Origin of the sequence: Candidatus Chlorobium masyuteum, assembly GCF_011601315.1 — a bacterium.
Classification (GTDB): Bacteria; Bacteroidota; Chlorobiia; order Chlorobiales; family Chlorobiaceae; genus Chlorobium; species Chlorobium masyuteum.
The window spans coordinates 510,001-607,500 of the sequence record NZ_JAAORA010000001.1 but is presented as its reverse complement, the minus strand read 5'-3'; the positions used below and the strand labels follow the sequence as shown (position 1 = coordinate 607,500).

Annotated in this window: 118 protein-coding genes and 2 tRNA genes (2 of these 120 cut by a window edge); 79 read left to right on the top strand and 41 right to left on the bottom strand. The window is 49.8% G+C overall.

Annotation, left to right across the window (positions count from 1 at the left end; translation table 11 throughout):
* From rpsF to G9409_RS11950, 10 genes are all read left to right on the top strand, one after another.
* Window positions 1–59: the end of a 30S ribosomal protein S6 gene (rpsF, locus tag G9409_RS02860; RefSeq protein ID WP_166807310.1), read on the top strand. It extends 343 nt beyond the left edge of the window; the window shows 59 of its 402 coding nt (coding positions 344–402); its start codon lies off the left edge, out of view; its stop codon occupies window positions 57–59.
* A 68-nt stretch (window positions 60–127) separates the two neighbouring features.
* Window positions 128–601, top strand: a complete 474-nt coding sequence (locus G9409_RS02855) for a single-stranded DNA-binding protein (protein WP_076792905.1) — start codon at window positions 128–130, stop codon at window positions 599–601.
* Between the two features lie 35 nt (window positions 602–636).
* On the top strand, window positions 637–915 hold the full coding sequence (rpsR, locus tag G9409_RS02850; RefSeq protein ID WP_006367391.1) for a 30S ribosomal protein S18: 279 nt from the start codon (window positions 637–639) through the stop codon (window positions 913–915).
* A gap of 36 nt (window positions 916–951) precedes the next feature.
* The gene (rplI, locus tag G9409_RS02845) at window positions 952–1,407 is read left to right on the top strand and encodes a 50S ribosomal protein L9 (protein WP_166807309.1); all 456 of its coding nucleotides are present in this window, start codon (window positions 952–954) and stop codon (window positions 1,405–1,407) included.
* A 774-nt stretch (window positions 1,408–2,181) separates the two neighbouring features.
* Window positions 2,182–2,538, top strand: coding sequence for a c-type cytochrome (locus tag G9409_RS02840; protein ID WP_166807308.1), 357 nt, complete (start codon window positions 2,182–2,184; stop codon window positions 2,536–2,538).
* A gap of 126 nt (window positions 2,539–2,664) precedes the next feature.
* Window positions 2,665–3,900, top strand: a complete 1,236-nt coding sequence (locus tag G9409_RS02835; RefSeq protein WP_166807307.1) for a hypothetical protein — start codon at window positions 2,665–2,667, stop codon at window positions 3,898–3,900.
* A gap of 620 nt (window positions 3,901–4,520) precedes the next feature.
* The gene (locus tag G9409_RS02830) at window positions 4,521–5,036 is read left to right on the top strand and encodes a TlpA family protein disulfide reductase (RefSeq protein WP_166807306.1); all 516 of its coding nucleotides are present in this window, start codon (window positions 4,521–4,523) and stop codon (window positions 5,034–5,036) included.
* Complete coding sequence (locus G9409_RS02825) at window positions 5,033–5,272, top strand: DUF4266 domain-containing protein (RefSeq protein WP_198935461.1); 240 nt, start codon at window positions 5,033–5,035, stop codon at window positions 5,270–5,272. Before G9409_RS02830 ends, G9409_RS02825 begins: the two co-directional genes overlap by 4 nt.
* A gap of 28 nt (window positions 5,273–5,300) precedes the next feature.
* The gene (locus G9409_RS02820; RefSeq protein ID WP_166807305.1) at window positions 5,301–6,413 is read left to right on the top strand and encodes a DUF3570 domain-containing protein; all 1,113 of its coding nucleotides are present in this window, start codon (window positions 5,301–5,303) and stop codon (window positions 6,411–6,413) included.
* A gap of 275 nt (window positions 6,414–6,688) precedes the next feature.
* A complete protein-coding gene (locus G9409_RS11950) occupies window positions 6,689–7,234 on the top strand; it encodes a hypothetical protein (protein WP_208019644.1) in 546 nt (181 codons plus the stop codon).
* 88 nt (window positions 7,235–7,322) lie between these two features.
* Here the strand turns inward: G9409_RS11950 and pheS are convergent, their stop codons facing one another.
* From pheS to G9409_RS02755, 12 genes are all read right to left on the bottom strand, one after another.
* Window positions 7,323–8,348 (bottom strand): phenylalanine--tRNA ligase subunit alpha, encoded by a 1,026-nt coding sequence (gene pheS / locus G9409_RS02810; RefSeq protein ID WP_166807304.1) that lies wholly within the window; start codon window positions 8,346–8,348, stop codon window positions 7,323–7,325.
* Window positions 8,349–8,365: 17 nt separating this feature from the next.
* A complete protein-coding gene (gene rplT / locus G9409_RS02805) occupies window positions 8,366–8,713 on the bottom strand; it encodes a 50S ribosomal protein L20 (RefSeq protein WP_006367175.1) in 348 nt (115 codons plus the stop codon).
* Window positions 8,714–8,739: 26 nt separating this feature from the next.
* Window positions 8,740–8,934, bottom strand: coding sequence for a 50S ribosomal protein L35 (gene rpmI / locus G9409_RS02800; RefSeq protein ID WP_006367174.1), 195 nt, complete (start codon window positions 8,932–8,934; stop codon window positions 8,740–8,742).
* A 47-nt stretch (window positions 8,935–8,981) separates the two neighbouring features.
* A complete protein-coding gene (infC, locus tag G9409_RS02795; RefSeq protein ID WP_166807303.1) occupies window positions 8,982–9,623 on the bottom strand; it encodes a translation initiation factor IF-3 in 642 nt (213 codons plus the stop codon).
* Window positions 9,624–9,646: 23 nt separating this feature from the next.
* Window positions 9,647–11,620: a threonine--tRNA ligase gene (thrS, locus tag G9409_RS02790; RefSeq protein ID WP_166807302.1), complete on the bottom strand. Its 1,974-nt coding sequence runs from the start codon at window positions 11,618–11,620 to the stop codon at window positions 9,647–9,649.
* Window positions 11,621–11,801: 181 nt separating this feature from the next.
* Window positions 11,802–13,211, bottom strand: coding sequence for a chlorophyllide a reductase subunit Z (gene bchZ, locus G9409_RS02785; protein ID WP_166807301.1), 1,410 nt, complete (start codon window positions 13,209–13,211; stop codon window positions 11,802–11,804).
* A gap of 16 nt (window positions 13,212–13,227) precedes the next feature.
* Window positions 13,228–15,006 (bottom strand): glycoside hydrolase family 3 protein, encoded by a 1,779-nt coding sequence (locus G9409_RS02780; RefSeq protein WP_166807300.1) that lies wholly within the window; start codon window positions 15,004–15,006, stop codon window positions 13,228–13,230.
* A 233-nt stretch (window positions 15,007–15,239) separates the two neighbouring features.
* The gene (locus G9409_RS02775; protein WP_166807299.1) at window positions 15,240–15,818 is read right to left on the bottom strand and encodes a nucleoside deaminase; all 579 of its coding nucleotides are present in this window, start codon (window positions 15,816–15,818) and stop codon (window positions 15,240–15,242) included.
* A gap of 45 nt (window positions 15,819–15,863) precedes the next feature.
* Complete coding sequence (locus G9409_RS02770; protein ID WP_166807298.1) at window positions 15,864–16,376, bottom strand: HNH endonuclease; 513 nt, start codon at window positions 16,374–16,376, stop codon at window positions 15,864–15,866.
* 64 nt (window positions 16,377–16,440) lie between these two features.
* Window positions 16,441–17,901, bottom strand: coding sequence for an aminomethyl-transferring glycine dehydrogenase subunit GcvPB (gene gcvPB / locus G9409_RS02765; RefSeq protein ID WP_166807297.1), 1,461 nt, complete (start codon window positions 17,899–17,901; stop codon window positions 16,441–16,443).
* Between the two features lie 137 nt (window positions 17,902–18,038).
* A complete protein-coding gene (locus G9409_RS02760; protein ID WP_166807296.1) occupies window positions 18,039–18,626 on the bottom strand; it encodes a helix-turn-helix domain-containing protein in 588 nt (195 codons plus the stop codon).
* 2 nt (window positions 18,627–18,628) lie between these two features.
* A complete protein-coding gene (locus G9409_RS02755; protein ID WP_166807295.1) occupies window positions 18,629–18,979 on the bottom strand; it encodes a hypothetical protein in 351 nt (116 codons plus the stop codon).
* Window positions 18,980–19,392: 413 nt separating this feature from the next.
* Here G9409_RS02755 and G9409_RS02750 point away from each other — a divergent pair, with 413 nt between their 5' ends.
* The 3 genes from G9409_RS02750 (at window position 19,393) to G9409_RS02740 (ending at window position 21,943) form a co-directional block, all read left to right on the top strand.
* Entirely contained in the window at window positions 19,393–19,938 is a 546-nt protein-coding gene (locus G9409_RS02750; protein WP_166807294.1) for a hypothetical protein, read from the top strand.
* A 13-nt stretch (window positions 19,939–19,951) separates the two neighbouring features.
* Window positions 19,952–20,716: a hypothetical protein gene (locus tag G9409_RS02745; RefSeq protein ID WP_166807293.1), complete on the top strand. Its 765-nt coding sequence runs from the start codon at window positions 19,952–19,954 to the stop codon at window positions 20,714–20,716.
* 210 nt (window positions 20,717–20,926) lie between these two features.
* A complete protein-coding gene (locus G9409_RS02740; RefSeq protein WP_166807292.1) occupies window positions 20,927–21,943 on the top strand; it encodes a virulence RhuM family protein in 1,017 nt (338 codons plus the stop codon).
* A 105-nt stretch (window positions 21,944–22,048) separates the two neighbouring features.
* Here the strand turns inward: G9409_RS02740 and rnc are convergent, their stop codons facing one another.
* From rnc to G9409_RS02690, 10 genes are all read right to left on the bottom strand, one after another.
* Window positions 22,049–22,825: a ribonuclease III gene (gene rnc / locus G9409_RS02735; protein WP_235923215.1), complete on the bottom strand. Its 777-nt coding sequence runs from the start codon at window positions 22,823–22,825 to the stop codon at window positions 22,049–22,051.
* Between the two features lie 47 nt (window positions 22,826–22,872).
* Window positions 22,873–24,126, bottom strand: coding sequence for a beta-ketoacyl-ACP synthase II (fabF, locus tag G9409_RS02730; protein WP_166807290.1), 1,254 nt, complete (start codon window positions 24,124–24,126; stop codon window positions 22,873–22,875).
* A gap of 53 nt (window positions 24,127–24,179) precedes the next feature.
* A complete protein-coding gene (acpP, locus tag G9409_RS02725; protein ID WP_006367164.1) occupies window positions 24,180–24,419 on the bottom strand; it encodes an acyl carrier protein in 240 nt (79 codons plus the stop codon).
* Window positions 24,420–24,505: 86 nt separating this feature from the next.
* The gene (gene fabG / locus G9409_RS02720) at window positions 24,506–25,243 is read right to left on the bottom strand and encodes a 3-oxoacyl-[acyl-carrier-protein] reductase (RefSeq protein WP_166807289.1); all 738 of its coding nucleotides are present in this window, start codon (window positions 25,241–25,243) and stop codon (window positions 24,506–24,508) included.
* A gap of 181 nt (window positions 25,244–25,424) precedes the next feature.
* Entirely contained in the window at window positions 25,425–26,333 is a 909-nt protein-coding gene (gene fabD, locus G9409_RS02715) for an ACP S-malonyltransferase (RefSeq protein ID WP_166807288.1), read from the bottom strand.
* A 31-nt stretch (window positions 26,334–26,364) separates the two neighbouring features.
* Window positions 26,365–27,357 (bottom strand): beta-ketoacyl-ACP synthase III, encoded by a 993-nt coding sequence (locus G9409_RS02710; RefSeq protein WP_166807287.1) that lies wholly within the window; start codon window positions 27,355–27,357, stop codon window positions 26,365–26,367.
* 99 nt (window positions 27,358–27,456) lie between these two features.
* Window positions 27,457–28,482: a phosphate acyltransferase PlsX gene (gene plsX, locus G9409_RS02705; protein WP_166807286.1), complete on the bottom strand. Its 1,026-nt coding sequence runs from the start codon at window positions 28,480–28,482 to the stop codon at window positions 27,457–27,459.
* Between the two features lie 28 nt (window positions 28,483–28,510).
* Window positions 28,511–28,702, bottom strand: coding sequence for a 50S ribosomal protein L32 (gene rpmF, locus G9409_RS02700; RefSeq protein WP_006367159.1), 192 nt, complete (start codon window positions 28,700–28,702; stop codon window positions 28,511–28,513).
* 25 nt (window positions 28,703–28,727) lie between these two features.
* The gene (locus G9409_RS02695) at window positions 28,728–29,255 is read right to left on the bottom strand and encodes a YceD family protein (RefSeq protein ID WP_166807285.1); all 528 of its coding nucleotides are present in this window, start codon (window positions 29,253–29,255) and stop codon (window positions 28,728–28,730) included.
* A gap of 148 nt (window positions 29,256–29,403) precedes the next feature.
* A tRNA-Asn gene (locus tag G9409_RS02690) sits at window positions 29,404–29,475 on the bottom strand.
* A 252-nt stretch (window positions 29,476–29,727) separates the two neighbouring features.
* Between G9409_RS02690 and G9409_RS02685 the strand changes: the two genes are divergently transcribed.
* On the top strand, window positions 29,728–30,210 hold the full coding sequence (locus G9409_RS02685) for an META domain-containing protein (protein WP_166807284.1): 483 nt from the start codon (window positions 29,728–29,730) through the stop codon (window positions 30,208–30,210).
* Window positions 30,211–30,530: 320 nt separating this feature from the next.
* Window positions 30,531–32,213: a 2-isopropylmalate synthase gene (leuA, locus tag G9409_RS02680; RefSeq protein WP_166807283.1), complete on the top strand. Its 1,683-nt coding sequence runs from the start codon at window positions 30,531–30,533 to the stop codon at window positions 32,211–32,213.
* Window positions 32,214–32,241: 28 nt separating this feature from the next.
* Here leuA and G9409_RS02675 read toward each other — a convergent pair whose 3' ends face one another.
* The gene (locus G9409_RS02675) at window positions 32,242–32,715 is read right to left on the bottom strand and encodes a universal stress protein (protein ID WP_166807282.1); all 474 of its coding nucleotides are present in this window, start codon (window positions 32,713–32,715) and stop codon (window positions 32,242–32,244) included.
* 99 nt (window positions 32,716–32,814) lie between these two features.
* Window positions 32,815–32,985 carry a YqaE/Pmp3 family membrane protein gene (locus tag G9409_RS02670; protein ID WP_166807281.1) on the bottom strand — a complete coding sequence of 57 codons (171 nt, stop codon included), beginning with the start codon at window positions 32,983–32,985 and terminating at the stop codon, window positions 32,815–32,817.
* A 254-nt stretch (window positions 32,986–33,239) separates the two neighbouring features.
* Here G9409_RS02670 and G9409_RS02665 point away from each other — a divergent pair, with 254 nt between their 5' ends.
* Window positions 33,240–33,548: a hypothetical protein gene (locus tag G9409_RS02665; protein ID WP_166807280.1), complete on the top strand. Its 309-nt coding sequence runs from the start codon at window positions 33,240–33,242 to the stop codon at window positions 33,546–33,548.
* A gap of 252 nt (window positions 33,549–33,800) precedes the next feature.
* On the top strand, window positions 33,801–34,631 hold the full coding sequence (locus G9409_RS02660; RefSeq protein ID WP_166807279.1) for a glycerophosphodiester phosphodiesterase family protein: 831 nt from the start codon (window positions 33,801–33,803) through the stop codon (window positions 34,629–34,631).
* Between the two features lie 57 nt (window positions 34,632–34,688).
* Here G9409_RS02660 and G9409_RS02655 read toward each other — a convergent pair whose 3' ends face one another.
* The 12 genes from G9409_RS02655 to tsaD form a co-directional block, all read right to left on the bottom strand.
* Entirely contained in the window at window positions 34,689–36,047 is a 1,359-nt protein-coding gene (locus G9409_RS02655) for a BatD family protein (RefSeq protein ID WP_166807278.1), read from the bottom strand.
* Window positions 36,048–36,052: 5 nt separating this feature from the next.
* The gene (proC, locus tag G9409_RS02650; protein WP_006367152.1) at window positions 36,053–36,853 is read right to left on the bottom strand and encodes a pyrroline-5-carboxylate reductase; all 801 of its coding nucleotides are present in this window, start codon (window positions 36,851–36,853) and stop codon (window positions 36,053–36,055) included.
* 89 nt (window positions 36,854–36,942) lie between these two features.
* Window positions 36,943–37,200, bottom strand: a complete 258-nt coding sequence (locus tag G9409_RS02645; RefSeq protein WP_006367151.1) for a SemiSWEET transporter — start codon at window positions 37,198–37,200, stop codon at window positions 36,943–36,945.
* A gap of 171 nt (window positions 37,201–37,371) precedes the next feature.
* On the bottom strand, window positions 37,372–37,704 hold the full coding sequence (locus G9409_RS02640) for a c-type cytochrome (protein WP_166807277.1): 333 nt from the start codon (window positions 37,702–37,704) through the stop codon (window positions 37,372–37,374).
* A gap of 230 nt (window positions 37,705–37,934) precedes the next feature.
* On the bottom strand, window positions 37,935–38,267 hold the full coding sequence (locus G9409_RS02635) for a c-type cytochrome (RefSeq protein WP_166807276.1): 333 nt from the start codon (window positions 38,265–38,267) through the stop codon (window positions 37,935–37,937).
* A gap of 155 nt (window positions 38,268–38,422) precedes the next feature.
* Window positions 38,423–38,848, bottom strand: a complete 426-nt coding sequence (locus tag G9409_RS02630) for a c-type cytochrome (RefSeq protein ID WP_166807459.1) — start codon at window positions 38,846–38,848, stop codon at window positions 38,423–38,425.
* 70 nt (window positions 38,849–38,918) lie between these two features.
* A complete protein-coding gene (locus G9409_RS02625; protein ID WP_166807275.1) occupies window positions 38,919–40,364 on the bottom strand; it encodes a B12-binding domain-containing radical SAM protein in 1,446 nt (481 codons plus the stop codon).
* A 4-nt stretch (window positions 40,365–40,368) separates the two neighbouring features.
* Complete coding sequence (locus G9409_RS02620; protein WP_166807274.1) at window positions 40,369–41,037, bottom strand: tetratricopeptide repeat protein; 669 nt, start codon at window positions 41,035–41,037, stop codon at window positions 40,369–40,371.
* A gap of 155 nt (window positions 41,038–41,192) precedes the next feature.
* Window positions 41,193–42,332 (bottom strand): pyridoxal-phosphate-dependent aminotransferase family protein, encoded by a 1,140-nt coding sequence (locus tag G9409_RS02615; RefSeq protein ID WP_166807273.1) that lies wholly within the window; start codon window positions 42,330–42,332, stop codon window positions 41,193–41,195.
* A 43-nt stretch (window positions 42,333–42,375) separates the two neighbouring features.
* Window positions 42,376–43,485 carry a glutamine-hydrolyzing carbamoyl-phosphate synthase small subunit gene (carA, locus tag G9409_RS02610; RefSeq protein ID WP_166807272.1) on the bottom strand — a complete coding sequence of 370 codons (1,110 nt, stop codon included), beginning with the start codon at window positions 43,483–43,485 and terminating at the stop codon, window positions 42,376–42,378.
* Between the two features lie 8 nt (window positions 43,486–43,493).
* The gene (gene yajC / locus G9409_RS02605; protein ID WP_166807271.1) at window positions 43,494–43,847 is read right to left on the bottom strand and encodes a preprotein translocase subunit YajC; all 354 of its coding nucleotides are present in this window, start codon (window positions 43,845–43,847) and stop codon (window positions 43,494–43,496) included.
* A gap of 82 nt (window positions 43,848–43,929) precedes the next feature.
* Window positions 43,930–44,982, bottom strand: coding sequence for a tRNA (adenosine(37)-N6)-threonylcarbamoyltransferase complex transferase subunit TsaD (gene tsaD / locus G9409_RS02600; protein ID WP_166807270.1), 1,053 nt, complete (start codon window positions 44,980–44,982; stop codon window positions 43,930–43,932).
* A 23-nt stretch (window positions 44,983–45,005) separates the two neighbouring features.
* Between tsaD and G9409_RS02595 the strand changes: the two genes are divergently transcribed.
* The 11 genes from G9409_RS02595 (at window position 45,006) to gatB (ending at window position 55,258) form a co-directional block, all read left to right on the top strand.
* A complete protein-coding gene (locus tag G9409_RS02595; protein ID WP_166807269.1) occupies window positions 45,006–45,233 on the top strand; it encodes a hypothetical protein in 228 nt (75 codons plus the stop codon).
* 97 nt (window positions 45,234–45,330) lie between these two features.
* On the top strand, window positions 45,331–46,329 hold the full coding sequence (locus G9409_RS02590) for an AAA family ATPase (protein ID WP_006367113.1): 999 nt from the start codon (window positions 45,331–45,333) through the stop codon (window positions 46,327–46,329).
* A 5-nt stretch (window positions 46,330–46,334) separates the two neighbouring features.
* Window positions 46,335–47,225 (top strand): DUF58 domain-containing protein, encoded by an 891-nt coding sequence (locus G9409_RS02585; protein WP_166807458.1) that lies wholly within the window; start codon window positions 46,335–46,337, stop codon window positions 47,223–47,225.
* Complete coding sequence (locus G9409_RS02580) at window positions 47,209–48,171, top strand: hypothetical protein (protein WP_166807268.1); 963 nt, start codon at window positions 47,209–47,211, stop codon at window positions 48,169–48,171. The genes G9409_RS02585 and G9409_RS02580 overlap by 17 nt, the downstream gene beginning before the upstream one ends.
* 88 nt (window positions 48,172–48,259) lie before the next feature.
* Complete coding sequence (locus G9409_RS02575) at window positions 48,260–49,270, top strand: VWA domain-containing protein (protein ID WP_166807267.1); 1,011 nt, start codon at window positions 48,260–48,262, stop codon at window positions 49,268–49,270.
* 130 nt (window positions 49,271–49,400) lie between these two features.
* Window positions 49,401–50,432: a VWA domain-containing protein gene (locus G9409_RS02570; protein WP_166807266.1), complete on the top strand. Its 1,032-nt coding sequence runs from the start codon at window positions 49,401–49,403 to the stop codon at window positions 50,430–50,432.
* 134 nt (window positions 50,433–50,566) lie between these two features.
* Complete coding sequence (locus G9409_RS02565) at window positions 50,567–50,869, top strand: hypothetical protein (protein WP_040433686.1); 303 nt, start codon at window positions 50,567–50,569, stop codon at window positions 50,867–50,869.
* Window positions 50,870–51,054: 185 nt separating this feature from the next.
* A complete protein-coding gene (locus G9409_RS02560) occupies window positions 51,055–52,380 on the top strand; it encodes a Clp protease N-terminal domain-containing protein (RefSeq protein ID WP_006367107.1) in 1,326 nt (441 codons plus the stop codon).
* Window positions 52,381–52,518: 138 nt separating this feature from the next.
* Entirely contained in the window at window positions 52,519–52,818 is a 300-nt protein-coding gene (locus G9409_RS02555; protein WP_166807265.1) for a GIY-YIG nuclease family protein, read from the top strand.
* Window positions 52,819–53,222: 404 nt separating this feature from the next.
* A complete protein-coding gene (locus tag G9409_RS02550) occupies window positions 53,223–53,759 on the top strand; it encodes a lipid-binding SYLF domain-containing protein (RefSeq protein WP_166807264.1) in 537 nt (178 codons plus the stop codon).
* A gap of 71 nt (window positions 53,760–53,830) precedes the next feature.
* Window positions 53,831–55,258: an Asp-tRNA(Asn)/Glu-tRNA(Gln) amidotransferase subunit GatB gene (gene gatB, locus G9409_RS02545; RefSeq protein WP_166807263.1), complete on the top strand. Its 1,428-nt coding sequence runs from the start codon at window positions 53,831–53,833 to the stop codon at window positions 55,256–55,258.
* A 6-nt stretch (window positions 55,259–55,264) separates the two neighbouring features.
* Here the strand turns inward: gatB and xseB are convergent, their stop codons facing one another.
* Window positions 55,265–55,522 carry an exodeoxyribonuclease VII small subunit gene (gene xseB / locus G9409_RS02540; protein ID WP_166807262.1) on the bottom strand — a complete coding sequence of 86 codons (258 nt, stop codon included), beginning with the start codon at window positions 55,520–55,522 and terminating at the stop codon, window positions 55,265–55,267.
* 71 nt (window positions 55,523–55,593) lie between these two features.
* Here xseB and obgE point away from each other — a divergent pair, with 71 nt between their 5' ends.
* The 9 genes from obgE (at window position 55,594) to G9409_RS02495 (ending at window position 65,132) form a co-directional block, all read left to right on the top strand.
* The gene (obgE, locus tag G9409_RS02535; protein ID WP_166807261.1) at window positions 55,594–56,622 is read left to right on the top strand and encodes a GTPase ObgE; all 1,029 of its coding nucleotides are present in this window, start codon (window positions 55,594–55,596) and stop codon (window positions 56,620–56,622) included.
* On the top strand, window positions 56,609–57,076 hold the full coding sequence (locus tag G9409_RS02530; protein WP_166807457.1) for an N-acetyltransferase: 468 nt from the start codon (window positions 56,609–56,611) through the stop codon (window positions 57,074–57,076). The genes obgE and G9409_RS02530 overlap by 14 nt, the downstream gene beginning before the upstream one ends.
* Before the next feature lie 75 nt (window positions 57,077–57,151).
* Window positions 57,152–57,418, top strand: coding sequence for an HPr family phosphocarrier protein (locus tag G9409_RS02525; protein WP_006367099.1), 267 nt, complete (start codon window positions 57,152–57,154; stop codon window positions 57,416–57,418).
* 99 nt (window positions 57,419–57,517) lie between these two features.
* Window positions 57,518–58,663, top strand: coding sequence for a glycosyltransferase family 4 protein (locus tag G9409_RS02520; protein WP_166807260.1), 1,146 nt, complete (start codon window positions 57,518–57,520; stop codon window positions 58,661–58,663).
* Window positions 58,663–59,532 (top strand): glycosyltransferase family 2 protein, encoded by an 870-nt coding sequence (locus tag G9409_RS02515; protein ID WP_166807456.1) that lies wholly within the window; start codon window positions 58,663–58,665, stop codon window positions 59,530–59,532. The genes G9409_RS02520 and G9409_RS02515 overlap by 1 nt, the downstream gene beginning before the upstream one ends.
* The gene (locus G9409_RS02510) at window positions 59,522–60,106 is read left to right on the top strand and encodes a class I SAM-dependent methyltransferase (protein WP_166807259.1); all 585 of its coding nucleotides are present in this window, start codon (window positions 59,522–59,524) and stop codon (window positions 60,104–60,106) included. Before G9409_RS02515 ends, G9409_RS02510 begins: the two co-directional genes overlap by 11 nt.
* Entirely contained in the window at window positions 60,075–61,241 is a 1,167-nt protein-coding gene (locus G9409_RS02505) for a glycosyltransferase (protein ID WP_166807258.1), read from the top strand. The genes G9409_RS02510 and G9409_RS02505 overlap by 32 nt, the downstream gene beginning before the upstream one ends.
* A complete protein-coding gene (locus G9409_RS02500) occupies window positions 61,238–62,731 on the top strand; it encodes a flippase (RefSeq protein ID WP_166807257.1) in 1,494 nt (497 codons plus the stop codon). The genes G9409_RS02505 and G9409_RS02500 overlap by 4 nt, the downstream gene beginning before the upstream one ends.
* Window positions 62,732–62,735: 4 nt before the next feature.
* Window positions 62,736–65,132, top strand: a complete 2,397-nt coding sequence (locus G9409_RS02495; RefSeq protein WP_166807256.1) for a hypothetical protein — start codon at window positions 62,736–62,738, stop codon at window positions 65,130–65,132.
* A gap of 11 nt (window positions 65,133–65,143) precedes the next feature.
* Here the strand turns inward: G9409_RS02495 and G9409_RS02490 are convergent, their stop codons facing one another.
* Entirely contained in the window at window positions 65,144–65,494 is a 351-nt protein-coding gene (locus G9409_RS02490) for a helix-turn-helix domain-containing protein (protein ID WP_166807255.1), read from the bottom strand.
* A gap of 431 nt (window positions 65,495–65,925) precedes the next feature.
* On the opposite strand from G9409_RS02490, the gene rpsL reads away from it, so the two are divergent.
* The 35 genes from rpsL to rplQ all read left to right on the top strand — a co-directional run bounded on the left by rpsL (window position 65,926) and on the right by rplQ (window position 85,788).
* On the top strand, window positions 65,926–66,333 hold the full coding sequence (rpsL, locus tag G9409_RS02485; RefSeq protein WP_076793000.1) for a 30S ribosomal protein S12: 408 nt from the start codon (window positions 65,926–65,928) through the stop codon (window positions 66,331–66,333).
* A 26-nt stretch (window positions 66,334–66,359) separates the two neighbouring features.
* The gene (gene rpsG, locus G9409_RS02480; RefSeq protein WP_166807254.1) at window positions 66,360–66,827 is read left to right on the top strand and encodes a 30S ribosomal protein S7; all 468 of its coding nucleotides are present in this window, start codon (window positions 66,360–66,362) and stop codon (window positions 66,825–66,827) included.
* 42 nt (window positions 66,828–66,869) lie between these two features.
* Window positions 66,870–68,984, top strand: coding sequence for an elongation factor G (gene fusA / locus G9409_RS02475; RefSeq protein WP_166807253.1), 2,115 nt, complete (start codon window positions 66,870–66,872; stop codon window positions 68,982–68,984).
* A 69-nt stretch (window positions 68,985–69,053) separates the two neighbouring features.
* Window positions 69,054–70,235 (top strand): elongation factor Tu, encoded by a 1,182-nt coding sequence (gene tuf / locus G9409_RS02470; protein WP_076793004.1) that lies wholly within the window; start codon window positions 69,054–69,056, stop codon window positions 70,233–70,235.
* A 77-nt stretch (window positions 70,236–70,312) separates the two neighbouring features.
* On the top strand, window positions 70,313–70,624 hold the full coding sequence (rpsJ, locus tag G9409_RS02465; protein ID WP_012507117.1) for a 30S ribosomal protein S10: 312 nt from the start codon (window positions 70,313–70,315) through the stop codon (window positions 70,622–70,624).
* Window positions 70,625–70,645: 21 nt separating this feature from the next.
* Window positions 70,646–71,275, top strand: a complete 630-nt coding sequence (gene rplC / locus G9409_RS02460) for a 50S ribosomal protein L3 (RefSeq protein WP_166807252.1) — start codon at window positions 70,646–70,648, stop codon at window positions 71,273–71,275.
* Between the two features lie 19 nt (window positions 71,276–71,294).
* Window positions 71,295–71,921 carry a 50S ribosomal protein L4 gene (gene rplD / locus G9409_RS02455; protein ID WP_166807251.1) on the top strand — a complete coding sequence of 209 codons (627 nt, stop codon included), beginning with the start codon at window positions 71,295–71,297 and terminating at the stop codon, window positions 71,919–71,921.
* A 31-nt stretch (window positions 71,922–71,952) separates the two neighbouring features.
* Complete coding sequence (gene rplW / locus G9409_RS02450) at window positions 71,953–72,264, top strand: 50S ribosomal protein L23 (protein WP_166807250.1); 312 nt, start codon at window positions 71,953–71,955, stop codon at window positions 72,262–72,264.
* Window positions 72,265–72,295: 31 nt separating this feature from the next.
* On the top strand, window positions 72,296–73,135 hold the full coding sequence (gene rplB / locus G9409_RS02445; RefSeq protein ID WP_076793011.1) for a 50S ribosomal protein L2: 840 nt from the start codon (window positions 72,296–72,298) through the stop codon (window positions 73,133–73,135).
* A 33-nt stretch (window positions 73,136–73,168) separates the two neighbouring features.
* Window positions 73,169–73,468, top strand: coding sequence for a 30S ribosomal protein S19 (gene rpsS / locus G9409_RS02440; protein ID WP_076793013.1), 300 nt, complete (start codon window positions 73,169–73,171; stop codon window positions 73,466–73,468).
* 30 nt (window positions 73,469–73,498) lie between these two features.
* Window positions 73,499–73,858, top strand: a complete 360-nt coding sequence (rplV, locus tag G9409_RS02435; protein WP_076793015.1) for a 50S ribosomal protein L22 — start codon at window positions 73,499–73,501, stop codon at window positions 73,856–73,858.
* Window positions 73,859–73,873: 15 nt separating this feature from the next.
* Window positions 73,874–74,629 (top strand): 30S ribosomal protein S3, encoded by a 756-nt coding sequence (gene rpsC, locus G9409_RS02430; RefSeq protein ID WP_006366557.1) that lies wholly within the window; start codon window positions 73,874–73,876, stop codon window positions 74,627–74,629.
* A gap of 42 nt (window positions 74,630–74,671) precedes the next feature.
* Window positions 74,672–75,091 carry a 50S ribosomal protein L16 gene (gene rplP, locus G9409_RS02425; RefSeq protein ID WP_006366558.1) on the top strand — a complete coding sequence of 140 codons (420 nt, stop codon included), beginning with the start codon at window positions 74,672–74,674 and terminating at the stop codon, window positions 75,089–75,091.
* Window positions 75,092–75,125: 34 nt separating this feature from the next.
* Complete coding sequence (gene rpmC, locus G9409_RS02420; protein WP_166807249.1) at window positions 75,126–75,332, top strand: 50S ribosomal protein L29; 207 nt, start codon at window positions 75,126–75,128, stop codon at window positions 75,330–75,332.
* Window positions 75,333–75,364: 32 nt separating this feature from the next.
* On the top strand, window positions 75,365–75,664 hold the full coding sequence (gene rpsQ, locus G9409_RS02415) for a 30S ribosomal protein S17 (protein WP_233120986.1): 300 nt from the start codon (window positions 75,365–75,367) through the stop codon (window positions 75,662–75,664).
* Between the two features lie 38 nt (window positions 75,665–75,702).
* A complete protein-coding gene (rplN, locus tag G9409_RS02410) occupies window positions 75,703–76,071 on the top strand; it encodes a 50S ribosomal protein L14 (RefSeq protein ID WP_006366561.1) in 369 nt (122 codons plus the stop codon).
* Between the two features lie 10 nt (window positions 76,072–76,081).
* Window positions 76,082–76,154 (top strand) — tRNA-Gly (locus G9409_RS02405).
* 34 nt (window positions 76,155–76,188) lie between these two features.
* A complete protein-coding gene (gene rplX / locus G9409_RS02400; protein WP_006366562.1) occupies window positions 76,189–76,431 on the top strand; it encodes a 50S ribosomal protein L24 in 243 nt (80 codons plus the stop codon).
* Between the two features lie 57 nt (window positions 76,432–76,488).
* Complete coding sequence (gene rplE, locus G9409_RS02395; protein WP_166807248.1) at window positions 76,489–77,076, top strand: 50S ribosomal protein L5; 588 nt, start codon at window positions 76,489–76,491, stop codon at window positions 77,074–77,076.
* Between the two features lie 16 nt (window positions 77,077–77,092).
* Window positions 77,093–77,362 (top strand): 30S ribosomal protein S14, encoded by a 270-nt coding sequence (rpsN, locus tag G9409_RS02390; protein WP_006366564.1) that lies wholly within the window; start codon window positions 77,093–77,095, stop codon window positions 77,360–77,362.
* Window positions 77,363–77,425: 63 nt separating this feature from the next.
* Window positions 77,426–77,821, top strand: a complete 396-nt coding sequence (rpsH, locus tag G9409_RS02385; protein ID WP_006366565.1) for a 30S ribosomal protein S8 — start codon at window positions 77,426–77,428, stop codon at window positions 77,819–77,821.
* 28 nt (window positions 77,822–77,849) lie between these two features.
* Entirely contained in the window at window positions 77,850–78,389 is a 540-nt protein-coding gene (gene rplF, locus G9409_RS02380) for a 50S ribosomal protein L6 (RefSeq protein WP_006366566.1), read from the top strand.
* Window positions 78,390–78,446: 57 nt separating this feature from the next.
* Complete coding sequence (rplR, locus tag G9409_RS02375; protein ID WP_166807247.1) at window positions 78,447–78,806, top strand: 50S ribosomal protein L18; 360 nt, start codon at window positions 78,447–78,449, stop codon at window positions 78,804–78,806.
* 22 nt (window positions 78,807–78,828) lie between these two features.
* Entirely contained in the window at window positions 78,829–79,347 is a 519-nt protein-coding gene (gene rpsE, locus G9409_RS02370) for a 30S ribosomal protein S5 (RefSeq protein WP_006366568.1), read from the top strand.
* 16 nt (window positions 79,348–79,363) lie between these two features.
* Window positions 79,364–79,549, top strand: a complete 186-nt coding sequence (gene rpmD, locus G9409_RS02365; RefSeq protein WP_006366569.1) for a 50S ribosomal protein L30 — start codon at window positions 79,364–79,366, stop codon at window positions 79,547–79,549.
* A gap of 33 nt (window positions 79,550–79,582) precedes the next feature.
* Window positions 79,583–80,140, top strand: a complete 558-nt coding sequence (gene rplO, locus G9409_RS02360; RefSeq protein ID WP_166807246.1) for a 50S ribosomal protein L15 — start codon at window positions 79,583–79,585, stop codon at window positions 80,138–80,140.
* 18 nt (window positions 80,141–80,158) lie between these two features.
* Window positions 80,159–81,490, top strand: a complete 1,332-nt coding sequence (gene secY, locus G9409_RS02355; protein WP_166807245.1) for a preprotein translocase subunit SecY — start codon at window positions 80,159–80,161, stop codon at window positions 81,488–81,490.
* 14 nt (window positions 81,491–81,504) lie between these two features.
* A complete protein-coding gene (gene map / locus G9409_RS02350; RefSeq protein ID WP_166807244.1) occupies window positions 81,505–82,302 on the top strand; it encodes a type I methionyl aminopeptidase in 798 nt (265 codons plus the stop codon).
* 35 nt (window positions 82,303–82,337) lie between these two features.
* Entirely contained in the window at window positions 82,338–82,556 is a 219-nt protein-coding gene (gene infA, locus G9409_RS02345) for a translation initiation factor IF-1 (protein ID WP_006366573.1), read from the top strand.
* Window positions 82,557–82,664: 108 nt separating this feature from the next.
* The gene (rpmJ, locus tag G9409_RS02340) at window positions 82,665–82,781 is read left to right on the top strand and encodes a 50S ribosomal protein L36 (RefSeq protein WP_010933819.1); all 117 of its coding nucleotides are present in this window, start codon (window positions 82,665–82,667) and stop codon (window positions 82,779–82,781) included.
* Window positions 82,782–82,814: 33 nt separating this feature from the next.
* Complete coding sequence (rpsM, locus tag G9409_RS02335) at window positions 82,815–83,192, top strand: 30S ribosomal protein S13 (protein WP_006366574.1); 378 nt, start codon at window positions 82,815–82,817, stop codon at window positions 83,190–83,192.
* A gap of 44 nt (window positions 83,193–83,236) precedes the next feature.
* Window positions 83,237–83,620 (top strand): 30S ribosomal protein S11, encoded by a 384-nt coding sequence (gene rpsK / locus G9409_RS02330; RefSeq protein ID WP_006366575.1) that lies wholly within the window; start codon window positions 83,237–83,239, stop codon window positions 83,618–83,620.
* Between the two features lie 37 nt (window positions 83,621–83,657).
* A complete protein-coding gene (gene rpsD, locus G9409_RS02325) occupies window positions 83,658–84,269 on the top strand; it encodes a 30S ribosomal protein S4 (protein WP_076793027.1) in 612 nt (203 codons plus the stop codon).
* Between the two features lie 28 nt (window positions 84,270–84,297).
* Complete coding sequence (locus G9409_RS02320) at window positions 84,298–85,281, top strand: DNA-directed RNA polymerase subunit alpha (RefSeq protein ID WP_006366578.1); 984 nt, start codon at window positions 84,298–84,300, stop codon at window positions 85,279–85,281.
* Window positions 85,282–85,329: 48 nt separating this feature from the next.
* Window positions 85,330–85,788 (top strand): 50S ribosomal protein L17, encoded by a 459-nt coding sequence (gene rplQ, locus G9409_RS02315; protein WP_006366579.1) that lies wholly within the window; start codon window positions 85,330–85,332, stop codon window positions 85,786–85,788.
* A gap of 62 nt (window positions 85,789–85,850) precedes the next feature.
* Here rplQ and rsmG read toward each other — a convergent pair whose 3' ends face one another.
* A complete protein-coding gene (gene rsmG / locus G9409_RS02310) occupies window positions 85,851–86,513 on the bottom strand; it encodes a 16S rRNA (guanine(527)-N(7))-methyltransferase RsmG (protein WP_166807243.1) in 663 nt (220 codons plus the stop codon).
* A gap of 178 nt (window positions 86,514–86,691) precedes the next feature.
* On the opposite strand from rsmG, the gene G9409_RS02305 reads away from it, so the two are divergent.
* On the top strand, window positions 86,692–87,813 hold the full coding sequence (locus tag G9409_RS02305) for a mannose-1-phosphate guanylyltransferase (RefSeq protein ID WP_166807242.1): 1,122 nt from the start codon (window positions 86,692–86,694) through the stop codon (window positions 87,811–87,813).
* Window positions 87,814–87,918: 105 nt separating this feature from the next.
* Here G9409_RS02305 and cysS read toward each other — a convergent pair whose 3' ends face one another.
* Complete coding sequence (gene cysS / locus G9409_RS02300) at window positions 87,919–89,367, bottom strand: cysteine--tRNA ligase (RefSeq protein ID WP_166807241.1); 1,449 nt, start codon at window positions 89,365–89,367, stop codon at window positions 87,919–87,921.
* A gap of 288 nt (window positions 89,368–89,655) precedes the next feature.
* On the opposite strand from cysS, the gene yihA reads away from it, so the two are divergent.
* From yihA to bchL, 6 genes are all read left to right on the top strand, one after another.
* The gene (gene yihA / locus G9409_RS02295) at window positions 89,656–90,234 is read left to right on the top strand and encodes a ribosome biogenesis GTP-binding protein YihA/YsxC (protein ID WP_166807240.1); all 579 of its coding nucleotides are present in this window, start codon (window positions 89,656–89,658) and stop codon (window positions 90,232–90,234) included.
* Window positions 90,235–90,245: 11 nt separating this feature from the next.
* Window positions 90,246–91,550 carry an adenylosuccinate synthase gene (locus G9409_RS02290; protein ID WP_166807239.1) on the top strand — a complete coding sequence of 435 codons (1,305 nt, stop codon included), beginning with the start codon at window positions 90,246–90,248 and terminating at the stop codon, window positions 91,548–91,550.
* An 18-nt stretch (window positions 91,551–91,568) separates the two neighbouring features.
* A complete protein-coding gene (locus G9409_RS02285) occupies window positions 91,569–91,889 on the top strand; it encodes an MTH1187 family thiamine-binding protein (protein ID WP_006366585.1) in 321 nt (106 codons plus the stop codon).
* A gap of 115 nt (window positions 91,890–92,004) precedes the next feature.
* Window positions 92,005–93,267, top strand: coding sequence for a ferredoxin:protochlorophyllide reductase (ATP-dependent) subunit N (gene bchN / locus G9409_RS02280; protein ID WP_166807238.1), 1,263 nt, complete (start codon window positions 92,005–92,007; stop codon window positions 93,265–93,267).
* A 39-nt stretch (window positions 93,268–93,306) separates the two neighbouring features.
* A complete protein-coding gene (locus tag G9409_RS02275) occupies window positions 93,307–94,914 on the top strand; it encodes a ferredoxin:protochlorophyllide reductase (ATP-dependent) subunit B (protein ID WP_166807237.1) in 1,608 nt (535 codons plus the stop codon).
* Between the two features lie 34 nt (window positions 94,915–94,948).
* Complete coding sequence (gene bchL / locus G9409_RS02270) at window positions 94,949–95,776, top strand: ferredoxin:protochlorophyllide reductase (ATP-dependent) iron-sulfur ATP-binding protein (RefSeq protein ID WP_006366588.1); 828 nt, start codon at window positions 94,949–94,951, stop codon at window positions 95,774–95,776.
* 159 nt (window positions 95,777–95,935) lie between these two features.
* On the opposite strand, the gene katG is transcribed toward bchL, so the two are convergent.
* A protein-coding gene (gene katG, locus G9409_RS02265; RefSeq protein ID WP_166807455.1) for a catalase/peroxidase HPI crosses the window boundary here: on the bottom strand, window positions 95,936–97,500 show its 3' portion. The gene runs 634 nt beyond the window's last position; only the last 1,565 of its 2,199 coding nucleotides appear in the window; its start codon lies off the right edge, out of view — the gene reads right to left on this strand; the stop codon is at window positions 95,936–95,938.

The following is a 97,500-nucleotide window of genomic DNA, read 5'->3' as shown; positions in this document are numbered from 1 at the left end:
GCAGTCCTGAAGATGTTGCGGCCCTTGAGGCAGCAGCTTCTGAAGCAGCGGCTAAATGATTGTCATGTTTGGAGTGAAAGCAAGCGAACGACGTGATTCCTTTTGAGATTTAAACGGAGTAGATGTTATGGCTGAATTGAAAATGCCTGAAATAAACAGTGTGATAATCGCAGGAAATCTCACGAAAGATCCGGTTTTCAGGCAGACTAATTCAGGCGGAACGCCGGTCGTTAATTTTTCAATTGCATGTAACAGAAGGTTCCGTGACAGCAATCACCTGTGGCAGGAGGATGTCTGCTATGTAGGTGTGGTAGCATGGAACAAGCTTGCCGAGAGCTGCCGTGACAACCTGAAGAAAAGTTCGGCTGTCCTTGTGGATGGTGAATTGCAAAGCCGCACATGGAAGGCTCAGGACGGAACTTCAAGAACGGTTGTAGAGATAAAAGCAAGAAGAATCCAGTTCCTCAACAAACGTAAAAAGAATGGTGAGGATGATGAAGAGGGCTTTATTGAGGATGAATGTCATGATATCCACCATGGAGAGATTCCCGACGATGAAGCCAGTCACATTTACGAATACAAATACCTTTCCTCCGATTGAGAGGACAGGGTAAGCAAAATTTTGTAGAGATACTTATGAGACAGAAATTTACACAGTCACAAGGCCACAAATCGCAGGGCAACAAATCGTTGAGCAATGCTCTTGCGTCGAAGAAAAAAGTGTCGAAAAATCAGGTGGTATTTTTTGACTATCGCGATGAGCGTAAGCTGAAAAGATTCATCAACGATCAGGGGAAAATTATTCCCCGTCGCATCACCGGTCTTTCTGCCAAAGAGCAGAACCTTTTGACCCATTCAGTGAAGTGGGCAAGGTTCCTGGCAGTAATACCCTATGTTGTCGATGAATACAAATAACCATTTTCGCAATCTATTGAACGAGGAAGCTAAGCAGTGAAAGTCATTTTAAGAAAGGATGTGGCTACCCTTGGCGACACAGGTGAAGTTGTTGCCGTCAAAAACGGTTATGCCAACAATTACCTGATTCCGCAGGGGATCGCAATAAGAGCTACCGAGGGAACGCTCAAGGCTCTTGAAACAGAAAAAAAGCAGCAGGCCAAAAAGGTCGAGTTACTGCGCAAGCATGCCCGCGAAGTTGCCCAGAAAATTGAGCAGTTAGCACTGAAGGTATATGCCAAAGCGGGTGAATCGGGCAAACTCTTTGGAACCGTAACTTCTGCTGATATTGCCGAGGCTCTCAAAGCGCAGGGTTTTGAGATTGATCGCCGCAAAATCACACTTGACGCCCCGGTGAAGACGCTTGGCAAATTTGAAGCAGATGCCAGACTCTTTTCGGATATATCGGTAAAAGTTCATTTCGAGGTTGAGGCAGAAGGTGCTGGAGAGTGAGGATTATTAATGAATAACTTCTGACCGTATTGCGGTTTGAACCTATTGAATAAGCTCCGTAACAATTAGTGTCACGGAGCTTATTTATTTTCTCGTTGAGCCTCGCCCGTAGAATCTGTAGTGATGATTTTATTAATTTAATCGGTCGTATATCAGCAATTTATTCAATCAGTTAACAGCTCTGCTCAAAGTTATTGAGTCAAGCCGTAAGTATATCGATGTATATCGTATGAGATCCTGTTATATGGCCGAAGTCTGTACGGAGAAGGGTTGCTGATTTATATATGAAAAGGCGGTTTGAAAACCGGAGGAAATCATCGGCAGTGATCAGAAAGCGTAATACCCGCGTCTTGTTGGTAATTGGGTAGAATTATTTTTTTTGGTTTTTAATATGATTTTAAACATATTTTCATTGTAATTTAATTTTCTGTAGTACGTGTTGGCTTTATAAGCAGGAAATCGCTTTTGGAGTTGATTGATGCCCTGAAACGTTGGCTTCATCCGCTTTATATTTAATCTTGTCAGGTTGTTCATTTGTCGACATTCGGACGGTGTAGTCCTTTTGTTAGCCTTGTCCCTCTTTTTTGTGGCGGACTGATGATTTTATCAATCATTCCGGACATTAAGGGGTTTTGCTATCATGAGCAGTTTTTTTAGTGCTCATGAGCAGGTTGTAGGGAGCAGGATGATGAGCTTGTGAGTCGTTCTTTTGAGAGGATCGGCTAAGTAAATACAGGCATAAAATCAATTTTATAATCAATAATGGAGATGATTATGAGGCGTTTTGTTCAGGTTTGTTCTCTGATGGTTGTTTTTATCTGTTCCTCGCAAATCGTCAATGCTGAAGATATTGCCAGAGCCACTTTGCGTGCAAAGTACGATATGGTTCAGGGTAAAGATGTTTACGAACGAGCTTGTTCAGTATGCCACAGCAGTGGTGTTATGGATGCGCCGAAATTCTGCGATATTACGGCCTGGAAGCCGAGAATGGCACACGGTATGGAGGCAATGGTCAAGCATGCGGTTGAAGGGTTCAACAATATGCCGGCAAAGGGCGGTATGGATGCGCTGACGTTAACTGAAAGTGCCAATGCCGTTGCCTATATGATCGATCAGTGTCTGTTTGACTGATTGCATCCTGTCGTATCAAGCCGGAGCTGCTATACGGTATTTCTGGTTTTATTGATGCAGTAACATTAAAAGATTGGTGATTTATCGCCATTTTCAATCATAACAAAAACAATGGAGTGAATAATTATGACGCTTAAAAAAACCATGCTTGTTGGAGCAAGCTGTCTCAGTCTGATGGCGCTTTCTTCACCGCAGGAGGCCTCCGCCACCCCGGTGTTTGCAAGACAGACCAGTCAGTCCTGCGCTGCCTGCCATTTTCAGCGCTTTCCGCTGCTGAACGCTTATGGTCGCTCATTCAAGGCAAACGGCTACACCACAGTAGGCAAACAGGGCACGATTGAAGACACCAATCTGTCAACCCCTGCAACCCTCAATGCCGGGCTTGTAACCAAGTTCAGATATCAGAAGACCAACGGTACAGCTGATACAGAGTTGAATGCTGGACAGTTCCAGGTTCCTGACGAAGCATTTCTTTCCATCGGCGGAAAAGTAGCAAAGAACATCGGATTCCAGGCTGAGATCAGCCTTGTGAGCCCGGCAAGCATCGTCGGCTTCAAGGTGCCTTTTGTATTCCCTGCAACAAAGGACATTACCTTCCTGACCGTTCCTTTCTATACGGATGCACAGGGTGCAGCGTTTGGTTACGAACTCCTGAACACCGGAGCTCTTCGCTTCAGCCGCGCTTTTGAGAACAGAAATGAAGCATCTGCCCAGCAGTACATTGGAGCTGCTCACAAAACAACCGGTGTTGCTCTTGTAGCCCAGCACAAGTATGGCTACCTCAGCTATACCCCTTATCTTGTCAAGGATGTCATGACCGATGGTATCACCTTCTCTTCAGGTCGTCCGCTCAGCTATATCAGAGGTGTTGTCACTCCCGAGAAGGTTGGAGACTGGGATCTTGCTGCAGGCGCTCAGATCTGGACCGGCAGCTCAACGGAAGGAACCGCCGCCGCCCCGACTCGCAATCATGCCAGCGCATGGGCTATTGATGCACAGGCACAGGGCAAAGCTGGTGACATGCCGCTTGGAGTCTATGTTGCCTATGGCAGCGCAGCCGCTTCGAAAGCAGGCCAGACAGCCAACTTCTATAACGCTTCATCGGTAGGAAGCAAGAATGCACTGAGCATCGCAACCGAGCTCGGTATTGTGCCTAACAGACTTGGTATTGGTGTTGCCTACAGAAATGCCAACTCCGGTGCAGGCGCAGCAGACAATGACAATGCGCTGACACTTGGAGCAAACTACCAGATTGCACGGAACATGATTTTCCAGCTGAACCACAGCTTCTACTCCGGTGACGTAAAAACCGACGCTGTCGGAAAACAGCTGACCACAGCGATGTTCTACAGCGCATTCTGATCAAGCAGTTGTTACGTTGTTACAGCTTGAGTGTTTTGCTTGAGGTGCAGGCAACTGTATGATTGATTGTAAGTCAAGAGCCGTCTTTACCTTATACAACAGGAAGAGACGGCTCTTTGTTTTTAGTGTATCACAGAGCGCTCTATAGCGGCGTAGAATGTATTTCAGCAATACAGTCATAAATTGTATATTCTTCGCGGTAAAGTGCATGAAAATTGCTACATAGAGCAAGGCTCAGGGATACTGACGTATATTTTAATCTATGCAGTGGTTGCGATCGGTCTTACATCAGGTGTATTTTTAAGCGAATTTTAAGCTGTTTTTAATAGCGAATTAGATATTTATTGCTTAAAATAACGACGGTTCAGATGAATCTGAACATCTGCAGCATTGGTTAGGGCGATAAGGAGGGCTATTGAGAAAAATGATAGGGCTTTTTGTCTCGGTCATCACTATCCCGGTTGATTAATTCCATCTCTTGCACAACGTCGATAGTCAGGCTTGGAAATAAAGGTGCCCATAGCATTGTTTTATTTATCAAGCACGTTATAAGTAGTATACCTGCAATTTTACAGCTTTTTTCAATTGGTCTTTTCTCTTAATTCAAACGCTACACACACATGGTGAATACGGTTAGAAAAAAACTTGGTACACTTCTGGTTGGCGGACTGCTATGCGTCGGCTTCAGCGGTACTTCGTACGCGCTTGAGGCGGGCAGCAAGGCTCCCGATTTCTCACTGCCGGGGTCGCAGGGTTCTGTGACGCTGTCGAGCACCGCCGGATCGGTGGTTTATGTGGATTTCTGGGCATCATGGTGCGGACCGTGCCGCCAGTCATTTCCATGGATGAACTCCATTCAGGAAAAATACCGTGCACAGGGTCTTAAAGTTATTGGTGTGAATGTTGACGGCAAGAATGAGGATGCCAAAAAATTCCTCTCCCAGAATCCTGCGAAATTTACCGTTGCTTTTGATTCAAAGGGGTTGACTCCGAAAACTTTTGGAGTGAAGGGAATGCCGACCAGTTTTCTGATTGGCCGCGATGGCAAGGTTATCTCTCAGCACCTGGGCTTTAAAGAGGCGGATCGTGATGTACTCGAAAAACAAATCAAGGCTGCACTGGAGGCAAACAAATGAAAAAAAATATGATTCAAAGACCGGTTCACGCATTACTGTTGCTGCTCATGCTCGGACTTTCAGGCTGTTCAATCGGCCAGGCTGTTCAGCCGTGGGAAAAAGAGACCCTCGCACGTCCTGAGATGACCTTTGAAGGCGACGCTCTTGACTCCAAGTACACTGAGCATATCTACGGAAGCAAAGAGGCAGCATCCGGCGGCGCTGGCGTCGGCGGTGGCGGCTGTGGATGCAATTAACTGAACCATTAATTATCAGGATACTCCAATGAAATCGGTCCCGACAAAAAAAAGAACTATTATCGGCGCAGCACTCTTTGCTGCTGCGATGGCGATGCCATCATCTCATCCCGCATTTGCTGAAGCCGCGCCTGAAAAGGGTAGCGTTGCTTTTAAATACCTTCATTATCAGGATAGTCAGCCCAGTCAGGACAGAATAGGTGTTGATGCCTATACGGTTACGGCTATGGCTCCTATTGCCGGCAAGTGGTCTATCTCTACAACCTATGTGAATGACTCGGTTTCTGGTGCATCACCTGATTATCATACGCATATTCTGTCGGGAGCATCTTCGCACGACACTCGTGAGGAGGTTGACCTCGGCCTTACCCGCTACTTCTCAAAAGGAAGCCTTACTCTCGGAACCGTCTATTCAACCGAGAATGACTACATCTCCCGTGGCTATTCAGGACAGGGGAGTCTGCAGACCGAGGACAAAAATACCACGTTTACCCTTGGAGGCAGCTATACCACCGATACGATCAATCCTACAGCTCAGGGATTGCAGTATGACAAGCGGACGATTGCCGGTTTGTTCGGCGTTACCAAGGTGCTGACTAAGGTTGACATTCTTCAGCTGAATTTCGGCATTTCAAGAGGTCGGGGCTATTTCAGCGACCCATACAAGTCTTATGATACACGCCCTGACCGGCGTGAGAGCAAGACGATTATGACCCGCTGGAACCACCATTTTGACGGAACTGACGGTACGACAAGACTCTCCTACCGTTATTACTATGACACATTCGGCGTCAAAGCAAGCACGCTTGGTCTTGAGTATGTGCAGCCACTGCCGAATGATTTCACGGTAATCCCGTCGGTCAGGGTTCACTCCCAGACGGCAGCCGACTTTTACCGGACTACCTATCCTCCAGTTCCTCGTACCATTACGCCAAACTCGCTGGATCAGCGCCTTTCAGCATTCGGCGCACTGACCCTCGGCATTAAAGTGGAAAAAAGAATTGCCAAGGACTGGCTTGTGGATGTCAAGTATGAGAACTACGAGCAGCGTGCGGGCTGGTGTGTAACCGGTGGCGGCGACAATAATCTTGCTCCTTTCACGGCAACATTCCTTCAGCTTGGCGTATCTCGCCAGTTTTAATTAGCTGAGATCAGGCTTCTGACAGCTCTCCTTGTTACGTATAAATAAGGAGTAGCTGTCAGTAAAGCTTTCAGGCTCATTCATTTCCGACAGTACATTATGTATTCACTGCCTGCATGATACAGGTATAGGATCGATTTTGCGGTTTTTTTTGACATCGAGAGAAATGCGGCTGCATTTTTAGGGAAAAATTAAGACACGCTTAAGGCTGTTTAAGGACTTGAACTCTTATTATTGAACATTACTTATATCTTTGATAACAACAGGAGGAAACTATGGCTTTTATCATTCCAGGAACGGCAGCGGCAGATGATTTGGATTTGAGTGTCAGTGGAAAACCCAGATCCGGTGATGTTTACGACTTTAATGGTTTGGCTGGAAACGATAATCTCTATCTTGGCGATTATGCGAATACCGGATTTTCTGCCGGTTACAAGAGTGCCGGCTTTACCATTGGTACGGCTGATGCAAATGGTATGATCACCGTAACCGGTGCAAGCAGCGGTGGCACCAGCCTTACCTTCCATCTTACCAGTGTGGAGACGCTTACCTTTGGTGGCGGAGGGTCTACAACACTTAATTATGGTGCTGCAGCGACAACCACAACAACGACCACAACCCCTGCGACGACGACAACAACGGCAGCGACAACAACTGCGGCAACCACAACAACGGCAGCGACAACAACCACAACCTCACACGACAGCGATCACAATGCTGAATCAAGTGATGACGACGGAGGAAGCAGCGATAGTGGCGGAGCTGTAGTGGCTGTGGCCGGTGTCGGGGCGCTTGGATTGCTTGCCTGGGCGGTTCTTTAACGCTCCTGCAGGAAGTATTCTGATGATACATGAAAAAGCGGCTTCGGAGCCGCTTTTTCTGTTTCAAGATGTAGTGCAATGGGTGGTTTTATGCAGGGAACTGCCTGAGCATTCGGAGATCGTTTTCGAAGAGGAGACGGATATCGTCGATTTTGTATCGAAGGAGCACCGTTCTGTCTACACCCATACCGAAGGCATAGCCTGACCAGGTCTCGGGATCAATGCCGCAGTTCCGCAGGACGTTCGGATGGACCATCCCGCACCCCATGATTTCAAGCCATCCGGATTTTTTGCAGACACGGCACCCTTTACCGCCACAGAGGTAGCAGGTGACATCCACTTCCGCAGATGGTTCGGTAAAAGGGAAAAAACTCGGACGAAAACGCAGTTTTACATCCGTCCCGAACATCTGGCGGGCAAAAGAGTAGATGGTGGCCTTCAGGTCCGCAAAGGTTACCTTTTTATCAATATAGAGCCCCTCAAGCTGATGAAAAACACAGTAGCTGCGGGCACTTATCGCCTCGTTCCTGTAGACCTTTCCCGGGCATATTACCCGAATCGGTGGTTCATGGTCGAGCATGACCCTGACCTGCACCGGTGAGGTGTGCGTTCTGAGTAGAAGGTCGGTATCAGGATTGCCGGTGGTTACAAAAAAGGTGTCCTGCATGTCGCGGGCCGGGTGGTCGGGCGGAAAGTTCAGCAGGTCGAAGTTGTACCGGTCAAGTTCAAGCTCCGGGCCGGTTGCAATTCCAAAGCCCATTGCCGAAAATATCTGCTTCATTTCGCCAAGCACCTTCTGTACAGGATGCTCGCTGCCGGTAAAATAGCGTCTTCCCGGCAGTGTAAGGTCAATCCGTTTAGCGGAGTCACCTGCATTTGCAGCGAGTTTAGCTTCTTCTTCATCAATACGGTTGTCAGCGGTCAGCTTAAGCTGGTTGAGCAACTGTCCGATACGCGGCTTGTCAGCAGGCGCAACCGTCTTGAGCTGTCCGAAAAGAGCGGCAATGAGCCCTTTTCGAACCGTGTACTTAAGGCGGAATGCTTCAAGATCTGCATGAGTGGTAATCTCAAAGTCAGTGATCTCCTGCTGTAAACTGCGAATGGTGTTTTCCATTAATACCGGAATAAATCTTATTCGATTACCGCTTTAACAATCTGTGTGAAGGCTGCCGGGTCTTTGACTGCAATTTCGGCAAGAGCCTTGCGATCTATTTCGACATTCTTCTTCAGCATGGCGTTGACCAGTCTTGAGTAGGTTGTGCCGTTCAGGCGGGCAGCCGCATTGATACGCATAATCCAGAGTGCACGGAAGTTGCGCTTCTTTGCACGTCGGTCACGGTATGCGTACTGCTCGGCTTTATCGACAGCATGCTTGACGACGGTCAGAATATTGCCGCGTGATCCCCAGAATCCCTTGGCCTTCTTTAAAACTCTTTTTCTCCGGGCCCTTGAGGCTACGGCATTATTTGCTTTAGGCATTGTTGTGTAAAGTTAAGGTTGAAAATTTATGCAAGGATCATCCGTTTGATCTGCTTTGCTTTGGCAGAGTCAAGCAGGGTAGACTGGTGCAGGCGGCGTGAACGCTTTCTGTTCTTCTTTTCCAGGTTGTGTGATCCGTTCATTCTTTCACGCTTGATCTTTCCTGATGCGGTAGCTTTGAACCGTTTGCATGCTCCGCGGTGTGATTTCATTTTAGGCATGATCGTCCTTTATTATTTTTGTATAAAATTGCTCAATGTTCCTTTGATTACTCTTCAGTCTCTTCTATCAGATCCGCTTCCGACAACGGGGCAAGTGGTGCGAGAGGTGGCTGATTTGTTTTTGCCCTGATGCGGTCGTAGGCATCTATTTTCTTCTTGTCAGGTTCGAAATAGACAAAAAGCTTCTTGCCCTCAAACTTTGGTTCTCCGTCACGGGTGCTGACAACGCTGAGTCGTTCGGTCAATCGTTCTGCCAGTTCAAGCCCCTTGTCTTTATAGATGATTGAGCGACCCAAAAAGACAATCGTTGCCCGAACACGGTTTCCCTTGCGGAGAAACTCTTCGAGATGTGCTGATTTAAAGTCAAAATCATGCTTGTCGGTGTTCGGATGAAAACGAAGTTCCTTGAGCGTCGTGGTCTTCTGTTTTTTCTTGAGATCCTTGTCCCTCTTGTCCATCTTGTACAACAGCTTGCCGAGGTTGTCAAACTTGCAGACCGGGGGGACTGCGTTCGGCTGCACCTCAATAAGATCCTGATTCCGCTCTTCGGCTACCCGCTTTGCATCAATGGTTTTCATCACCTGCTGCGTTCCATCAGGAAAAATAATCCTGACTTCCGGCACACGGATTTGTTCGTTGACCCGATAGGTAAGTTTCGGCTTTTGAGTCGTAACCTTCTGTTTCTTCATTCGTTCAGGTTTGGTTTAGATAATCAGGTTCTGGCGGTAATCTCTTTCAGGAGCTTTTCGGTCAGTCCGCTTATGCTGAATCGGCCTTCATCACCAATGCGATGGCGGCGCAGCGATACTTCTCCGCTCTCCTGTTCTTTCTGTCCGATAACGATCATACAGGGAACCTTTGCAAGCTCGGCTTCACGTATTTTTTTGCCAATCTTCTCATTTCTGGTGTCAATTTCAGCCCGGATTCCTGCTGCAAGGAGTGTCTGCTGAACACTTTTTGCATAGTCGTGAACATCTTCAGCAATAGGCAGTACAACAGCCTGTACAGGAGCAAGCCAGAGAGGGAAATTACCAGCGGTATGCTCGATGAGGACACCGATAAAACGCTCCATGGAGCCGAACGGAGCCCGGTGAATGACCACCGGACGGTGTTTCTGGCTGTCACTGCCGATATAGGAGAGATCGAACCGTTCAGGCATGACATAGTCAACCTGCACCGTTCCGAGCTGCCATTTTCTTCCAAGTGCGTCACGCACAATAAAGTCGATCTTCGGGCCGTAGAAACTCGCTTCACCGATGCCGATAAAGTACTCTATACCCATGCGGTCGGCCGCCTCCTTAACATCTTTTTCAGCTTGTTCCCACACCTCAGGTGTCCCGCCGTATTTGGCCTGGTTTTCCGGATCATGCATGGAGAGGCGTGTTTGCACCTCGTTGAACCCGAGTGTTCCGAAGACAAACTGGGTCAACTCTATTGCGCTGCAGATCTCATCAACAAGCTGGTCGGGACGGCAGTAGATGTGCGAATCATCCTGGGTAAATCCCCGTGCACGTACAAGACCGTTGAGCTCTCCTGACTGCTCATGGCGGTAGACCGTACCGAACTCTGTCAGGCGGATGGGCAGGTCGCGGTAACTGCGCATCTTTGAGCTATAGATGAGATGGTGGTGCGGGCAGTTCATCGGTTTGAGAAGATACTGCTCCTTGCGTCCCTCTTCATCGTGATAGGTTAGCGGCGGAAACTGCGAATCGCTGTAATAGGGGTAGTGGCCCGAACGCTTGTAGAGTTCGATATTGCCGATATGCGGAGTGTAAACAGGCAGGTATCCGCGTTTGCGCTGCTCCTCTTTCAAAAAGGATTCAAGCTCATTGCGAATGATTGCACCCTTCGGTAGCCAGATCGGTAAACCGCTTCCGACTTCCGGCGAAAGCATGAAGAGCTCCAGTTCGGCGCCGAGTTTGCGGTGATCCCTGCGCTTTGCCTCTTCAAGCAGTGTTACATACTCTTTAAGCTGTTTCTCAGAAGGGAAGGTGATGCCGTATATGCGCTGCATCTGCTCTCTTGACGAATCTCCCCGCCAGTAGGACGATGAGATGTTGGTCAGGAGCACAGCTTTCACTTTCGAGGTCGTCGGCACGTGCGGGCCGGTGCAGAGGTCGGTGAAGCCATCCTGGTGATAGAGCGATACCGTATCGACATCTTTCAGGGTATCTTCAAGAATCTCAACCTTGTACGGGTCATTTCTGGTACTTTTGAAAAATTCGATGGCGTCTGTCCGGGAGAGCTCCTCTCGCTGGATTTTGCTGTCGCGCTTGCTGATTTCAAGCATCTTCTGTTCGATCAGGCGGAGATCTTCCTCGCGGAAGCGGTGTTCAGAAGCAACGTCGTAGTAAAAGCCCTGCTCTATTGAGGGGCCAGCGCCGAATCTGCTGCCCGCAAAAAGCTCTTCAATGGCCTGGGCCATAAGATGGCTTGAGCTGTGCCAGAAGATATCCTTGCCTTCCGGTGAGTCAAAGGTGATAATTGCTACCCTTGCATCAGAATGCAACGGCGTTGAGAGATCAACAATCGTATCGTCAAGCTTGAGTGCCAGCGCGTCCTGGGCAAGCCTTCTGCCTATCGAGAGTGCAATATCAAAACCGGTGCTGCCTGAAGGGAATGATCTTACTGTCCCGTCCGGCAGGGTAATGGCTATCATCGCCAGTTGTTCCTGATTGTCAGACATTCTGTTTCCTGTCGTTTTGTTCCTTACGAAATCAACGTTTAACGGATGTTTCGCAGGAAAAATCAATACAGCCTCTTCTTGTTAGTAATACCCGGTCGGGGGGGCTGCCCAATAGTGAAACTGGATCCCCGGGTCCGGAATGTGGATCAAGACGATACGAATAAAATTAAAAAAATCCAAATCACATCATCATTTGCAGGAGTTCCGGGGTGACACTTTCTCGTCCCTGCTTTATTGCCAGAAGCTCTGCTTTGCGTTTCAACTCTCGACCGAAGGAGATCTGGCTGATAAAAGGAGCTTTTTTTACCATTTCGTTCAGCAGGGCATTGGCTTCGCCACTCCAGGCCACCTTTACCGCGGGTGTTTCAGCTGACGGTGTTTGACGGTTGATAGGCAGGAAGTTGAAGAGCATGTCATAAAGAGCATTGACAATTTCCTGCAAGAGATAGATCATTCCGCTGTGACCCATGAAGGGAGTACCGAGTGAGCGGCGGACAATCGGACCGGGAAAGCCAGCAGGGATAAATCGTGTTTTCGCATCACGTTCTGCCAGATAGATTTTATCGACAATCCTTCCGAAGAGGAACTGTGGCTGTTTCTGCTGAATCTCACTGCGGACAAGGGTGTTGTCGGCTTTTGCCGAGTCATGGGAGAAAAGGCATTGCATACCCATCTCATCCTGCAGAAAGATTTTCAGGCCGATGGCATAGCTCTCTGCAGCTATCACTCCAAAGCGTATGGTTGGGAACCACTCTGCCTGTGGTCCGCGCCAGAGGTCCCAGAGTGGTTTGAGTGTTGTGCGCTTTTCCTCCTTCATGAATGCTGCGGCCTCATCCTTTTTATTGAGCAGCGAGCCCAGTTTGAGGATGAACTCCTCTGTCTCTTTCATACCGAACGGTGCTTGCAATACCGGGCGATCAAGCACTCCGGCGAGCTCACTCCCGAATTCATGGTACATCTGCACAACGACATCGGAATTTTTCAGTGATGCAATATCGCAGAGAGAGCTTTCAAAAGGATAGATGTGTGCAATCCTGCCGCCGACACCCTCAATCAACCGTTTCAGTTCTGCCAGATCGGACGGGCTGTTGAAGCAGCCATACGTAGGGCCGATAATGCTTACTGAGCCGCTCTCGATACGTGCAGGTTTATGGTCGTCAAACTGTTCATGCAGCCATCGCAGGGCGCGCTCCCGGCCCTGCCACTCATTTTCGCCAAGGGAGTTCGAGGGAAAAAACCGGACGTCAGGATATTTCATCAAGAGCATCTTCTCATGGTCGCTGCCGATCATTTCGCTCTCTGCGCTTGAGACGAGAATCAACTGCCTTCCGGGTGCCCGGAGCTTTTCTATGGTATCACAGACAACTTCCGAGGTGCCTGATGAGGCGATCTCCTTTTCGGTCAGACTGGTTGGCGTAAAGTTTTCAAGATAGGGAACGGCGTCGGTATAGTCCATGACCGCCACACCGACAAGATTGTAGCAGCCGACCGGAGCGTCGGCTATAACATGAACATCCTTGAGGGCACAGAAGGTATTTACTGCCGCCCAGTAGGCGCTTGCGGTTGATTCGTCCCGAATGGTTTTTCCCATGGTATAAAACGGATAATCAGTGGTTGTTAATTGTTCCGGATTCAGATGGCGCTCCCAGGAGGGAAACGGGGATAACGCCGTGAGGAACAAGCGTTCCTCTCAGTACATCGATAACATTCTCCTCACTTGTCTGACTGGATGAGTAGGTGCAGAGGTAGGTGGTTATTTCAGGGAAATAGTTGATCAGATAAGGGGTCCCCAGCGAGACAAGGATAAGCGGCTTCTCTTTTGGCACCGTCAGTGCAAGCGAGTGGACAAACTGCTGCTGCATTGCAGTCAACTTCAATGTTCCCGAGCCGGAGTGTATCTGGACATAGGAGGTGATAATCACAGCTGATGCCTTGCCTGCCTGTTCAAGGGTATTGGCAAGAGAGAGGGAGTCCGTTCCGGGATTGATTCTGATATGGGTAGCCTTGTAGTAACGATCAAGGTTGGCACAATATCCTTTTCCGGTTTCACTCTCCGCTTTATCCTGCAGAATGATATTAAGGATGTTCTCTTCGGTTGATAACGGTTTAATCGGAAGGTAATGGTTCGCATCTTTTACCAGCGTGATGGAGCGGGCGGCAATTTCTTTTGCAAGAGCTCTGTGGGATTCAGGGCTCGACTCTTCGCTCACACGGTTCAGATTGACCAGCTTTCTCTCTTCAATACCAAGCCACAATTTTACCTGGAGAATCCGTCGGACAGAAGCATTGACTTGCTCCATACTGATTACTCCATCTTCTACGGCCTTTACAATGGAGCTGTGAGCAAGTTCCGGGTCCGGCGAAAAGAGGAGCAGGTCATTTCCTGCCAGAACAGCTTTTATGGAGATATCCGGGACATTTTCACCGTTGTAGAGCGCTTTCATGTTCAGTGCATCGGTAATGATCAGCCCCTGAAAACCGAGCTCTTTGCGGAGCAGATCGGTCACGATCACTTTTGAAACAGAGGCAGGCTCCATGGTGCCGGTCAGTTTTGGTACCGCAAGATGTCCGGTCATAACGCTGATAACACCGTGCTCAATAGCCGAGCGGAACGGTTTAAGCTCATAGGCGTCCAGCCTTTGGCGGTCAGCCTGAAGCACCGGGAGCGAAAGATGGCTATCGACCGTTACATCCCCGTGTCCGGGAAAATGTTTTACGGTTGCAATCAGTCCGTTTGACTGCAAGCTTTCGATGATGGCATTGGCCATAGTGATGGCAAGGGGGACATTATCTCCGAATGAGCGGGTATTGATAACCGGATTTAACGGGTTGATGTTCAAGTCAACGGTAGGCGCGTAGTTCTGGTGAAGCCCGACAGCTTTGGCTTCCAGGGCAATAGCTTTGGCCATCCTTGCGGCAAGTTCAGGGTTCCGTGTAGCTGCTACGGCCATGTTTGGTGGAAATTCAGTTGCTCCGGTAAGCCTCATGGCCAACCCTCTCTCCATATCAGCGCTCAAGAGGAGGGGGCGCGGAGCAAGAGACTGAAAATGGTTTGCAAGCATGCTGCTGCCGAAGGTATTGCCCTTGAGAAACATGATGCCGCCTACCTTTCCCTCCTGTACGAGCCGGCTCAGCAACTGGTATGCGATATCATTTTTGCGGTTATACTCTCCATCCGATTGAGCGATGAGCATCTGGCCTACCTTTTCAGAGAGGCTCATATTCAGCAGTGCTGTTTCGATGGAGGGATCCTGACGGCTGAAAATCTGTTGGGCACGCCATTTCTCTCCACCCGGTTTTGACTTTGCAAAAGCGGACGGCATACTGAAAAGGAACTGCAGGGTGAGAAGCAGGAAGGGGAGCAGCAGGAGTGATTTTCTGTTCATGTAGTTCCGTTATCGGTGAATATTTCCCCTTCAGTTTATTGGGGCCGCCAGTAATGTAATTCCGTGATTCGATCGCTTCGCTGGACGGTGCCCGAACGCCTCAAGTGCTCCGTCTACATTCCGGTTGCTGTGCTGCCTCGCCCTCAAACCACTCTCAAGAATTTATAGCGGAGCCCTTCTGTATGAAAAGTAAAAAAAATCAGGACAATACGCTCTTATCCAACGAGCTCATGTCAGGGGTTCGGGTTATAGATGACGCCACCGCCTTCAAGATAGTCCCGAAAAATAATCTTTGCATCATTGCAGCAAACTCCGGTTACCACCTCAATGCCTCTTTTTTCAAGCTCTTCAATCCATTTTTCCGGCTTCGGGCCCTCATCAAAACCGGCGGCAGTAGCGTCGGCAGTGGACGCGCCGCATACCAGCCGGGAGATTCCCGACCAGATTATTGCACCGAAACACATGGCACAGGGCTCACAGGAGGTTACCAGCTCATGCTGCGGACTTTTTATATGGTTCAGGGTCCAGGAGTTGATTTTCTTCTGGGCCATGGCTATGGCAACCATTTCTGCATGGGCATGGGAGCAGCAGCTCCGGACAACCAGATTTACCCCGATCGACACAAGATTACCGGAGTTTCGCTCAAACACCGCCGCACCGAAAGGGCCGCCGGTTCCATGCAGGGTGTTCTTACGGGCAAGTTCTATGGTGAACTGCATCCGGTCATGGTCAGAATGGAGTTTGCCTGAATCAAACGGAGTATACGCAGTTACCCATGAAGGGAGCTGAAAATCGGGAAAGCCGGTGCCCATAAAAAAAAGGCTATAAAAATTTTTACAGAAAAGAGTTGTGAACGCTCAGCTCATATAGAGGTAGGGTTTCCAGTCATCGGAAACCGTAGCGGTAACCTGCTGCATGAACATCAGGCTGTTGGGCCGTATCGGCTGTTTCAATGGCTGCATATCGGCTTCGCGCGGGGTTTTATCGCCCTTTTTCGTATTGCAGCGGCGGCAGGCAGTTATCAGGTTTTCCCATGAATAGTCACCGCCTCTGGATCTTGGAACGACGTGATCAATGGTCAGTGGCAGATCGGTTCTCCCGCAATACTGACACTGGTAGGCATCTCTGAGGAGAATGTTTTTACGGTTCAGCATGATCCTTTTGTAGGGAACCCGAACAAAAACAGTAAGCCTTACAATGCTCGGCATGGGAAAACTGGTGGAAACCGTGCGGATTACCCGATCAGGATTATGGGTAACCGACACGGCTTTACCGCCAAAGAGGAGAAGAACAGCTTTCTGGGCGTCACAAACGGTTAATGGCTCGTAACTGCTGTTGAGAACAAGAACTTTCGATCGAAGTAACGGCATATCCCGGCGGAAGTTTATGATATAACTGCATGATTGTTACGGTACAAATTGTTAGGTAAAATAGTTAAAGCGAGCAGCAGATATTCAACTGCCTTGACGCCATCGCTTCATCAAGCCGTCTTACCGGGGTTGTAACCGGGGCTGAGAGCACCAGTTCCGGGTTGTTTGCAGCTTCATCGGCAATACTGAGCAGTGCTTTCGCAAACATATCGAGCGTCTCTTTTGACTCGGTTTCTGTCGGCTCAATCATCAACGCCTCGCTGACAATGAGCGGGAAGTAGATGGTCGGGGCATGAAAGCCGTAGTCAAGGAGCCGTTTTGCCATATCGAGCGTTCTGACACCGTGCTCTTTTTTCTGCCGGTCTCCGGAGAGGCAGAACTCATGCATAACCGGTTTCGGAAAGGGCAAGTCAAAGCGTTCAAGCAGGAGGCTGAGCAGGTAGTTTGCATTGATAATGGCATTTTCTGAAACCCTGCGAACCCCGTTGGGTCCAAGCATCCTGATATAGGTATATGCCCTGACAAGAACCCCGAAGTTCCCGTAAAAATTCATCATCCTGCCGATACTCTCCGGACGGTCGTAATTGAGCGCGTAGGTTGTACCTTCATCGCTCTCATTTTTTGTGATGATTGGCAGAGGAAGGAATGGCTCAAGAATTTTACTCACACCGACCGGTCCGCTGCCGGGACCGCCGCCGCCGTGAGGCGCCGCAAAGGTTTTGTGCAGGTTGTAGTGCACGACATCAAATCCCATATCTCCGGGGCGGGCAATGCCGAGCAGGGCATTCATGTTGGCGCCATCCATATAGAGCAGGCTGCCGTTCTTGTGCACCATCTCCGAGATGCGCAGGATATCTTTTTCGAACAGACCGATGGTATTCGGATTGGTCAGCATCAGGGCGGCTACGTCACCGTCCAGTTTACGGGCAAGATCGTCGAGGTCAGTGCGGCCATCGGCATTGCCTTTCACCGAGATAATCTCGTATCCCGCAAGCGCGGCTGAAGCGGGATTGGTGCCGTGAGCCGAGTCAACCACCAGCAGTTTGTGGCGTTTTGATCCGCGTGACTCATGATATTTTTTTATAAGCAGGATGCCGGTAAGCTCTCCGTGTGCACCGGCCGCAGGCTGAAGCGATACCGCCGCCATACCGGCTATTTCACGCAGCATCTCGGCAAGTTCATACATCAGTTGCAGTGCGCCCTGGGTTGTTTCAGAGGGCTGCAGGGGATGAAGTGTGCTGAAGCCCGGCAAGTCGCAGGTATAGTCGTTGATTTTAGGGTTGTACTTCATGGTGCAGCTTCCAAGCGGATACATGTTCTTGTCCACATGGTAGTTCATGTTGGAGAGCCGTACAAAATGGCGCACCACTTCACTTTCAGGCACCTCAGGCAGTTCAGGGGGTGATTTGCGCAGAAATTTTTCCGGCAGAATGCTCTCCAGTGAGCTATTCGTAAAATCGCGATCGGAAAGAGCATAGCCTTTACGTCCGGGACGGGACAGATCAAAAATCAGTTTTTCTCTCATTGTCTTTGTTACTTCATGAGTGGGTCTGAGGTGTAAAAATAACTGTAGATCAATATAGAAGAAGGGGGAGAGAAGCTCAAGCCAATCGAAAAAAATCTTCAGATTTTTCAGGCGCGCAACATATGGTTGTCACCAGATTACTCCTCCTGATGACAAAACTGTCCTGATAGCACTGCCGGGCTACACTCTTCAGGATCCTCTTTTGAGCCAGATGGAGCCGAAACAGTGAACAGCTCTTCCTTTTCCTGAATGGGCATAACTTTTCCAAGGCACTCCAGCAAGCCATTCGTAATGTTATGTGCCGCCTCATAGGTGAAATCTCTCGCAGCGTTCTCCATCGCCGAGTCCCCTTTACTGATTTCCCGAATTGTTACAAGATGTTTCTGCAGTTCGACCCAATGAAACTTGACTTTATTGACAAGCGGCAATCCCTCCGGCATTAAACCAAGGTGCAATTGTACGTTAAGCCCCTCGCAAAATTGCAGGATATCACCAATGGTAAGGGTTATATCCTGCGAATGTTCAATTTTCGACACCTTGCTCTGCGTCAGTCCTGTTTTTGCGGCAAGCTCCTTTTGAGTTAATCCAGCCTTGCAACGAAGTGCGAACAATGTCTTCGCAAGTTTTCTTGAGTTCAATAACTTTACAAAATCCTGGCACTCTTCAGTGCTCGCATGCTTTGCATAAAGTTCGCTCACGCTGCCATGTGTTCTTTCTTCAGCCATTGTCAGCTCCCTTTGTTTTTCTTTAAATCTTTGACCAAATCGATGCAGTCAGTGATGTCGGCTTTTTGGGAATTCTTATCTCCGACGGTGATCAAGTGAAGGGTGTTGGTATCAGTATCGGGAAAAATATAGAGTCGGGCTTCTTTCGGTTTCCCCATGCCCGGCTTTTTGCGACCTTTTTGATCAATCGCCTTGACTCCGTAAGGCTCCCTGTGAATAAATCCGGCCTTGATGTTAACAGGCAGCGAGCCTGCTTGCAAGGCATTAAAGTAGGTGTCAAGGTTATCAAAAAGAAGCTCGTCGAGGCCTTTGTTATTCTTTTTGAATCGGACGAGCCTTCTTTCGAAAAACACAGATTCCTGAATTTTCCAACATCGCCCCATATTCTCAATATGAATAATATTGTAATATATATCAATAAATAGAGCTAAAAATTCAAGCCGAATATTCTGATATCGAATAATGCGGTAGGCCGGATAAAGGATTGATAATTGTTAACCGTTTTCCCTACAAAGAGATGATCCAAGAGTGGTTACTTGGAATATACGGCTTACGTGACAATGTTACGCTAAGTGAGGGGTGTTTTTAAAGGGGTAACTCAAAGTGGATTAAACCGAGATCATCCCCCCAACGCAAAAACCAATTCAGGATGGATTGATATTAAGTGCCTCTAACTTGATACAGCTCATTTGCTTGAAGTAAATAAATGATGCTTATATTTAACGGTTTTACACTCCATCCATAATAGAGCTGAACTGTTACCGTTATGGCGCAAAAGGAAGCTGATGCCCGTATCAAAATCAACAAGCTGCTTGAACACTACAATAGACTCGTGCTTGATGTCTCAAAAAAGTTTACAGAACTTGGTGAGTCATCGAGAAAAATTCGAAGGTCATGGTTACTTGCCTCGTCGTTGCTGCTGGTAATTGACCCAAAGATGAGTATTACTCTGGGAAGTTTATCAACGGCTGGGATTGGTGCAAAATTAGAGCCCTCAGTAACATTCTCGTCAGCACTTGTGCTACTCCTTATTGTCATTTATCTGGCCATATCATTTTGGATATCAGTTCTAACAAATACATGGACCGATCAATCCCATATTGGAAACCATCTGAGAGATGAATATGATCCTGATCATGATATTATTGATCCAAAAGACATTTCGGACATCAGCACTCTGATTGATTACAATGGCGATATAATACGTCATCAATGGCGATTCATAAGAATTGCCTGGGATATTTATTTCCCAAGTATCTGGGCTATAATAGCAATTAGCGCTCTTGTAGTACGTTACTACCTGACATCCTAACGGAACTATCTCAATGCATCAATACCTTGATTATCTGGCATACAACCGAGAAGAAAGGGACATGTGCGCTCACTTGTTCAGGCTCCTTCTTGAAGATCAACCCCGCTGGCGCCCTCTTAAGGATTTCCTCGAGATTGACTTTAATGGGCACCCTCGCATCTATTGTGAAGCCGCGCTTGTAAGAGATGCATACTACGAAAGAAAAATCAGGAAAGATAAGGTTACCGGAAAGCCAGAAAGTGCTGATTATCTCAAAGATCTTTGTGAGTTGATTGCTGCCCAAGAAGGAGTGGCGCCCGACGCATACACAAAATTTTCCGGACTGGAGCCAGAAGAGTTGCGTCAACCGTGGAAAACTCATCCCAAACAGATTGCTTACAAACTCAAAGACGCAGGTACACTTGAAAAACCGGGGGATATACAGGTTTATGGAGCACTCCAGGCGATGTTCAACGCCAAGCCTGATCTGGTCATCTGTGTTGATGATACCCTGTACATCTTTGAGGCGAAATACACTATGCCCTTCGATGAAAAACAGCTCGAAAGAACGGAGAATATCGGGAAGGTATGGGCAGAGCTCCTATTTGCAGATTTAGGCTTTGAATCAAGACCTGAGGTCGTTGTGCGCAAGCTTGGTCTCGATAAAAAAAATTCCCAAACGTCAGGAGAATCAAAGTATTCGTTTATGTCATGGGTGAAAGTCTACCAGATAGCAAACAAGTACTGGAAAGAATCTGATTTCTCTATGAATGTATTCTTAAAACGCATACCGCATTAGCCTCATTTTTTTATCGAGTTGGGGCGTGTTGGGGATTTGAAATTAGGAGGGACGGTTCGGAATGAGACAGGGAGTTGGCTTGTGGCAGTGGCATGACGGGTTACGCGACAGTGCTGCGGGTTAAGCAAGCGGTTGTGATGCAGTGTATATAAGAATGATTTGTCAGGGAAAGCCGAGGCTTGATGTGATACCACAAAAGGAGACTTTTACATGAACAACTCCGAACTGCTTATCTACCAGGCTCCGGATGGTAAAATAAAAATAGATGTCCGGCTTGAAGACGAAACGGTCTGGCTGTCGCAGGCGCATATGGCAGAGCTGTTCTGCAAGAGCAAAAAAACCATATCGGAGCACATTCTCAATATCTTCAGTGAGGGCGAACTGGATGAAAAAGCAGTTGTCCGGAATTTCCGGACAACTGCGGCAGACAGTAAAAACTATGATGTTCAGTACTACAATCTGGACGTGATCATCTCCGTCGGTTACCGTGTCAAATCGCAGCAGGGTACGAGGTTCCGCATTTGGGCGACGCAGCGGCTCCGGGAATACATTGTCAAAGGTTTTTTGCTGAATGATGATCGGTTCAAGAGTGGAAGCTCGATGAACTATTTCACGGAACTGCAGGAGCGTATCCGTGAAATCCGGTTGTCGGAGCGATTCTTTTACCAGAAAATCAAAGATATCTACACCACCAGTATTGATTATGACCCCGGAGCTGAAAGCACCATCGAATTTTTCAAGGTGGTACAAAATAAGTTACTCTGGGCAATCAGTATGCAGACAGCAGCGGAACTTGTTTATCGCCGCGCTGATGCTTCACTGCCGCTGATGGGAATGCTCTCCTTTGATAAAGCGGGGGTTTCTGTTCGCAAGGGCGATGTGGGTATTGCTAAAAATTATCTCAAGGAAAATGAAATTAAATTGCTTGGCCTGCTGGTGGAGCAATACCTTGCTTTTGCGGAAGTGATGGCGCAGCAGCGAACGCCGATGTACATGAAAGACTGGATTCAGCGTCTGGATTCGATTATTCTGCTCAATGGTCGCGAACTGCTTACCCATGCAGGTACAATCAGTCATCAGATAGCACTGGAAAAATCAACGCTTGAATACGACAAGTACAAAGAAGCCCTGAAACAACCGAAGCAGGAAGAGAACCTTCGGGAACTTGAGCAGGATATAAAACAACTGAAATCCACACGGAAGCGGGATGAGGACAGTCACAACTAACTGCACTTGTTGCGCCATTTCACTACTCCAAAGCTTCACAGATTATCTTTGTTTTCTGCCGGACTGGAGGTGGGTTTGCAATGACACGAGGGAGGGTTCGAAATGTCAGATCGGGGTCTCTTCCTTTTCTGCGGCATCAATGATGCTGAGGGCCTCTTTGGCGGCGAGCTGCTCTGCATCTTTTTTTCTGCGAGCGGTGCCGGTTCCAAGGTGCTGGTCGCTGCACGATACTCCTACCCTGAACTGTTTTTCATGTTCAGCTCCGGACTCTTCAAGCACAGAGTAAACCGGCATCGGGAGGTGGCGCGACTGGGTGTACTCGATCAGGCGGCTTTTGTAGTTATGTTCGGCTTCGACAATCATCCTGAAGTTTTCATGTTCGAGAACATGCTTGCGGATGAAATTTTCTGCCGCAAGGATCCCTTTGTCGAGATAGATAGCGCCGGTCAGTGATTCAAAGGCGTCAGCAAGCGCGGAATCGCTGGAGGTGATTTTATTGCGGTCGGCTGACTCTCCGGTAAGGAGGTAGTCTGCGAGGTTCAGGCTTGCTGCAAATCCGGCCAGGGATTTACGATTGACGATTTTGGAGCGGTTGCTTGAAAGCTCTCCTTCGGCACTCCCGGGAAATGATCTGAACAGGTAATCGGAAATGAGAAGGCCGAGCACCGAATCACCCAGAAATTCAAGGCGCTGGTTGGATTCAACAAGGTGTTGGGTCGCCGGATCATGGACAACCGAGCGGTGTGTCAGGGCTGTCTGGTAGAGCAGCAGGTTGCTTGCAGGTTCACCGACAAGTCGGTGCAGATAGGCTATCGTTTCCTCTGAAAGCGCCGGAAGAACCGTTTCATTACTCCCGTCACCACCTTCAGATGAATTAGACAAGCCTCTCAGCTTTTCCCAAAACTTCTCCAGTGGCAGCAATCTTTTCCTCAGAGGGATGAACCGTTCCTGAAAATCAGTGAAGCGTTGTGACCGCCGAAGCCGAACCCGTTGTTGAGGGCATACTCTATGGTCCGTTTTTTTGGCTTATTGGGTGTTACATCAATATCAACTGCCGGGTCGAGGTTGTCGCAGTTGATTGTCGGGGGAACCGTCTGATGCTGGAGGGCAAGCAGGCAGGCAATCGACTCAACTACTCCGGCAGCGCCAAGCAGGTGGCCGGTCATGGACTTTGTTGCGCTGATGCTCAGCTTTTTGGCGTGCTCTCCAAAGACCGTCTTGATGGCGGCAACTTCTGCCAGATCACCAAGCGGGGTAGAGGTGCCGTGGGTGTTGATATAGTCAATCTTTTCGGGGGCAATTCCAGCCATGGCAATGGCTGTTCTCATGGCATTGACCGCTCCAAGCCCTTCCGGGTGAGGGGCTGTCAGGTGATAGGCATCGGCAGTCGCGCCTACGCCGACAATTTCGCCATAGATTTTAGCTCCGCGTGCTTTTGCTGATTCAAGGGACTCAAGAATCAGGGTTCCGCCGCCTTCTCCCATCACAAAGCCGTCACGATCGCGGTCATAAGGGCGTGACGCCTCTTGTGGCCGATCATTGAGCGTAGAGAGTGCTCTGGCCGAGTTGAATCCGCCGACACTCATTCGCGTAATCGGGGCCTCTGAACCGCCGCACACCATGTAATCAGCCATTCCTGCGTTAATGAGGAGGTAGGCGTCAATAATGGCATGAAGAGAGGTAGCACATGCGGAAGCTGTTGCGTAATTCGGGCCCATGAGGCCGTAGCGAATGGATATCTGCCCGGCAGCAATGTCGGGGATAAGCATGGGAATAAAGAAAGGGCTGATGCGACGCGGTCCTTTTTCAAGGAAGTTCTCGAACTGTTGTTCATAGGTGGTCATTCCGCCAATGCCTGAACCATGAACCACTCCGATTCTGAGCGGATCAATCTCCTTCAGGTCAAGTCCTGAATCTTTCAGTGCCTGACCTGCGGCGATAACGGCATACTGGCAGTAGGGATCCATTCTGTCGGCAGATTTTCTGTCGATATGATCTGCCGCACAAAACCCTTTCAGCTCACAGGCAAAGGTTGTTGCAAAATCAGTGGTATCAAAATAGGTGATAGGCGCGGCTCCGCTCCTCCCGTTGTAGAGAGAGTCCCAAAACTCCTCCTTGGAAAGACCTATAGGAGTTAATACCCCTATTCCGGTAATGACAATTCTTTTACGCTCCTGAGCCATAGATTCTGATTTAACTGGTTACCTTTTGCCTGCTTTGCCGCTCGGAATGCTGATTACTTTTTGCTGACGATGTAATCGATAGCCTGCTGCACGGTGCCGATCTTTTCAGCATCTTCATCAGGGATCTGAACGCCGAACTCGTTTTCGAGCTCCATGATCAATTCAACCGTGTCAAGTGAGTCTGCACCGAGATCATCGGAAAATTTTGATTCCATTTTGATCTGATCTTTGGTGACGCCCATCTTGCTGACGATAATATCGTATACTTTGTCTTTGATTTCTGCCTGGGTCATGGTGTTCTCCCGATTAAGAGTTGGTTGTTGTATGAAAATTTTTTAAAAAAGTCTGTCAATATACGAAGAAAATAACCTTGCCCAAATCACATAACCATACCGCCATTGACGCTGATGACCTGGCCGGTGATGTAGGAGGATTGGTCACTTGCCAGGAATGCTACGGCATTGGCTACATCCTGCGGAGTGCCGAAGCTGGCGAGAGGTATTGCATCAAGCATTTTCTGGCGGACATCGTCGGTGAGTGCATCGGTCATCTTTGAAGAGATGAATCCCGGAGCGACAGCGTTGGCCCTGATGTTACGGGATGAGAGCTCTTTTGCGACCGACTTGGTGAAGGCTATCACTCCCCCTTTTGATGCGGCATAGTTTGCCTGCCCGGCATTGCCCATAATACCGACTACTGAAGCTATGTTGATGATCGAGCCTGACCGCTGTTTCATCATGATGCGGCTGACCGCTTTGGTGCAGGAAAATGTTCCTTTCAGGTTGACGGTGAGCACCGCGTCCCAGTCCTCTTCACTCATTCTCATCAGAAGCCCGTCACGGGTGATGCCTGCGTTATTGACAAGGATGTCGATTCTGCCTGTTGCAGCGACAATATCATTGACCGCGTTATTTACCGCTTCGGCGTTGGTGACGTCGAGCTCAAAGCAATAGGCTTTACGTCCGAGTTTTTCAACACCTTCGGCTGTTTCCGTTAACCATTCGGCTTTGATATCGCAAACAACAATATCGGCACCTTTGGCAGCCAGGTCAAATGCGATGGCCTGCCCGATACCTCTGGCAGCGCCTGTTACAAGAGCAATTTTTCCTTCAAACATAGTTTCTGTCGGTTGATGTTGATGACATTGTGGGTACCGCTATTAATTTGTTCCGCGACTCGATTATTTCGTTGGAAGGTGCTCGAAATCCTCAAGTACTACTTGTACATTCCGGTTTCTGCGCTGCCTCGTACTCAAACCGCTTACGACAATTTATAGAGGTGCCCTTGTTGCACAAATTTCAAACTAAAGCCTGAATGTCCGCAGCGGTGTCGATACCTTTTGTCGATACCGATTTATCGATTCTTTTTATCAGACCCTGCAAAACTTTCTGAGGGCCGATCTCTATAAATTCGGTAACACCGCTCTTGACCATGGCCTCAATGGATTGCGACCACAGCACGGAACTGGTTAGCTGTAAAATAAGGTTTTTGCGGATCTCCGCTGCACCGGTGACCGAGTGAGCTACGGCGTTCATGCACACCGGAATTTCAGCATCTTTTATGTCGATGAGCTCAAGGGCCCGGGCGAGCTCCTCTTCAGCAGGCTTCATAAGCGGGGAGTGAAAAGCTCCGGAAACTACCAGCTCTTTTGCCATGCGAGCGCCTTTTGATGGGGCAAGCGCAACAGCTTTTTTTACTGCGGCAAGATCGCCCGAAATGACAATCTGACCCGGAGAGTTATAGTTTGCAGCCTGAACGATCCCTTCACTTGCCGCTTCTGCAAGCAGTTCAGGAAGTGCCGCATCAGGCATACCGATGATCGCCGCCATGGTTCCGGGATTCTGCTGCCCGGCATTCTGCATCAGCTCACCCCGTTTAGCAACAATACGGATGGCATCCTCAAAGCTGAGGGCACCGGCAATGCAGAGAGCTGAATATTCACCAAGGCTGTGTCCTGCGGTCATGACGATATCCTTTCTGCCGATAAGCGTAGCAACGGCTAAACTGTGCAGAAATATTGCCGGCTGGGTATATTTTGTCTGACGAAGATCCTCTTCGCTACCCGAAAACATGATATCGGTTATGGAGAAGCCGAGTATCGCGTCAGCTTTTTCCATCAGGGTTCGTGCGGCGGGGTAGGTTTCGAAAATATCCCTCCCCATGCCGCAATACTGGGAGCCTTGTCCCGGAAAAACAAATGCCTTCATGTAGTTGATGGTTGCTCTGTTTGGTGAATGGTTACTTGCTCCATTTCAGATAGATACCGCCCCAGGTATAGCCTGCGCCGAAGCTTACCAGAACCAGATTTGAGCCTTTATGCAGCTTATTCTCTTCGTCCAGTTCAGCAAGGCAGATCGGGATTGTTCCTGCAGTGGTGTTGCCGTAGCGGGCAACGTTTGAGACGACTTTGGCCTCATCAAGCCCCATCCGTTCGGCTGTTGCGTTGATGATGCGCTGGTTTGCCTGATGAGGAACAAGATAGTCAATGTCATCTGAAGTGAGCTGGTTGCGGGTCATGATCTCTTCGGCAACATTGGCCATTGAGATAACGGCTGATTTGAAAACCTGTTTCCCGTCCTGATAGATGTAGTGCATTCTCTTGTCAACCGTTTCATGGGAAGCCGGATGACGGCTTCCTCCGCCGGTCATGAGCAGATGGTTGGTCCCTGTTTCACCATCAGCGTACAAGCGGGCATCAAGGATGCCGAAGCCCTGCTCCGCTGCCGGTTCAAGGATGACCCCGCCGGCGCCGTCACCGAAGAGGATTGCCGTAGAGCGGTCGGTATAGTCAATAACCGCCGACATCTTGTCGGCACCGATAACCATGACTTTTTTGTGGACTCCTGACTCGATAAACTGTGATGCGGTGTGCAGCGCATAGAGGAAGCCCGAGCAGGCAGCATTGAGGTCGAATGCCCAGGCATTTCTTGCTCCGATGATACTCTGGGTAAAACATGCCGTTGAGGGGAAGAGCATGTCCGGAGTCATGGTTGCAACAATGATCAGCTCGATATCGTCTGCCGATATTCCTCTTTTCTCAAGAAGCTGGCGAGCAACCTCTCCACACATGTATGATGTAGCTTTTTCCGGATCTCGGAGTATACGACGTTCACTGATGCCCGTTCTTGTCCGAATCCACTCGTCATTGGTTTCGAGCATGAGTTCGAGATCATGATTACTCAGAACCGACTCTGGTAAATATTTGGCTGTCGCCGTAATTACAGCTTTCATGGGTTGCTATCTGATGTGTTCTGCAGGATGTAACAAAAAATTGCCCTGCTGCTCAGGGATTATTGCCGGGCAACAGCGGGGGTGCGGATAGATAAGCGTTTACTTTTCGTTCAGGACTTCCGCAATATGAGCATTGACACGTTTTTCAACCATATGTTCGGCCATGTAGATCATGTTTTTGATCGCCCTTGACGACGATCGTCCATGACCGACAATGGAGATGCCGTCAACACCGAGGAATGGAACTCCGCCGAATTTTTCAACATCAAACGGCTCAAACATTCCTTTGAACATCTCCGAGGTTATTTTTGCGGTACTCTGGTCGATCTTGCCCGATGCCATGAGCTGTTCAAGCGACGATTTGAACAGGGAACCGAGAAATTCAGGAATGCTCTCTCCAAACTTGAGGATGGTATTGCCGACGAGCCCGTCGCAGACCACAATTGAGGCTTTCCCTTTCAGGATATCATGCCCCTCAATATTTCCGATGAAGTTGATTTTCCCTTTGCTGTCGGCCTCTTTCAACAGCCAGTAGGTCTGTTTGAGCGTTTCAGAGCCTTTGCCCTCCTCCTCTCCGATATTGAGAAGGCCGGTAACTGGCTTCTCAATTCCTGCACCGTAGCGCTGGTAGATGGTCAGCATTTCAGCAAACTGGACCAAATTTTCCGGTTTGCAGTCTACGTTGGCTCCGACATCAACAATATTGGTCAACCCTTCACCGAGACGGGGAAAATAGGCGTAGATGGTCGGACGAAGTACGCCGGGGATCCTGCCGAGGACAAAGAGCGAAGCGGCCATCTGTGCACCGGTATTGCCGGCACTGACAAATGCATCCGCCTGCTTTTCCTTGCAGAGCTGAAGACCCTTCACCAGTGATGATTGCTGTTTGGTTTTGACGGCGGTGGCCGGAATATCATCCATGGTCACCACTTCAGGGGCGTGCAGAAACTTCAGGTTCAGTGAACTCATATCGTATGCGGCAAGAAGCGGTTCTACTTTATCCGACTGGCCGATAAGTACAACTTCAAACCTGTTGTCACTCTCCTGTAAAGCCTGAACAGTTCCCTCGATCACACAGGCGGGAGCGTTGTCTCCGCCCATGGCGTCAACAGCAATAGTCAACATGATTGGGGTTTTTGTCTTGTTAGGGTGATCAGCTGTTTGCCAACTTGGCGACTATCGATCTGCCACGGTAGAATCCGCAATGGCGGCATGCGCGATGCGGAAGGGTTGGTTCGCCGCAGTTGGAACAGTTTACCGTGGTAGCCGGTTTGGTTCTTGCGTTGAACTGTGCTCGTCTTTTATCCCTTCGGGATTTTGACATTTTGGCTTTAGGATTTGCCATGACTGTCCTCTTTATTTATAATCAGTTAACAATACTTGTTTTTCAGTTTTTCAAGCGACTCATGCCATGAACTTGTCTCTTCGGGCTGAGCGGCCTGATCTACCTCTTCGCTTCTATAAAGTCGGCACTCCGGATTATCCGGACAGGTTACTTTCATCGGTATCGACAGCAGCAGTGTCTCCCTCACATCTTCAGTAATATCAATCGCAATCGCATTGCTGTCGAGAATTCGGTACTCTTCATCACCGATTTGCTCCTCTTCAGGAGGCTCACCGCAGACATAATATATACAAAACGTGCCGTCAAGAGTTTTTGATACCGGAGAAAGACAGATGTCACAGGTAAAATCGGCATCAGCTGATGCTTCAATTGCTACCGTCACCTCGCGCTCACGTTTCCCGACTGTCGCCCGCACATGGACCTCATCGGTGAAGCCGGCATCCGTAAACTGCTGATCCCTGAAATCACGAGCTTTACAGGTAAAATCAAATTCATGGGTTCCCTGCACAAGACCCGCGAGCGGGATCTCTATCAGCGCTTTTTCTTTATGCATATACCCTCTTTTCAGTAAAAGAACACCAATGTACAAAAATTATTATGGAAAATGAAAAGCGTGAATTGCACATCATCATGCGCCGGGTTGCATGTTTTCAGGGAAACAAAAAAGCAGAAGTATCTTCCGATACATCTGCTTTTTTCAGCTCCGCGAGCAGGACTCGAACCTGCAACCCTGCGATTAACAGTCGCATGCTCTACCATTGAGCTATCGCGGAATCTGTACCATCAACGCTGGTGTGCTAATGGGCAGATAATATACATTTGTAATTTTTAAATACAAACCTGCATTGTGTTTTTTTGTGCATTTTTCGATCCCGTCCGCCGGTATGGAACGTTGATCTCCCCGTAGACCTTTTTCTCCTTTACTTTCTCTTTGCGAACTGTTTGCATGAGGGAACAGTAATTACTATTCTTATTGATAAGAGTATCCATTGCTCAGGGGATCCGGAATTTCAAATGATTGGAATATGTCAAAGATGGTGCATGATATGAACAGTCATGGATGGCTGGACTACAGGCGATTTGCGGTGTTGTTGCTGTCGATGATGCTGCTTGCAAGCGGCTGTTCACAGCAATTGTCAAAGCCGGAGCAGAGGAAGCCCCTGATCAATACAACATGGAGGGCTGTGGAAATAAATGGCAGCCGGGTTATGTTTTTACCTGGTCAGAAGCTTGATGTATCTCTGGTACTTTATGCTTCCGGGTATATAAGGGGATACACCGGTTGTAATTCGTTTATGGGTTCTTACAGCCGCACTGCCGACCTCCTCCGTTTATCTCCGGCAGACCGGACGGAGATGGCTTGCTCCGGGGCGATTATGGCAAGAGAGCGGGAGTTTATCAAGGCGCTTCGGCAGGTTGCTCGATATGAGATATCCGGCGCACTCCTGAAGCTTTTCAGTAAAGATGGCAGCAAGGTAATTGAGCTGATCGCGGTGCGGGCCTCCTGAGCTCTATTCCTGATGCTTGTCTTCTTTCCCAGCACGGCCATTTGATCCCGGGCGTCCGACCTGTTCTTGCATGCTTCGGGTATTTTTTTATATTTGACAAAAGGACAATACACGAGTTTTATTTGTGACAGCAATCATGTACACAGCGAACACCGGCATACTGCAGCTTTCCCTTGGTCTGCTACAGAGCATCATGGCTCGGAGGGGTTGCGGTTTTTAGTTCGTTTTTTTAGAGTAGAGAAAAACAGTTTTAAAGCCGCCGCCCTTAGAGGGTAGGTGGCTTTTATCGTTTAAAGATGACTAAAGGAGGATGAGGAGCAATGAAAAAGATGAATTTCAGAAAATACGCACCATACCCGTCAGTTGATCTGCCTTCAAGGAGCTGGCCCGACAAGCGCATTACCAAAGCGCCGATATGGAGCAGTGTGGATCTTCGCGACGGCAATCAGGCGCTACCGATACCGATGAGTGTAGAGGAGAAGGTTGCCATGTTTCAGCTTCTTGTCTCGGTCGGTTTCAAGGAGATTGAGGTCGGCTTTCCATCAGCTTCGGCTACCGAGTTTGCCTTTGTGCGTCGCCTGATAGAGCAGGGGCTGATTCCGGATGATGTCACTATCCAGGTTCTGACCCAGGCCCGCGAGCATCTGATCCGCAGGACTTTCGACGCCATCAGAGGCGCAAAGCATGCCATTGTGCATCTCTATAACTCGACGTCGCGCCTGCAGAGGGAAATCGTATTTCGAAAAAACAGAGAGGAAATCAAGGCAATTGCGGTCGAGGGAACAGCTCTTGTCCGTCGTTTGAAGGATGAGTCCGGTGTTACCGGTATCCGTTTTGAGTACAGTCCTGAAAGTTTTACCGGCACGGAGCTGGATTATGCGCTTGATGTCTGTCATGCGGTTATGGATGTATGGGGAGCTTCTCAAGAGAACAAAATCATCCTGAACCTCCCTTCAACGGTTGAAATGTCCACGCCCAATATTTACGCCGACCGGATAGAGTGGTTCTGTCGCAACATAAAGAATCGGGAGGCAGTGCTCATCAGTGTCCACGCCCATAATGACCGGGGAACCGCAGTAGCTACAGCAGAGTTGGCCCTGATGGCCGGTGCCGATCGTGTTGAAGGGGCACTCTTTGGTAATGGTGAGCGGTGCGGAAATATGGATATCGTGGTTATGGCGCTTAATCTGTTTACCCAGGGGATTGATCCCGAGCTTGATTTCTCGGATCTTCCCCGGATCCGCGAAATCTACCTCCGCTGCACCCGAATGGAGATTCATCCCCGCCACCCCTATGCGGGTGAGCTGGTCTATACTGCCTTTTCCGGTTCGCACCAGGATGCTATCAGCAAGGGCATGAAAGCTCAGCCGCTTTCGCCTGAAGGTTTGTGGGCGGTTCCCTATCTTCCGATTGATCCGGAGGATGTCGGGTGCAGCTACGAGGCCATTGTGCGCATAAACAGTCAGTCCGGTAAGGGCGGAGTAGCCTATGTACTTGAGAAGGATTACGGGATCCAGATACCGAAATGGATGCAGCCTGATTTTGCTGAAGCTGTTCAGGCTGTTGCTGACAGGACGGGGATTGAGCTGTCAACCGATCAGATTCATGACCTCTTTCATGCGGAGTATGTAAAGCTTGTTGAGCCGGTTATCCTGAAGAAGTGCCATATCAGCTGGGATGATGAGGACCTTCAGCGCAATGATGAAGAAGCGACGCTTATCAGCGCTATCGTGCAGATGAAAGAGCAGGAGTTCTCTTTTGATGCAAGGGGTAACGGGCCGCTTGATGCGTTTGTCAAGGGGATCATCAATGCAAGCGGTCTTGAATTCAGTGTTGACGAATATGCCGAGCACGCAATCGGTCGCAGTTCAGGAGCTCTGGCAATCGCCTACATCAAAATCGGCTGTGCAGATGGCCGCATCTCTTTTGGCGCCGGTATTGACTCCAATATCAGCCTTGCCTCGATCAAGGCAATTGTCAGTGCCCTGAACCGGCTTCCTTGACTTTGTTGCGGTTGTGCTTTGCCGGTGGTTACTGCTTTTTTGAAGGAATGATAATGACCGGGCAGGATGCCTTTCTTATCACTCCTTCAGAAACGCTGCCGATCAGGAGATGGTAAAGTGCCCCGTGCCCGTGAGAGCCAAGCAGGATCATGTCAATGCGGTTTTTTTTGCTCTCTTCGATAATTGCCTCGACCTCATTGTTGTGCGTCAGGATGATGGCGCACTCAATCCCCTCGGCCTGCATTCTGCCGGAAATTTCAATCAGCTTTTCTTTTGCCGATGCAGAGAGTCGGGGGAGGCTCTCCATTTGGAAGGGGATGCCCGGTTGAGGAAGTGTGGCAGCATCGTCCACGTTATCCATGATCGGAGAGAGGGGAGGCATGGCATGAAGCAGAAAAACTTTTGCCGAAAGGGTTTTGGCAAGTTTTTCTGCTTCTGCAATAACGCTTTCGGCAGATTCCGAGAAGTCGATAGCAACAAGAAGCTTCATGGCATTCATCATCTCTTTACACAGAAACCTTTACGCTATCACTCCCGTCACCTCATCAGTTCACCATATCGGAAATCAGGCCAACTAATGAAGCTTGCAGCTACGAGAGTATCAGGCTGAGGTCTGACGCTTCTCCTGGGAGATGAGAAAAAGAGCGGCAGCAACACCCGGCAGCCAGCCGAATACGGTCAGAATTCCTGTCAGCATGATTGTTCCGGCCTCTTTGTTGGTGACTGCGGCAGGAGGAAGAATAACGGCAAGAACCAGTCTGCGAATATCCATTGTGGAGCTCCCTTGTTATAAATGAAATAATGCAAAATTAATACATAAACAGTCAACAAGCAATGTAAAAACACTATACAGATTATTGCAGCTATTTATTTGTTCTACACAAGTATCGGGACTCATCGTTATACAGGGAAGCTTCCTGATACTATCATTTGCATTTTGCTTCTAAAATTGTAAATTAGACTCCCTTCAGTAATAATCGTGAGTAAAAGGAATACTCCTGATTTGTGAACATAAACAGAAACAAGTTGCTTAATAAAGTTCATCCCGACGTGGTTTTGGATGATGTTGATGAGGTCATTGACGAACCGAATTTTAATAACTACAAGACCTCTCCAGACCCGCCCAGTCCTTATGCCGACCTTGAAAAGAAGTATCGAAAAAATCGGTTTAACAAAATCAGAAACAAAACAACTTCCGATATTTTCGGTGTGAGCGGTGCGGGCAAGCATCCGTCCCCGAAAAGTACGGACGGAAACAAGCCGCAGAAAAGAAAGCCGAAGAAAAAGAGTTTTTCAAAGGTATCACGTCCGGTTTCCGGTAATCGAAACGCATAGGGCTGAGCGTTCCGGCGTCACTTTTTTTGCTCTACTGCGTCTGATACTGATTTTTGCCGGGTTTCTATCCGGTACTGCTGACAATCCGCCCGATCCTGTCTACTGATTTCCATCAGCCCATTCTGTAATGGGAGAGCGCTCTTTTTTTAAGCTTATTGATGCAGATCTTCAGCTTTTTGCTGACCAACGAGATACGTTTATTATTTGCATCCGGTGTTGCTTTAGCTATCCGTTATTGTTTCAGTTTGCATCATGACATTTGAAATCCAGGCACATCGGGGGGCAAGATCATTTTTCCCTGAAAACACCCTCCAGGCATTCTGCAAGGCGGCAGATCTCGGGGTGCGCGTTCTGGAGCTTGATCTTGTGGTCTCAAAAGATCATGAGATTGTCGTCTCTCACGATCCATGGCTCTCAGGCCCCCTTTGTCATGACCCCGCTGGTCGTCCTCTTGCCGCAGATGAGGGGATGAGCCATCGAATCTACGACATGACCTATGCCGATATTTCCGCTTTCGACTGTGGCGGGCGGCACCCCTCTTTTCCGCTCCAGCAGCGGATTTCAGCATACAAGCCGCTGCTTTCAACTGTTTTCAGGGAGGTTGACAGCTATATGGCATCGAGGGGTATGGAGGGGCGAATGGTCTATAATCTGGAGCTGAAATCCTGGCCGGACAAGGATGGTGTTTTTCATCCCGAACCGGATAGTTATGCGGCCCTTGTTCTCCGGATTGTTGAAGATACGGCTCGCTCCGGGCAGGTTCGTCTCCAGTCTTTCGATCACCGGTTGGTCAGGGCAGCCTGGAAACAGAACCCGAAGCTTTGCTATGGTTTATTGATTGCAGAGCGAGAGCATATCGATCGCTATCTCCCGGAACTGGGCTTTTTGCCCCGCTATCTCAATCCCCATCTATCACTTGTTGATCGCGAGACGGCGGAATATCTCCATGCGAAGAGGATTGGTATGATTCCATGGACGGTGAACTGCCCTGAAGATATGGTGAGGATGAAGCAGTTGGGCGCGGAAGGAATCATAACCGATTATCCCGAAGTGGCGCTGACTCTTTCCTCACTGCAGGATTGACTTCTCAAGGTGTGGTGACCTGTTGTTGCCGGCCTGGAGTCTGTCCTCTGCCGGGCGCTATTTCCGGGGAGTACCGTCGAAGGTTTTGATTTTTTGCAGCAGTCTTTCGGCCTTTGCGGCAACACTCTCGGGAAGAGGGTTTGCCTTATTTGAGGAAGGTGCGTAAAGTACCCGGTCAAGTGCCTCAAGCAGTTCTGTGACTTCCGCAATAACTTCTTTGGTGATTCCGTTTTCCCGTAGTGCACTATTCAGCTCTTTTCTTGTCAGCCCGCCAGGACTTTTTATCCCTTTCTCTCTGAGCAGGGCAAACAGCTGCTGTTTGACATTGGCGGCTGATTGACTGATATCGGTGCCTGACTCTCCATGCGGCACTCCTGCACCGCTTTTTTGCCTCTTTATCTGTTTTTTTCTGAGTATGACAAATCCTGCTGCAGCAAGCAGCAGAAGGATTGCCGCAACGATTATCCAGCGCTCTGCATGGGTTCCTGTGTATTCACTATCACTGCTTCGGGGAGTCAGGGGTTCGCTCGGGGATCCGGATCCCTCTGCGGTTTTGGTTACGGATAGAGTGACGGGATTGGAATGCAGGGTGATGAATTGTGCTGTTTTCGGATTGAACACAACCGTTCTGATTGCCGGGATGGTGAAGCTGCCAGGCGATTGTGGCCAGGATGTAACCGTTAACGTTTTGCTTCCCGCAGTCTCAACCGACTCTTTATTCAGGATTGTTGTCACATCCGGCGGAGTCTGTCGAAAGCTTTCAGGCAGATGAAGCGCTGGCAGTTTAAGGGTAAAAAGGTTTCCGGCTCCTGAAAGTACCAGTGCCAGTTTAAGGGGTTCTCCCGCCTTCAGTGTTGATTTATCGGCAAAGAGTTCAAGTTGGAACGTGCCGACAGCCCCGGAGAACCCATCCGGCAGAGGTTCAGGCAGTGCACGTGCTGATATGGAAATATCGGGAGCCCTGAGCTGAATACGGTTTTCAGCAGGTTTTTTTTCACTATTCAGAAGCGGTTCCTGGGGGAGTGAGCAAAGCATGCTGTAGCCTGAAATTCTTATCGGTCCACTCTGTACAGGAGCAACCCTGAACTGCTTGAGCACAGCACTTCTGAATGGTTCGCCGTGAACGGTGACCGGGATGCTTTTGATATAGCGTTCAGCGACGGACTCCCTTGCCCAGATGCCCTGAAACGAAGGGTTTGTTTCATTGGATATTTTCGGGGCGATATCCTTGAAATAGAGCCGATAGGTGAGCATGGTCTCTTCGCCTACCCATGGACGGCTGTTGCTGATTGAGGAGAGCAGGAAGGGTTTGTTTGCTGCATTATCTCCGGATGCTCCGTAAGCGGTAGTGCCGCAGAGCAGTGTAACGAGCAGAACGGCCGCCCGGAATCGGAAATAATCAACTCCTCCTGCCATAATGTTTATTTCATCAGTTCCCTGGATCGAAGCGCTGCTGCTGCAACGGTTTCCATAAGAGTTGTCCGGATGTTCTGTTCATCCATCACCTTCAACCCGGCCTCCGTAGTGCCGCCGGGTGTTGTTACCTCCCGTTTGAGCTCTTCCGGGCTTTTATCTCCCGAGAGCACCATTTTGGCGGCTCCAAGCATGGTTTGTGCGCTCAGGATACGGGCTTCATTTTCCGTAAGGCCGCATGCAGCTCCTCCTGCTGCAAGTGCATCAAGAATATGGAACATATAGGCCGGGCCGCTTCCGGAGAGCGCAGTTGCCGCATCCATTTGTGTCTCGTCAAGTACAGCTACCCGTCCGATGGCGCTGAAGATCTCACAGGCAAGGGCAACATCCAGGTCTGAGGCCATTTTTCCTCTGCTGACGGCCGTCATCCCTTCACCAACAAATGCCGGAGTATTGGGCATGACCCGGATAACTTTTGTGGTGTCAAGAGCACTGTTTCTGATGAATTCAGAGGATATGCCCGCAGCCACACTGATCAGCAGATGATCCTGGCCGAGCGCCGGTTTCAGCACTCCGACCACCTCTGCAATCTGATATGGTTTGACGGCAAGGATGATTACCCTTGAGCACTGCGCAAGCTCCTCAATCGAGTGGCATGGTTTAACCGGATAGTCGGCGGCAATGGAGGCCAGGGCAGCAGGCTCCCTGTCATAACCGGAAATAACGGTATCGGCTTTTTCGCTGAGACCGGCAATCAGCGCACGGGCAATTCTTCCTGTTCCGATGAATCCGAGATGAAGGCTGTTCATTGAGTGAGCTATTTATTTGTCTGTATTGTCTATCGCTATGTACATGTTTTCAGTGAATTTTCCACTCCGGTGCCGGAGCTCTTCGACTCTCATCGGTAGCGCAGTTTCAAAAAAAGAATGATCATGAGCAGAATGAGGGAGATGCTGTTGGCGGCAATCATCGGCAGGTCGTTTTTTGCAATGCCGTAGAGGAGCCAGAGTACAATACCGGTATTCATTGCAAGAGCCCAAAGAAGGCTGATGTCGCGTGTTCGACGGGTGCTGAAAATCCTGAAAGCCTGGGGAAGAAATGCCAGGGTGGTAATGATGCCGGCAGCATAGCCGAGATATTCAGAGTGTTGCATCATTGTTTTTACGTGCTATAAGCTTATTTGTCTTTGTTTAACAAAATAAGCAGGGGATGTGACAATACCGAGCCATTGATTCGAATGATTTCTTTTTTAACCGTAGTGACGCCCGGACATAAAAAAAGGCAGGAGATTATCCCGCCTTTTTTTATCTGAATGTTCTTATCGAGCTTACTTCGATGCCGAGACCATGTAGGCTACTGCATCGCCAATCTGTACATCGGTCAGCTTGGCATTGCCGCCCTTCGGAGGCATCATGCCAACAGCACCCTTGAATCCCTTGGTGGCATTGGAGACCAGAACTGCATTGCCTTTTTTGATACGCGGTGCCCAGTTTGCCTTGTCGCCGAGTTTAGGCGCACCCATCAGACCGGCAAGGTGGCAGGTTTTGCAGCTGGCATCATACGTAGCTTTGCCTGCTGCAGCATTGGCAGCAAAGGCATCAGAAGAGCTTACAGCAAAAACAACGAGCGAACAAAGGGCCGCAGAGATAATACGAGACATAGAGGTTACTCCTTTTTATTGTTTTCGGGGTTGTTATGGGATGATATGCTGTTGTGTGCGTGTAGACACAAACCTTTATTAATACGATTAAAACACAAGCTATCCAAATATCGGCAGGAAAATCATCCTGTAGATATGGTAATAGTGCCGGTTCTCTGTAATATTGCCGCAAAAATAGAGCGGGAGCCGTTGAGTTTGGCTCCTGCTGTGGAGAAAATGAGGAAGAGTTCCTACTTTGATGCCGAGACCATGTAGGCTACTGCATCGGCGATCTGCATGTCGGTAAGCTTCAGGTTTCCACCTTTTGCCGGCATGACGCCGACTTTTCCCTTGAAGCCCTTGGTGGAGTTGGAGACGAGCACTGCATTGCCTTTTTTAATGCGCGGTGCCCAGTTTGCCTTGTCACCGAGTTTTGGCGCACCCATCAGGCCGGTTTTGTGGCAGGTCACACAGCTCGCATCGTAAACGGTTTTTCCGGTAGTAACGTTGGCCGCAGAAGCTTCAATAGCACTGAAGGTAAAAACAGCGAGTGCACAGAGTGTGGCTAATATAATACGGGACATAAAATACTCCTTTAGAATTAGAGACAGGTTGTTGTGTGCAAGCATGCATACTTCATGAGTATTACAATTAAAATACCAGCTATCCTAATTATTGCCAATTAAAAAAAGGAGCCTGTGCGACAGGCTCCCTCTGCAGTGAAAAATGGATTACACGCTTACTTTGATACTTCAACAAGATAGGCGACAATGCTCTTTATCTCGTCATCGGTAAGGGTTGAACCCCCTTTTGCCGGCATCATGCCGACCTTGCCCTGGAACCCTTTGATGGCATTGCTTTCAACAGTTGCGATTCCCTGTGCAATGCGGGGCGCCCAGTTGGCCTTGTCGCCGGGCTTCGGTGCACCCATCAAGGCTGCATCGTGGCATGAGGCACAGCTTGCGTCATAGAGGGTTTTTGCCGCAGCAAACTTGGGATCAACCGGAGCTGCGGGAGCAGCAGGAGCGGCCGGAGCGGCTGGAGCCGGTGCCGGAGCAGCGGCGGTTTTATCTTCAGGGAAGACGATTTTTGCCGGTGGTTTTTCAAGTCCACAGGCGCCGAGAGTAAAGAGGCTTACGGTCAAAAGCGGCAGGAGTGGTTTCATGGTCATGATAGTATCGGATTAACGTTGTAGAGCCGGATGAGCTGCTGAAAATATAGGGACAGTTTAAAAATTATTCAGCGTAAGGCAAAATGGTATTTTCCAATCTGTTTGCAGCCAGTTGATGCTTGAGGTCGTGGCGTGAGAGGCCGTAGAGATGCGTGTAGAACATGTTGAAGAGCATGACCGCAGCTTTGGCGGAAGGAGCGGCAAAGCCTCTTGTTACCGAGTTTTTAATGGTGAATATTTTTCGGGTCAGGGTGGAGTAGCTCTCGACAAACGCTTCAAGATCGATGTTTTTTGGCCGGTAGAGCATCTCCTGACCAAAGGTGTATCGGAAGGCCGTGATGTCGCGGGGGTCGAAGAGCAGTCGCCCCTCCTCTCTCAACCGTTCAAAAACCCTGGTACCGGGAGTGGGTCGCAGAATATTGATACCGGGGACGTCAAGCCCTGTTTCCCTGATAAAATCAAGTATAGCGGCAGGGGTTTCAAGTGTATCGCCATCAAGCCCGTAAATAAAACTGCCATAAAGGCTTATGCCTGCCTCCCTGATGTTCTTGATTGCTCCTGCAAGCTCTGTGCTCCTGTTCTGATTTTTTTTGTGTGCGCTTCGGCTTTTTGCTTCAATGCTCTCGATGCCGACAAGCAGTGCGCGGCAACCTGAGCGGGCGAAGGTCTCAAGCAGCTCATGCTGCTGGCCGAGTGTAGTTGTTGCCTGTCCGAACCAGCTGATTTTAAGGGGGGCAAGCTGGTGAAAGAGCTCCCGGGCATAGGCGGGATCGGCATTGATGGAGTCGTCGACAAAAAAGAAAATCCTGCGGTCATACTTCTGAAAGCGGGCGACTTCACTGACAATGTCGCTGATTGCCCTTCGGCGGAGTGTGTGGCCGTTGAGGACATGCACATTGCAGAAATCACAACTGTGCGGGCACCCTCTTCCGGTCTGGATCAGGTTGGTCGTGAAGTAGCGGCCTGGAACCAAGGAGGCTTTACTGACCGGTCTTGCAATACTCATATCCGGAAAACTTCCGGAGTAGTAGTCGGGCTTCAGGCATCCTGACTTGAGGTCGGTGAGTACCTCTTTCCACAGGTCGTCGGCCTCTCCGTGTACCAGCAGATCCGCATGCGGCCTGCATGAATCAGGAAAGAGTGTTACATGGGCTCCGCCAAGCGCTACAGGGGTTCCCTCTCTGCGAAGCCGGTCGGCAAGATCAAACGCCTGCCGTGCCATTCCGGTCTGAACGCTGAGCCCGACAAGATCCCAGCTTTCATGAAACGGAAACGCTTCAAAGCGCATGTCGCAGATAGATTGTTCTACACCCGGGACTTCAATTGAGCTGAGGATCATGAGTGAGAGCGGAGGAATAGCGAACTGGCTTTTCTTGATAAGGGTTCTCAGTGAACCGTTGAACCAGGTGGTGAGCGGATTACTGCGGTTCTCGCTGTAAAGCGATCGGGCACCGTCAACTCCGCTTTCGGAAGGAAGAAAAACCAGCAGAACTTTTTTATGTGCAGCCATGGTGCTACCAGTCCCGGTTGTTGCGGCTCTCCTCTGCAGGAGCTTTGCTGCTCCGGGGAATTTGCCGCATCAGTGAGGATTCATCCTGCTGAGCTTTTTCGAGAATGCGCGACGCCACATCGCTACCGATTCCTGAATCAGGGTGCGCATTGGCCGGATTTCCGGAACCGGAAGAGGGTTGCGGAGGAGGACTCTCCAGTTCCTGAAGGTATCGTTGCACTATTTCATAGTTGATTTTTGCATCACCGTCATCCGGATCAACGAGAAGCACAGATTTGAAGCGGGCAAGTGAACGTCGGAACAGCGCTGTTTTTTGTGTTTTTTCTCTTGTGTTGATTGCGTTCATTGCCAGCGCGTTGCCTTCATTGAAAAGCGATTTGCTGGCTGTGGCCTGTTGTTGCGGTGTATAGGCAGCTTTGTGAGCAAAGAGGGATGCGGCTTCACGGTATTTTCCCTGCATGTAGAGGGAGCAGGCCAGATTGTATCGTGAAGATGCCGCTCCTTTCGGTTCACGGCCACTCTGCAGGAGCATGCGAAAAGCGGTTTCCGCACGGCTGTAGGCATGCGCGTTATAGAGGGCATCGGCTTTGAGTTTCAGACGGTACTCGCTGAACATCTCCGGAATGGAAGAGGTGAAGGTAACAAACAGAAAAAGTACGGAAAGTCTGATCATGGCCGGAGTGCTTTTTCTAAAGATACGAGCATGAACTGAAACTCAAAAAGGTTTGGGCAGCGCGCATAATATGCCTGGAGGTGGCACTATATTTTGCGCATTATAAACAGCAAAGCCCTGAGTATTCAGGGCTCTGCTGTTAACTCTTTGACCTGTCATTTACCGAGAAAAGCCTGCTGAACAGCCTTGACCCCGGCTCCGATCTCAAAATCAAAGTTTATCTCCTTCAGTGCCCTCTCCAGGCCGCCGATAACCGTCAGCATGTCGAGCTCGTCATAGTAGCCGAGATGGGAGATACGGAAAATTTTCCCCTTGAACTCATCCTGACCAGCCGCAACCGTAATGCCGTTGCTGTTTTTCAGCGCCTTGTTGAATGCCGACCATGCAACTCCTTCAGGGAGCCAGACCGGAGTAACGGCAAACGAGGGTGAGTTGCTGAAAAGCTTCATGCCAAGAGCATTGCAACCCTGACGGCAGGCGTTAGCAAGGCTTTCGTGGCGTTTCCAGATATTTTCAATGCCTTCTGCCCGAACCATCTGCAGTGCTTCATCGAGGCCGATTACCAGCGAAACCGCAGGAGTGAAGGGTGTGTCGTCATCGGCATGGGCCTTGAGTGCTTTTTTGAGGCTCAGGTAGAACTGGGGTATCTCTTTCTGACCATTGATGATATCCTGGGCCCTTTCAGAGATGGCGATAAGGGCGAGTCCGGGAGGCATCATAAGCCCTTTCTGTGATCCGGTGATGCAGATATCCACACCCCAGTCATCAAAATGGAACTCATGGGCACCAACAGCGGTAATACCGTCTACGAGCACAAGGGCATCAGAGTTTTCGCGAATGAGTGCGCTGAGACTTTTGATATCAGCTGCCGTTCCGGTTGATGTTTCCGAATGGGTCAGGCAGACCCCTTTGGCATCCGGGTGCTCTTTAAGCAGTTCGGCAAGGCGTTCAGGCTGAATGGCGGAACCCCATTCAACTTTTTCCTCTATGCAGTTGCCGGTAAAGATACGCACCAGTGAACCCCAGCGTTCGCCGAACTTGCCGGCATTGACGGTGATAACCTTGTCACCCTTTTTGAAGAGGCTTGAGATAGCGGCTTCCATGCCGCCGGTGCCGGAACAGCTCAGCACAACAACAGGCTGGCTGGTTCTGAAGAGATACTTGAGATCCTCATGAACCCTGGTCAGAATCTCCATGAACTCAGGATTTCTGTGATGGATAATCGGAGCGGCCATGCGAAGCATGACATTTTCAGGAACCGGCGTCGGTCCCGGAGTAAATAATCTTTTTTTCATCTCTTCAGAAAATGGGTTTTATAATTAAAGAGATCCTGCAATGTCAGTTTTTCGCCTGATCCATCAGCGAGGTAAACTCCCCGAACAGATAGTGCGAATCGTGTGGTCCCGGAGCGGCTTCCGGATGGTACTGCACGGAAAAGCAGGGGAGTGTTTTATGCTTTACCCCTTCAACCGTATGATCGTAGAGGTTGAGATGGGTCATTTCAAGATCTTCGGGAAGTGACTCCATGTTTACCGAGAAGCCGTGGTTCTGTGACGTTATCTCTATCTGGCGGCTTTTGAGATTTTTAACCGGATGGTTGCTGCCGTGATGGCCGAACTTGAGCTTGTAGGTTTCAGCGCCGAACGCGAGCGAGAGAAGCTGGTGGCCAAGGCAGATGCCGAAGATCGGCAGAGGCTTTGTTGAGCGGTTGTACTCAACCAGTTTTTTGATGGTCTCTATTGCATAGCCTACAGCTGCAGGATCACCGGGGCCGTTCGAGAGAAATACCCCGTCAGCGTTGAGCCTGATGATCTCTTCAGCCGGAGTTCCGGCCTTGAGTACTGTTACCCGGCACCCCGAATTCCGGAGCATGCGCAGAATATTGGTTTTGATGCCGTAATCAATTGCGGCTACATGGTATCGGGCATCGGCTTTTTCAAGCGTGTAGTTTTCGACTGTTGTGACGGTTTTGACCAGATCCTGTCCGCTCATTTCAGGAGTGCTCAGGGCTTTCTGACGGAGACTTTCGTTGTCGCTGTCCAGAGCGGAGATAACCCCTCTCATTGCCCCTTTTTCACGGATTTCGCGAACAAGCTTGCGGGTATCAATCCCGGAAAGCCCCATAATTCCTGCTCTCTTGAGTGCGGAGTCCAGAGATTCGGTCGCTTCAAAGTTACTGTGGACATTGGAGAGCTCACGGATAATAAAGGCCGAGGCCCACATTTTCGATGACTCATTATCGGAGATATTGATGCCGTAGTTGCCTATAAGTGGATAGGTCATCAGTACCATCTGGCCGGTATAGGATGGGTCGGTAAGAATTTCCTGGTACCCGGTCAGCGATGTATTGAAAACCACCTCTCCGGATGTCTCTCCGATATGGCCGAATGCTGTTCCGCAATAGACAGATCCGTTTTCCAGTACCAATTTTGCTGGAGTTGGCTGCATTATTCTGCTCATTCCTTGGTCGTAAGTTTATCGCCCGAATCCTGTGCTTCAATATTGGCAACAGCAGTACGGTCGAACTTGATTTTAGTGGTTTCGTTCACCTGCACCAGTACAGTCTTTTTATCGCTGTCGATTCCGGCAACCGTACCGTGAATACCGCCTATGGTGACAACCTTGTCTCCTCTTTTCAGGCTGTCCAGAACCTTCTCCTTCTCTTTCTGTTTTTTCTGCTGCGGACGGATCATGAAAAAGTAGAAGACAACAAAAATAAGCACCATCGGAACAATCTGCAGGAAGGGATTCGGTGCAGGGCCGCCGGCAGGAGGCGCAAAAAGAAGCAGAGCGAGAATACTGTTATGCATGGTTATATCGTGATATGGATAAAAAATCGTTACAGCTTTAATTTGTGAGCAATAATGTAATGTATTTATGGAACTATTTCAATCACAGCTTCGGTCTGCCGGAGCTGAAGCTGGCGAAGGGCGCAATGTTGTACAGCCGTTCGGCTTTCATGCCCCGTGAGAGTTTTACTCCGGCCAGTGTGGCGATCATGGCGGCATTGTCAGTCGAGTAAACGGCACCGGGCAGATAGAGCGTGAAGCCCTCTTTCTTGCAGGCAGCGAGCATCATTGCTCTGAGTCCCGAGTTGGCACTTACGCCTCCGGCGATTGAGATCTCTTTTATGCCCCGGGAGCGTGCTGCGGCAATGGTTTTTTCAACCAGTACACTGACGATAGCCCACTGAATGGAGGCCGCAATGTTCTGTATGTTTGCTGTTATGAATTCCGGTTTCTGTTTCTGCAGAAAGGTGAGGACCGAGGTTTTCAGGCCGGAAAAGCTGAAATCGAAATTGCCGTCGTAACTTTTACTGGTCTGTGACCGGGAGGTGAGCGCTCTGGGGAACTCATGGAATTTCGGATCACCCACTTTTGCCAGCCGGTCTATCTCCGGGCCGGCCGGGTAGGGGAGCCCGAGCATCTTGCCGGTTTTGTCGAAGGCCTCTCCGGCAGCATCATCAAGCGTTCTGCCAATAACCTCATAAGAGAGGTCCTGCTCTATTACCGACAGCAGCGTGTGACCTCCAGAGACCGTCAGGGAGATAAAAGCCCCTTCGGGTGCGCGATGAGAGGCGCCTTCATCAATAAACGGGGAGAACATGTGCGCCTCAATATGGTTGACCGGGATGAAGGGTACTCCGAGTGCCCATGCGAGACCCTGGGCAAAACAGAGCCCTACCATGACGGCACCGATAAGGCCGGGTCCTGCCGTGGCGGCTATGACATCAAGCTCTTTTTTTGTTATATTTGCTTCGGTTATTGCAGCATCGGCAATCGAGACGATAAGCCGTTCGTGCTCTCTCGAAGCGAGTTCCGGCACCACACCCCCAAAGCTTGTGTGACACCGCTGAGAACTGACGACATTGGAGGCGACCCTGCCGTCACAGATAACGGATGCCGAGGTTTCATCACAACTGGTTTCGATACCTAAAATTTTCATGGACTGATTTTTTCTGTAGAGCTATGGCCAAAGCTAACAAACCCGAGAATAATAGCAAACCGCATGTCAAGGTAAGTTTTCTCCATGTTCTGATTATACTTGTCGGTGCAGATCTGATCCTGCTCTTTGCTCCCGAAGTTGGTATCTGGAACAGTCTCAGTTACCTTTCTGATCTCTACTCCTGGTCTGCGCTGATCGGCGGTCTGCTCTTGATTCTATTCGGCCTAAGGGGTTTTATCAAAAAGAGGTGATGCTCCGGATTGCATGGGGAGGGTAACATCGATTTGAGCGGCTTGCGGCGATCAGCGGCATGCCGTTATTTCAAAGAAAATGAACGATGGAGATGCTATGCAGTATGCGGTAGAACTGGAGGAACTGGGCAGGCAGATTACGGAGGCCTCCCGTTTTCTTGAAAAGGCAGAGGAACAGCTTTCGCGCCGGATTATCGGTCAGAAGGAGGTTATCCAGCGAGTCTTCATTGCCCTCCTGGTTAATGGTCATATCCTGCTTGAAGGGGTACCGGGTCTTGCCAAGACGCTCATTATCAGAACCTTTGCTGCCGCCATGAATCTGAAGTTCCAGCGGATCCAGTTTACTCCCGACATGCTTCCCGCCGATCTTATCGGAACCATGATCTACAATCCGAAAGACATGGAGTTCTATCCCCGCAAAGGGCCGGTTTTTGCCAATGTCATTCTCGCCGACGAAATCAACCGTTCACCGGCCAAGGTGCAGTCTGCCCTGCTTGAGGCGATGCAGGAGCATCAGGTTACCATCGGCAATCAGACCTTTCCCCTTCAGGAGCCCTTTATGGTGCTGGCTACCCAGAACCCTATCGAGCATGAAGGGACCTATCTTTTGCCGGAGGCGCAGGTAGACCGGTTTATGATGAAGGTGCTGGTCGATTATCCATCCTACGATGAAGAGCTTGAGATTATGCTGCAGTCGGCCACAACCGCGACAGACAAGGAGATTACGGCGGTCGTGCAGCCGGATGATATTGCAAAGGCAAGAGGACTGATTGACCGTATCTATGTTGATCCGAGGGTACAGCGCTACATTGTTGATCTTGTTGTTGCCACCAGAAAACCGGCACTCTACGGTATGGAATCGCTTGAGACCATGATCGAGTACGGCGCATCTCCCAGAGCATCGATCTTTCTTCTGCTTGCTTCCAAGGCGCACGCCTTTTTGCAGAATCGGCCATATATAACCCCTGAGGATGTCAAGGCAATCGCCTATGATACCCTTCGCCATCGCATAAGGCCGGGATATGAAGCCGAAGCCGACAATATTCGTTCAGACGATATTATCCGTCAGATTCTCCAGCATGTGCAGGTGCCATGAGCGCTATGGAAAACAGTGAAGAGTACCTGAAGGAGCTTCAGAAACTCATACGGCGAGTTGAAATCCGTTCGAAGCGCATGGCCAGCGAGCTCTTCAGCGGCGAGTATCACTCCTCGTTCAAGGGCAAAGGGATCGAGTTCAGTAATGTCCGTGAATATCAGTATGGTGATGATGTCCGGGCCATTGACTGGAACACCTCCGCCCGCAAACATGAACTCTATGTCAAGCTCTTTACCGAAGAGCGGGAACGAACCCTTCTGCTTGTTGTTGACGGTTCGGCATCAATGCAGTTCGGCAGCCGGGAGCGCAGCAAAAAAGCGCTTGCCCTTGAGCTCAGCGCCGTACTTGCTTTCAGTGCCATACAGAACAACGATAAGGTAGGCCTTCTTGTTTTTACCGACCGGGTGGAAACCTTTATTGCCCCCCGCAAAGGTCGCCAGCATGTTCTGGTTATTCTTGAAGAGCTTTTCCGCTTCAAGCCCCTGAGTCGCAAGACCGATATCAACGCCGCTCTCATCTTTATCCGCTACGCGCTCAGAAGGCAGTCGATTATTTTTCTTCTGACCGATCTGGTTGACAACGACTATGAAAAAGGGATGAAGCAGCTCAATACCCGTCACGACTTTGTGCTGGTCCATCTGAGTGACCCGCTTGACAAAGCGCTGCCGCTCAGCGCTCTGCTTGATCTCGAAGAGCCGGAGACAGGCCTGCGTCTCACCCTGGACGGGGGGAGCCGCCGCAAGATCGAGCGTTACCGCAGTGAGCAGTCGAGAGTGTATGAAGAGCTTCGCCAGCGGCTCCGGCGCATGCGCATTGACTCGATTTTTCTCGATACCGACCGCTCTTTCATTGGTGAACTGAACTCGTTTTTCCGGTATCGTGAACGCAAGGTGTGAATGGTTTCGGACCGGAGCATGCAGCCTGATTTTATTTCTGCTGTTTGCCTTTGCTCTGCCGGTTCCGCTCCGGGCGGTTGAAGGCCCGCTCTATCAGGGAGTCCGGGTGACGGTTGTGCCCGACACGGTACTCGTTGGCGACCGTATCCGCTGTATTATCAGGGTGCAGCACGCTGAGCGCGAGGTTGCCTCGCTTGAAGGACTTGACCCGGCTTCAAAACCGCAGTTCGAACTGATCTCCCTCCAGCGCGCCTCCTCCCTGCTCTCCACTCCGGGTAGCGGCAGAGAGCGTTTTGAACTCGATCTTGCTCTTTTCGGAAGCGGCAGGCAGCTTCTTCCGCCTTTAACCGTTGTCCTGCGCGACAGCGAAGGGCGCATTTCCCGAAAGGTTGTCTATAGAGCGACGATTCCGGTTTTTGTCAAGGCGCTTACCGACTCTTCGATGCGCGAACTCAGGCCCATCAAACCTCCGGAAAAACCTTCGATTCCCTTTTTTCTGATACTTCCCTTTATTTTACTCCTCTTCGGCATTGCGGTTGTCGTTCTGGTGCTGCTCTTTCTCGTAAAACGGGCAGTGCGCAAGAGTGCCGAAACGGTTGATCCCGGTCAGGTTGCCCGGCGCAAGCTTCGCAAACTCGGCTCCAGGCTCTCTGCCGGAATGCCGCCACCGGAGTGCTATGAAGAGCTGAGCAACATCATGCGCTCCTTCCTTGAAAACCACTACCGCATCAGGGCACTCGAAGCGGTCACGCAGGAGATTGAGCGCGATTTGAAAAAGCTTGGTGTTGCCGGTTTTGAGAGCATCATGAGTCTTCTCAAACAGGCCGATCTGGTCAAGTTTGCCGGCCGCCGTCCCGATATTGAGGAGTCCCGCAACTCCCTCCAGAAAGCCGAAGAGGTTATCCGCTCCGCCCGACCTGCTGAGGATTCGGGTTTTGGCGTGTAGATTGTGTGTTCTGATACTGAACAGAGCAGGATAGATCCGGAGGGATTTCAGGGCGTGATTTTGCATCATTGAGATAAAACAAGTGGCTATGCAGGAGTGGATCGCACGAATACCCGCTATTGAGCTGGCAGCACCATGGTGGCTGCTGCTCCTGCCGTTGCTTGCTCTGCTTGCATGGGTCAGGGTACGGCGCGACCGGCTTGGCAAGAATCCGGTGATACTCTTCCCCGGTCTTGAACGGCTTCGGGATTCCGGATTTGAAGCAAGAAGGGAGCTGCGCCATCTGCCGCAATGGCTGCGCTGGAGCGCTCTTGTGCTCTGTGTGTTTGCCCTTGCAGGTCCCCGCATGGTTGTCCGCCAGACTGAAGCCGAGGCGCGGGGTATTGATGTGATGCTGGCGCTTGATATTTCGGAGTCGATGCTGCAGAAGGATGGTTCCAATAGAAGCCGTCTTGATGCAGCCAGGGAGGTTGCCCGCAAATTTGTTCTCCGCCGTTCCAGCGACCGGATCGGCCTTGTGGTTTTTCGGGGCAAGGGGTATACGCAGTGCCCGCTTACAATCGATCATGATGTGCTTGCGATGCTGATTGATCATATCTCCCCGCTGGTGATACAGGACGAGGGGACAGCCATCGGGAGCGCAATTCTCATCGCAACCAACCGCTTCAAGGGATCAACGTCACTGCAGAAGGTTATCATCCTGATTACCGATGGAGAGAACAACACCGGAGATGTCGGGCCGGCTACAGCGGCAACTCTTGCTGCACAGAACGGCATCAGGATATATGTAGTCAATGCCGGATTTAAAAGCACAGGGAGTGCAGGGAATCTTTCAGCTGAAAGCAGTGCGCATGCCGCCATAGATGAAGCGTCACTCCGGGGGATTGCCCGGACTACCGGAGGAGGCTATTTCAGGGCGGAAGATCCTTCGGTACTTGATAACACCATCAAAACTATCGGACGCCTCGAAACAGCCCGTCATGCAGGAGCCCCGGTCGAGCACCGGACAGGGTTGTTTTTTCTGTTGCTTTTTCCGGCGGTTCTGCTGCTTGTTCTTGAGGTACTTCTGTCCAACACAAGACTGATGCGAATACCGTGATGCTTATGGACACCGCTCTACATCTACTCCGTTTCGCCCCCCCGGGGCCTGAGCGGCAATCGATCCCGACAAGCGGATCCGTTGTCTGTTTTACCTGTTATCGTACCGACTGTCGGAGAGGAGCGAACCTATGACCTTTGCCTGGCCTGAAAATATCGTTTACCTGCTGCTTTTGATTCCTCTGGCCGTATTTCTCGGCTATGGAGCTATTCGCCATTTTCAGCTCCGAGAAGTTGTTGTCGCACCATCTCTGGCAGATGCGATGATGTCCGGTGTCGGGTTCAGGGTGATTGTTGTTAAAAAGGTGATGATTTTTTTTGGTATTGCCTCTCTGCTCGCAGCCCTTACCGGCCCCAGGCTTTCAGGCGGCGGGCGGCCGATCTTGCGAAAAGGGGCTGATATGGTTTTTTTGATTGATGTCTCCCGCAGCATGAGGGCGGCTGATGTTCAGCCTGACCGGCTTACGCAGGCGAAATTTGAAATATCAAGGATAAGCCGTGCTGTAACAGGGGGCAGGAGGGCAATTATTCTTTTTGCTGCAAAACCTCTTGTGCAGTGCCCGCTTACCGCTGACATGGATGCCTTTGAAGCACTTCTCGGTATGGCTTCACCCGATCTTATCGAGGCACAGGGAACCGATTTCCGTTCAGCGCTTGAACTTGCTCACAACATTCTTGAGCCTTCATCGGAAAGCAGGCTTGCATCCGCTGCGAAAGGTGAAAAAATTATGGTGCTTCTCAGCGATGGAGAGGATCACGCCGGCGATCTTCCTGCCGCGGCAAACCGCATAAAAAAAGGAAGGATCCATGTTTTTGCAATCGGGGTGGGCTTGCTCCGTCCAGCGGTGATTCCTCTTGGAGAGGGCGGAGCAGGGCTCAAGATGGATGAACGCGGTCGTGTTGTTACGACCAGCTTCAGGCCGGAAACGCTTCAGAATCTTGCCCGTCAATCCGGGGGATTTTATTTCCACAGCCTTGCTGAGCGGCCGGTTTACACCGGGGTCTCCGCAAGGATAAACCGCATTGCAGCGGCATCGCGCTGGGTGATGGAGCCGGTTGAAAGCGAACCGCTCTACTACTACTTTCTCGGTTTCGGCCTGTTACTGCTTCTGGTCGAAACCATGATCGGCAGGGGAGGGCGCACTTCGACTCAAAAATCGTAAAGAAGCGATGATGCGAACAGAGAGGTGAGGATCACTTGAGAAAAAATTGTTACATTCCTCATGTACGCAGGTGGCGGCACCGTTCTTGATTGCGGTACCCGGCACTGTTTTTTCAGACAAAAACAGGTATGTCTATGGAGCAGCAGAACACCGGTCAGAAAGTTCTCGACCCTCTTGAACGGGCCAAGCTTGGTTTGAAAGTTTTAACCATGCCCTACTCGCAGGCTGAAGAGGTTATTGATGCCTATGTCAGCGAAGGTAATTATGATAAGGCGAGTGTGGATTTGTTTAAAGATCAGGTCGCTACGCAGCGCCACATCCAGGAAAAAAGCGCAGAACTGCTCTCAACCAGTTCTCAGATTATCCGGATCGTTGCCGGCGCTTTTATTAAAAATCTTCCGAAACAGGGTGATGAGGGCAGTGCTGCCAGCTCCTGAACGTCGGAAAAGAGAGGTGAACGCAAGCACAATGGTTATTGATGGTCGCGACAGCTTACGGTGTCGCGGCCTTTTTTTTGTTATGAGCCTTCGAACAGGGGTTGCATGATTAACTTTTTTTGCTTTTACATTGTTATAGAGTAAGCAGTTCGCATGAACCGTAAACAAAAATAACCGTTCGAACCATGCAGTTTGATCCCAATAAATTCACCCTGAAGGCTCAGGAGGCATTACAGGCTGCGGGTACCCTTGCCGGTAGTCGCCAGCATCAACAGATAGAGCCTGAACATCTGCTTCACAGCATGCTTGACGATAAAAGCAGTATTGCTGTTCAGATTGCGCAGAAACTCGAAGTTTCTTCCGATAATCTTCTTCTGGCACTTGACCGTGAAATCGAGCGGATTCCGAGGGTAACGGGAGCATCGGCTACCGGCCAGTATCTCTCACAGAATCTTGGCAAGGTGTTTGACGTAGCCCTGAAAGAGGCCGAGAATCTGAAGGATGAGTATATCAGTTCGGAGCATCTGCTGATTGCCATGAGCGAAGCTTCGCTTAATGTTTCACGTATGCTTCAGGACGCAGGCATCAACCGTAACGCTATTCTCAAGGTGCTGACAACCATCAGGGGCTCTCAAAGGGTTACCAGTCAGAGCGCCGAGGATAGCTATAATTCCTTGAAAAAATATTCCCGCAACCTCAACGACCAGGCCCGAAAGGGCAAGCTTGATCCGGTGATCGGCCGTGATGAGGAGATCCGCAGGGTACTCCAGATTCTCAGCCGCCGTACCAAGAACAACCCGGTGCTGATCGGTGATCCGGGGGTCGGCAAGACAGCACTGGTCGAGGGCATCGCCCAGCGTATTGTGGCTGGTGATGTGCCTGAAAACCTCAAAAGCAAACAGATCGCCGCGCTTGATATCGCCCAGCTTGTTGCCGGAGCAAAGTTTCGCGGAGAGTTCGAGGAGCGTCTGAAAGCGGTCGTGAAAGAGGTTCAGGCTGCTGAAGGCGAGGTTATACTTTTTATTGATGAGATCCATCTCCTTGTCGGCGCGGGTTCTGCCGAGGGCTCCATGGATGCGGCCAATATTCTGAAACCCGCTCTCGCACGCGGAGAACTTCGCTGTATCGGCGCCACTACCCTTGATGAGTACCGCAAGCATATTGAAAAGGATGCCGCACTTGAGCGCCGCTTTCAGACCGTGCTGGTTGATCAGCCGAGCGTAGAGGATACGGTCTCCATTCTTCGGGGCCTCAAGGAGAAGTATGAGATCCATCACGGTGTGCGCATCAAGGATGCAGCTATAGTCGCGGCCGCAGAACTCTCCAACCGCTATATTTCCGACCGTTTCCTGCCCGACAAGGCCATCGATCTGATCGATGAGGCATCTTCAAGGCTCCGCCTCGAAATAGACAGCAGCCCCGAAGAGCTCGACCGGGTAAACCGCGAAATCCGCCGCCTCGAAATCGAACGCGAAGCCCTGAAGCGCGAGCTCGAAGCAGGCGGGATATAGTTGGCAAGCAGGAATGAGATTCCTCGCTCCGCTCGGAATGACAAGAGGGGGAGGTTGTCATCCCGAACTGAAAAGAGGGATCTATCCGGGAGATCGAGCCGAATTTTGAATTGAGAGCTTAATTACCCCAACACAGTCATGAGTCGGGACAGACCTTATTGCGTCTATATCCTTACCAATCGCACAAACAAGGTTATGTATGTCGGCATGACCAATGATTTGGTGCGCAGGGTTCGTGAACACAAGAGCCGGATGATTGATGGTTTTACGAAAAAATATAATGTGGATAAACTGGTCTATTTTGAAGAGACAACTGATGTGCTGAGTGCAATAGCCAGAGAAAAAGAGATAAAAAAATGGAGAAGAGAAAAGAAAGACCTGTTGGATGCGACTCTGAACCCTGAGTGGAAAGATCTCGGTCATGATGGTGTCTGGTAGCCAACACTTTTGTTGCCAACAATAATGCTGGTAACAAAAGTGCTTTTTTTTGTCATTTCGGATGCAAGGAGAGATCTATTCTGGCGTCAGATTGAAATAATAAGTCAGGATTCCTCGCTGCGCCCGGAATGACACAGAGGGAGTCTCAGAGTTACACAGAGGGAGTTGTCATCACGAACTGAAAGGAGGGATCTGATCCTGGAGAGCTTTGTTTATGTTGTGCGTGAAGGAATGGGATTCCTCACTGCGTTCGGAATGACACTTTGGGCAGGGGATGCATGACACCATAGGGTGTGTTTTCCTGGTAGGTGATTTATTGGGGTGAAAATCGTACATTGCAGAATTGTACGTCATTGTAAAGATTTCTACTGTTTGATTTTATTAAATATGAAAACTGTACAGCCATGATGAAGTTGATAAAGGTTTTTGCTCTGGCTTTTATGCTCGCGGGTACGCTTGTTTCGACGGCTGAGGCAGGGTGGGATCCGGCGAATGCGGAGAAGGCGAAAGAGTCGGTTGACTATTTCCGGAAAAATGCTCCTGCATTGAATCGTTTTTTTGAGCAGGCCTACGGATATGCGGTTTTTCCGGATGTCTTCAAAGGGGGGCTTTTCATGTTAGGAGGCGGGCATGGAAAGGGATATGTCTATGAGCAGAACAATCTTGTAGGAAATTCAACCATTACCCAGATCAATGTAGGGCCGCAGCTTGGAGGCCAGTCCTTTTCAGAGATTATTTTTTTCAAGGGGAAGGAGGATCTGGAGAGTTTTAAAAAAGGTAATTATGAGATGAATGCCCAGGTTGCCGCAATTATTGTCTCTACGGGCATGGCTACCAATACTGATTTTTCAAATGGCGTAGCGGTTTTTGTCCTTCCAAAGGCCGGAGTAATGGCGGAAGCGACCGTAGGCGGGCAGAAATTTTCCTATCAGTCCTACTGACGAGGTTTTTATAAGAGAGAATGATCGCCCGGCTTTTTTACCGGCGTTGTTCATTAACGTTAATTGTTGCAATGAAGTATGAATTAGTGGTGGGCCTTGAGGTCCATTGTCAGCTCAACACAGAGAGCAAGGCATTTTGCGGCTGTTCAGCAAAGTTCGGGAAACCGGCAAACACCAATGTCTGCCCGGTCTGTCTGGCTTTGCCGGGTGCTCTTCCGGTACTTAACCGTCAGGTGGTTGAAGATGCCGTGAAGCTCGGAATTGCAACGGGATGCACGATTGCACCTCACTCCGTGCTTGCCCGGAAAAACTATTTTTATCCCGATCTGCCGAAAGGGTACCAGATTTCGCAGTTTGAGGAGCCGATCTGCAGTGAGGGGAGTGTTCAGATTGATGCCGGTGAAGGGCGCAAGGATATCAGGCTGATAAGAATTCATATTGAGGAGGATGCCGGCAAGTCGATTCATGATATCGGAGACGATACCTACATCGATCTCAACCGGAGCGGAGTTCCGCTGCTTGAAATCGTCAGCTATCCGGATATGCGCACTCCGAGGGAGGCTTCGGCCTATCTTCAGATAATCCGGCAGATTGTCAAGTATCTCGGCATTTCGGATGGCAATATGGAGGAGGGAAGCCTTCGTTGCGATGCCAATGTGTCCCTTCGCCCTCTGGGTGCAACGGAGTATGGCACCCGTACCGAGATCAAGAATATGAACTCCTTCAAGAATGTAGAAAAGGCTATCGAGTACGAGGCTGAACGCCACCGGGAGATTCTCGATGGCGGCGGTGTTATTGTGCAGGAGACCCGCCTCTGGGATGCCGACAAGGGCGAAACCCGTTCGATGAGGGGCAAGGAGTTTGCCCATGACTACCGTTATTTTCCTGATCCTGATCTGGTTCCGGTGTTGGTTGACCAGGAGCTGCTTGACCGGATGAAGAGCGAGCTTCCGGAGTTTCCCGAGGTTCGTGCTGCCCGTTTTGTAACGGAGTATGCCATTCCGGCTTATGATGCCGCCGTGCTGACCGTTGAGCGGGAGGTGGCTGACTATTATGAAGAGACGGTCAGGGTGTCGGGAGACGGCAAGGCATCCTCAAACTGGGTGATGGGCGAGGTGCTGCGAACCCTTAAGGAGAAGTATCTGGATATTTCCGAGTTTGCCATCTCTTCCGAACGGCTTGGTGGGCTTATCGCGCTTATTGGCAAGGGTACCATCAGTAACACGATTGCCAAACAGGTGTTTGAGCTGATGCAGCAGAATGGACTCTCTTCTTTGGAGATTGTTGAACGTGAAGGGCTTGCGCAGGTCTCGGATTCAGGGGCAATCGAAGCGGTTGTCCAGGAGATTCTTGATGCCAACCCCGGTCAGCTTGCCGCCTATCGCGAGGGAAAGACCAAGCTGCTCGGATTTTTTGTCGGGCAGTGCATGAGCAGGATGAAAGGCAAAGCTAATCCCCAGATGGTCAATGAGGTGCTGCTGAAAAAGCTCGAAGGGTGAGCGTTTTCAGGACTCGCCGTCGAACAGGTCTTTGATGCGGGTTGTTTCGGGCCAGGTTTTGGCAAGATCAGGATTGATAACCTCGATTTTTTTTCTTGCCTCCTGTAGCCTTTTTTTGCATTGTCCGGCAATGGCAAGTCCCTCCTCGTAGAGCGAGATGGAGCTTTCAAGGCCGGAATCGGGATTTTCGATATTCCGGGTTATTTCCTCAAGCCGCGAGATCAGCTCTTCGATAGCGGGTTTTCCGGAATGTGCAGCAGCCATAGGTATGTGATGTTTAGATGTTGATGATGAAAATAGGTAATGTGAAAGATTATTCAAATTCAGGAGTGTAAGTGAAGTTTGTAGATAGTGCCTCCATTGTTATTGCCGCTGGAGACGGTGGCAACGGCTGTGTGAGTTTTCGCAGGGAGAAATTTGTGCCAAAGGGTGGTCCCGATGGCGGTGACGGTGGTCGTGGCGGTCATGTATGGTTGAAAACAAACAGGCAGCTCACCACACTGCTCGATTTCAAGTACAAGAAAAAGTATATAGCTGATCGTGGCGTCCATGGGCAGGGTGCCCGGAAAACCGGCAGGGATGGAGCTGACATTGTTATTCAGGTACCGTGCGGAACGCTTGTGCGGAACGCCGAAACCCAGGAGGTGATTGCCGATCTGACCGGCGAGGAGCAGGAGTTTCTGATTGCCAGAGGGGGCAAGGGCGGAAAAGGCAACCAGCATTTTGCCACCCCGACCCGTCAGGCACCCCGTTTTGCCGAGCCGGGTCAGAAAGGAGAGGCTCTGGTGCTTGATCTGGAGCTGAAGTTGATGGCCGATGTCGGTCTGGTTGGATTTCCCAATGCCGGAAAGTCTACCCTGATTTCAGTGATAAGCGCCGCGAAACCGAAAATTGCCGATTATCCTTTTACAACACTGGTGCCGAATCTCGGTATTGTGCGTTATGAGGAGTACAAGTCATTTGTGATGGCTGATATTCCGGGAATTATTGAAGGAGCATCAGAGGGAAGGGGACTCGGTCTCCAGTTTCTGCGTCATATTGAACGGACCAAAATACTTGCTGTTCTCGTTTCGGCTGATTCACCCGATATTTCAGCGGAGTACAAGACACTGCTTGGAGAGCTTGAAAAATTTGATGAGGGGTTGCTCAACAAACCGAGGATCGCGGTTATTACCAAAATGGATATCGCATCGGAAGATCTTGAAATTCCGCTGCTTGAAGAGGGTGTAAAGGTGCTTCCGATCTCAAGCGTTTCCGGCCACGGCCTCAAGGAGCTCAAGGATGAGCTCTGGAAAGAGGTCTCTGCACGGGAGAGGAGTGCTGAACCGTCAGAAGAGGGTCTCGGTAACGATGCAGCAGGCTGAACTCTTTGTCAGGTATGCGCGCCTGGCTGATGCCGGGGCAATTTCCGCCATTACGGCGGAGTATGCCCGCAAGGGTATTATGCTTGAGCGTTCTGATGAGAATATTATCGAAAATATCCGTAATTTTTTTGTCGCCGAGTACAATGGTGAGGTGATAGGGTGCTGTGCCATTGCATTCTACACCCAGAAGCTGGCAGAAATCCGCTCGCTTGCTGTTTTTAACCGGTTTACCATGAAGGGGATAGGCCGCTTGCTTGTTGAAAAGGCCGAGACGGTTTTGCGCGAGGAAGGCGTTACAGAGGTTTTTGTTCTGACCCTGAACCGTAATTTTTTCGGTCGCATCGGCTACAGTGAGATCAGAAAAGAGTATTTTCCCCAGAAAATATGGAGGGATTGTACTCATTGTCCGAAGCTGATGGCTTGCGATGAGATTGCTATGGTGAAAAAACTCTGAAAGAGCAACGCTGAAACCCTCAGAGAAAGCGGTTTGCGTGGTCCCCTAAACATTATAAACAGGTCGAGTATAGTTGTGATAGTTCAGGAAGTTATCGTTAAAAACAATGCAGGGCTGCATACCAGACCCGCTGCCGCAGTCGTAAAGCTGGCGTCCCGCTTTAAATCCGATTTTTTTATCGAAATGCAGGGCGTTGAGATCAATGCGAAATCAATTATCGGCGTCATGAGTCTTGCTGCTCCGAAAGGGACCCGGTTGACACTCAAGCTTGATGGTGAGGATGCTCCTGAAGCTGCCCGTCAACTGGTTGAGTTTTTTGAGCAGGGGTTTGGAGAGCAGTAGTTCTGCAAGAGCATGCTGTATATTTTTTTGCGATTTCCCGATGTTGTCGCGCCGCACGGCGGCTTATCATGATGGACTGAACATAGTCAGGGAACACCCTTGAAAGCACTCCGGATAGCATTTATCACTCCCTTTTCCCCTCTGAAGGGAGGTATTTCCCGGTTCAGCGGTCTGTTAAGGGAGGCCCTCTCTACCATTGGTTACGACGTTATTTCTGTCGGGTACAGGGAGCTCTACCCGGCTTTTTTGTTTAAGCGTTCGGCAGAAGCCGCTGAAGCACCGGCACCATCCTCTTCACGGTCAGATGCCCGGCTGACGCTCTACAACCCCTTTACCTGGCTTGCAACGATCCATCGTCTCCGGCTACTGAAGCCTGATCTTCTGCTTGTAGCATACTGGAGCGGTTTTCTGGCTCCGCTCTGTTATCTGCTTCGCCGCCTTACCGGTATCCGGGTTGTTGTGCTGCTTCATAATTTCACCTCCCATGAATCTTTTTTTATTGAGCCAATTATGCAGCGATTGCTTGCTGCATCCTCCGATGCCTTTCTGACCCTCTCATCGGCGGTTTCTCGGGAGTTGCTTGCAACCGTGCCCGGAGCCCGGGTGTTGCAGCTTTTTCATCCACTCTATCGGCCTGAGGCAGTGATGCCCTCCAGAGCTGAAGCGCGCCGTGCACTGAAACTCGATGGTGCAGCACCTGTGCTGCTTTTTTTCGGCTATGTTCGTCACTATAAAGGGCTTGATCTGCTCCTTCGGGCTATGCCGGAGGTGTTGCAGCGTGAACCCTCTCTCAAGCTGGTTGTTGCCGGTGAGTTTTTTGAAGATCCGGAGCGCTACCGGAGTTTGATCCGGGAGCTGGGTCTTGCGGAAAGCGTTGATCTTTATCCGGGTTATGTTTCTCAGGAACGCACTGCATTGCTCTTTGCCGCCGCAGAGTGCGTTGTGCTCCCCTACCGAAGCGCAACCCAGTCAGGCGTGGTTCAGCAGGCCTATGGTTGCGGTATTCCCGTTATTGTGACGCCGGAAGGTGCTCTTCCCGAGGTGGTACGTCACGGTATTACCGGCTGGATTGCCCGTGAAAGCTCATCAGCCGGGCTGGCAGGGGCTATAGGGGAGTTTCTCGACAGCCGGAGTGAGCTGCCCGCCATACATGCGGCTGTTGAGGAGTATTGCCGGGAGTTCTCCTGGGAGGCTTTTGCGGCCGGAGCAGGCCGTTTTCTTGAAACTGAAGCATCCCGAACGTGATGAAGAGCCCTCTACTCTGCATTGTGGTTCTGAACTGGAACGGAGCCGGGGATACGATTGAGTGTCTCCACTCACTGTCGGGAGAGCTCTCGCCATCATGCATGGTGCTTGTGGTCGATAACGGATCTACCGATGACTCGCTCTCCCGGATCCGGGCGGCTTTTCCTGATACCGAGCTCCTCTCTCTGCCGCTCAATCTCGGTTATGCGGGTGGCAATAATGCCGGATTCCGACGGGTTATGGAGCTTCAGGCGGAGTTTGTACTGTTTCTGAACAACGACACCCTTGTTGAAAGAGGGTTTTCAGCTCCGCTGATTCATGCCCTGCGGAGTGATCCTTCAGCTGGAATTGCTGTTCCGAAAATATTCTATCATGCCCGTCCACATTCGCTTTGGTATGCAGGCGGTGTTGTCCGGCTCTCCACGGGACTGATCCGCCACACCGGTATCAGAAAAGCTGATGGTCCGGAGTTCAACCGTCCCGGAGTGACCGGTTATGCTACGGGGTGCTGTTTTTCTATGCGCTGCCGGGATTTTGAGCGTGTCGGGGGTTTTGATGAACACTTTGGCATGTATGCCGAGGATGTTGATCTCTCCCTCCGGGTGAGAGCTCTGGGGTTGACTGTCCGCTACGAACCCGGTTCAGTGGTCTGGCATAAGGTCTCTGCCTCTCTTTCCGGAACTCCGTTCAAAAAACTGGCGAAAAAGAGTGCCGCTTCACTTCGTCTTTTCATCAAGCACAGGGCATGGGGAGGAGTGCTCCTCTTTCTGTTGCTTCTGCCTTTTCGCCTTGCCGTCAGCTCGGCCTCAGCACTGCTTGAGCGAGCTTTCGCCAAGTCAACCCGGATAAAGAGCGGCCATGAAGGATAAGTTCAGAACGCCGGTGAGTGAGGAGTATCTCAGCGAACCTGCTCACAGGGTTCGGTGGCAGAAAACAATCGAATTTGCCGGTCGTTCAAGCTCTTCCCGGCTCTTGACCGCCGCCGCGTTGTCCGGGCTCGATCTGGGTGACCGGACACCACTCACGGCTTCGCTGGAGCAACTGTTCGGGTGTTCTTTCGAGAGCACAACAATTGATCTTGATGTTGAGCCTCTTTCGGGTTCGTATGCAGTGGTAACTGCTTTTGAGGTGCTGGAGCATCTCTACAATCCGCTTCATCTGCTGCTCGAAGTCCGCAAGATACTTCATGGAGCGGGTGGCCGGCTTTTTGTGTCGATGCCGATAGCGAAGCCGGCATCACTGAAAAGCGCCGACCATTTTCACGAGATGAGCCGTGACGAGGCGCTCTCGCTTTTCAGACGGGCAGGGTTCCGGGTGGAACGCAGCGGCGAGTTTCGTATCCGTCACCCGTTGTTTTATCTTACAGGATTCAAGCCGCTGTTGCGGGCATGGTATGAAAAGGTGCAGATTTATGAACTTTCCGTTTCAGAGGAACACCGCTGACGCTCCCCTCAGGCTTGTCTGGTTTTCCGAAATACAGTGGGACTTTCTTTCGACCCGAAAGCAGCGTATGCTCGGACGCTTTTCGGATCGGTGGCGGATTCTTTTTATTGAGCCGTTTGCGCTCGGGCGCAGCCATCACTGGCTGCCGGTCAGAAGAGGGTTGGTCTGGGTTGTCACAGTCCCTTTTCTGAAAACTGTTCCGTTCAGTTTCGGGCGTATTCTTGATTTTCCGCTGCTGCGGACACTGCTCTCTCTGCCGGGTATACTCCTGATGCTCTGGTGGGTGGCGATTCTGGGATTCTCTTCTGCGGAACGCATCATCGGTCTATCCAATATCTACTGGGGAAGAGTCGCCTCACGTCTCTCCTGCCGGTTCCGTTTTTATGACGCCAATGATGATCATCTGGCCTTTCCGGCTACCCCTTCCTGGCTGAAGGGATATCTTGATGCCTGGCTCTCGGGGATAGATCTGCTCTTTAGTGTCTCCCCGGAGCTGACCGCCCGGTTGGCGGTTCCATCCGGCGTACGCACTGTTGAGCTTGGCAATGGTGTCGAGTTCAGCCATTTCGCCGATCCGCAGCGTAACATACCCAAAGAGCTTGCCCTGATCAAGAGACCGGTTCTCGGCTATGCCGGAGCGATGGACTGGCTTGATACCACCCTTGTTGAGGAGATGGCAAAAGCATGGCCGGAGTATTCTCTGGTGCTGCTTGGTCCTGCCTATGAGCAGAACTGGTGGAAAAGGCAGGAGCGGATCAATACCCTTTCCAATGTGCACTATTTCGGTCGCATTGATTACGGTGAGCTGCCGGCATGGGTACAGCATTTTGATCTTGCCTTGATGCCGCTGCTGAGTAACCGGCTCAAGGAGGTCTCCCATCCCAACAAGCTTTATGAGTATACCGCAGCGGGCGTGCCTGTGCTTTCAATGAACTACTGCAGTGCTGTTGATCAAGCGCGGGAGGTGGTGCATGTTGCCGATACCAGGGATGCGTTTGTCCGCATGGTGCCGGAAGCGCTGGCTGACCGGCGGCGTGAGGCGCGCCAGAACTTTGCCCGCAGGCACAGCTGGGATGCTCTTGCGGCAACCATGGAGCAGGAGCTGCTGAAGCGGTATCGGGAGCTGAACTCTTGAGACGAAACAGGGTCATAGCCGGCCAGGCAGGAATCTCTTTTGGAGGATTTCTTTTCGGCCAGGCATCAAGGTTCGCCTTCAACCTGCTTGTTGCAAGAGCACTCGGTGCCGAGGCTCTGGGTACCTATGCGATTGCCATTGCCGTTATCCAGATAGCAGAAGTGCTTGCCGTTGCCGGTCTTGACTCGGCTCTCCTGCGTTTTGTCAATCTGTATCAGCGTGATCCTTTGCGACAGAAGGCTGTTATCGCTTCTGCCCTGAAAACAAGTCTTGTTCTTTCCATTGCCGTTGCACTCCTCCTTTTGCTTTTTTCAGGAGCGATTGCTTCACTTTTTAACGGCAGCAGGCTACTCCAGCTCGTTATCTGCTGCTATGCGGCAGCCATCCCCTTCAATGCCGCAACACAGCTTTACGGCCATGCCACCCAGGGATTCCAGAAGCTGCATCCGAAAATTATTGCAACCCAGGTTGTCGCCCCATTGCTCCTGCTGCTGTTGACCATCCTCTTTCGCTCTACGGCGGGCCATGATGAAGCGCTGCTCTTTCCCTTTGCCCTTGCTTCCGCCGGCGCCTTTTTCTGGATCCGGCCAACGCTCGAAAGAATCACCGGTGTTGTTACCCCGGATATTCTGCGTGCCCGGAGTGATCGCCCCATGCTTGCCTATGCGCTGCCGTTTATGGGGGTTTCGCTGTTGAGCATGATGACGCACTGGCTTGATGTTGTTATGCTTGGCATGTTTACCGATACAGCAACGGTCGGTATCTATCATCCTGCCGCCAGAACCGCAGGTCTCATCAGAGCGGTGCTGCTTGCTTTTTCAGGAATTGCCGCACCGATGATTGCCGAGCTGCACGCCGGAAGAGAGCGTGTGGAGATAGAGCGGATCTACAGGATGGTGACGCGCTGGATTATCGCTGTGGTGATACCGCCGGTACTGCTTTTCACTCTGCTTCCCGGTCCGGTGCTTGAGCTGTTCGGGCCCCGCTTCGCGCCAGGCAGCACGGTTCTGCTGCTTTTGACGGTTGCTTCGTTCCTGCAGGTCTCTTTCGGTCTCTCTTCAACGGTGCTCGCCATGACGGGGTATTCGCGACTCAGTTTCCTCAATGCTCTTGGCGCGTTCGTTTTGCAGGTTAGTCTGAACTATCTGTTGATACCCTTGATGGGCATCAATGGTGCGGCTCTTGCAACGTTGATAGTCTTCTTTCTGCTTTCCGCATTCCGGCTCATGGAGGTTCATCACTTTCTGAACATTCATCCATTCGGAAAAGAGCTCTGGAAGCCCATTGTTTCCGCACTGCTTTCCGCACTGCTGCTCTTTGCTGCAAGGTCCTCGTTGCTTGCACTCCCTCCGTTAATCGGGTTAGGAGCGGGAGCAGCTCTTTGCTCCGGCAGCTATGCAGCAGCGATGCTGCTTCTGAAGTTGGAAGAGGATGAGCGGACGATTATTTTAAAGTTTATGCCCTTTCTTGACAAAAAGCCAAAGCGATAACGCAGTGAAAAAAAAGATTCTCTCGTTGCTCACGGTTTTCGGGATCTATACCCTTCTTCTGATCCTGCTCTTCTTTCCGCTTGTTTTTCAATCCAGCACGCTTGTTGCGCCGGACTCGCTTATTCCCCACGCCTCGACCCTGGCGCTTGACAAATTGCAGGGCGAAACCGGAAGCTACCCGCTCTGGCAGCCCTGGCTCTTTTCCGGGATGCCGACCGTCGAAGCGTTCAGTTATATCAGCGGCCTCTATTTCCCCAACATGGTGTTCAATCTCTTCCATACGGACGGGATTGTTCTGCAACTGCTTCATCTTGCCTTTGCAGGTTTGGGGGTTTATCTTTTTCTCCGCCAGTACGGGCTCACTACCCCTGCAGCCCCGTTCGGCGGAGCTCTTTTCATGCTGAATCCCTACATGACGGCCATGCTGGTGCATGGTCACGGCAGCCAGCTTATGACAGCAGCCTATATGCCGTGGATGCTCTGGGCTGTTATGCGGCTCATGAAGAGGGGAGGGCTTGCCGATGCAGGAGTGCTGGCGCTCATTGCCGGTTTTCAGCTGCAGCGCTCACATGTCCAGATTGCCTGGTACTCATGGATGCTTGCACTGCTGCTTGCCGCTGTTCTCCTTGTTTTCTGTCGCGATTCATTGCAACGTGAGAGTAGCCATAACGGCTTTCCATACGGTCGGATATTGCTTTTGATTGCCGCGCTCGTGTGCGGGGTTACCATGTCGGCTTCAATTTATCTGCCGGCTTCGGAGTATGCTCCGTATTCAGTGAGAGGAATGGCCGCAGCGGGAGGGGCTTCGTCGTGGGAGTATGCCACCCTCTGGTCAATGCACCCTCTGGAGCTGCTTACTTTTCTCGCGCCGGGTTTTTTCGGATTCGGCGGAGTGACCTACTGGGGCTTTATGCCGTTCACCGATTTTCCCAATTATGCCGGAATTGTGGTACTGCTGCTTGCGGTTGCAGGCGCATACCGTAGGCGAAAAGAGCCGATGATATGGTTTTTCAGTGCAGGCGCACTGCTTGCCCTGCTGCTCTCCTTCGGCAGGTTTTTCAGCCCGGTGTTCGATCTTTTCTACCATTTTGCGCCGCTTTTCAGTCGATTCAGGGTGCCCTCCATGGCGCTCATCATGCTCTACCTGATCATCGCCTCTCTTGCGGCAATCGGAGTGAACGATCTCTTGCAGCGCTCAACCGAACGGCTGCTGAAACCGATCCGGATCGGAGCGCTTTTCATGGCGGTTTTTCTGCTGCTCTTGCTTGCATTCCAGTCGCCGATAGAGAGTTTTTTCCGCTCACTCTTTCCTGATCCTTCGGTCGAGAGTTTTGATCTCTCCTTTATGATCAACAAGGTGCGCTGGGAGCATCTGAAAGGAAGCCTTCTGATCGCGCTTTTCACCCTCCTGCTTTTTACGGGTGTGCTCTGGCTCGGCATCAAGGGGAAGCTCTCCCACAAAATGACGGGGTTGCTCTTCTTTCTTCTGGCGCTGCTTGATCTGCTCTGGATTGACATACAGATTATCTATCCATCTGACAGCTCCCTGCGCTCGCCGGTTTTTGCGGAGAGCCGCATGGTGGCGCAGGCCTTTCAGCCTGACGACATCACCCGATACCTGGCAGCACAGAAAGGGGAGTTCAGAATCTACCCCGCCGGGCCGCTCTTCACCGAGAACAAGTTTGCCCTTTCCGGTATCGAGTCAGTCGGTGGTTACCACCCCGCCAAACTTAAAATTTACGAGGAGTTTCTTGCAAAAACTGAGAACCTCTCAAGCATCAACGTTCTCAGGATGCTTAACGTCGGCTACATTGTCACTCCTGTCACGCTCAGCCACCCAGCCCTTGAGCCGGTTAAAACCGGCACCCTGCAACTGGCAGGCGGCCCGGTACCGGTAACGATCTATCGTTTGCAGGCCACACTTCCACGGGTCCGGTTTGCAGAGCGGGTTACCGGTGTGCGGGATAGCGACGAGCTCTTTCTGCGACTGCTTGATGACGCGGCTCCTCAGGGCGAGGCTTTTGTCGATGGATCACTTTGGAGCGGAACCAGAACCTTTGCTGCGGCAACAGTACTATCGATGCAGCGGGGATCCGAATCGATGCGCCTGAAGGTTTCTGTACCCGGAGACGCTTTTCTGGTAGTGAGCGAGATCTACTATCCCCTTCGCTGGAAGGTGACGGTTGACGGCAAACCTGCCGAAATGGTCAGGGTGAACGGGCTCCTGCGTGGTGTCAAGGTTCCTGCGGGCAGCAGGGAGGTGTTATTCTATTACGATAGAAGTTTGTTCGAAACCGCCCGGCGTATCTCGTTTGCTGCATTTTTCGTTGCGCTGTTGATGGTTGCGGGAGGGGTATTCATCGGTCGTTTACGGCAGAAGGGGGGAGAAACACCGATATGACCGATACGTTTTCATTTTAACGTTTCGCCATCACGTTCTCCGGTCTGCGGCTTTGTTCGTGGCGCTCTTCTTCGACGGGGAAGCGATTCATCCTGAAGGCGGCGGCCGGGAGCATCCTCTTTGGCGATCAGCGACAAATCTTCGAGCAGCCCAAGTTCACGAAGCACCTCAACATAGAAGCCTATAGCAACCGAAGGGTCGCCATTCTCGATTTTATAGAGCGTTGGTCGTGACATGTCAGCCTTGAGGCAGACGGCCTCCATGGAGAGTCGGCGACGGAGCCGTGCATCCCTGATGCGTTCTCCGAGAGCGGTCAGCTCTTTTTGCGAAGCAGGATATATAGGTGACTCACTGTTTTTCATAACGATAATAATTATTTACATAATAACGATCATTTGTAAAATATCATTACCGTTATATGATTCTTTTGATGCAATAGACTGCATATTAAATCCGAAATACATTCATTATATGCAGGCAGAAATCACTATTTTGCACTGCATTTTTTTTGACGATTGCCCCCCTTTTTGCCTATTCCTTTGATATGTTTCATACAAATCAAGTGCATTTCCGGAACGCTTCGTGGAGGGCTGAAAGCCCTGTAACTACGGGCATTTTTGCTGTTTGAAGCGAGTGGAGATAAGGCCGTGTTGATTATTATTTCAAGAGTTGAAAAATGTTGAATTAGGTTTTGTTTTTTTTCATAATTCGCTTACATTGTCTGTCCTTATGGATTTTTAGTGTATTGCGTTTTTCGTAATCATAGGTTTTTAAATAGAAAGAGAGTTTTAGTATGCCGACGATTCAGCAGCTCATCAGGCTCGGAAGAAGTGTAAAAGCGTCAAAAACAGCGTCACCGGCGCTTGAGAAATGCCCGCAGAAGCGTGGTGTATGTACGCGTGTTTACACGACCACTCCTAAAAAGCCTAACTCTGCACTGCGCAAGGTTGCGCGTGTCAGGTTGTCCAACAAGATTGAGGTTACAGCCTATATTCCTGGCGAAGGTCATAACCTGCAGGAGCATTCAATTGTTTTGATTCGTGGCGGCAGGGTGAAGGATCTTCCTGGTGTACGTTATCACATCGTGCGTGGTTCGCTGGATACGTCCGGTGTTGCTGATCGCAAGCAGAGTCGGTCGAAGTATGGAGCCAAACAGCCCAAGGCTGGTGCAGCCGCTCCTGTCAAGGGTAAAGGCAGATAAGTCGAATCATAAATTCAGAGAAGAGCATGTCAAAAAAAGGTGGCTATAAAAGAATCGGTGTCGATTTTCGCTACGGCGATGAGAGTGTTGCCCGTTTCATTAATGCGGTAATGCTTGATGGCAAAAAGGCTGTCGCTACGAAGATTGTTTATGATGCGTTTGGTATCATTGCCGAGAAGATGAGTGGTGAGGATCCTCTGGAGGTTTACCGCAAGGCGATGTCACACATTGCTCCGGTTGTTGAGGTTCGCAGCAAGAGGGTTGGTGGCGCGACTTATCAGATTCCGATGGAGGTCAAGGCTTCCCGGAGAGGTGCGCTTGCATTCCGCTGGTTGAAGCTCTATGCGGCAAAGCGTGGAGGTAAATCCATGGCTGAGAAACTTGCTGCCGAATTGATGGATGCTGCCAACGAGCAGGGTGCATCGGTGAAAAAGCGTGATGAGGTTCATCGTATGGCTGATGCAAACAAGGCGTTTGCGCATTTCAGGTTCTAATATGTTTTTTGAAAGTGTTGAATAAAAGGCTAATAATTTGTTATGGCAAGGCTGGTTGATTTAGATAAAGTTCGCAATATCGGCATCATGGCTCACATTGATGCTGGAAAGACAACGACGACAGAGAGGATACTCTACTATACCGGTCGTCTGCACAGGATGGGTGAAGTGCACGACGGTGGTGCGACGATGGACTGGATGGAGCAGGAGAAGGAGCGTGGTATTACGATTACTTCCGCTGCAACAACCTGTTTCTGGGTGCCGAAGTTCGGTAACTATTCCGGCATCAATCACAGAATCAATATTATCGATACTCCCGGACACGTTGACTTCACGGTTGAGGTTGAGCGTTCCCTGCGTGTGCTTGATGGCGCGGTTGCACTTTTCTGTGCAGTCGGCGGTGTTGAGCCCCAGTCCGAGACGGTCTGGCGCCAGGCGAACAAGTACGGTGTTCCGAGGATTGCCTATGTCAACAAGATGGACAGGACCGGAGCCAACTTCTTTGATACCGTCAAGGCGATCAGGGAGAGGCTTGGAGCAAACCCTGTTCCGCTTCAGATTCCTATCGGCGAAGGCGAGATATTTGCCGGTTTTGTCGATCTGATCAGAATGAAGGGTATTATCTATGACAAGGAAGACGGCAGTACCTACAATGAGGTTGAAATTCCCCATGACCTGCAGAATGAAGCAAGGACATGGCGCATCAATATGCTTGAGGCGGTTTCCGAGGTTGATGATACTCTCCTTGAGAAGTATCTGAACGGAGAGGAGATTACGGAGCAGGAAGTTCGCAACGTGCTTCGTCAGGCTACGCTGAAGGTTACTATTATTCCGGTGCTTTGCGGTTCATCATTCAAGAACAAGGGTGTTCAGTTTATGCTTGACGCTGTAGTCGAGTATCTTGCATCTCCGGTTGATGTCGGAGCTGTCGAGGGTCACCATCCCCGTACCGAGGAGCCTGTAACCAGAGAACCGAAGGACGAAGAGCCGTTTGCCGGTCTTGCCTTCAAGATTGCTACTGATCCTTTCGTTGGAAAGCTTACCTTTTTCCGTGTTTACTCCGGTGTCCTTAAGGCGGGCAGTTATGTACTGAACACCATGACCGGCAAGAAGGAGCGTATTGGTCGTATCCTTCAGATGCACTCAAACAAGAGAGAGGATATAGATTGTGTTTACTCTGGCGATATCGCTGCGGCTGTCGGTTTGAAGGATGTCAGAACCGGTGATACGATCTGCGATGAAAACAATCCGGTGGTTCTTGAGAAAATGGTTTTTCCTGAGCCGGTTATCGAGATTGCTATCGAGCCTAAAACAAAAGCTGATAATGACAAGCTTGGCATGTCACTTGCAAAGCTTGCTGAAGAGGATCCAACCTTCAAGGTCAAGACTGATGATGAGACTGGTCAGACCCTGATTGCCGGTATGGGTGAGCTTCATCTTGAGATTCTGGTTGACAGGCTCAAGCGTGAGTTCAAGGTAGAGGCCAATGTGGGTCAGCCGCAGGTTGCCTACCGTGAAACCATCAGAAAGTCTGTTGAATTTGAGGGAAAATTTGTCCGTCAGTCCGGTGGTAAAGGTCAGTTCGGTCTGGTTGTACTCCGGGTTGAGCCGCTTGAAGAGGGCAAGGGATATGAATTTGTCGATGCGATCAAGGGCGGAGTTATTCCGAGGGAGTATATTCCTGCCGTTAATGCCGGTGTACAGCAGGCCATGAAGAGCGGTGTTGTTGCCGGGTTTGCGATGCAGGATATCAAGGTTACCCTTCTTGATGGAAAATATCACGAGGTTGACTCTTCGGAAATGGCATTCAAGATTGCCGGTTCCATCGGTTTCAAGGGCGCAGCCAAAAAAGCTGATCCGGTTCTTCTTGAGCCGATCATGAAGGTTGAGGTTGTTACCCCTGAAGAGTATCTCGGAGATGTGATGGGTGACTTGTCAAGCCGCCGTGGTCATATTGAAGGTATGGGTCAGAGAGCCGGAGCGCAGTTTGTTAATTCCAAGGTGCCTCTTTCAGCGATGTTCGGTTACTCAACCGATCTTCGTTCGATGAGTCAAGGACGGGCAAACTACTCAATGGAATTTGACTGTTATCGCGAAGTGCCGCGCAATATTGCGGAGGCTTTGCAGGAGAAGCGGGTAAGCAAGGATTCGGAATAAGCAGGCACTGCCTGTAAGCAGTTTTAACTATTACAAAACAATAACAGATAACCGACACGGAGATAAGTTATGGCAAAAGAGTCCTACAAAAGGGATAAACCTCATGTCAATATCGGAACCATTGGTCACGTTGACCATGGCAAAACAACCTTGACTGCAGCAATTACTTCGGTTCTTGCAAAGCAGGGTCTTGCACTGCAGCGCGATTTCGGCAGCATTGACAAGGCTCCTGAAGAGAGAGAGCGTGGTATCACCATCTCAACCGCACACGTTGAGTACCAGACGAAAAAGCGTCACTATGCGCACATCGACTGTCCTGGTCACGCTGACTACATTAAAAACATGATCACCGGTGCTGCCCAGATGGACGGCGCGATTCTTGTTGTAGCCGGTACCGATGGTCCTATGCCTCAGACCCGCGAGCACATTCTGCTTGCCCGTCAGGTAAACGTTCCTGCGCTTGTTGTATTCCTGAACAAGGTTGACATCGCAGATCCTGAACTTATCGAGCTTGTTGAGCTTGAGCTCAGAGAGCTTCTTACCGAGTATAACTTCCCCGGCGATGATATTCCGATCATCAAGGGTTCAGCTCTCAAGGCACTTGATGGTGATCCTGAAGCTGAAAAATCGATCATGGAGCTTATGGATGCGGTTGACGAGTTCATTCCTGAGCCTGTCCGCGACGTTGACAAACCTTTCCTTATGCCGGTTGAGGATGTATTCTCTATCTCCGGACGTGGTACTGTCGGTACCGGAAGGATCGAGAGAGGTCGCATCAAGATCAACGAAGAGGTTGAGATCGTTGGAATCAAGCCTACCCGTAAATCAGTGGTTACCGGAATCGAAATGTTCCAGAAGCTTCTTGATGAAGGTCAGGCTGGTGATAACGCAGGTCTTCTTCTTCGCGGTGTTGACAAGACTGAGCTTGAGCGTGGTATGGTTATCGCCAAACCCGGAACCATCAAGCCGCACACCAAGTTCAAGGCTGAGGTTTACATTCTGAGAAAAGAAGAGGGTGGACGTCACACACCGTTCTTCAACGGATACCGTCCCCAGTTCTACTTCCGTACCACAGACGTTACCGGTTCGGTTACGCTTCCTGAAGGTGTCGAGATGGTTATGCCTGGTGATAACCTTTCCGTTGAGGTTGAACTTCTTGCGCCTATTGCTATGGATGAAGCACTGCGTTTCGCTATCCGTGAGGGTGGTCGTACCGTTGGTGCAGGTTCCGTAACAAAGATTATCGAGTAAATAGATTGTATGGCGTCCCGGGACGGGGCCGAAAATCCCGTCCCTTTTTATTGATAACATAGAAACAGGGTTGACAAGTGGCTGTACAGCAAAAGATAAGGATCAAGCTCAAATCTTACGACCATAGTCTGGTTGACAAGTGGGCTTTAAGGATTATTGATGTGGTAAAGCAGACAGATGCTATCATCTTTGGTCCAATACCGCTGCCCACAAAATCGCACGTGTATACCGTAAACCGGTCGCCACATGTTGACAAGAAGTCGCGTGAGCAGTTTTCATTCTCCTCTCACAAGAGGTTGATTGAAATTATAAATCCGACATCCAGAACCATTGATATGCTGATGAAGCTTGAGCTTCCGAGCGGCGTTGATGTTGAAATTAAGTCTTAAAGAATTAGAAAAGCTAATTATATGGGTGCGATTCTTGGAAAGAAAATCGGCATGACCCGTTTATTCAATGATAAACGCGAAGCTGTATCCTGCACGATTATTGAGGCAGGTCCATGCTTTGTGACGCAGGTTAAGCGTGTTGATACAGATGGCTATGATGCTTATCAGGTTGGTATCGGTGAAAGAAGTGAGAAAAAGATCAACAAGCCTTTGCAGGGTCACTATAAAAAAGCAGGTGTAACCCCGGGTTACAAGCTGGCCGAGTTTGATTTTACCGAGCTCAATCAGGAGCTTGAACTGGGCAGCCCTGTCAGTGTTGATTCCTTTACGGAAGGCGAGAAGGTCAATGTTCTCGGCGTTTCAAAAGGCAAGGGATTTGCCGGCGTTGTCAAGCGCCATAACTTTGGCGGTGGTTCAAGAACCCATGGTCAGTCAGACAGGCTGAGGGCACCGGGTTCTGTTGGTGGTTCATCTGATCCATCAAGGGTTTTCAAGGGTACCAGAATGGCCGGACGAATGGGATCGGACAATATCACAGTTAAGAATCTTGAGATTGTAAAGATTCTCCCTGAGTCCAATCTTATCGTCATCAAGGGATCTGTTCCCGGACCAAGAAACTCCTATGTCAAGATTGTTTCTATAAAAAAGTAAATGCTGAATGCTCGTAGCTATGGAACTTAAAGTCTTAAATACCGGCGGTACTGAAACCGGGGAAGTGGTAACGCTCCGTGACGATATATTCGGCGCTGAAGTATCAGAACATGCGATCTATCTTGACGTCAAGTCGATTCTCGCAAACAGACGCCAGGGTACCCACAAGTCGAAAACCCGGGCTGAAGTAAGAGGCGGCGGCAGAAAGCCGTTACGTCAGAAAGGGACCGGTAATGCTCGTCAGGGTTCTACCCGTTCGCCACTCAACAGCGGCGGCGGTACCATCTTTGGACCAACTCCCCATGGATACGATCAGAAGGTAAACAAGAAGGTAAAGCTTCTTGCCCGTCGGTCCGCATTGAGTGCCAAGGCCAAAGACGGAAAGATCGTTGTTGTCGAAGATTTCAAATTCGACCACATTAAAACAAAGCCGTTTGCACAGATACTGAAAAATCTCGGTCTTGCCGAGAAGAAAACCCTGCTGCTTACTCCGGAATATGATATGATCATTGCTCGCTCCGGAAGAAATATAGAGGTACTTAATATCATGACAGCCGACAAGGCTTCAACGTACGATATACTGCACAGCCAGACCGTACTGGTTCAGAAGGCCGCGTTGAAAACAATAGAAGACACTTTAGGGTAACCTGCAGTTTCCAGAAAAAGGAGTTAAAGAGATGAAAAACCCGTTGTTGCGCCCGTGGTTGACTGAAAAAAGTACTGGATTGACCGAGAAGAAAGGACAGTATGTTTTTGTTGTCAAGCCGGATGCTGATAAAACAGATATCAAGATTGCGGTAGAGCAGAAGTTTGGAGTAGACGTAAAATCAGTTCGCACGGTCTACTGCCTTGGCAAGTCACGTCGTCAGAACACAAGAAAAGGTGTTGTTTCCGGTAAGAAGAGTGACTGGAAGAAGGCAATCATTACACTTGCAAAAGGACAGTCGATCGATTATTACTCTGGTACGACCCAGAAGAGCGAAGGATAGAAATCAATAAAAGGATAGATCATACATTCAAATGGCTATAAGGAAATTAGCGCCGGTCACGCCAGGGTCAAGGTTTATGTCATACCCTGCATTCGATGAAATCACAAAAAGCACGCCTGAAAAAAGCCTGCTTGTGCCCTTAAAGAAATCCGGCGGACGTAATGCTGCGGGACGCAAAACCTCAAGGCATAGAGGCGGCGGACATAAACGCCATTACAGGATTATCGATTTCAAACGCAACAAGGATGGCGTACCTGCAACCGTTGCTGCTATTGAGTATGATCCGAATCGTTCATCAAGAATTGCATTATTGCATTACATTGATGGAGAAAAACGTTATATTCTCGCCCCGAAAGGTTTGAATGTCGGTGACAAGGTGGAGAGCGGAGAGAAGGTCGAAATCAAGACCGGAAACACCATGCCGCTGAAAAACATACCGCTTGGTACTGATATTCATAATATTGAGATGAAGGCTGGAAAGGGCGGTCAGATTGTTCGTTCGGCAGGTGGATTTGCCGTACTTGCTGCCCGTGAAGGCGATTATGTCACACTGAAGCTTCCTTCCGGTGAAATCCGCAAGCTCAGGGTTGAGTGTCGTGCAACCATTGGTGTGCTTGGAAATGCCGATCATGAGAACATTGTTCTCGGTAAGGCAGGAAGAAGTCGCTGGCTTGGAATTCGCCCGCAGACAAGAGGTATGGCTATGAACCCGGTCGATCATCCGATGGGTGGTGGTGAAGGAAAGTCGAAGTCGGGTGGTGGACGCAAGCATCCGAAGTCACCATGGGGTCAGCTTGCCAAGGGTCTCAAGACCAGAAACAAGAAGAAGGCTTCACAGAAATTGATTGTACGCGGCAGAAACGCCAAATAACTATAGGGGTTAATAACAACAAGCAGAGGAACTATGCCAAGATCACTTAAAAAGGGACCGTTCATTGATATAAAACTGGAAAAACGGATCCTTGACATGAACAGCAAGGGAGAAAAGAAGGTTGTCAAAACCTGGTCCAGAAGTACAATGATTTCGCCTGATTTTGTAGGTCACACGATTGCTGTACACAACGGCAAAAGTCATGTCCCGGTCTACGTTGGTGATAATATGGTAGGTCATAAGCTTGGAGAGTTTTCCCCGACAAGAACGTTTCGCGGCCATGCTGGTGGTGGTAAGGCTGAAAAAGGCGGCTCGGCTCCAAGGAAAAAATAAATTGAATAACGCGAAAGGGTAAAGATTATAATGGAAGCTAAAGCAATTTTACGGCACACGCCAACATCGCCAAGAAAGATGCGTCTTGTGGCTGGTCTTGTTCGAGGCAAGCAGGTCGATCTGGCAAAGGCCATTCTGCTCAACTCAACAAAGTCGGCGTCACGCAATCTCATGCAGACGCTCAAGTCAGCCGTTGCAAATTATGCGCAGCTGAATCCCGATGAGCGGGTCAGTGATCAGGAGCTATTCGTCAAGGCTATATTTGTTGATCAGGGAACGACACTGAAAAGAATGCTTCCAGCTCCTATGGGCCGGGCATACAGGATTCGCAAAAGATCGAATCATCTGACGATTGTCATTGATAAGGTTAAAAATCCAGTAACTAAATAAAATAAGGAGAGCGCATTGGGTCAGAAAGTTAATCCTACTGGATTCAGGCTTGGAATTATAAGGGACTGGACCTCACGCTGGTATGATGACAGCCCTGTTATATCTGAAAAGATCAAACAGGATCATGTTATCCGTAACTATGTTATTGCAAGACTGAAAAGAGAGAGAGCCGGTATTGCCCGTATCGTTATAGAGAGAACGACAAAGCATGTCAAGATCAATATCTATGCAGCCCGTCCGGGTGCAGTGGTTGGAAGAAAAGGCGAAGAGATCAATAATCTCTCACAGGAACTGAGCCGTATCACCGGTAAAGAGGTGAAAATTGATGTTGTTGAAGTCGTCAAGCCCGAGATCGAAGCACAGCTTATCGGCGACAACATTGCCTATCAGCTTGAAAACCGTGTCTCTTTCAGAAGGGCGATGAAACAGGCTATACAGCAGGCTATGCGTTCCGGAGCTGAAGGAGTCAGAATCCGTTGTGCAGGGCGTCTTGGCGGTGCTGAAATTGCCCGTGCTGAGCAGTACAAGGAAGGCAAGATTCCGCTCCATACTATTCGTGCCAATGTTGATTATGCAAGTGTCACTGCACATACCATTGCCGGTACCATCGGTATAAAGGTCTGGGTTTATAAAGGTGAGGTACTTGTTCAGCGTATTGATGCTATTGAAGAGGATGAGCTGAAGAGAATCAAGGAGAGACGCAATGATGCCGGTGCAAGAAATCGCGATGGTCGTAACAGTAAACGCCGTCGTCGCACCAAGCGAGCATAATTACAAGTACCAACAAATCAGAAAACGAATGGAGTCGCCGGTATGTTAATGCCAAAGAGAGTCAAATATAGAAAGACAATGAGAGGCCGGATGAAGGGCAATTCCGGCAGAGGAACATTGGTAACTTTCGGTTCTTTCGGTTTAAAGGCTATTGAGTCCGCTTGGATTACCAGCCGTCAGATTGAAGCTGCACGTGTGGCAATGACCAGATTCATGAAGAGGGATGGTAAAATCTGGATCAGAATTTTCCCTGATAAACCGGTAACCAAGAAAGCTGCTGAAACCCGAATGGGTTCCGGTAAAGGTTCGCCCGAGTTCTGGGTAGCGGTTGTCAAGCCAGGCAGAATCATGTTTGAAGCTGATGGTGTACCAAGAGAGGTAGCAACCGAGGCTTTCAGACTTGCAGCACAGAAATTGCCGATCAAGACGAAGTTTATTGTCCGTCCTGATTACGAAGATTAACCGAGCAACTAATTCGACAAGAGGGTTACATATTATGAAAAAGTATGAAATTGCGGCATTAGGCAAGCAGGAGCTGGTCGACAGGATCAAAGAGCTTGAAGACCGGGTCGCTGATATCAATTTTTATAAGGTTATTGAGCAGCCGCAGAATCCGATGGTTTTCCGCAATTCCAAGCGGGATATTGCGCGCATGAAAACCCGGCTTCATCAACTCGCATCCGCTGAAGCGGTCAAGGGTTGAGGGCAAGGCAAACCAAAAAACTGTTTACTTACATGGAAGAAAATAAAACAGGCAGTGCATCTATGGAACAGAATGCTGCGGTAAGGGGAAGAAAAAAGAGCTGGTTAGGCAAGGTTGTCAGTGACAAGATGGACAAGGCTATTGTCGTTGTTGTCGAGCGCAGGGTTCAGCATCCGGTTTACAAGAAATATTTCAAGAAAACCACCAGACTCATGGCTCATGATGAGAAGAATGAAGCTGGAATCGGTGATCTTGTAAAGGTTGTCGAGTGCCGTCCGCTCAGCAAGAGAAAGAGCTGCCGTTTGGTTGAGATTATCGAAAAAGCCAGGTAAGAGTCGATTTTTATACATTTAACAAAGTTTGAAACAGGATGATCCAGAAAGAAACAAATCTGGTTGTTGCCGATAACAGCGGAGCCAAGAAGGTTCGTTGCATTCATGTATTCGGCGGAACCGGGAGGCGATATGCCTCATTGGGTGATCAGATTATCGTATCGGTCAAAGCAGCTGTGCCTGGTGGTGTAGTTAAAAAGAAAGATGTCTGCAAGGCTGTTGTCGTACGCTGCGTCAAGGAACAGAGAAGAAAGGATGGATCGTATATCCGTTTTGACGAAAATGCTGTTGTTCTTCTCAATGCGCAGGGGGAGCCAAGAGGTACCCGTATCTTCGGACCTGTTGCAAGAGAGCTTCGCGACAGAAAGTATATGAAGATCGTTTCGCTGGCACCAGAGGTTCTCTGATGTGTCACAGGCGGGAGTAACTCAGTTGGTAGAGTCACAGCCTTCCAAGCTGTTGGTCGCGAGTTCGAGTCTCGTCTCCCGCTCAGGATTTTATGAATACAATCATATAAGTGAAAAATGAAAACAGGGATTAAAAAGGTTAAGCTGCATGTCAGAAAGAACGACACAGTCGTCGTTATCAGCGGCAACGATAAAGGAAAGAGCGGAAAGATTCTGAAAGTTTACCCGTTGAAAACCCGTGTGATTGTTGAAGGGGTAAATATCCGCAAGCGCCATACGCGTCCGACCCAGTCAAACCCGCAGGGTGCAATTATCGAGAGAGAGTTTCCGATTCATGCTTCCAACGTGAAGAAAAGTTAAGTTTTCCACTAAAGACAGGATGACCAAGACCATCCTGGTAAACAGATAAAGAATACGATGGCCCAGAACAAAGAGACGACACCGGAAGGATCTTCATTAGCAAGGCTTGAGACCTTCTACAAGGAAAAAGTTACTCCAAAGCTTATCGAGCGCTTTGAGTACAAGAATGTCATGAGAGTACCGAGGCTTAAAAAAATCTCAATCAACATCGGTGTTGGTGAAGCTGCCTCCGAGCCGAAGCTGCTCGAAATCGCTATCCAGGAGCTTGCCCAGATTACCGGACAGAAACCGCAGGTCCGTAAATCGAGAAAAGCAATATCCAACTTCAAGCTTCGTGAAGGACAGGCTATCGGATGCCGTGTTACACTTCGTCGTAAGGCCATGTATGAGTTCTTCGACCGTTTTGTCAGTCTTGCCGTTCCGAGGATCCGCGATTTCCGCGGTCTGAGCGATACCAGTTTTGATGGTCGTGGCAATTACACCATCGGTGTTCGCGAGCAGATTATTTTTCCGGAAATAGACATAGATAAAGTACCGAGAATATCCGGAATGGATATCAGCTTTGTCACTTCAGCCGCTTCAGACGAAGAGGCTTACGTGCTGCTTTCGGAACTTGGAATGCCATTCAAAAAGAAGAACAACTAAATAATTCAGAAATCAGATGGCCAAGAAAAGCGTTATAGCAAGGAACGAAAAGAGGAAAAGGCTTGTGGAGAAGTATGCTGTTCTTCGTGAAGAGCTGCTGAAAGCCGGTGATTACGAAGCTCTTCGCAAACTGCCGAGAGACAGTTCTGCTACCAGGGTTCGTAACCGTTGTGTGCTTACCGGCCGTGGAAGAGGTGTATATGAGAAGTATGGATTGTGCCGGCATATGTTCCGCAAGTTCGCTCTTGAAGGAAAGCTGCCGGGTGTTAAAAAAGCAAGCTGGTAAATCAGCCGGACTGTTTTAAAAAGTAAGGTATTTGATCATTTTCGAAAGTAACCAACGTTAGCTATGCCTGTAACGGATTCTGTAGCAGATTATATCACCCGGATCAGAAATGCGGGGAGAGCAAAAAATAAAACGACCGATATCCCGTATTCGAAGCTTAGAGAGAATATCTCGCAACTGCTTCTTGAAAAAGGATACATCAAGAACTTCACGGTTATTACCGCTGAAAAGTTTCCTTTTATCCGTGTTGACCTGAAGTACACTGCTCAAGGTGATCCGGCGATCAAGGAAATTACGAGGGTCAGCAAGCCGGGTCGTCGTGTCTATGACGGAAAGGATATCAAAAAATATCTTGGCGGTCTTGGACTCTACATCCTTTCATCATCGAAAGGTGTTATCACTGATAAAGAGGCTCGTGTACAGGGTGTTGGTGGTGAAATCCTGTTCCGTATCTATTAATTCATAAGTCAAAGAGCATTAGAATACCATGTCAAGAATAGGAAAAATGCCAATACCCCTGAGCAATCAGGCGAAGATAGAGATCAGTGAGTCAAGCGTCAGGGTATCAGGACCGAAAGGTGCTCTTGAACAGCAGCTTACCGATCAGGTTATCGTTACACAGGATGGCGGTATTGTTACAGTTCAGCGCATTGATGAGAGCAAGAAGGCCAAGGCACAGCATGGTCTTTATCGCCAGCTGATCAGCAACATGATCGATGGTGTGACCAAAGGCTTTACGAGGAAGCTTGAAATATCAGGTGTAGGATACCGTGCGGAACTGAAGAACGATCTTCTTGCTCTCACACTTGGCTATTCACACATGATCTATTTCAAGGCTCCTGACGAGATCAAAATTGAGGTGCCGGATCAGACAACCATTCTTATCAGTGGTATTGATAAAGCTCTTGTAGGTCAGATTGCTGCCAAGATCCGCTCATTCAGGAAGCCGGAGCCATATCGCGGCAAGGGTATCAAGTATGAAGGGGAAGTGATTCGCCGCAAGGAAGGAAAGGCTGCAGGCAAGTAAGGGTTGAATGAAGCGTTCAGGAATTTACGCAATAACATTATACAACGGTTCAAGAGAATGAGTCAAATCGATAAAGCCTCCCGGAGGCAGAAAATCAAGGACAGAAGCAGAAGCAGTGTCCAGGGATCACAGGCAAAGCCGAGACTTTGTGTCTACCGTAGCCTTTCCCAGATATACGCACAGTTGATAGACGATGTGAACGGCAAAACCCTGGTGGCCGTTTCAACCTTGTCGAAGGAGAACAAAGAGTTGCAGGGCTCCAAGTCTGACCGCTGCCGCACCATCGGAAAGCAGATCGGAGAGAAAGCGCTCGCAGCAGGAATAACAAATGTAGTGTTTGACAGGAATGGTTTTCGTTATCACGGCAGAGTCAAAGCGTTGGCTGATGGTGCGAGAGAAGCAGGACTGATCTTTTAAAAACTTTCAAAGAGATAGGTAAATGGCGAAAACATCTGCTAAGAGTATCAGACCCGGTGAGTTAAATCTGAAAGAGAAGCTGGTACATATCAACAGGACTGCAAAAGTTGTGAAAGGCGGTAAACGCTTCGGATTCAATGCAATTGTTGTCGTTGGTGATAAAGAGGGACATGTAGGCTACGGGCTTGGAAAGGCTAATGAAGTTCAGGATGCAATTGCAAAAGGTGTTGAGGATGGCAAGAAAAATGTCATCAAGGTGCCGATTGTCAAGGGAACAATACCTCATCAGATCATTGCCAAGTACGGATCTGCCAAGGTACTCATGAAGCCGGCAACACCCGGTACCGGTCTTATTGCCGGTGGAGCAGTAAGAGCTGTTCTTGAAATGGCTGGTATCCATGATATTCTGACCAAATCGCTTGGTTCATCGAACCCCCACAACGTGGTTAAAGCAGCAATCCTGGGCTTGCAGAGTATATCTGATGCTTATGATGTTGGAGAGAGACGGTCAAAGAGCCTGAAAGAGGTTTTTGAAAGCTAAACGAAAGAGTGTGATCATGAGTGAGAAAAAAATAAAGATTACCCAGGTGCGCAGCATTATCGGTGGTACCAAAAAGCAGAAGGCTACCATCAAGGCACTTGGACTTGGCAGACCAAACTACCATGTAGACCGGCAGGATAATCCCTGCACAAGAGGACAGATCAGGGTTGTTCAGCACCTTGTGAAGGTTGAAGAAGTCTAAGATTTTACTAATAGCAAGTCGGGAATTGAAACCATGGATTTAAGCTCACTTCGTCCAGCAAAAGGTGGCGCTGTTAAAGCAACTAAACGTGTCGGCCGCGGTCAGGGTTCAGGTAATGGAACTACAGCGGGCAAAGGTAACAAGGGTCAGCAGGCCAGAAGCGGCTACAAAAGACCGATTATGGAGGGTGGACAGGTACCTGTCTATCGCAGGCTGCCTAAATTCGGCTTCACACCGATAGACAGAAAGCCGGTCAGTACGGTCAATCTTACCCAGATTAATAAATGGATTGAAGACGGTCTCATCGAAAAAGAGATTACCGTCCTTGATCTCAAGGCACTTCTTCATGCCAGCAACGCAGATTATTTCAAGATTCTCGGAAATGGAGAACTGACCAGTGCTGTTACTATCACTGCACATGCTTTCAGCAAAAGTGCAGAGGAAAAAATAACGGCCGCCGGCGGTAAAGCGGTAAAGGCATTCCGTACCCTTGAAGAAGCATCAAAAGTCAGGGATCTTTCGGTAGAAGATGCCCTCTTGAAACCAAAGGCTAAGCTGGTCAAGAGAGCCAAAAAATCCACAAAGCCCTGAATCTGTTAAAAGGCCGCTATGAAGCTTACTGAAAGTATAAGCAACATAAATAAAATCCCTGAACTTCGTCAGAGGATCCTTTATACGCTTCTTCTGTTATTTGTTTACAGGCTTGGATCTCACATTACTATTCCCGGTGTAGATGCGTCTGCTGTATCAGGCGCATCACAAGCCCACTCCAACGATCTCTTCGGACTCTTTGATCTTTTTGTAGGCGGTGCTTTCGCAAGGGCATCGATCTTCTCTCTCGGCATTATGCCGTACATTTCAGCATCGATTATTGTTCAGCTTCTCGGTGCGGTTACCCCTTATTTCCAGAAACTGCAGAAAGAGGGAGAGGATGGGCGCCAGAAAATCAGCCAGATGACAAGATACGGCACAGTTCTGATTGCAGCACTTCAGTCATGGGGTGTCAGCGTGAGCCTCTCCAGTCCGTCATCATTCGGAAAGATAGTTGTTCCGGATCCCGGTATTTTCTTTACCATAACCGCAGTTATTCTTCTTACATCAGCAACGGTTTTTGTGATGTGGCTCGGTGAGAAGATTACTGAACGTGGTATTGGTAACGGCATATCGCTCATTATCATGATCGGTATTCTTGCCAGATTTCCACAAGCGCTTGTTGCAGAGTTCCGTTCAGTATCGCTCGGAAGCAAGAACTGGATTATTGAAATCATCATTCTTGCCATGATGGCCGCCATCGTGGCTTTTGTTGTTGTCCTTACCGTTGGAACCCGGCGCATTCCTGTTCAGCATGCAAAGCGTGTTGTCGGGCGCAAGGTTTATGGCGGAAGCACACAGTATATACCCATGAGGATCAATACCGCCGGAGTCATGCCGATCATTTTCGCCCAGTCGATTATGTTCCTTCCCGGAACCTTTGTCTCTTTCTTTCCTGACAGTGAGGTCATGCAGAAAATTGCCACGGTATTTGCCTATGATTCCTGGTGGTATGCACTCATGTTTGGTACCATGATTGTTTTCTTTACCTATTTTTATACAGCTATAGCGTTCAACCCCAAGGAGGTTGCCGATACCATGCGTCGCCAGGGAGGTTTCATTCCCGGTGTACGGCCCGGAAAAGGCACGGCTGAGTTTATTGATAATATCCTCACCCGTATTACTCTGCCTGGTGCCATATCGCTTGCAATTATCGCTATTCTTCCGACTTTTCTTACAAAGTTCGGTAACGTGACACCCGGATTCGCACAGTTTTTCGGCGGTACAAGTCTTTTGATTATTGTCGGTGTCGGACTTGATACTCTCCAGCAGGTTGAAAGCCATCTGCTCATGCGTCATTATGACGGCTTCATGAAGTCAGGTAAAACCCGCGGACGACAGGGCAGGTAAGCCCGATATACTATATGATCACGATTAAAAGCGAACGCGAAATTGAGTTGATGAGAGAGTCCGGAGCCCTTGTGGCAAAAGCTCTTGATCTTCTTGAGCGGGAAATACAGCCGGGAATGACCACCAAGCAGCTTGATGCTATGGCGGAGGAGTTTATCAGGGATCATAATGGAGTGCCAAGCTTTCTCAATTATGCTCCGAAAGGCGATCCCGATGTGACCCCCTATCCGGCAACGCTTTGTGTATCGATCAATGAAGAGGTTGTTCACGGAGTACCAAGCCAGAAGCGTGTAGTAAGGGAGGGTGATATTGTCTCGGTTGACTGTGGTGCCTATAAGGGTGGCTATCACGGAGATGCCGCAAGAACATTTGTGCTTGGCGTTATTGACGAGAAGGTACAGCAGCTTGTAGATGTTACCAGGGAGTGCCTTGAACGGGGGATTGCCATGGCAGTAACGGGTAACCGTCTTCATGATATCTCATCAGCTATTGAGGATTATGCCCGTTCATTCGGGTTCAGTGTTATAGAGAATATGGTCGGGCACGGCATTGGCAGTGAATTGCACGAGGATCCGGCTGTACCGAATTATGGAAAGAAGCATACCGGAGTGCCGCTTCGTGAAGGCATGACACTGGCTATTGAACCGATGATCGCCCTCGGCCGGTCACGCAAAGCTGTCAGCCGCAGGGGTGGATGGGTTGCTGTGACAGAGGATGGAAAGCACGCAGCACATTTTGAACATACGATAGTTGTCAGGCCGGGAAAAGCAGAAGTGCTGACCCGCACTTTTCTCAATGCTGAAGAGGCTTGAGGCAAAAAACAGAACAGAACAAAGGAGAGAATAATTTGGCCAAGGAAGAAGCAATAGAGATTGAAGGCGTAATTCTGGAGGCGCTTCCAAATGCGCAGTTCAAGGTAAAGCTTGAAAACAGTCTTGAAGTCCTGGCGCATGTTTCCGGAAAAATCAGGATGCACTATATCAGGATTCTGCCCGGTGACAAGGTGAAAGTACAGATATCTCCATACGATATATCAAAAGGACGGATCACCTATCGATACAAATAAGTGCCGAAATAAGTGATCTTGATGTTGATTCTTTGATCTTTATTATTTACATTACATGCCTTTTCAGATTTCGGATAGTCGGATTAATTATTGCATTTCGGATTTATTATGAAAATATATTCTTCTATTAAGAAACGTTGCGAGCACTGCCGCATTATCAAGCGCAAAGGTAAGAGATTTGTGATTTGCAAAGTGAATCCAAGCCATAAGCAGCGCCAGGGTTGATCTTCAGAAAAACAATAGAACTTTAAAGAGCATATGAGGATAGCTGGGGTAAATTTGCCGTTAAACAAACATGCGGTTATCGCTTTAACGCACGTTTATGGTATAGGGAGAGTGTCAGCGGAGAACATTTTGCAGAGAGCAGGTATTGCTCCTGACCGCAAGATCTCTGAGCTGAATGATGAAGAAGCGCATGCGATAAGAGAAATTATTGCTGAGAGTTACAAGGTAGAAGGGCAGGCTCGCGGTGAGCAGCAGCTCGCTGTAAAGCGCCTTATGGATATCGGTTGTTACCGTGGTCTGCGTCATCGTCGTTCGTTGCCTGTTCGCGGTCAGAGAACGTCCACAAATGCAAGGACCAGAAAAGGTAAGCGCAAGACCGTAGCCGGCAAGAAAAAGGCGGCCAAGAAGTAGTAGAGTTCAGGCAATAAATCTTCGAGACTAAAGAATGTAAGTTCATGGCTACAATAAGCAGGAAGAAAAAGAAAGTCAAGGTTACCCCGGAAGGCGCCGTACACATCAAGGCATCTTTTAATAATATTATGGTAACCATTACCGATCTTCAGGGCAACACCGTTTCCTGGTCGAGTGCCGGTAAGAACGGGTTCAAAGGGTCAAAAAAGAATACCCCTTATGCATCCCAGATTACATCGGAAGCCGCAGCAAAGGAAGCTTATGACCTTGGTATGAGGCATGTCAATGTCTTTATCAAAGGCCCGGGTGCCGGACGTGATGCAGCGATCAGAGCGTTACAGGGAGCAGGTCTTGATGTGCGTACCATCAAGGATATCACTCCGCTTCCTCATAATGGATGTCGGCCTCCCAAACGCAGAAGGGTCTGATTTTATATATTCATAGAATTTCAATGAAGCAATTGATATGGCAAGATTCAGAGGTTCGATAACAAAAGTATCACGCAGGTTGGGAGTAGCACTTACACCCAAGGCTGAAAAATATCTCGAAAGACGTCCGTTTCCTCCAGGACAGCACGGTCAGTCCCGGAAAGGGAAAGTATCTGAGTATGCTCTGCAGCTTAGAGAAAAGCAGAAGATGAAGTATATTTACGGAATTCTTGAGAAGCAGTTCCGCAATTACTTCATGAAGGCGGCATCACAGAGAGGTGTAACCGGTGATAACCTTGTCAAGCTTATTGAAAGACGTTTTGATAACGTTGTATTCCGTAGCGGATTTGCTCCTTCCCGAGCAGGTGCGCGTCAGCTTGTGACACATGGCCATCTTTTGATTAACGGCAAGAAGGTGAACATACCGTCCTATCTTGTCTCGCCCGGCGATTTGATTGAATTCCGTCAGAGAAGCAAGAATATGGATGCCGTAACGGATTCGCTCAATAAAGCACCGGAGTCACGTATTCCAACATGGATACAGGTAGACAAGGCTAATCAGAAGTCGGTGTTCCTGAGCATACCAGAGAGAGTGGAAATACAGGAGCCCTATAACGAACAGTTGGTGGTTGAGCTGTATTCCAAGTGATTTTAACGAATTCAAAGGTATAAATACTATGATATACCAGATGCAGATGCCTGCAAAAATAGAGGTTGACGAAGCCAATCATACTGACAGTTTCGGCAGGTTCATCGCTCAGCCGCTCGAGCGCGGTTACGGCGTTACCCTTGGGAACGTTATGAGACGGGTTCTGCTTGCCTCACTTCCGGGAACTGCAATTACAGGTCTGAAAATAGATGGCGTTTTTCATGAGTTTGCCGCAGTTGATGGCGTTCGCGAGGATGTGCCTGAAATTGTGCTGAATCTCAAGAGGGTTCGTTTCAAGTCCACCTGTAAAAGAAACTGCAAGACCACGCTGGCCATTGTCGGTCCAAAGGAGTTTACGGCCGGTGATATTATTGCCCAGGAAGGCGAGTTTGAGGTGCTGAACAAGGATATGCATATTGCTACGGTCAATGCCGGTGCAACCCTGAAAATCGACCTTTATGTTGGACGTGGACGTGGTTATGTACCTGCTGAGGAGAACAGACCCGAAGGAATGCCTATTGGATATATTGCTATTGATGCCATTTACACTCCGATCAGAAATGTCAGGTTTACCGTTGAGAATACCCGTGTAGGCCAGCGTACTGATTATGAGAAGATGATTCTTGATGTTGAAACCGATGGCTCCGTAACCCCTGATGACTCTATCAGTCTTGCCGGCAAGATCATCACTGATCATGTCACCTTTTTTGCGAATTTCTCGCCAACAGAAGAGGAGTTTACCGAAGAGGAGTTCAAACAGCAGGATGATGAGTTTGAGACCATGCGCAGACTGCTGCACACCAAGATCGAAGACCTTGACCTTTCGGTACGTTCACATAACTGCCTGAGGCTTGCTGAAATCGATACCATCGGTGATCTGGTTTCACGCAAGGAGGATGAGTTGCTCAACTACAAGAACTTCGGCAAGAAATCCCTGACGGAACTGAAGGAGCAGCTTGAAAAGTTTGACCTGAAATTTGGTATGGATATTACCAAGTATCAGATGAAGTAGAAAAGTACAGTTACCGATTTTTAGAAATATTGAGAACAGAAACAAGTCATGCGTAAAGTTAAGCCGGCAAGAAAACTCGGAAGAACCGCTGCCCATAGAAAGGCGACGCTCAGCAACCTGTCGACACAGCTGTTCCTCCACAAGCGTATTGAGACGACTGAGGCAAAGGCAAAGGAGTTGCGCCGCGTAGCAGAAAAGCTCATTACCAAAGCTCGTGTTGGTACTGTTCATGCACAGCGCGAAATCTTCAAGGATATCCGCGACAAGCAGGTAATAAGAATTCTTTTCGAAGAGATTGTTGCCAAAGTCGGCACTCGTAACGGTGGATATACAAGGGTTATCAAACTTGCTCCCCGTTTTGGTGATGCAGCAAAAATGGCCGTTATCGAGCTTGTTGATTATGTGGAAGCCTATCCCGCAGCCCCAAAAGCAGGCAAGCAGGATCGTGCAAAACGTGTTAAAGGCTCCAAGAAGACAGAAGAAACAGCAGCAGCAGCAACAGCCTGACAGAGGTCTGACTGCACCGCCCTGTTTTGAAAATATAGTAGTCATTGCCTTACAGATAGACGCTATCTCCGGGCAATGACTATTTGTTTTTCCGAGAAAATTGAGCTGACGGTGCTGATCGGGTGAAGCTCTACGGTCAACGGCAACCCGTTGTTCTTTTCCCTCGACTCGATTGCCTTGGAAATTTCCCTGTCGAGGTTTCCGCCCTTCAGGCAGATAAGCGTGCCATCGGGCTTCAACAATCTTGCTGCATACCGGCAAAGTTGCTCAAGAGGTGCAACTTGTCTTGAGAGTACGGTATCGAATACAACCCCTTTCAGCTCCTCCACCCTGGTATGCATCGCTATGGCATTGTTGATGCCAAGCTCCTTGATCATAGCCTGGCAGGCTGTGATTTTTTTACCTGTTGCATCAACAAGCAGAAATCGGGTATCGGGAAATGCAATTGAGAGAGGTATTCCCGGCAGCCCCCCTCCTGTGCCGAGATCAAGCACTCTCTCCTCCTTTCTGAACGAGTGATAGCTGCTTATCAGAATTGAATGAAAGATATGTTTGATGATGACAGGCGAATCCTCCTTGCGGCTGATCAGGTTTACCTTAAGGTTCCACTCTTCGAGGAGGTGGCCGTAATGCACCAGCTTTTCAAGCTTTGCGGTATCAAGTTCTATAGAGTGTTCTGCACATAATGCCTGCAGTGTTGTTAACTCATCATGCAATTGTTCCATCAAGGTAATCCTTCTGTTCAGTGGTTTACCCCCAAAAAACGACATTTTAGGATGAATGACAAATGAGACTTGACAATCACCTGTTCATAGCAATCCATTTGCCTGTAAATAATCGTAAATTTCATGAACAGCTCAACGGTGAGCACCGCACTATTAATTCGACAGGAAATCAGGATCCATGAAAGACGCTTCGACTCATCATGTATTTGCATTGATAATGGCCGGGGGTGCAGGCAGGAATCTGTGGCCTGTTTCGAGAAAAAAAATCCCAAAGCAGTTTCTTGATCTTTTTGATGAAGGGACCATGATTGCTCAAACGGTTGAGCGAATAAGGCGTTCCGTCAGGGATGAGAATATTCTGGTTATAACCGGAGAAAACGGTCGTAAGCTGCTTTTGGATAATCCATGCGGGATATTGCCTGAAAATATCATTGTTGAGCCTTCAAGCCGTAACACAGCCCCGTGTATAGCACTCGGAACTGCACATATCAAAAAAAGGGATCCCGATGCCATTACGGTGGTAATCCCTTCCGATCATCTTGTTCTTGATGAGGATGCATTTATAACCATTGTTGATGCAGGTATTGAGATGGCGAGAGAAAGAAATGCTCTTGTTACTATTGGCATAAACGCCGACAGGCCTGAAACGGTTTACGGGTATATCCAGGCTGATGAGGAGCTACCGCTTCCGGCGGCATTATCGGGAGGTTATGATTTCAGGTTCTTCAAGGTAAAGGCGTTTGCGGAAAAACCTGATTATACGACGGCGGTTCATTTTCTTGAAAGCAGGGATTTTTTCTGGAACAGCGGGGTCTTTATCTGGCATATCGACGCCATCGCTCTGGCATTTGAACGTTCAATGCCTGATCTCCACAAGGATCTGCTCAATATTTATCATCATCTTGGCACTTCTGAAGAGCAGAAAGTTATAGAGGATGTCTACTCCTGGATTCACCCTGTTTCAATAGATGTGGGAGTTATGGAGAAGGCTGAAGAGGTGTTAATGCTGACCGGTGAGTTTGGCTGGACCGACCTTGGCTCCTGGGATGAGGTGATGAAGGTTGCCGGGAGTCGCGCACTGCTTGGTGAAGTCAACTCCGGGAAAAGTCTGGTGCAGATAGATTGTGAGAATATCTATGTCAGAAAACCGGCGGGCAAGATTGTCTGTACCATAGGAGTCAGTGATGTTATTATTATTGATACAGAGGATGCACTGCTGGTCTGCAACAAAGGGCTCTCTCATCGAGTAGGAGAGGTAGCCGATGTGCTGAGGAGGGAGGGGCTGCAGCAATACCTGTAGTGTTATAAGCAAATCTGTTGCGCGGAGTGATTCCTGTGACGGGCGGTACTCAAAATCCTCTTGTAGTCACACCGCTCACAACGATTTGTATTGATCCTCCTCGGATCAGGATTTTGCTGACCAGGTAGCACCTTCCCTGGTATCCTTTATTTCGATTCCCGCTTCAAGCAGCCGGTCACGCAGTTTGTCACTGAGCGCGAAATCCTTGTTTTTTCGGGCTTCTGCACGAAGCTCAAGAATGAGAGTCATAACCCCCTCAAGTGCTTTACCCGCTTCTTCACTCTGTTTATCACCGGACCTGCCTCCGGGCTGCAGGATTCCGAGAACCTCTGTTCCCGCCATATCCAGAAATTTCCCGGCTTGCTCTCTTGCGGTTTCCGATACTCCTTCACTCCGGTCAAGAGCCGTATTGAGTGCTTTTGCACACTCAAAAAGAACCGAAACGGCAATAGGAGTATTGAAATCATCATTCATCGCTTCGTTAAAGCGGTCTAGATAAGGTTCAACAGCAAACATGCCGCTTCCGGAGTTTGTTTCTATAAGACGCCGGTAGGTTTCATGAAGCTTTTCAAGGCCGGTTTGCGAAGCGCGGATTGCGACGTCCGAAAAGTCGAGGGGTGAGCGATAATGCGACTGCAGGATGAAGAATCTGATGACAATCGGATCGAAGGTTGAAAAGAGCTCCTTCAGGTTGACAGAATTCTTCAGGGATTTACCCATTTTAATGCCGTTGACCGTCACCATGTTGTTGTGCATCCAGAACCTGACGTAGGGTTTTCCGGTGACAGATTCAGCCTGGGCGATTTCACACTCATGGTGTGGAAACTTGTTTTCCATCCCGCCACCGTGAATGTCAATCGTTTCGCCGAGATACTTCATCGACATGGCCGAACACTCAAGGTGCCAGCCGGGATAACCGGTACCCCAGGGGGATCGCCACTTCATCAGATGGTTCTCTTCAGCTTTTTTCCAGAGCGCAAAATCAGATGTGTGGCGTTTTTCAGAGCGCACTTCCACCCGGTTACCGGACTGCTGCGCTTCCATGTCGGTTCGTCCCGATAATCTGCCGTATCCGGGAAACGACTCTACGGAGAAGTAGACGTTGCCGTTGACCTCATAGGCGTGACCAGTTTCCACCAGGCGCTCAATCAGTGCAATCTGTTCAGGAATATGGGCGGTCGCTGCAGGAGCAATATTGGGCCGGAGAATGCCGAGCCGATCCATATCCTCATAGAAACTGCGGGTATAGAACTGCGCGATTTCCATGGGGTCGGTTTTTTCAAGCCGGGCCTGCTTCATGATCTTGTCTTCACCCTCATCGGCGTCATCGGTCAGGTGGCCAACATCGGTGATGTTCTGGACATATTTTACCTGATACCCGCAGTGACGCAGCCAGCGTACGACAACGTCAAAAGAGACATAGCTTTTTGCATGACCAAGATGGGAGTGGCCATAGACGGTTGGTCCGCATACATAGATGCTGACGAATCCAGGGTGCAGGGGTTCAAACTGCTCTTTGGTTCTGCTGAGTGAGTTGTATATGAAGAGTGACATCTTCTGCTTGTTCTTCCTTTTTGGAGGATGGGCACCGCGCTAAATTTATTGCGCAACTCGATTGCTTCGTCGGGCGATGCTCGAAATCCTCATGTACTCCGTGTACACTCCGGTTTCTGCGCTCCGTCCGCCTCGCACTCAAGCCGCTCATGACAATTTATAGTGAAGCCGGGATGTAATACGTAAAAAGCCGGATGAAAGTTAAACATTTGGGTTTTTAACGCAAGGTTTTTAGCTTCCTTTTTGTTGCTCTTTTTTATGGGCACCCCTTTTGATTGCTCTTTTTGTATGAAGATTACCAGTGCTGCCTTTCACATAAGTGTTTCCGCTCTTTCCGGACTGCCGGAAGAATCCACTCCTGAAATTGTTTTTGCGGGCCGATCCAATGTAGGAAAATCGACCCTTCTCAACTCTCTTACCGGGCTGAAAGCTCTTGCCAAAACCAGCTCAACACCTGGAAAAACAAGACTGATCAACTATTTTCTGATCAACCAGGAGTTTTATTTCGTTGATCTTCCGGGTTATGGGTATGCTGCCGTCGGCCAGGAACAGAAAGCGGCCTGGGGTCATCTGCTCTCCTCATACATAGAGCAGCGCCGGAGTATATCACTGGTCGTTCTGCTCTTCGATGCCCGCCATCCGGCTATGGAGTCTGACCGGGCAATGCTGGGTTTTCTTGAGTATCATGAGCGGCCATATGGTATTGTGCTGACCAAGTTTGACAAGCTGACACAAAAGGAGATGGTAAAGACCCGGCGGATTATGGAAAGTTGCGCGGCGAAAGCCAAATTTATTGTAAATTATTCATCTTTTTCCGGAAAGGGAAAGAGTGAGCTGCTTGCTCATTTAGATAATTATATCCGTTAAAACCAATTGTCGTGGAATCAAAACAATTCATTACACCGTCCCAGTCTGCAACCGTCATAGTCGGCACACAGTTCGGTGATGAGGGCAAGGGAAAGCTCGTAGACTACCTTTCGGACAAGTACGATATCGTTGTCCGTTACCAGGGTGGGGCAAATGCCGGTCATACCATCTGTTTCGATAATAAAACGGTTGTTCTGCACCTGATACCTTCGGGCATTTTTAACGAAGGGTGTGTCTGTGTTATCGGTAATGGTGTCGTTATTGACCCTGTCGCGCTGCTTGAAGAGATTAAAAAAGTCGAGGAGCTTGGTTTCACCGTTAAAGGGCGGCTGTTTATCAGTCACAATGCCCACCTGATCATGCCTTACCATAAACTGCTTGATTCATTGCACGAAACCGCCCAGGGTGACCAGAAGATCGGTACGACCGGTCGTGGAATCGGACCAAGTTATGAAGACAAGTTTGCCCGCAAAGGCATAAGGGTTGTTGATCTGCTTAATCCGCAGGTGCTTGAGGAGAAGATCCGGGAGAACCTTGCCGCCAAGAACAAGGTGTTCAAAAATATCTATGAAAAGGAGGAGGTAGATGTTGAGGAGATGGTGCGTGAGTATCAGGAGTTCGACAAGATTATCGACCCCTATGTTACCAATACCCAGCTCTACCTGAACCGTCGGCTCAGGGAGGGAAAAACGGTTCTGCTCGAAGGTGCACAAGGGTGCTTGCTCGACGTGGATCACGGAACCTATCCCTATGTGACCTCCTCGAACCCCACATCCGGTGGAGCCTGTACCGGATCCGGCATCGCTCCAAACTATATCGGCAAGGTGATTGGAATCAGCAAGGCATATATGACCAGAGTCGGCAATGGCGCATTCCCCTCTGAACTTGATGATGAGACCGGCGAACAGCTCGGCAGAATCGGTCATGAGTTTGGTGCCACGACAGGACGAAAACGCAGGTGCGGCTGGATTGATCTGGTTGCCCTGCGCTACTCACTAACCGTTAACGGTGTTACTGAAATTGCGCTGACCAAGCTCGATGTACTTGACACTTTTGACGAAGTCAAGGTGTGTACTTCCTATATGCTCGACGGCAAAGAGATCCATGATTTTCCGACCGATCATCAGACTCTTTCAAGAGTAAAGCCGGTTTTTACCACAATGAAGGGGTGGAAAGCTTCAAATGCGGATGCCCGGACATTCTCCGATATGCAGCCTGAAGCACAGAACTATGTCACTTTCCTTGAGCGTGAACTGCAGGTTCCGGTAACCTTTATTTCTGTCGGGCCCGGCCGCAACGAGACTGTTTTCAGATAACATCCTGAACTGTTTGCTATGGCTTTGATGGATATTGCCGTTATTCCCCTTGACAGCAGGGAGGGGAGCCTGAGCGGCTTTGTCGCCGGCCTTCAGGAGCTTCTTGCTGAAAGCGGCTGCAGTTTCAGGCTGCATGATATGGGGACCACGGTTGAAGGACCGGCACCGCTCCTGTTTGATCTGGCTCAGAAGCTCCATGAGTATTCGTTCAGCAAAGGAGGAAGGCGGGTCTATACGGTTATAAAAATTGATGACCGCCGGGATCGGGCAGTTCGTCTTGGTGAGAAAACCGCTTCCGTTAAAGCAAAAATAGCCTCAGAGAGAGCGTTGGATGAGTAGGGGGATTACCGAAAATATTTTATCTTCAGTTTCTTTAAGTTTACCGTTGTAACGCCTCTTCACGCCCTCTGAAGGGTGTTACCAGCGGGCAGTAACAATCAGGAGGAGATACTTCATGATGCAGGTTCCCGGTGATGTTCAGATAATCAAGGAAGATAACGTTACACACAGTTTTTGCGGCCTGGCCTGTGTCGGTTGGATGTATCAAAAGATCAAGGACAGCTTTTTTCTCATTCTCGGTACACATACCTGTGCCCATTTTCTGCAGAATGCTCTCGGCATGATGATCTTTGCCAAACCCCGTTTTGGCATTGCCCTTATTGAGGAGGGTGATCTCTCCAAGAGTGAGCCTACCCTTGAGGAGATTCTCCGTGAAATAAAGGCTGATCATCACCCTTCAGTGATCTTTCTTCTCTCGTCATGTACACCCGAGGTGATGAAGGTCGATTTCAAGGGTCTTGCCCACCATCTCAGCACTCCGGATGTTCCGGTGCTCTTTGTCCCTGCCAGCGGTCTGGTCTATAACTTTACCCAGGCGGAGGATTCGGTGCTCCATGCACTGGTACCGTTCTGTCCTGAAGCACCAGCCGGAGAGAAAAAGGTTGTCTTTCTCGGATCAGTCAACGATGCCACAGCCGATGACCTCAGGGCTGAGGCCGAAGAGCTTGGTATTGCTGTAGGCGGTTTTCTTCCTGAATCCCGTTTTGACAGGATGCCTGCGATTGGTCCTGATACCGTACTGGCTCCGATCCAGCCATACCTTTCAAGGGTTGCCGTCAAGCTTGCCCGTGAAAGGGGTGCCCGCGTTCTTAACTCGCTTTTTCCCTTCGGTCCTGACGGAACCAGAGCGTTCTGGGAGGATCTCGCCCGGGAATTCGGTATCACGGTCGATCTTCGTGACCGCGAAAAAGCCGCATGGGAGAAGATTCGCAAACAGACCGATCTGCTCAAGGGCAAGAAGGTATTTCTGACTGCTGATACCATGCTGGAGCTGCCGCTGGGACGCTTCCTGAAAAATGCCGGAGCTGACGTTGTGGAGTGCAGCAGTGCCTACATCAACAAGAAATTTCATTCACGTGAGCTTGAGGCGCTTGAAGGCGTCCGCGTGGTCGAACAGCCGAACTTCCATCGACAGCTTGTGGATGTCAAACGCATCAAGCCGGACCTTATTGTTACATCGCTGATGACAGCCAACCCGTTTGTCGGTCATGGATTTGTTGTGAAGTGGAGTATGGAGTTCATGCTGACCTCTATTCATAGCTGGTCGGGTGTCTTTCCTCTGGCCAATCTGTTTGTTTCACCGCTCCAGCGCCGCAGTTTGCTGCCGGCGTTTGACGAGGAGGTGTGGCTTGAAGGGGTCATGCCGAGCGCTGAATAATTCACTGAAGGAAAATGCAATAACAAACGTTTTACAAGTATGCGCTTAGCTTTCTGGCTCTACGAGGGCACAGCCCTTCACGGTATCAGCCGGGTGACCAACAGTATGAAAGGGGTTCACACCGTCTATCATGCTCCCCAGGGAGATGATTACATCACGGCAACCTACACCATGCTTGAACGGACACCGGCATTTCCGGGCCTCTCAATCAGCGTTGTCCGCGGACGGGATCTTGCCCAGGGAGTATCCCGGCTTCCTTCAACACTGCAGCAGGTTGAGCACCACTATCATCCCGATCTTACCGTCATTGCTCCGAGCTGCAGTACCGCACTGCTCCAGGAGGATCTCAACCAGCTGGCGCTGCACTCCGGTGTACCGGAGGAGAAGCTGCTGGTCTATGCTCTCAACCCCTTCAGGGTTTCGGAAAATGAGGCAGCAGACGGGCTCTTTACCGAGTTGGTCAAGCGTTATGCCGCCCCACAGGAAAAAACCGCAGTTCCTTCAGTGAACCTGCTCGGTTTTACCTCACTTGGATTTCACCTGCGAGCCAACCTCACCTCTCTTCGCCGGATGTTGCAGACTCTCGGTGTTACGGTTAACGTTGTGGCTCCCTGGGGAGCAGGAATTGACGATCTCGGCAAGCTGCCTGCGGCATGGCTCAATATTGCTCCTTACCGTGAAATCGGCACCACGGCGGCCAGATATCTTGCCGACAAATTTGCCATGCCTGCGATCTATGAGGCACCTATCGGTGTTGAACCCACCCTTGCATGGCTCCGCTCAGTAATTGAGCAGCTCAACATTACCTGCGCTGAACGTGGTGTGCCAACGATTACGATGCCGAAGCTGCACAACTTTTCACTCGACGGCATCAATGCTCCGAGCGGTGTTCCATGGTTTGCAAGAACCGCCGATATGGAGAGTTTCAGCAACAAGCGGGCGTTTGTTTTCGGCGACGCAACCCATACGGTCGGTATTGTGAAGTTTCTTAAGGATGAGCTCGGCATGAAGATTATCGGTGCCGGCACCTATCTGGAGCAGCATGCCGACTGGGTACGCAAGGAGCTTGAAGGGTACCTTCCCGGTGAACTCATGGTGACCGACAAGTTCCAGGATGTCTCGAAATTGATCGATGAGGAGATGCCCGATCTGGTCTGCGGTACCCAGATGGAGCGCCACAGCTGCCGAAAGCTTGATGTTCCCTGTATGGTGGTCTGCCCCCCGACCCATATTGAAAATCATCTGCTCGGTTACTATCCCTTCTTCGGCTTTGACGGCTCTGACGTTATTGCCGACAGAGTCTATCTCTCATGCAAACTCGGTCTTGAAAAGCACCTGATCGACTTTTTCGGTGATGCCGGTCTGGAATACGAGGAGAGCTCCCCTTCCGGTGAGCCTCATGAAGCACTCTCTGCTGTTTCCACGGGCAACGGCCAGGCAGCCCATGGAGTTACCTCTGAATCGGAACAGGTTTCCGGTGATGGTGATATGATCTGGACTGACGATGCCGAAACCATGCTGAAAAAAGTTCCGTTTTTTGTCCGCAAGAAGGTAAGAAAGAACACCGAGACCTTTGCGCGCGAAAACGGTGCAACACAGGTCTCTGTAGAGGTTTTCCGCCAGGCAAAAGAGTCACTCGGCGGGTAAGGTTTAACTTTCAATCATTTTCTCTGATATCATTATGAGTTTAGTATTAGCGGTATATGGCAAGGGCGGTATTGGAAAAAGCACCACCAGCGCCAACATTTCGGCGGCACTTGCCCTGAAAGGCGCCAAGGTACTTCAGATTGGCTGTGATCCGAAACATGACAGCACCTTCCCCATTACCGGGAAGTTGCAGAAAACCGTTATCGAGGCTCTTGAAGAGGTGGATTTTCATCACGAGGAGCTGAGTGCGGAGGATATTATTGAAACCGGTTTTGCCGGTATTGACTGTCTTGAAGCCGGTGGACCTCCTGCCGGAAGCGGCTGCGGCGGATACGTCGTCGGTGAATCTGTCACCCTGCTCCAGGAGCTCGGCCTGTATGACAAGTATGATGTGATCCTCTTCGATGTGCTTGGCGACGTTGTTTGCGGCGGCTTCAGCGCCCCCCTGAACTATGCCGACTATGCCATCATCATTGCCACCAACGATTTCGACAGCATCTTTGCCGCCAACCGCCTCTGCATGGCCATCCAGCAGAAGAGTGCACGCTACAAGGTGAAACTTGCCGGTATCGTTGCCAACCGAGTTGACTACACCACCGGCGGCGGCACCAACATGCTCGACCAGTTTGCCGAGAAGGTAGGCACAAGGTTGCTTGCCAAAGTGCCCTACCATGAACTGATCCGCAAGAGCCGGTTTGCCGGAAAAACCATGTTTGCCATGGATGACACCCCAGACAAACCAGAGTGCCTCAAGCCATACAACGAAATTGCCGATTTCCTCATCCAGGAAAATCCGGTAGCAGCAGTGCCCGTACCGATCGGCGACCGTGAAATATTCGCCATGGTCGGCGGCTGGCAGTAAGCTCGGTTTCTTCTCTTTTCTTAAAAAAGGCAGCTTTCGGGCTGCCTTTTTGCGTTCAAGGGGAAAGTCGAAGAGGAGCGATAGAAGAAAAATCCCGGCAGGCTGAGGGATAGGAGGCTATCCATCGATTCCTGACGGGATTAATTTGGCTGTTGACCTTCAGGTGAGGTCGAAACGATCGAGATTCATCACTTTGTTCCATGCGGCAATAAAGTCGGTCACGAATTTCTCTCGGGCGTCTGAGCTTCCATACACCTCCGCAATGGCCCGGAGGCGGGCGTTAGAGCCGAAGATGAGGTCAACGCGGGTGGCAGTCCACCGTGCTTCACCGGTTTTGCGATCACGACCTTCGAATTTGTCTTGCTCTTGCGAGATCGGTTTCCACTCCGTGCCCATGTCGAGCAGATTCACAAAGAAGTCATTGGTGAGCGTTTCCGGACGTTTGGTGAAAACGCCATGCGGCGACTGTTCGAAATTGACGTTCAGCACACGAAGGCCGCCCAGAAGCACGGTCATTTCCGGAGCGGTAAGTGTCAGTAACTGCGAGCGGTCAACCAGCATCTCTTCTGCCGACAGGCTGTATTTTCGTTTGGTGTAGTTGCGGAACCCGTCAGCGAGCGGCTCGAGCACGGCAAATGACTCCACGTCGGTCTGCTCCTGAGAGGCATCCGAGCGGCCCGGTGTGAAGGGAACGGTTACGAGGTAGCCGGCACGTCCGGTAGCCTCTTCGAGAGCTGCGCATCCACCCAGTACGATCAGATCGGCAAGCGAAACCCTTTTTCCTCCAGTCTCGGAGCTGTTGAAATCCTGCTGGATTACTTCGAGTATCTGCAGCACCTTTTTGAGTTGCAGCGGCTGGTTGACTTCCCACTCCTTCAGTGGCGCAAGCCGGATACGTGCGCCGTTGGCTCCGCCACGCTTGTCCGAACCCCGGAAGGTGGAGGCCGATGCCCAGGCTGTCGAGACCAGTTCCGGAATTGTCAGACCGGAGGCCAGGAGCCGTTGCTTGAGTTCTGCGATCTCTCCATCGCCGATCAGCTCATGATCGACTGTTGGTACCGGATCCTGCCAGATCAGCTCCTCTGCCGGAACCTCGTTGCCGAGATAACGGGATCGCGGGCCCATATCGCGATGGGTCAGCTTGAACCATGCGCGCGCAAATGCGTCAGCAAACTGGTCAGGATGGTCATAGTACCGCCGTGCAATCGGCTCGTAGACCGGATCCATACGCATCGCAAGGTCTGCAGTGGACATCATGGTCGGCACACGTTTAGACGGATCGTGGGCCGCCGGTGCGAGATCCTCCTCGGCTACATCTTTCGGTTTCCACTGCCATGCGCCGGCCGGGCTCTTGGTCAGCTCCCACTCGTATTTGAAGAGCATACCGAAATAGCCCATATCCCAATGAATCGGGTCGGGCGTCCATGCGCCTTCCAGTCCGCTGGTCATGGTCTCGTCCCCCTTCCCGCTGCCGTAGCCGCTCTTCCAGCCAAGCCCCTGCTCCTCGATGTCAGCGGCTTCGGGTACAGGGCCTATCAGTTTCGGATCGCCGACGCCGTGACATTTGCCGAACGTGTGCCCTCCGGCGACGAGTGCTACGGTCTCCTCGTCGTTCATGGCCATGCGCGCGAAGGTTTCTCGAATGTCTCTGCCTGCGGCAACAGGGTCCGGCTTCCCGTCCGGCCCTTCGGGATTGACGTAGATCAGCCCCATCTGCACGGCGG

Excerpts from the sequence above, each read along its gene's own strand:
- rplO (WP_166807246.1), top strand. The coding sequence starts at position 79,583 with ATGGATTTAAGCTCACTTCGTCCAGCAAAAGGTGGCGCTGTTAAAGCA.
- G9409_RS02575 (WP_166807267.1), top strand. The coding sequence starts at position 48,260 with ATGCAGGAGTGGATCGCACGAATACCCGCTATTGAGCTGGCAGCACCA.
- rplP (WP_006366558.1), top strand. The coding sequence starts at position 74,672 with ATGTTAATGCCAAAGAGAGTCAAATATAGAAAGACAATGAGAGGCCGG.
- rplX (WP_006366562.1), top strand. The coding sequence starts at position 76,189 with ATGAAAACAGGGATTAAAAAGGTTAAGCTGCATGTCAGAAAGAACGAC.
- G9409_RS02820 (WP_166807305.1), top strand. The coding sequence starts at position 5,301 with ATGAAATCGGTCCCGACAAAAAAAAGAACTATTATCGGCGCAGCACTC.
- rpsS (WP_076793013.1), top strand. The coding sequence starts at position 73,169 with ATGCCAAGATCACTTAAAAAGGGACCGTTCATTGATATAAAACTGGAA.
- G9409_RS02635 (WP_166807276.1), bottom strand. The coding sequence starts at position 38,267 with ATGTCCCGTATTATATTAGCCACACTCTGTGCACTCGCTGTTTTTACC.
- G9409_RS02710 (WP_166807287.1), bottom strand. The coding sequence starts at position 27,357 with ATGAAAGCTGTAATTACGGCGACAGCCAAATATTTACCAGAGTCGGTT.
- fabG (WP_166807289.1), bottom strand. The coding sequence starts at position 25,243 with ATGTTTGAAGGAAAAATTGCTCTTGTAACAGGCGCTGCCAGAGGTATC.
- G9409_RS02550 (WP_166807264.1), top strand. The coding sequence starts at position 53,223 with ATGATGAAGTTGATAAAGGTTTTTGCTCTGGCTTTTATGCTCGCGGGT.
- rpsQ (WP_233120986.1), top strand. The coding sequence starts at position 75,365 with ATGGAAGAAAATAAAACAGGCAGTGCATCTATGGAACAGAATGCTGCG.
- G9409_RS02305 (WP_166807242.1), top strand. The coding sequence starts at position 86,692 with ATGAAAGACGCTTCGACTCATCATGTATTTGCATTGATAATGGCCGGG.
- proC (WP_006367152.1), bottom strand. The coding sequence starts at position 36,853 with ATGAACAGCCTTCATCTCGGATTCATCGGAACAGGAAGAATTGCCCGT.
- yajC (WP_166807271.1), bottom strand. The coding sequence starts at position 43,847 with ATGCATAACAGTATTCTCGCTCTGCTTCTTTTTGCGCCTCCTGCCGGC.
- tuf (WP_076793004.1), top strand. The coding sequence starts at position 69,054 with ATGGCAAAAGAGTCCTACAAAAGGGATAAACCTCATGTCAATATCGGA.
- G9409_RS02555 (WP_166807265.1), top strand. The coding sequence starts at position 52,519 with ATGAGTCGGGACAGACCTTATTGCGTCTATATCCTTACCAATCGCACA.
- G9409_RS02675 (WP_166807282.1), bottom strand. The coding sequence starts at position 32,715 with ATGATGAATGCCATGAAGCTTCTTGTTGCTATCGACTTCTCGGAATCT.
- carA (WP_166807272.1), bottom strand. The coding sequence starts at position 43,485 with ATGCAGCCAACTCCAGCAAAATTGGTACTGGAAAACGGATCTGTCTAT.
- G9409_RS02510 (WP_166807259.1), top strand. The coding sequence starts at position 59,522 with ATGAAGGATAAGTTCAGAACGCCGGTGAGTGAGGAGTATCTCAGCGAA.
- rplW (WP_166807250.1), top strand. The coding sequence starts at position 71,953 with ATGAAAAACCCGTTGTTGCGCCCGTGGTTGACTGAAAAAAGTACTGGA.
- G9409_RS02760 (WP_166807296.1), bottom strand. The coding sequence starts at position 18,626 with ATGGCTGAAGAAAGAACACATGGCAGCGTGAGCGAACTTTATGCAAAG.
- plsX (WP_166807286.1), bottom strand. The coding sequence starts at position 28,482 with ATGTTGACTATTGCTGTTGACGCCATGGGCGGAGACAACGCTCCCGCC.
- bchZ (WP_166807301.1), bottom strand. The coding sequence starts at position 13,211 with ATGGGAAAAACCATTCGGGACGAATCAACCGCAAGCGCCTACTGGGCG.
- rpsE (WP_006366568.1), top strand. The coding sequence starts at position 78,829 with ATGGCGAAAACATCTGCTAAGAGTATCAGACCCGGTGAGTTAAATCTG.
- G9409_RS02825 (WP_198935461.1), top strand. The coding sequence starts at position 5,033 with ATGAAAAAAAATATGATTCAAAGACCGGTTCACGCATTACTGTTGCTG.
- rplT (WP_006367175.1), bottom strand. The coding sequence starts at position 8,713 with ATGCCTAAAGCAAATAATGCCGTAGCCTCAAGGGCCCGGAGAAAAAGA.
- G9409_RS02780 (WP_166807300.1), bottom strand. The coding sequence starts at position 15,006 with ATGAACAGAAAATCACTCCTGCTGCTCCCCTTCCTGCTTCTCACCCTG.
- G9409_RS02515 (WP_166807456.1), top strand. The coding sequence starts at position 58,663 with ATGAAGAGCCCTCTACTCTGCATTGTGGTTCTGAACTGGAACGGAGCC.
- G9409_RS02645 (WP_006367151.1), bottom strand. The coding sequence starts at position 37,200 with ATGATGCAACACTCTGAATATCTCGGCTATGCTGCCGGCATCATTACC.
- yihA (WP_166807240.1), top strand. The coding sequence starts at position 89,656 with ATGAAGATTACCAGTGCTGCCTTTCACATAAGTGTTTCCGCTCTTTCC.
- rpmJ (WP_010933819.1), top strand. The coding sequence starts at position 82,665 with ATGAAAATATATTCTTCTATTAAGAAACGTTGCGAGCACTGCCGCATT.
- rpmI (WP_006367174.1), bottom strand. The coding sequence starts at position 8,934 with ATGCCTAAAATGAAATCACACCGCGGAGCATGCAAACGGTTCAAAGCT.
- tsaD (WP_166807270.1), bottom strand. The coding sequence starts at position 44,982 with ATGAAAATTTTAGGTATCGAAACCAGTTGTGATGAAACCTCGGCATCC.
- G9409_RS02570 (WP_166807266.1), top strand. The coding sequence starts at position 49,401 with ATGACCTTTGCCTGGCCTGAAAATATCGTTTACCTGCTGCTTTTGATT.
- rplD (WP_166807251.1), top strand. The coding sequence starts at position 71,295 with ATGGAACTTAAAGTCTTAAATACCGGCGGTACTGAAACCGGGGAAGTG.
- bchN (WP_166807238.1), top strand. The coding sequence starts at position 92,005 with ATGATGCAGGTTCCCGGTGATGTTCAGATAATCAAGGAAGATAACGTT.
- G9409_RS02695 (WP_166807285.1), bottom strand. The coding sequence starts at position 29,255 with ATGCATAAAGAAAAAGCGCTGATAGAGATCCCGCTCGCGGGTCTTGTG.
- G9409_RS02285 (WP_006366585.1), top strand. The coding sequence starts at position 91,569 with ATGGCTTTGATGGATATTGCCGTTATTCCCCTTGACAGCAGGGAGGGG.
- gcvPB (WP_166807297.1), bottom strand. The coding sequence starts at position 17,901 with ATGAGAGAAAAACTGATTTTTGATCTGTCCCGTCCCGGACGTAAAGGC.
- G9409_RS11950 (WP_208019644.1), top strand. The coding sequence starts at position 6,689 with ATGGCTTTTATCATTCCAGGAACGGCAGCGGCAGATGATTTGGATTTG.
- G9409_RS02740 (WP_166807292.1), top strand. The coding sequence starts at position 20,927 with ATGAACAACTCCGAACTGCTTATCTACCAGGCTCCGGATGGTAAAATA.
- rplB (WP_076793011.1), top strand. The coding sequence starts at position 72,296 with ATGGCTATAAGGAAATTAGCGCCGGTCACGCCAGGGTCAAGGTTTATG.
- G9409_RS02660 (WP_166807279.1), top strand. The coding sequence starts at position 33,801 with ATGACATTTGAAATCCAGGCACATCGGGGGGCAAGATCATTTTTCCCT.
- thrS (WP_166807302.1), bottom strand. The coding sequence starts at position 11,620 with ATGTCTGACAATCAGGAACAACTGGCGATGATAGCCATTACCCTGCCG.
- rpmC (WP_166807249.1), top strand. The coding sequence starts at position 75,126 with ATGAAAAAGTATGAAATTGCGGCATTAGGCAAGCAGGAGCTGGTCGAC.
- G9409_RS02620 (WP_166807274.1), bottom strand. The coding sequence starts at position 41,037 with ATGATCAGACTTTCCGTACTTTTTCTGTTTGTTACCTTCACCTCTTCC.
- rpsH (WP_006366565.1), top strand. The coding sequence starts at position 77,426 with ATGCCTGTAACGGATTCTGTAGCAGATTATATCACCCGGATCAGAAAT.
- gatB (WP_166807263.1), top strand. The coding sequence starts at position 53,831 with ATGAAGTATGAATTAGTGGTGGGCCTTGAGGTCCATTGTCAGCTCAAC.
- rsmG (WP_166807243.1), bottom strand. The coding sequence starts at position 86,513 with ATGGAACAATTGCATGATGAGTTAACAACACTGCAGGCATTATGTGCA.
- G9409_RS02775 (WP_166807299.1), bottom strand. The coding sequence starts at position 15,818 with ATGGGCACCGGCTTTCCCGATTTTCAGCTCCCTTCATGGGTAACTGCG.
- cysS (WP_166807241.1), bottom strand. The coding sequence starts at position 89,367 with ATGTCACTCTTCATATACAACTCACTCAGCAGAACCAAAGAGCAGTTT.
- G9409_RS02840 (WP_166807308.1), top strand. The coding sequence starts at position 2,182 with ATGAGGCGTTTTGTTCAGGTTTGTTCTCTGATGGTTGTTTTTATCTGT.
- rpmD (WP_006366569.1), top strand. The coding sequence starts at position 79,364 with ATGAGTGAGAAAAAAATAAAGATTACCCAGGTGCGCAGCATTATCGGT.
- G9409_RS02530 (WP_166807457.1), top strand. The coding sequence starts at position 56,609 with ATGCAGCAGGCTGAACTCTTTGTCAGGTATGCGCGCCTGGCTGATGCC.
- G9409_RS02615 (WP_166807273.1), bottom strand. The coding sequence starts at position 42,332 with ATGAAAAAAAGATTATTTACTCCGGGACCGACGCCGGTTCCTGAAAAT.
- rplE (WP_166807248.1), top strand. The coding sequence starts at position 76,489 with ATGGCCCAGAACAAAGAGACGACACCGGAAGGATCTTCATTAGCAAGG.
- G9409_RS02595 (WP_166807269.1), top strand. The coding sequence starts at position 45,006 with ATGGCCAAAGCTAACAAACCCGAGAATAATAGCAAACCGCATGTCAAG.
- rpsN (WP_006366564.1), top strand. The coding sequence starts at position 77,093 with ATGGCCAAGAAAAGCGTTATAGCAAGGAACGAAAAGAGGAAAAGGCTT.
- leuA (WP_166807283.1), top strand. The coding sequence starts at position 30,531 with ATGAAAAAGATGAATTTCAGAAAATACGCACCATACCCGTCAGTTGAT.
- rplV (WP_076793015.1), top strand. The coding sequence starts at position 73,499 with ATGGAAGCTAAAGCAATTTTACGGCACACGCCAACATCGCCAAGAAAG.
- rpsL (WP_076793000.1), top strand. The coding sequence starts at position 65,926 with ATGCCGACGATTCAGCAGCTCATCAGGCTCGGAAGAAGTGTAAAAGCG.
- G9409_RS02565 (WP_040433686.1), top strand. The coding sequence starts at position 50,567 with ATGGAGCAGCAGAACACCGGTCAGAAAGTTCTCGACCCTCTTGAACGG.
- rplC (WP_166807252.1), top strand. The coding sequence starts at position 70,646 with ATGGGTGCGATTCTTGGAAAGAAAATCGGCATGACCCGTTTATTCAAT.
- rpsD (WP_076793027.1), top strand. The coding sequence starts at position 83,658 with ATGGCAAGATTCAGAGGTTCGATAACAAAAGTATCACGCAGGTTGGGA.
- G9409_RS02505 (WP_166807258.1), top strand. The coding sequence starts at position 60,075 with ATGAACTTTCCGTTTCAGAGGAACACCGCTGACGCTCCCCTCAGGCTT.
- G9409_RS02745 (WP_166807293.1), top strand. The coding sequence starts at position 19,952 with ATGCATCAATACCTTGATTATCTGGCATACAACCGAGAAGAAAGGGAC.
- rpsR (WP_006367391.1), top strand. The coding sequence starts at position 637 with ATGAGACAGAAATTTACACAGTCACAAGGCCACAAATCGCAGGGCAAC.
- rplF (WP_006366566.1), top strand. The coding sequence starts at position 77,850 with ATGTCAAGAATAGGAAAAATGCCAATACCCCTGAGCAATCAGGCGAAG.
- G9409_RS02560 (WP_006367107.1), top strand. The coding sequence starts at position 51,055 with ATGCAGTTTGATCCCAATAAATTCACCCTGAAGGCTCAGGAGGCATTA.
- secY (WP_166807245.1), top strand. The coding sequence starts at position 80,159 with ATGAAGCTTACTGAAAGTATAAGCAACATAAATAAAATCCCTGAACTT.
- G9409_RS02670 (WP_166807281.1), bottom strand. The coding sequence starts at position 32,985 with ATGGATATTCGCAGACTGGTTCTTGCCGTTATTCTTCCTCCTGCCGCA.
- xseB (WP_166807262.1), bottom strand. The coding sequence starts at position 55,522 with ATGGCTGCTGCACATTCCGGAAAACCCGCTATCGAAGAGCTGATCTCG.
- G9409_RS02855 (WP_076792905.1), top strand. The coding sequence starts at position 128 with ATGGCTGAATTGAAAATGCCTGAAATAAACAGTGTGATAATCGCAGGA.
- acpP (WP_006367164.1), bottom strand. The coding sequence starts at position 24,419 with ATGACCCAGGCAGAAATCAAAGACAAAGTATACGATATTATCGTCAGC.
- fabD (WP_166807288.1), bottom strand. The coding sequence starts at position 26,333 with ATGAAGGCATTTGTTTTTCCGGGACAAGGCTCCCAGTATTGCGGCATG.
- rpmF (WP_006367159.1), bottom strand. The coding sequence starts at position 28,702 with ATGGCAAATCCTAAAGCCAAAATGTCAAAATCCCGAAGGGATAAAAGA.
- rpsK (WP_006366575.1), top strand. The coding sequence starts at position 83,237 with ATGGCTACAATAAGCAGGAAGAAAAAGAAAGTCAAGGTTACCCCGGAA.
- fusA (WP_166807253.1), top strand. The coding sequence starts at position 66,870 with ATGGCAAGGCTGGTTGATTTAGATAAAGTTCGCAATATCGGCATCATG.
- rplR (WP_166807247.1), top strand. The coding sequence starts at position 78,447 with ATGAGTCAAATCGATAAAGCCTCCCGGAGGCAGAAAATCAAGGACAGA.
- G9409_RS02640 (WP_166807277.1), bottom strand. The coding sequence starts at position 37,704 with ATGTCTCGTATTATCTCTGCGGCCCTTTGTTCGCTCGTTGTTTTTGCT.
- rplQ (WP_006366579.1), top strand. The coding sequence starts at position 85,330 with ATGCGTAAAGTTAAGCCGGCAAGAAAACTCGGAAGAACCGCTGCCCAT.
- infC (WP_166807303.1), bottom strand. The coding sequence starts at position 9,623 with ATGAAGAAACAGAAGGTTACGACTCAAAAGCCGAAACTTACCTATCGG.
- G9409_RS02320 (WP_006366578.1), top strand. The coding sequence starts at position 84,298 with ATGATATACCAGATGCAGATGCCTGCAAAAATAGAGGTTGACGAAGCC.
- G9409_RS02630 (WP_166807459.1), bottom strand. The coding sequence starts at position 38,848 with ATGAAACCACTCCTGCCGCTTTTGACCGTAAGCCTCTTTACTCTCGGC.
- G9409_RS02685 (WP_166807284.1), top strand. The coding sequence starts at position 29,728 with ATGTCAAAGATGGTGCATGATATGAACAGTCATGGATGGCTGGACTAC.
- G9409_RS02655 (WP_166807278.1), bottom strand. The coding sequence starts at position 36,047 with ATGGCAGGAGGAGTTGATTATTTCCGATTCCGGGCGGCCGTTCTGCTC.
- G9409_RS02835 (WP_166807307.1), top strand. The coding sequence starts at position 2,665 with ATGACGCTTAAAAAAACCATGCTTGTTGGAGCAAGCTGTCTCAGTCTG.
- G9409_RS02625 (WP_166807275.1), bottom strand. The coding sequence starts at position 40,364 with ATGGCTGCACATAAAAAAGTTCTGCTGGTTTTTCTTCCTTCCGAAAGC.
- G9409_RS02490 (WP_166807255.1), bottom strand. The coding sequence starts at position 65,494 with ATGAAAAACAGTGAGTCACCTATATATCCTGCTTCGCAAAAAGAGCTG.
- rplN (WP_006366561.1), top strand. The coding sequence starts at position 75,703 with ATGATCCAGAAAGAAACAAATCTGGTTGTTGCCGATAACAGCGGAGCC.
- fabF (WP_166807290.1), bottom strand. The coding sequence starts at position 24,126 with ATGGCTCAGGAGCGTAAAAGAATTGTCATTACCGGAATAGGGGTATTA.
- G9409_RS02275 (WP_166807237.1), top strand. The coding sequence starts at position 93,307 with ATGCGCTTAGCTTTCTGGCTCTACGAGGGCACAGCCCTTCACGGTATC.
- rpsM (WP_006366574.1), top strand. The coding sequence starts at position 82,815 with ATGAGGATAGCTGGGGTAAATTTGCCGTTAAACAAACATGCGGTTATC.
- G9409_RS02590 (WP_006367113.1), top strand. The coding sequence starts at position 45,331 with ATGCAGTATGCGGTAGAACTGGAGGAACTGGGCAGGCAGATTACGGAG.
- G9409_RS02770 (WP_166807298.1), bottom strand. The coding sequence starts at position 16,376 with ATGCCGTTACTTCGATCGAAAGTTCTTGTTCTCAACAGCAGTTACGAG.
- pheS (WP_166807304.1), bottom strand. The coding sequence starts at position 8,348 with ATGGAAAACACCATTCGCAGTTTACAGCAGGAGATCACTGACTTTGAG.
- rpsG (WP_166807254.1), top strand. The coding sequence starts at position 66,360 with ATGTCAAAAAAAGGTGGCTATAAAAGAATCGGTGTCGATTTTCGCTAC.
- bchL (WP_006366588.1), top strand. The coding sequence starts at position 94,949 with ATGAGTTTAGTATTAGCGGTATATGGCAAGGGCGGTATTGGAAAAAGC.
- G9409_RS02750 (WP_166807294.1), top strand. The coding sequence starts at position 19,393 with ATGGCGCAAAAGGAAGCTGATGCCCGTATCAAAATCAACAAGCTGCTT.
- map (WP_166807244.1), top strand. The coding sequence starts at position 81,505 with ATGATCACGATTAAAAGCGAACGCGAAATTGAGTTGATGAGAGAGTCC.
- G9409_RS02830 (WP_166807306.1), top strand. The coding sequence starts at position 4,521 with ATGGTGAATACGGTTAGAAAAAAACTTGGTACACTTCTGGTTGGCGGA.
- G9409_RS02585 (WP_166807458.1), top strand. The coding sequence starts at position 46,335 with ATGGAAAACAGTGAAGAGTACCTGAAGGAGCTTCAGAAACTCATACGG.